Raw genomic sequence first — 113,350 nt, forward strand, 5'->3', positions numbered from 1 at the left:
AAGGCCTGACGAGCGCGAGCGGTGGTGTCGGCGAGGGCTGACCGGGAACCGGACGCCCGCACCGCACGCCGTCGGCCGGCTCTATCCTTGACCGGGCCGGACGGCCAGGCCACGGGCCAGACCCGAATCGATCGATCGAGAGGAGATGCGTGAGCATCAGCGGCGTCACCCGGACGGGTACCGAGGACCCCGTCGTCCGCGTCGCGCTGCTCGGCTGCGGGACGGTCGGCAGCCAGGTGATCCGGCTCCTGCGCGAGCACGGAGACGACTGGGCGGCCCGGTCCGGTGCGCGCCTCGACCTCGTCGGCGTCGCGGTGCGGGACACGTCGGTCCCTCGCGACCCGTGGGTACCGCCCGAACTGCTCACCACCGACGCCTCGGCCTTGATCGACCGAGCCGACATCGTCGTCGAGCTCATCGGCGGCATCGAGCCGGCACGCGGACTGGTGCTCCAGGCCCTGCGCGGCGGCCGTACCGTCGTCACCGGCAACAAGGCGCTGCTGGCCGCGCACGGGCCGGAGCTGCACGCGGCGGTCGAGGCCGGCGACGCTGACCTGTACTACGAGGCCGCAGTCGCCGGCGCTATCCCGGTGGTCTACGGCCTGCGCGAGTCGCTGGCCGGAGACAACATCGTCACGGTCGCCGGCATCGTCAACGGCACCACGAACTACATCCTCGACGAGATGGCCACCCGGGGGCTGTCCTTCGAGCAGGCGCTCCAGCAGGCGCAGGCGCTCGGCTATGCCGAGGCCGACCCGACGGCGGACGTCGACGGGCACGACGCCGCCGCCAAGGCCGCCATCCTCGCGTCCCTCGCCTTCCACACCCGCGTCAGTGTCGACGACGTACCGGTCGCCGGGATCCGCGGGATCAGTGCCGAGGAGGTCAGCGCCGCCGCCGGCGCGGGCCAGGTGGTCAAGCTGCTCGCCGTGGCCCGCCGCACCACCGGTGGGGTCTCCGTGCGGGTCCATCCCGCACTCCTGCCGGACACCCACCCGCTCGCCGCGGTGCGCGGCGCGTTCAACGCCGTGGTCGTCGAGGCCGAGTCGGCCGGCCGGTTGATGTTCTACGGGCAGGGGGCCGGCGGGACGCCGACCGCCTCGGCGGTGCTCAGCGACGTCGTCGCCGCGGCCGGGCACGCCATCCGCGGCGGGCACGCACCGCGCGAGTCCGCCTACACCCAGCTGCCGTTGCTCGGGCCGGAGGAGACGCCGGCCCGCACCCAGGTCCAGCTGCGCCTGGTGGACCGTCCCGGCAGCCTGGCCGCCGTCGCGGGTGTCTACGGGGAGGAAGGTGTCTCCATCGAGAGCGTGCACCAGCAGCGCTCCGACGACGGTTCTGCGCGTGTGGTGATCACCAGCCACATCGCCACCGAGGCGTCGCTGGCCCGTACCGTCGAGCGGCTCGTCACCGAGTCGCGCGTCCAGGAGGTCATCTCGGTGACCCACGTCGAGGGGGAGTGAATGGCACAGCCGTGGCGAGGTGTCATCGAGGAGTACCGGGACCGGCTTCCGATCGGGCCCGAGGAGCCGGTCGTCACGCTCGGCGAGGGCGGGACGCCGCTGGTCGAGGCGCCGGTTCTCTCGGAGCGTACGGGCGCCCGGGTCTGGCTCAAGGTCGAGGGCGCGAACCCCACCGGTTCGTTCAAGGACCGCGGCATGACGACGGCGATGTCCAAGGTCGCCGGATCGCCCGCCCGGATGGTCGTGTGTGCCTCGACCGGCAACACCTCGGCGTCCGCCGCCGCCTACGCGGCCCGTGCGGGCCTGGGATGCGCCGTGATCCTCCCGGCGGGCAAGATCGCCGCCGGCAAGCTCGCGCAGGCGATCGTGCACGGCGCGACCCTGGTCGCCGTCGACGGCAACTTCGACGATTGCCTGCGCCTGGCCCGCGCCCTCGCCGAGGACTACCCGGTCGCCCTGGTGAACTCGGTCAACCCCTACCGGCTGCAGGGCCAGAAGACGGCAGCGTTCGAGGTCGTCGACGCCCTCGGTGACGCCCCGGACATCCATGTGCTGCCGGTCGGCAACGCCGGCAACATCTCCGCCTACTGGCTCGGCTACGCGGAGTACGCCGGGCGTACCACGTCGGCGTCGATGGACGACGCCGCGACCACCCTCGCGCCGGTGTCCACCCGCGTTCCGCGGATGTGGGGCGTCCAGGCCGAGGGAGCGGCCCCGTTCGTCAAGGGCGCCACCGTCGAGCATCCGGAGACCGTGGCCACCGCAATCCGAATCGGCAACCCCGCCTCGCGCGAGCATGCGGAGGCGGCGCGGGACGAGTCCGGTGGACGGATCGACGCGGTCTCCGACGCCGAGATCCTCGACGCGCAGGCACTTATCGCCTCCCAGGTCGGGGTGTTCGTCGAACCCGCCTCGGCCGCCTCCGTCGCCGGGCTGCTCGCCCGTGCTGAGCTCGGCGAGGTCCCGGCGAACGCGCGTGTGGTGTGCACGGTCACCGGCAACGGCCTCAAGGACACCGCGACGGCGCTCGGGCGCGCCGAGGTCGATCCGGACGTCGTCGCACCCGAGCTGCCCGCCGTGGTCGCGGCTCTCGGGCTGTAACGGCATGCGGATCGCGCGCGAGCAAGTCCGGGTCCGGGTCCCCGCCACGTCGGCGAACCTCGGTCCGGGCTTCGACGCGCTCGGGCTCGCGCTCGGCGTGTGGGACGAGGTCACGGTGCGTGCGATCACCGGCCAGACCCGGGTGAGCGTTGAGGGTGAGGGGAATGGCGACGTCCCGGACGGTGAGGACCACCTCGTCGTGCGCGCCCTACGGCTCGGGCTGGAGACCGCGGGCGCGCCGCAGGCAGGACTGGACCTGACTTGTCGCAACGCGATTCCGCACGGCCGGGGCATGGGCTCCTCCGCCGCCGCTGTCGTCGCGGGGCTGATCGCCGCCCGCGGACTCATCTCGGACCCGGAGGCACTGGACGAGTCGGTTCTGCTCGCCCTCGCGACCGAGTTCGAGGGGCATCCCGACAACGCCGCGCCGGCACTGTTCGGCGGTGCGACCGTCGCATGGGAGGACGCCGACGGTCCGCACGCGGCGGCGATCCCGCTCGCCCCGGAGGTGCGCCCGAGCGTGCTCGTCCCCGCGGACAGCCTGGCGACCCGGTCCGCACGGCAGGTCCTGCCCGAACGCGTCCCGCACCGCGATGCCGCCCGCAACGCCGGGCGGGCCGCGCTGCTCGTGCTCGCCCTCAGCGGGCGCACGGACCTGCTGCTGGCCGCCACTGAGGACCGGATCCATCAGGGCTACCGTTCCGAGGTCATGCCGGCGACGACGGAAGCGGTGCGGGCCCTGCGTGAGGCCGGATGGCCGGCGGTCATCTCCGGGGCCGGGCCGAGCGTGCTGGTGCTGGAGCGGCTCGATCGGGACACCGCGCAGACACTCAGCCGGCACGGGTGGCGCGTCTTGGACCCCGGCGTCGCGACCCAGGGAGCCCATCTCCTGGCGTGACTCGCGCCGCATCGACGGTGTCTCGCGTTCGGCGTCAGTCCTGCTACGATCAGAACCGCACCACGGAGTCGTCTCAGTTCTCCTGGCGATCTCGCCGCAGGTGCGTCCCGCCCCGCCAGCCACGCCGCACGTCGCGTGCCCGGGGCAGTCACCACCGCCCAGCCCCCCGGGCTGGGTGACTCGAACCTCTTGTCCCGCTCTGGGACAGACCTCGAGGGAAGGAACCTCGTGACAGAAACCGTCGACGCCCCCTCCAGCGGTCAGGCCGCGAACAACGGGGGCTCGTTGACCACCATGCGGCTTCCGGAACTGCAGGCCCTCGCCGGCCGGCTCGGCCTCAAGGGCACCACCCGGATGCGCAAGAGCGATCTCATCGCCAAGATCCGCGAGGCGCAGGCGCCGAGCGGTGAGGCACAGCAGTCGGGCCGGTCCGCCGGTCAGCAGCGTGAGCACCAGACCGACACCGGCGTGTCCGGCGACGGAGCCGAGGCCGGCGACGACGGCCGGCACGGCGGTGGTGGCCAGAACGGTGCCGCGGCCACTTCTGCCTCTGGGCCGGTCAGCGACCAGCTCGACCTGCCCGAGCAGACGCCCCAGCAGCCGGCGCAGCGCCGACGCTCCCGCCGGGCCACGGCGCCCGCGAGCGCACCGGCCCGGCCGGCCGGTGCCGAGCAGGCTCGCCAGGAGCGCGGCGATGACGACCGACACGACGTCGGCCGCGAGCGCCCCCAGGATGGGGGTGATGGCCCAGACGACCCGAAGGAAGCGCTCAAGCGTGAGCTCGCTGAGCGTTCCGCGGCGGGCCGGCGCCAGACGGAGGAGCAGCCGGCGCTGTCACTGGACTCGCTCGGCGAGGCGGCGGCGCGCCGTCGTAGCCGCTCCGACGAGGACGGTCAGGGCGGTTCCCCGAACGACCAGGGCCGCAACCGCCGTGACGACGACGGCGAGCGCGGCCCGGGCCGTTCCCGCCGGCGCAACCGGGACCGTGGACGGGACCGCAAGCGGCGCGGCCGCAGCGGCAACGACTTCGCGGTGGAGGAGCCCGCCGAGATCCGCGAGGACGATGTCCTCCTCCCGGTGGCCGGCATCCTCGACATCCTCGACAACTACGCGTTCATCCGGACCTCCGGGTACCTCGCCGGGCCCAACGACGTCTACGTCACGATGGGCCAGGTCAAGAAGAACGGGCTGCGCCGTGGCGATGCCATCACCGGTGCCGTCCGGCAGCCGCGTGAGGGCGAGGAGCAGCAGTCCCAGCGCGGCAACCGGCAGAAGTACAACGCCCTGGTCCGGCTGGACACCGTGAACGGTCAGAGCATCGAGACGGCGCGCAAGCGGCCCGACTTCACCAAGCTCACGCCGCTGTACCCGGAGGAGCAGCTCCGTCTGGAGACCTCGCCGAAGGCGATCACTCCCCGCGTCATCGATCTCGTCGCCCCGATCGGCAAGGGTCAGCGCGGCCTCATCGTCGCCCCGCCGAAGGCCGGCAAGACGATCATCATGCAGCAGATCGCCAACGCGATCGCCGTGAACAACCCCAACGTCCACCTCATGGTGGTGCTGGTCGACGAGCGGCCGGAGGAGGTCACGGACTTCGAGCGGATGGTCAAGGGCGAGGTCATCTCCTCGACCTTCGACCGCCCGGCGTCGGACCACACGACCGTCTCCGAGCTCGCCATCGAGCGCGCGAAGCGGCTGGTGGAGCTCGGGCAGGACGTCGTGGTGCTGCTCGACGGCATCACCCGACTGGGGCGCGCCTACAACCTGGCCGCTCCGGCCTCGGGCCGCATCCTCTCCGGCGGTGTGGACGCCTCCGCGCTGTACCCGCCGAAGAAGTTCTTCGGCGCCGCCCGCAACATCGAGAACGGCGGCTCACTGACCATCCTCGCCACCGCGCTGGTCGAGACCGGCTCGAAGATGGACGAGGTGATCTTCGAGGAGTTCAAGGGCACCGGCAACATGGAGCTGCGCCTGTCCCGTCAGCTCGCGGACAAGCGGATCTTCCCGGCGGTGGACGTCAATGCCTCCGGTACCCGGCGCGAGGAGCTGCTGCTCGGCTCCGAGGAGATCAAGATCATCTGGAAGTTGCGCCGCGTCATGGGGGCACTGGACCAGCAGCAGGCGAGCGACCTCATGCTCGGCAAGCTGCGCGAGACCGAGTCCAACGCCGAGTTCCTCATGACGGTCCAGAAGAACACCCCGTCCCCCCAGGGGGAGCCGGAGCTGGCGATCCGCTAGCCGGCACCCGGGGGGACGGGCGCCCACCAGGCCGAGGGCGGGAACACGGCACAGCCGTGTGACGTTGCTCCAAATGGCCGACGGCAGGCGGTGTGAGCCTGTCGGGGTCCGTGCCGGTCTGGCACACTGTCCCAGCGGCTCCCGGTTCACGGACGTGCGAGCGTCCGACCCGGCGGCACCAACGACCTAGGAGACATCATGAAGCAGGGCATCCACCCGGAGTACGTCACCACCCAGGTGACCTGTACGTGCGGCAACACCTTCACCACTCGCAGCACGGCGACGTCGGGCCAGATCCACGCCGACGTGTGCAGCAACTGCCACCCCTTCTACACCGGCAAGCAGAAGATCCTCGACACCGGTGGCCGCGTGGCCCGCTTCCAGGCCCGCTACGGCAACAAGAGGAAGTAGCCAGGCTCTCGACGCCGGCGGTGACGCCGCGGTTCGCCGCGGCTCCCGCCGGCGTCGTCGTGCTTGTGGCCACCGCGACCGTGAGAGAGATGTGAACACCCAGCCCCAGCAGCCGGCGCAGACCTCCGAGCACGCACGCGCCGTCGCGCCGCTGCTCGCCGAGCACGCCGAGATCGAGCAGGCGCTGGCCGACCCTGCGGTGCACGCCGACGCCGGCCGTGCCCGCTCGCTCGGCCGGCGCTACGCCGAGCTCGGCCGGGTGGTGCGCGCCTGGCGCGCCCATGAGGCGGCGGCGGGGGATCTCGCGGCCGGTCGGGAGCTGGCCGAGACCGACCCTGCGTTCGCCGACGAGCTACCCGCCCTGGAGTCAGCCGCTGCCGAGGCCGCCGAGGAACTGCGGCACGTACTGCTGCCCACGGACCCCGACGACGGCCGCGACGTGATCCTGGAGATCAAGGCGGGCGAGGGCGGCGAGGAGTCCGCCCTGTTCGCCGGGGACCTGCTGCGGATGTACCTGCGTTACGCCGAGCGGATGGGCTGGAGCACCCAGATCCTCGGCGCCACCGAGTCCGAGCTCGGCGGGTACAAGGACGTCTCGGTCGCGATCAAGACCTCCGGCACCATCTCCGAACCGTCCGAAGGTGTGTGGGCCCGGCTGAAGTACGAAGGCGGTGTGCACCGCGTCCAGCGGGTGCCGGTCACCGAGTCCCAGGGCCGGATCCACACCTCGGCCGCCGGCGTCCTCGTGCTGCCCGAGGTCGACGATCCGGGCGAGATCGAGATCGACCAGAACGACCTGCGTATCGACGTCTACCGCTCCTCCGGACCGGGCGGACAGTCCGTCAACACCACCGACTCGGCCGTGCGGATCACCCACCAGCCGACCGGCATCGTGGTGTCGATGCAGAACGAGAAGTCCCAGCTGCAGAACCGGGAGCAGGCCATGCGCGTGCTGCGCGCCCGCCTGCTCGCCGCCCGCCAGGAAGAGGCCGAGGCGGCGGCTTCCGAGCAGCGACGGTCCCAGGTGCGCACCGTGGACCGCTCGGAGCGGATCCGGACCTACAACTTCCCCGAGAACCGCATCGCCGACCACCGCACCGGCTTCAAGGCCTACAACCTCGATCAGGTCCTCGACGGGGACCTCGAGCCCGTCATCGCCTCCGCCGTCGAGATGGACGAGGCCGCGCGGCTGGCCGCCGCCGGTGACTGAGCAGGTCACCTGGCGGCAGGCGGTGGCCGGTGCCGCCCGGGTGCTCGCCGACGCCGGTGTCCCCTCACCGCAGGTCGATGCCCGGCTGCTCGCCGAGCACGTCCTCGGCGCGCCGCTCGTACACGCCCCCGCCGTGCCCGGCCCCGAGCACCTGGCGCGATACGCCGCGCTGGTGGAGCGCCGTGCCCGGCGCGAGCCGCTGCAGCACCTGACTGGCACGATGGCCTTCCGTCACCTCACGCTGCACGCGGGTCCCGGCGCATTCGTCACCCGGCCGGAGACCGAGGTCGTCGCCGGCGCGGCGATTGACGCCACCCGGGAGATCGCCGGCGCCGGCCGAGCCCCCCTCGTCGTCGACCTCTGCTCCGGATCGGGCGCGATCGCGCTCGCGGTCGCCACCGAGGTGCCCGCCGCCGTCGTGCACGCCGTCGAGCTGTCCGAGGCGGCACTCGCGCTCGCCCGGCGCAACGTCGCCGAGCACGCGCCGCACGTGCGCCTGCACGCAGGGGACGCCGCGACCGCGCTGCCCGAACTGGACGGCACCGTCGACGTCGTGGTCTCCAACCCGCCGTACATCCCGCCCGACGCCGTGCCGATCGACCCCGAGGTCCGCGACCACGACCCGGACCTCGCCCTCTACGGCGGGGGAGCGGACGGGCTCGACGTGCCGCGCGCGGTCGTCACCGCAGCGGGTCGGCTGCTGGCCCCCGGTGGCCGGTTCGTCATGGAGCACGCCGAGCTCCAGGCCGAGGCCGCCGCCGAGATGCTCACCCGGGCCGGCTTCACCGGCGTGTGGACCGGCCGGGACCTGTCCGGCCGCCCGCGCTTCGTGACCGCCACACGCTGACCACCGCGGTCACGAGCAGAACTCCGGCGGCGTCGGCGACGGCATCGAACACGTCACCCGTGCGGTCCGCCAGCACCAGGTGCTGAACGATCTCGCTGAGGACGGCGTGGCCCAGGCCGTAGCCCACCACCAGTGCCCGACGCAGGCCCGCAGCCAGACCGGCCACGGTGACGAGCGCGAACACGGCGAGGTGCACGGCTTTGTCGGCGCCCGGGATCGTCACCTCCGGCCCCGGCGTCTGCGGCAGGTACAGCACGGCGAACTGGACCACGAGTGCCGCGGCGAGCACGCACCAGCGCATCGTGCGGGCGGGGGAGAGGGGCATGTCACGGCCAGCATGTCACGGCCCGGCCGGGCTGCGTGAAAGACTCTCGGGCGTGAGCGTGCACGACTGCGAAGATCCCGAACAGCGCCGCGCGGGACTCGATGAGGCCGTCGAGGCCCTCGGTCGCGGCCAGCTCGTCGTCCTCCCCACGGACACCGTGTACGGCCTGGGGGCGGACGCGTTCGACAAGAAGGCCGTGGCCCGGTTGCTGCGGATGAAGGGCCGCGGGCGACACATGCCCCCACCCGTCCTGGTGGGCAGCACCTCGACGCTGGACGCGCTGGCCACGGAGATCCCGGCCGTCGTGCGGGATCTCGTCGAGGCGTTCTGGCCAGGCCCGTTGACGATCGTCTGCCTGGCGCAGCCCTCGCTGTCCTGGGACCTCGGAGAGACCGACGGCACCGTCGCACTGCGGATGCCGGACCACGAGGTGGCGCTGGAACTGCTGCAGCGCACCGGGCCACTCGCCGTCTCCAGCGCGAACCTGTCGAAGAAGCCGTCCGCGACGTCGGCGGCCGAGGCCGCCGCCTACTTCGGCGGCTCCGTCCCGGTCTATCTCGACGCGGGCCGCTCACCGGGGTCGGTTCCCTCGACCATCATCGACGCGACGGCAGAGCGGCTGACCGTGCTACGGCACGGCGCGCTGAGCATCGAGCGGCTCGCCGAGGTCGCTCCGGAGTTGGCTGCGGGGGATCCGGCTGTGCAGCAACCGTCGGCCGAGCAATCGGCCGCCGAGGGGCGGGCCGCCGGGGAATCGGCGAGCACCGACTCCGCCGGCCAGGAGACAGCGCCCGCGGAGCGGGACTCCGGCGCGCCCGCCGCCGAACGCGAGAGCGAGCCGGGCAGCGCGTGAGGGTCTATCTCCTCGTCCTGCTCACGGCGGCGGCGGTGACCTTCCTGGCCACGCCGCTCGTCCGGCGCCTGGCTCTCCTCACCGGCGCCATCACGCCGGTGCGGGACCGCGACGTGCACGCCACGCCGATTCCCCGACTGGGTGGCGTCGCCATGCTCGCCGGCCTCGCCGTCGCCCTGCTCGTCGGCTCCCAGGTGCCGTTCCTCGACGACGTCTTCTTCGAGTCCGGGACGGTGTGGGCCATCCTCGCCGGCGCCGCCATCATCTGCCTGCTCGGCGTCCTCGACGACATCTGGGACCTGGACTGGATGACGAAGCTGGTCGGCCAGGTCCTCGCCGCCGGCTTCATGGCCTGGAACGGCGTCCAGCTCATCACCTTCCCCGTCTTCGGCGTGACGATGGGCTCCTCACGGTTGTCACTGATCGCGACGATCTTCGTGGTCGTGGTCGCGATCAACGCGGTGAACTTCGTCGACGGACTCGACGGGCTCGCCGCCGGCATGATCGCCATCGGCGGTGGTGCGTTCTTCGTCTACTCCTACCTGCTGACCCAGGCCGTCTCCCCGGGGGACTACTCGAACATCGCCACGGCGGTCATCGCCGCGGTCGTCGGCGCATGCATCGGCTTCCTGCCACACAACTTCCACCCGGCCCGGATCTTCATGGGGGACTCCGGGGCGTACATGCTCGGCCTCACCGTCGCGGCTGCGGCCATCGTGGTCACCGGCCAGATCGACCCCGCGAACGTCAGCACCTCGCAGGTGCTGCCGGCGTACGTGCCGATCATCCTGCCCGTGGCGGTCCTCCTGCTGCCGCTGCTCGACATGACCCTGGCCGTGGTGCGGCGCCTGCGCGCAGGACTCTCGCCCTTCCATCCCGACCGGATGCACCTGCATCACCGGCTGCTCGATCTGGGGCACAGCCAGCGCCGGGCCACCCTCATCCTCTACCTGTGGACGGCGGTGGTCTCCTTCAGCGCCGTCTCGCTGGCCATCTTCAGCCCTGTCCAGGTGGCGGTCGGCGCCGGGGTGGCGGTGGTCGTCGCGGTGGCCATCACCTGGAGCCAGCTGCCAGGCCTGCGCCGGGGCGCGGGGACGGCGTCGTAGCCGTGCCTGCGCGGCGCCACGAGCCGCGACGCAGGCCGTAGCCTGAAGGACAGCGCACCCGAGAGAGAGCGGTCGATGACCACGCCCAGTCAGCCCACCCCGAACCAGCAGCCCCGCGACGGCGACCCGGTCGGCGACGAGCCCGCCGAGCAGTCGTCGACGGACCGTCCGACGGCCTCCGAGGCGCTCGCCGGCCTGCCGACGGCCACCCAGACGGCGATCCGTGCGATGTACACCACGATGCTGGTGCGAATGGGGATCTTCGTCGCGGCGCTCGCCGTCGGCGGCGGCGTACTCGGCTACCTCGTGGCCGGCATGCCGGGGCTGTGGGGAGGTCTGCTCGGTGCCGGCATCGCTGCCCTGTTCATGGTCGCCACCGTGGTCACGATGCTCGTGACCGCGAACCGGTCGCTGACGGTGGTGACCACCGCGGCGGTCGGCGGGTGGCTCGTGAAGATGCTGCTGGTCTTCGTGGTGCTCCTGCTCATCAGCGGTCGTGACTTCTACTCGCCCGGCGTCTTCTTCATCGTCCTCGTCGTCGCGGTCATCGGTTCGCTGCTCATCGAGGCGCTCGGGGTCATGCGGTCGCGGGTGCCGACAGTCGAACCGTCCTCCGGCGGCGCGCAGGGCGGGGGGCCGTCCGCGCGTCCGTGACCGCTCACCGACCCCTCGTTCACTCACCGTCGAGATGCCCGAACCCTTGACGGTCCGGGCGGGCAGGGGCAGGCTGAGCGACCAGGCGCGCCCGCGGTCCAGCGGCGCCGGACGGGCCGTGGGTCAGGCCTGGTCCGGCGGTTCGGAGCATGCCCGTACATACGTTAGGCTTCAGGTGTTCCCGCGCTCCCGTCCGTCGTCGGACGCGCCTGGAACTCCGGACCGTGACCGACTCGAGCCCACCAGGGGGACGTCCTGTCTGCCGCACCGTCGATGATGCTCCAGAGCTCCGTGCTCGCCTCCGACAACGGCGGGTTCCACGCGCCGAGCCTGGCGGACTTCTTCCCTCCGGCGATCTTCGCCGAGGGCACGATGTTCGAGTTCAACCGCGTGACGTTGGTCCGTCTCATCGCCGTCGCGGCGCTGGTGCTCTTCTTCTGGTTGGCCGCCCGTCGAACCCAGCTGGTCCCCGGTCGGATGCAGGCTGTCGGCGAGATCGCCATCGACTTCGTGCGCAAGTCGATCGCCGTGGAGACCCTGGGCGAGGACCGCGGACGCCGCTACACCCCGCTGCTGGCGACGATCTTCTTCGGCGTCCTCTTCCTCAACATCACCGGTGTCATCCCGTTCCTCAACCTCGCCGGCTCCTCGGTGGTGGGCATCCCGATCGTCTTCGCGGTGATCGCTTACGTCGCGTTCATCCGTGCCGGCATCAAGGAGCGCGGGCCGGGTCACTTCTTCAAGGACCAGCTCTTCCCGCCCGGGGTGCCGTGGCCGATCTACATCCTGCTCACCCCGCTCGAGCTGTTCTCGACCTTCATCCTGCGGCCGGTGACGCTGACCGTCCGACTCCTGGCGAACATGATCGCCGGGCACCTGCTGCTGGTGCTGTGCTTCGGCGCCACCCACTACCTCTTCCTCGAGGCCGGCGGACCGCTCGCGCTGTTCGGCGTGATCACCGGCCTGGGCGGCCTGGCGTTCACCCTGCTCGAGATCTTCATCGCCTCGCTGCAGGCGTACATCTTCGCGCTGCTGACGGCCGTCTACATCCAGCTGTCCGTCGAGGCGCACTGACCGGAACACGACCCACGACCCCCGCGGCCCGGCTGCGGATCGACCCCACCGACGTGATCGCACGATCACGCCACACAGGAAGGAAGTAAGCCCTTATGGAGGGAACGCTCGAACTCGCCGGCAACCTCAACGCCGTCGGTTACGGTCTCGCCACCATCGGCCCCGGTATCGGTGTCGGTGTCCTCATCGGTAAGACCCAGGAGTCGATCGCCCGGCAGCCCGAGCTGGCCGGCCCGCTGCGGACCAACATGTTCATCGGTATCGCTCTGGTCGAGGCGCTCGGTCTGCTCGGTCTCGCGGCAGGCTTCGTCTTCCCGTGATGCCGATGTTCCTGGCCGACTCGCACGGGGAGCCGAACCCGCTGCTCCCCGCCGACTACGACATCATCTGGTCGCTGGTCTGCGTCGTCATCATCGCCGTCTTCATGGTGCGGTACGCGGTGCCGCGGATCACTCGGGTGCTCGACGAGCGGGCCGAGAAGATCGAGTACGGCCTCACCCAGGCCGAGCGCGCCGAGAAGGCGGCCGCGGAGGCCGAGGAGCGGATCGCGGCCGAGCTCGCCGCGGCCCGCCGCGAGGCCGCCGAGGTGCGTGAGCGTGCCCAGGAGGAGGGCAAGCAGATCGTCGCCGAAGCGCGGGACAAGGCCCAGGCCGAGGCGCAGCGCGTCACCGAGAACGCCCAGCGCCAGATCGAGGCGGAGCGTCAGGCCGCCCAGATCTCGCTGCGGGCGGACGTCGGGATGCTGGCGACCGAACTGGCCACCCGGATCGTCGGTGAGTCGATGAACGACCAGGCACTGCAGTCCCGGGTGGTCGACCGGTTCCTCGACGAACTCGAGGCGCAGGATCAGCAGGACTCCTCCGCCACGCAGCGGACCGCGAGCCAGGAGGCGTGATGCGGGCGACCAGCTCTTCGGCACTGGCCCGGGCGCAGGAGCGGTGGGAGCCGGTACTGCGTGAGGCCGGCGAGAGCGGCCGCGCGTACGGCGAGCAGCTCTTCGCCGTCGTCGACCTGCTCGACGGCGAGCACGCGTTGCTGCGCGCCCTCACCGAGCCGGCGCACGCACCCGAGGACCGGGCGCGGTTGGCCGAGCGCGTGCTCGGCGGCAAGGTCGACGACGCCGTCGCCGACCTGGTCGGCGGGTTGGTGCGGGACCGCTGGTCCGCCGCCGACGACCTGCTCGAGGCGAGCGAGTTCCTCGGCGTGATCTCGGTGCTGGCCGCCGCGGAGCACGCCGGCCGACTCGAGGACGTCGAGGACGAGCTCTACCGCCTGAGCCGGATCCTCGAGGCCGAGCGCGAGCTGCTGCTCGCGCTGTCCGCCCGGGAACGCACCGAGGACGAGCGCGCTCGCCTCGTCACCACCCTGCTCGAGGGCAAGGTGGGGCCGGAGAGCCTGGTGCTCGCCGTTCGCGCTGCGACCACCCCGCGCAGCCACGACGTCGCGCATCTCCTGCACGCGATGACCGAGCAGGCCGCGGGACGGCGGCAGCGGCTGGTCGCCTCGGTGACCTCGGCCGTGCCGTTGACCGAACAGCAGCGTTCGCGCCTCGCCCGGATCCTGAGCCGCCAGCACGGACGCGAGGTGGAGGTCCACGTCGACCTCGACCCGGACGTCGTCGGCGGGATGCGCGTCCAGGTCCAGGACTCGGTGGTCGACGCCACCCTCGCCTCACGTCTGGCCGACGCCCGCCGTAGGCTGGCCGGCTGACCATCACCACAGACATGACCGACCGCCGGACCCGGCGGGCGACGAAGAGACGAAGGAAGATCAATGGCTGAGCTGACGATCCGGCCCGAGGAGATCCGGGCTGCGCTGGACAGCTTCGTGAGTTCCTACGAACCCACCAAGGCGGCGAGCGAAGAGGTCGGGCACGTCACGCTCGCAGCCGACGGCATCGCCCGGGTGTCCGGACTGCCCGGCGCCATGGCGAACGAGCTGCTGCGGTTCGAGGACGGCACCCTCGGTCTGGCGATGAACCTCGAGGAGCGCGAGGTCGGCGTCGTCGTCCTCGGTGACTTCACCGGCATCGAGGAGGGCCAGGAGGTGCGCCGCACCGGCGAGGTCCTCTCCGTCCCGGTCGGTGACGGCTACCTCGGCCGGGTGGTCGACCCCCTCGGCCAGCCGCTCGACGGCCTCGGCGAGATCACGGACCTCGAAGGGCGCCGTGCCCTGGAGCTGCAGGCCCCCGGCGTCATGGCCCGCAAGTCCGTGCACGAGCCGCTGCAGACCGGCCTGAAGGCCATCGACTCGATGACCCCGATCGGGCGCGGCCAGCGCCAGCTCATCATCGGCGACCGGCAGACCGGCAAGACCGCCGTCGCGCTGGACACGATCCTGAACCAGAAGGCCAACTGGGAGTCCGGCGACCCGACCAAGCAGGTCCGCTGCATCTACGTCGCGGTGGGCCAGAAGGGCTCGACCATCGCGGGTGTGCGTGCCGCGCTCGAGGAGGCGGGTGCGCTGGAATACACCACGATCGTCGCCGCCCCGGCGTCTGACCCGGCCGGCTTCAAGTACCTGGCGCCGTACACCGGTTCGGCCATCGGCCAGCACTGGATGTACGGCGGAAAGCACGTGCTCATCGTCTTCGACGACCTGTCGAAGCAGGCGGAGGCCTACCGCGCGGTCTCCCTCCTGCTGCGGCGCCCGCCGGGCCGCGAGGCGTACCCGGGCGACGTGTTCTACCTGCACTCGCGTCTGCTTGAGCGCTGCGCGAAGCTCTCCGACGAGATGGGCGCCGGGTCCATGACGGGGCTGCCGCTCATCGAGACCAAGGCGAACGACGTCTCGGCGTACATCCCGACGAACGTCATCTCCATCACCGACGGCCAGATCTTCCTCCAGTCGGACCTGTTCAACGCCAACCAGCGCCCGGCCATCGACGTCGGTATCTCCGTCTCCCGTGTCGGCGGTGACGCGCAGGTCAAGGCGATGAAGGACGTCTCCGGAACGCTGAAGATCACCCTCGCGCAGTACCGCGCCATGGCGGCCTTCGCGATGTTCGCCTCCGACCTGGACGCGACGACGAAGCAGCAGCTCACCCGTGGCGAGCGCCTCTACGAACTGCTCAAGCAGCCGCAGTACTCCCCGTACCCGGTGGAGGAGCAGGTCGCGTCGATCTGGGCCGGCACCAACGGCTATCTCGACGATGTGGACGTCGCCGACGTCGCACGCTTCGAGTCCGAGCTCCTGGACCACCTCAAGCGCAACACCACCGTCCTCGCCGACATCGCCTCCTCCGGGAAGATCAAGGGCGAGAACGAGGACGCGTTGCGCGCCGGCGTCGAAGAGTTCCGCAAGGGCTTCCTCGGCGGTTCCGGCGCCGCGCTCGGCGCCGAGCCCGAGGAGCTTCCGGACGAGGTCGAGGCCGAGCGTGAGCAGGAGCAGATCGTCAGCGCGAAGCGGAGCTGACCATGGCCGGTGAGCAGAGGGTCTACAAGCAGAAGATCCGTGCGACCCAGACCCTGAAGAAGATGTTCCGGGCCATGGAGCTCATCGCGGCCGCGCGGATCGGCAAGGCGCGGAATGCGGCCCAGGCCGCGGACCCGTACACGCGTGCCCTGAATCGGGCAGTCTCCGCGGTGTCGGCGCACGCGAACCTCGACCACCCGCTCATCGAGGGGCGCGAGGACACCAACCGCGTGGCCGTGCTCGTCGTCACCTCCGACCGCGGGATGGCGGGTGCCTACTCGGCGACTGTTCTGCGGGCGACGGAACGGCTCCTGGAGGAGCTCCGCGCGGACGGTAAGGAGCCCGTGCTCTACGTCAGCGGCCGCCGCGGCGAGGGGTACTTCCGGTTCCGCGGGCGCGAGATGGCCGGGACGTGGACGGGAGAGTCCGACGCGCCGACCGTCGAGCGGGCACGCGAGATCTCCGACACGCTGCTCGGGGCCTTCCTCGCCCCGGAGGCCGAGGGCGGGGTCAGCGCTGTGCACGTGGTGTACACCCGCTTCGTCTCGATGGTCAGCCAGGTGCCCGAGGTGCGGCGCATGCTGCCGATCGAGATCGTGGAGGGCGTGTCCGAGCCGGGCGAGAAGCCGATGCCGCTTTACGAGTTCGAGCCGAACGCCGAGGAGGTCCTCGACGCCCTGCTGCCGATGTACGTGCGCCGCCGGGTCCACGCGATGCTGCTCACGGCCACCGCCTCCGAGCTCGCCGCCCGGCAGCAGGCGATGCGCACCGCGGTGGACAACGCCGAGGACCTCATCCGCGACTACACCCGACTGGCGAACTCCGCGCGCCAGGCCGACATCACCACCGAGATCAGCGAGATCGTCTCCGGTGCCGACGCGCTCTCCGCGTCGAGCTGAGCGATCACGAGAGGGAAGAAGGACCGCTCACATGACCGCTACCGCCACCGACTCGGCGCAGCAGACCTCTGCGCCCGGCGTGGGCCGCATCGCCCGCGTGACCGGCCCCGTCGTGGACATCGAGTTCCCGCCGGACGCCATCCCGGACATCTACCACGCGCTGACGACCGAGGTGAGCCTCGGCGGTGAGTCGTTCACCATGACCCTCGAGGTCGCCCAGCACCTCGGCGACAACCTCGTGCGCGCCATCGCCCTCAAGCCGAGCGACGGCCTCGTGCGCGGCGCGGAGGTCGTCGACACCGGTGCACCGATCTCCGTCCCGGTCGGCGACGTCACCAAGGGCCACGTGTTCAACGTGACGGGCGACGTGCTCAACCTCGCCGAGGGGGAGGAGCTCGAGGTTACCGAGCGCTGGCCGATCCACCGCGAGCCGCCCGAGTTCGACCAGCTCGAGTCGAAGACCCAGATGTTCGAGACCGGCATCAAGGTCATCGACCTGCTTACCCCCTACGTCCAGGGCGGCAAGATCGGCCTGTTCGGTGGTGCGGGCGTCGGCAAGACGGTCCTCATCCAGGAGATGATCCAGCGCGTTGCGCAGAACCACGGCGGCGTCTCCGTCTTCGCCGGCGTCGGGGAGCGCACCCGTGAGGGCAACGACCTCATCCAGGAGATGGACGAGGCTGGGGTGTTCGACAAGACCGCTCTCGTCTTCGGCCAGATGGACGAGCCCCCCGGCACGCGCCTGCGGGTCGCGCTGTCCGCGCTGACCATGGCGGAGTACTTCCGTGACGTGCAGCAGCAGGACGTGCTGCTGTTCATCGACAACATCTTCCGCTTCACGCAGGCCGGTATGGAGGTCTCCACGCTGCTCGGGCGCATGCCCTCCGCCGTGGGCTACCAGCCGAACCTGGCCGACGAGATGGGGCAGCTGCAGGAGCGCATCACCTCCGTGCGGGGACACTCCATCACCTCGCTGCAGGCCATCTACGTCCCCGCGGACGACTACACCGACCCGGCGCCGGCGACCACGTTCGCCCACCTGGATGCGACCACGGAGCTCTCCCGTGACATCGCCTCCCGCGGCCTCTACCCGGCTGTCGACCCGCTGACGTCGAGCTCGCGCATCCTCGACCCGCAGTACGTGGGTCAGGAGCACTACGACGTGGCCACCCGGGTGAAGTCGATCCTGCAGAAGAACAAGGAGCTGCAGGACATCATCGCCATCCTCGGTGTCGACGAGCTCTCCGAGGAGGACAAGGTCACCGTCGCCCGTGCGCGCCGGATCGAGCAGTTCCTCTCGCAGAACACCTACATGGCCGAGAAGTTCACCGGCGTCTCCGGATCCACGGTTCCGCTGTCGGAGACGGTCGAGGCGTTCAAGAAGATCGCCGACGGCGAGTACGACCACGTGCCGGAGCAGGCGTTCTACAACATCGGCGGACTCGAGGACCTCGAGAAGGCCTGGCACCAGCTCCAGTCCGAGTCCCGCTGACAACCAACGCGAGGAGGTCGCCACTGTGGCGATGAATGTCGACGTCGTCTCGACCACAGCCGCGCTGTGGAGCGGGGAGGCGTCCAGCGTGGTGGTCCCCGCCGCCGGTGGATCCATGGGCATCCTGGCCGGGCACGAGCCGGTGCTGGCCCTGCTCAAGTCCGGCACTGTGAAGATCACCCCGACGTCCGGCGAGAAGGTCGAGCTCGAGGTCGACGAGGGGTTCGTCTCGGTGGACGAGGACGCGGTCACCGTGGTGGTCGAGGACGCGGCCGGGGCCGGTATCTGAGGAGAGGGTGACTCTTTGACGACGGCGGGGATCGCATGGCTGGGTGTGGCCGCGGTCGCCGCCGTCGTCCTCGTCTTGGCCGTTCTCTTCGCCGTCCGGGTGCAGCGCCTCGACCGGCGGGTCGGGTCCTTCGAGTGCGCCGTACGGTGCGAAGGGCGGGACTGGCGCGGTGGTATCGCGGTCTACGGCGTCGGGCGGGTGCAGTGGTACCGGCTCGCCTCGCTGTCGTTGCTGCCCACGCGAACATTCCAGCGCGATCAGCTCGAGCTCTTCCAGCGGGTCGGCGGTGCGGACGGCGAATTCGTCGAGGTGACGTGCCGGTACGACGGCGAGGACCTGGCTCTGGCGATGCCGCGCGAGTCCCTGGCCGGACTGGTCAGTTGGCTGGAGGCGGCCCCGCCGCGGGGCGAGCCGCTGGTCTGAGGCTGTGCCTGGCGCAGGCCGGATCGACGCCCGGCCCTCATCGCTGAACGAAGGAGGCGTCGTTGCGTGTCGTGATCGCGCGTTGCTCGGTGGACTACTCCGGCCGGCTCGACGCGCACCTGCCACTGGCCACGAGAGTGCTCATGGTCAAGGCCGACGGGTCGGTGCTCGTGCACTCCGACGGCGGGTCGTACAAGCCGCTGAACTGGATGAGCCCGCCGTGCAAGCTGACGGTGGGCGAGCCGTCCGACGCCGACCGCGACGCCGGCGTCGGGCAGGTCTGGACGGTCCAGCACGCCAAGACCGACGACAAACTCGTCGTCCGGATCCACGAGATCCTCGGCGATCACAGCGCGGACCTCGGCGTCGATCCCGGCCTGGTCAAGGACGGGGTCGAGGCGCATCTGCAGAAACTGCTGGCCGAGCAGATCGAGCTGCTCGGCCCCGGCCATCAGCTCGTGCGCCGCGAGTATCCGACGGCGATCGGCCCGGTGGACATCCTCGCGCGTGACCGCGACGGCGGCGCCGTCGCCGTGGAGATCAAGCGCCGGGGTGAGATCGACGGCGTCGAGCAGCTCACGCGCTACCTCGAGCTGCTCAACCGCGATCCACACCTCGCCCCCGTCCGCGGGGTGTTCGCGGCGCAGGAGATCAAGCCGCAGGCGCGGGTGCTGGCCGCCGATCGAGACATCCGGTGCGTCATCCTCGATTACGACGCGATGCGCGGGATGGACGACGCCGAGTCGCGGCTGTTCTGATCAGGCGGATCCGAGGAGCGACCATGACCCGTACCGTCTTGTTCGCTCCCGAGACGTTCAACCTCGCGGAGGTCACGCGCGGCATCGAGGTCGCGCGCCGGCTGCCTGGTGATGTGCGGTGCGTGTTCGCCGGGTACTCCCGGCGTCACGCCCACGTCATCGACGAGGCCGGGTTCGAGTGCCGGCTGCTCACCCCGGAGCTCTCCGAGGAGCAGGCGGACCAGCTCCTCGCCCTCGACCAGGGCCGCACGGTGCGGCATCCGTTCACCGACGCGATGCTCGAGGGGCGCGTCACCGCCGAGCGGGCGCTGATCCGCGAGCTCCGCCCCGGGGCCGTGGTCATCGGCACCACGATGAGCCAGTTCATCTCCGCGCGCGCCGAACGCGTGCCGCTCGTCTACGTCAAGCCCTTCGCCTACTCCGAACCGCACATCCGCCAGATGCGCACCACCGGCCTGCTGCCCCGCACGGGCCCCCTCGGTCGCGGCGTGGACGCCGCCGCGGCCGCCGTCACCCGAACCGTCCTGCCCCGGGTGCCGCTCGTGCCGCGGGCGTTCCCGCGCATCGCGCGCCGCCACGGTGTCGTGCTGGCGCCGCGCGCCGTCCGCGCTCTCGACGCCGATCTCAACCTCGTCACCACGGCGCCGCACCTCATCCCGACCGGAACCCGGTTACCGCCGACGTACGTCGCCGTCGGACCGATCTTCGCCTCCCTGCCCGGCGAGGTTCCCGCCGTCGTGGCCGAGCTGGCAGCACGTCCGGACCCGGTCGTGTACTTCGCCGTCGGATCCTCCGGCAACCGCGACCTGGTCCGCGCCGTCCTCGGCCGGCTCGCCGGCTCGCCGTACCAGGTGCTCGCCCCCGTGCGTCACTACCTCAGCGATGCCGACGTCGCCGACATCCGCCGCCGCGGAGCCAACATCCACGTGACCGGCTGGCTCCCTGCGGACCGCCTCGGCGACGCCGTCGACCTGGCCGTCACGCACGGCGGGGAGGGCACCGTGCAGACGAGCAGCGCCCAGGGCTGGCCCTTCATCGGCATCCCGCTGCAGGGCGAGCAGCGGTTCAACGTCCAACGCTGCGTCGACTTCGGCAGTGCGCGCCTCGTCTCACCGCATCGGGCCCGCCGCACGGACTGGCAGGCCCAGGTCGCCGACGCACTCGCCGACGGGCACCTGCGACGGCGTGCCGGCGAGATGGCCGGCCACCTGCGCGGGCTGGACGGCCCGGGCACGGCCGCACGCCACATCGCCGCCGTGCTGTCGCCGTGACGGCGCCGCCTGCCCGGTTCGTTCAGTAGCCGGTCGGCGCTTCGATGGTGGCCGCCTGCGTGTACGAGGTGACCACGCCGCTTTCGCCCTGGACGCTGATGGTGGTCGGAGCCGAGCAGCTCACCTCGTACCCCGAGGGCGTGGTGACCGTGACGTTCGGATCCGCGTCCGTCGGGTCCGGTGGCTCGCCACCGCCCGCATCCGCCTGCGCGTCCGCGCGACATTGCTCCTGAGCCTGCGCGAAAGCCTCGACCGCCTCCCGCTGCAGGGCCTCGTCCTCTGGCCAGATGTAGCTGACGGCCTCGGGGAAGAACTCATCGACGCGGTCCATCGCGTCCTGCGCCGTGGCCGCCTGGTCGAGGTACTCGGCCTCGTAGGCCTGCGCGGACACGTCGAAGCCCGTGACGGGGCTACCGACCTCGTAGTCGGCGGTGACGTACCCGATGCTCTGCGAGGTCCCGAAGTTGTATCCGTCGATGTTCTCCAGCGAACACTCGGCGGTGCCGAGCGGACTGTCCCCGTTCTCGTCGGTCTCGTCACCGACCAGGCACTCCCAGCCGTCGAGCTGCTGGATCTGCTCGACCATCGCAGCACCGACGTTCTCGTCCGGGAAGCAGAGCGGGATTTCGTTCGGCGGATAGCACGGCGCCGGGCCACCCCCCGCGGTCGGCGCCTCCTGATCCTCCGGCGAAGCACCGTGCCCGTCCGCGGGCGGGGGCGGGTCGCCGCCCGGGTCCGCCGTCGGTGCAGGTTCGGACCCGTCCGGGACAAGCTGGAATCCGATGAACGTCACCCCGACCACGAGCGCGACGCCCGCGGCGACGAGGGCCGCGATCACGCCGGGATGCGACCAGGCGCTACGGTTTCTGCCGAGGTGCCAGGCGGCCCCATCCGGACAGGCGAACGCGCCGGACCGGTCGATCCATCCGTTGCGGTACTGGTCGTGGAGCACGGGGGTGCCGCACCGTTGACACGGGGTGGGACGGGACACGCTCGGCCTCACTCGTTCCTCCGCCGGGACACCTGCGGGCGTGCGGCATCGGCGGTCTGCTCATCACGTCCCCCTCGTCCGGCTGCCACCCTGCGGGCTGGCAGTCGGCCGTCATGGCGGGAACAAGTCTAGCCCGACCCTGCCGTGGGGAGACGAGGACCTTCTCACCGGTCGAGTCACAGGCGGGGGCGTCGATGCCCGCCATGCGATCCGATTCGGGCCGGGGCCGGCCGACAGTGTTGGATAGCACCATGAACGATGTCGTCCTCCGTGGTCGTGTGGTCACCCCCGATGCGGTGATCGACGACGGCGCCGTCGTCGTCGACGGCACGGAGATCGTCTGGGTGGGCGAGGCGGCGAGGGCCGCCTCGACCCCGTTCGCCGACGCCGTCGCCCTGGCCGAACCCGTGGCCGGCTACGTCCTGCCGGGGCTGGTGGACCTGCACAACCACGGGGGCGGCGGGGCGTCCTTCCCGGACGCCGCCACGCCGGACGAGGTTCTCCGCGGTGTCATGGAGCACCGTCGGCAAGGCACCACCGCGGTGGTGGTCTCGCTCGTCACGGCCGCCCCGGACACGTTGCGCGAGCGCGTGGCCATGCTCGCCGAGCTGGCCGAACGCGGTGAGATCGCCGGGATCCATCTCGAAGGGCCGTTCCTGTCCGCCGCCCGCTGCGGTGCCCAGGACTCCCGCCTGATGATCCCGCCGGACCCGGACCTGACGCGTGAGCTCCTGGAGCTCGGACGCGGGCACGTCGCCAGCATGACCCTCGCCGCCGAGCTCGAGGGCGCCCACGAGGTCGCCGCCGCCCTGGTCACCGGTGGGGCCCTTCCCTCCTGGGGGCACACCGACGCCGATCCGGCCGCGGCCCGGGCCGCCGTCGCCGCCGGGGTGGCGGCCCTCGCCGACGGCACGGGGCGCTCCGAACGGGCGGGCGTGACCCATCTGTTCAACGGGATGAAGCCGTGGCACCACCGCGACCCCGGCTCGGTGGGCGAGTTCCTCGCGGCCGCCGCCCGCCGCGAGGTGGTCGTCGAGCTCATCGGGGACGGTACCCACCTGGCGCCGGAGGTCGTCCGTGAGGTGTACGACCTCCTCGGTCGCCGCGGCGCCGTCCTGGTCACCGACGCGATGGCCGCGACCGGCATGGCCGACGGCGACTACCGGCTCGGCACCCAGGACGTCACGGTCGCCGACGGCGTCGCCCGCCTCGCCGCGGGCGGGTCCATCGCCGGTGGCACGGCGCATCTGCTCGACGTTGTCCGCACCTGTGTCCACGGCGGCATCCCGCTCGTCGACGCCGTCTACATGGCGGCCACCAACCCGGCAGCCGTCCTCGGCAATCCCGTGGTCGGCGCCCTCGAGGTCGGCTACTGGGCCGATCTGCTCATCACCGACGCCGACCTGCACCCGGTCCGCGTCATCCGCCACGGCAAGGAGGTTCGATGACACAGCGCCGATTCCCCGACTCGTTCATCTGGGGGTCCGCGACGGCCGCCTACCAGATCGAGGGGGCGGCCGATGAAGGCGGCCGCGGCCCCTCGATCTGGGACACCTTCTCCCACACCCCCGGCAGGACCCGGAACGGAGAGACGGGCGACGTCGCTGCGGACCATTACCACCGGTGGCGCGAGGACCTGGCGCTCATGAAGGACCTGGGACTCCAGGCGTACCGGCTCTCGATCTCTTGGCCGCGCGTCCAACCCGGCGGCAGCGGCGACCTCAACCCCGAGGGTGTCGCGTTCTACCGCGACCTCCTCGACGCGCTCGCCGAGGCGGGCATCGACGCCGTCGTCACCCTCTACCACTGGGACCTGCCGCAGGAACTGCAGGACGCCGGCGGCTGGGTGAACCGGCAGACGGCGTACGCCTTCGCCGAGTACGCCCGCCACATGGCCCGGGAACTCGGTGACCGGGTCAAGGTCTGGACCACGCTCAACGAGCCGTGGTGCTCCGCGTACCTCGGTTACGCCAGCGGCGTCCACGCCCCGGGCCACACCGACCCCGCGGAGGCCCTCACCGCGGCGCATCACCTCAACCTCGCCCACGGTCTGGCCGCGACGGCGATCCGTGAGGAGCTCGGGGACCAGGCCCAGATCTCGATCACCCTCAACCTGCACGTGACGCGACCGGGTGACCCGGAACGTGCCGCGGACCTGGAAGCCGCCCATCGGGTGGACCTGATCGGCAACCACATCTTCCTCGGCCCGCTGCTGGACGGGACCTACCCGACCGAGCTGCGGGAGCTCACCCGGCACCTGACGGACTGGTCGTTCGTCCACGAGGGCGACCTGAACCTCATCCGGCAACGGCTCGACGTCCTGGGCGTGAACTACTACTCGACCAACTACGTGCGCCAGCTCCCCCCCGGCGAGCAGCCCAGCGGGGACTCGGGCGGGCACGGGGCAGGGGCCGCCAGCCCCTGGGTGGCTCTCGACGACGTCGAGTTCCTCCCGCCGGAAGGCAAGCAGACGGCCATGGGATGGAACATCGAGCCGGACGGCCTCTACGAGCTGCTGACCGCCCTGGCCGGTGCCTACGACGGCCTGCCGCTCATGGTCACCGAGAACGGTGCCGCGTTCGAGGACATCGTCTCCGACGACGGCGCCGTTCACGATCCCGACCGGATCGACTACATCGCCCGGCACCTGGACGCCGTCGCCCGCGCCATCGAGGACGGCGCGGACGTACGTGGGTACTTCGTGTGGTCACTCATGGACAACTTCGAGTGGGCGCGCGGCTACTCCAAGCGCTTCGGTATCGTTCGGATCGACTACGACACGCTCGAGCGCATCCCCAAGGACTCCTCCCGCTGGTACGCCGAGGTCATCCGCGCCAACGCCGTCGATGCCGCGGCAGTCTCCGGGGCGACCGGGGCCTGACGTGCCCTCCTCGCGTCGCTCCCGTCGCCGTCCCTACGGCCAGGGACACGTCCCCCTGGACGAGGGGCGGCTGCGGGGGATGTCCCGGACCGAACGTGGCCCGGGCGGTGAGGACTACACGGTCCGCGAGGTGCGGGGTTCGGACAAGTCCTACCGCTGCCCGGGGTGCGACCAGATCATCACGCCCGGGCTCGGACACGTCGTCGCCTGGCCGAACGAGCACCTCCTCGGGGCCGGCGTGGACGAGCGACGCCATTGGCACACCTCCTGCTGGCGGGCCGGCCGCCGTCCGGCGCGGTAGACGCCGCGGGGCGGACCGGCCCGCCAGGAGCCTGCGCACCGGGGAGGCCAACCCGGCCCGCGGACCGGTCCCGCGCCCGTACTGTGAGCACGACGGCCGCGCAGCGTCCGGCCCCGTGACCCAGGAGGTGGCGTGACCCGCCCTGTCCGGACCACCGACGCCGACGTGCCACGGCGGGCGAACGGCACACCGCCTTGGCGGTACGCCGTCGGCATGTTCGGCACCTCGATCCCGATCAACCTCGCCAAGGGGTCGGTGATCCTGTACTACGTCGACATCCTGGGCATGGACGTGCGGGCGTACGGCATCGTCATGACGGTGTACGCCCTCATCGACGCCGTCGACAACCCCGTCCTCGGTTACCTCTCGGACCGCACCCGCAGCAGGTTCGGCCGGCGCCGCCCCTGGCTTGCCGTCGGCGCACCGCTGCTGGCGGCCAGCATGGTCGCGCTCTTCTCGGTCCCCTCTGGGCTCGAGGGCGTCGGCCTGGTGATGTGGTTCGCCGTGTTCGCCATCCTCACCGAGGCGTTCGACTCCCTCCTCAACGCCAACTACGGCGCCTTGCTGCCCGAGCTGTTCCCGCAGGAGCGGCGCCGCGCCGTCGCCAACGGCCTGCGCCAGGGATTCCAGCTCGTCGCGCTCGTCGTCTCCCTCGCCGTCACCCCGGTGCTGACCACCTCGGTCTTCGGCACCGAGGAGACCACCGAGGGCTTCCGGACGACGGCGATCCTCTACGGCGTGCTCGCGTGCGCCGTCATCCTCCTCATGGCCACCGGGGTGCGGGAGAACCCGGACCACGCGACCGAGCACCGTCCCGCCTTCTTCCGCGGCATCGCCGCCATCCTGCGCAACCCGATGTTCTGGACCGTGGGCCTCGTCGGTGCCTGCTACGGCGTGTCCATGGCCCTGGTGCTCTCCGGCGTCCAGCTCTATGTGCGCTACTCCCTGGGGCTGGACGTCGAGTACGCGTTCTACCTCCAGGGCGTCGTCATCGTCGTCGCGGCCGGCGGGCTGATCGCCTGGACCCGGCTGGTCCGGCACTACGGCGCGCTGCGGATCTGGCGCATCGCCTTCGCGGTCCTCGCCCTGAGCTTTGCGGGGCTGTTCTTCGCCACCGGCCTGGTCCCGGCGCTGATCGCCGGCGCCGCCGTCGGCATCGGCTGGTCCGGCATGCTCGCCACCAACGACCTCGTGGTCGCGCGCGTCCTCGACGCTGACGCCGCCGCCCACGGCGAACATCGCGAGGGGCTCTTCCTCTCCGCCTTCGGCTTCTTCGGGCGCCTCAACGGCGTCGTCACCGGACTGGCGCTCACCTCGCTCGGCCTCTGGTTCGGATACAACTCCGGCGACGACCCGGGCGCGGATCCCGGCCTCGCGTTCCGGATGTACCTGTGCGTGTATCCGTTCGTGCTCACCATGATCGGCGCCGTGGCCGCACGGTTCGTCACTGTCCCCGAGCCGACGGCGGACCGGCCCGAGCCGGAGCCGGCCCGGTGAGACGTCTCGTCATCACCGCAGACGACCTCGGCCGAGATCCGGACACCGACGACGTCGTCCTCGACCTCGTCGCCGACGGTGCCGTCACGAGCGCCACCCTCATCCCGGTGGCCCCGGGATCGGCGGCGACTGCGCGCCGCGCCCGTGCGCTCGGGCTACAACCCCGGTTGCACGCGACCCTGACCAGTGAGCGCGGCCTCCCGCCGTGGCGACCGCTGACCGCGCGCAGTCACAGTGAGCCGGGCGATGCCGGTCCGGTCCTCGACCCGCTGCCGGTCGACCCCCAGGCTGTCGACCCCGCGAATCCGGGGCCGATCCTCACCGAGCTCGACGCTCAGTTGACGTGGTTCGGCGATCAGGGCCTGACGCCGCAGGCCGCGGACGGCCACGGCGGTGTCCTTTACGGTCTCGGCGGTCTCCGCGGCGCTTCGCTGCTTCCGCAGGCGCTCGCCTGGTGCTCCGCGCGTGGGCTCGCCTTCCGCCTGCCTCGGGACCTCGCGCCGCTGGTCGGTCGCCTCACCGGAGCCCTGGCCGGTCTCGAGAACTCCCACGCCAAGGCGGTCGCCCTCGCCGACGAGCTCGGCGTCGGTCTGCCGCGGGCGACCGTCACCAACTCCGCCGACGTGGCACAACTCGGCAGCTACGAGGCGTTGCGCGAGGATCTTCTCGCCCGCCTGGACACCCTGGGAGAGGGAGTGAGCGAAGTGTTCCTGCACCCGTCGAGCGCCGATGCCGTGCCGGAGGCCCCGGTGCGAGCATGGGAGGCACGACTCCTGCGCGACCCACTCTGGCGCCGTGGGCTCGACCGGCTGGGCTTCGACCTCGTCCAGGGGTGGTGGTGATGCCGCGCCAGGTCCGCACGCTGCGGCTCGGTCTCGAGGACCAGTTCGCCGAGGAGATCCGGACTGTTCCGTTCGAGCTCGACGGTGAACGGAGCGTCGAGGTCACGCTCGAGCACGACGACGGCGCGGTGATCGATCTCGGCTGCTCGGGCCCGGCCGGATGGCGCGGCTGGTCCGGCGGTGCCCGCCGCCGCTTCGTCATCGCCGAGGATGCCGCCACCCCCGGGTACGTGCCCGGACCGCTCGAGCCGGGCCAGTGGCACGTGCAGCTCGGCCTGTACCGCGTACCGGTCGAGCCGATCGAGGTCCGGGTGACCGTGGAGGCACCGGCCGCCGGCGGCGTCGAGCCGGAGCCGCCCGGCGAGGTCCGCGACGGTCCGCGCGCCAGCGAGCGCGGCCTGCCCGCACCGCAGGGCCTGACCTGGTTCGCCGGCGACTTCCACGCCCACTCCACCCACTCCGACGGGGAGCAGTCCCTCGGTGAGCTCGCCGCACTTGCGCGGGGCAACGGACTCGACTTCCTCGCGGTCACCGAGCACAACACGGTCTCCCACCACCGGCTGCTTCCCGAGGTCGCCGCCCGGCACGACATCGTCCTCCTGCCCGGCCAGGAGGTCACCACGCCACGTGGCCACGCCAACGCCTTCGGCGACATCGGCTGGATCGACTTCCGTGAGCCGCCCGCGTCCTGGGTCGAGCGGGTCCGCGAGCGCGACGGCATCCTCAGCATCAATCACCCGCTCCAGGACGAATGGTCCTGGCAGCATCCGCTGACCCACCTGCCGGACGCGCTCGAGCTGTGGCACGTCTCCTGGTTCCTGCAGCCGACCTCGACCGCCCCGTGGGCGTTGCTCGCCCGCTGGGCGCGCGACGTCAGCCTGCTCGGCGGCAGCGACTACCACCATCCGCGGCACGGTTACCTCCCCGGGACCCCGGTGACATGGGTCGCCGCGGCGGACCGGAGCCCTGAGGCGATCCTCGACGGTGTCCGCGCCGGCCGCACGGCACTGACCCGGCTGCCCTCGCCCGATGCTCCCGCGCTGGTCCGGGTCGGCGAGGATCTCGTCGCGGTCGCGGCGGATGGCACCGTTCTGACCGATCTCGACGGGCGCTCGCGGCTGCTGCGCGGTGAGCGGACCGTCATCCCTGCCGGTCGCGCCGGTACCGGGCCCTACCGGCTGACCACACCCGCCGGCGAGCTTCTCGCCGTCTCGCCCTGAGCTCTCGCCCGGGAGGTTGCCGTCCTCGGCGACGAGCACGTGAGTGCCGCCGCGTGCGTGGCACTGTGCGGTCGGGCCCCGACCGTGCCATCCTCATGCCATGAGCGCGCGCCTGTCGCTGACCCGACACGGCCCGGCGGAGGGCCTGCCGCTCGTCCTGCTGCACGCGTTCCCGCTCGATTCGCGGATGTGGGACGCCGTCGTCGCGGACCTGACCGGGCGGGACGACCCGGTTCCGGTCGTCACCGTCGACGCGCCCGGCTTCGGTCGGTCCCCTCGTGCGCGGGACCTTGCCCGCCGGCTCGGCTGCCCCGACGCGCCCTCGCTGCGGACCTACGCCGCCGCGGTCGAGGACGTCTTGGCCGCGGAGGGCATCGACCGCGCGGTCGTCGCCGGGCTGTCCATGGGCGGCTACGTCGCCCTGGCCCTGGCGGAACGACACCGTGACCTGCTCGCCGGCATCGGGCTGCTCGACACCAAGGCCACCGCCGACGGCGAGGATGCCCGCGCCACCCGGCTCCGGGTCGCCGACCAGGCCACCGGCCCGCTGGGTGCACGCGCGGTCGCTCCGATGATCGACACCGTCCTGAGCCCGGCGACGCCCGAGAACCAGCCCGATGTGGTCCGCACGGTGCGCGGCTGGCTGGAGGAGGCTCCACCGCACGGCATCGCCTGGGCCCAGCGTGCGATGGCCGGCCGACCTGACCGGGTGGCCGCCCTGTCCGGCCTCGACGTTCCAGGCCTGGTCCTGCGGGGCGCGGACGATGTCAGCAGCAGCCAGGAGGACGCCGAGACGATGGCGGGCGCGCTCCCGGACGCCGAAGTGGTCGTGGTCGACCGCGCCGGACATCTCAGCGCGGTCGAACAGCCGGAGGTCGTCGCCGAGGCGCTGCGCGCGCTGCACGCCCGCTGCGCCTAGGGCTCCCGGCACACGCCGCGACCGCCGCGGCTACGGTCGGCCGGTGAGCCGCTCGCGCCAGCGCGGCTGGATCCGGTCGAGCGCGGCGTCGAGCGCGATGGAGTCGCCATCCTTGCCCGAGGCCCCGATCACCAGCGGCGGGTCCGACGGCGCGATGCGGACACCTCGGATCCGATCCAGCACGGAGACGCCCGCCGTGAGCACGTAGAACTCGCCGTCGGTGGCGACCGCGACGGTGCGGTCCCGACGCAGGTACCAGCCCTCCAGGTCCGTGCGGGCGCTGCCGCGACCGCTGTAGTCCTGGACGCGCAACGTCTCCGGTGGCGGACCGACGTCGCGGGTGGTGGAGACGAAAGCCTCCAGCATGGCGCGAGCGCGCCGGGCTTCGCCACGGCGCTGCTGGTCGAGCAGTTCGGCTTTGGCCGCGGCGTCGGCGCGGCGGCGTTGGGCCCAGTCACTCACCGGAGCACTGTAGGCACACCCGACGGCCGCGCCGGTCTGCGCGCTGTGTCGAGCGCTGCAGGTCCTGCGGTGCGCGGGTGTTCCTCCTGCCGCGCGGAGCAGGAACTGCAGCGCTTGCCGAAAATCGGGCGGCGGTCTGCGGCAGGCATAATCACCGGGTGCCGAACGCCCGAATCCGCCCCGCCACCGTGCTCGATGCCCACGCCGTCGCCGACGTCCACCTGACGTGCTGGCGCGAGACGTTCGGCGACCGCATCCCCGCGGACGTCTACGCCGAGCGCGAGGCGAACGCCCTGGGGGAGTGGCAGGCCGAACTCGCCGAGCCGGCGCGGTCGGCGACGTGGGTGGCCGACCGGGAAGGCACCGTCGTCGGATTCGCCCACGCCGTCGCCACCGGCGCCAAAGAGGTTCGTCCCCTGGAACTGCGCCACCTGTTCGTGCCGGTGGCGGAGCAGGGGCGCAGGACTGGCACACACCTGCTCGAGCTGGCCATCGGGGACGCGCCGTGCCAGCTCTGGGTGGTCGAGGACAACGAGCAGGCGATCGGCTTCTACCGCCGGCACTCCTTCGAGCTCGACGGCGCCGACCGGGAGGGCGTCGGCGGCCTGCCCGAGGTGCGGATGGTGCGGTAGGCCCGGTCGTCGCCGAGACTGCTGCCGCACGCATCGGGCGAGGCGGTGGATATCGGGCCGATGACTGCCACCGATTGGCTCGCGCAGCGTGGGGACGACTACGGCCTGTGCCAGATCTACGGCAACGAGTCGTGCCACGACGAGCTGCGGCCGGAGGCCGTCGAGCGTGGCTGCCCCCGGACCTACCCCGACGCGACCTTCGACCCGAGGCTGTCCTGATGGCCTCGGCGGCCGACCGGCCGGTTAGCGGCGGGCTCCCTCGTCGTCCGCCGCCGGCTCCTCCTCCGCCGGAGGCGCCTCGGCGGCGGTCGCCTCAGCCGCGGCGTCGAGGTCCTCCGGGGCGGCGTCGGTGACCGCCTCCGCGTCCTGCTCGGCCGCCGCGCGGTCCGCGTCGGCCGCCTCGTCCCCGTGGGCCGGCGTGGCCGGTGAGCCGCCGGGTCGGCTGATCGCGGCCGGCTCCTCGACGGCCGGTGGCGCCGGGGGAGTCTCGCCTTCCCGGTTGGCGAGCAGGCTGCGCATGTCTTCCAGGTAGGACGTGATCGACTCGCGCTGCTTGGTCAGCTCGTCCACCTGCTGGGCGGCCGTCGAACGGGCCGTGTCCGCCGCCTGCTCGGCCTCCCGCCGCAGGCGGGTGGCCTCGTTGCGGGCGTCGGAGATCATCCGTGCCGCCTCGGCCTCGGCGTCGTCCCGCCGGGCGCGGGCGGTGCGGTCGGCCTCGGCGAGCATCGTCTCGGTGCGCTCGACCGCCTCGGCCAGCCGGCGCTCCGCCTCGGCCGCGCGCTGCTCCGCGTCCCGGACCACCTCGGCCGTGCGTGCGGTGGCGGCGTCGTGCGCTTCCTTCGCCTCCTGTTCCGCTTTCGTGCGCGTCTCGGCGGCCTCGTTCTCCGTGCGCAGCCGCAGCTCGGTGGTCTCCTTCTCCACCAGCGCGCGGGCGAGGCCGACCTCACGCTCGACGCCTGCACGGCGCTCGGCGACCTCGGTCTCGATGGCGATCCGCAGGCGCTCGGCCTCCCGTTCAGCGGAGGCGACCATCTCCTCCGCGCGCCGGCGGGCGGAGTCCTCGGTGGTCTGCGCCGTCTCGTTCGCGGTGCGGGTGAGCTGGTCTGCCTCCCGGCGCGCGTCGGAGAGCAGGGTGCTCGACTCCTGCTCCGCGCGTTCGGTGAGCGTGCGCGCCGCCTCCTCAGCCTGTGCCACGATGCGCTCGGCGTCGGCGTTGGCGCGCTCGACGACGTCGAAGGCCTGTTCCTCGGCCGAACGCAGGAGCCGTTCCACGCGCGAGCCGAGGCCGGCGTAGCTGGGTCGCTCGTTCTCCTTCAGGTGCGCCTGCGCCTCGCTCAGCTCGGCCGAGACCTTGAGCAGACGCGAGTCGAGGTCACCGACCTTCTTCCGCGCGTCGGCCAGCGCCGACTCGAGGGTGTGGACACGCTGGTCCACCTGGGCGCGGTCGTACCCGCGGAGAACGACCGGGAAGGCCGGACGGTCGTCGTCCGTTGCAGGCTGGTTCATGTCGGGACTCCTGATGCTCGTTCAGACTTCTCAACCGTAGTCGGCGCCGGCCGGGCCGGGAAACGTAGCATCGGGTCAGGACCGACGACGACGCCAGGACGGCGCAACGGCGCGGATGCCGGTATGTTGTGATGCGGGCCACCACGGTGCAGTGAGATGCGGCACCGAGGGTCCCGTTGGCGTCGCGCGGTACGTATTGTGACGAGCTGACGATGCCGCTCCGGGCATCCCGACGGGAGGACACCCTCACGTGACACGACGGATCATCTCCGTCGCGCTGATCGTCCTGGGGCTCGCTGCCGTCCTGGCCGCGATTGCCTCCGCGACCATCTGGCGTCCGACGGACACCGCGACGCTCTCGCTGCCCTCCCGGCCCGACACGCCGGTGGTCATCACCGATCCGGGCGTGCTCGACGCCGTCGACCCCGACGTGACCGTGCGTGCCACCGCGCCGGACGGCGAGCCGGTCACCCTCGCCGTCGGACGCACCGCGGACGTCGAGGCGTGGCTGGCGGACGCTCCGTTCCAGCGGGTCACCGGCCTCGCGTCCTGGGAGGAACTGGAGGTCACCAGCGAGGCCGGTTCGGATGCCGGCCAGGACGATTCCGGTCAGGACGATTCTGGTCAGAACGATTCCGGTCAGGACGGCGCCGACGACGGCGACCAGTCCGTACCCGATCCGTCCGGGTCCGACCTGTGGGTCACCGAAGAGACGGGCACCGGCAACGCAGAGCTCGAGTGGTCCGCCGCCGACGCAGGTGACGGACGCTGGAGTCTGCTCGCCGCGACCGACGGCACCGAGCCCGCCCCGAATCTCACCCTGACGTGGTCCGTCGAACCGCGAACTCCCTGGCTGGTCCCCGGCATCATCGCCGGCGCCGTCCTGATCCTCATCGGCCTCGGGCTGTTGGCGCTGCAGGCCATGACCGGCCGCCGTCAGCGCGAGCGTGCGGCCGCCGTCGCCGCTCGCTCCGACGAGACCGCCGTGCTGACCGCCGTGGACGAGCCGCGTGAGCACGGTCGGCACAGCAACCGTCCCGGCCGCCGGCGCCGCGGACGCCGCGCGGCCGAGGAGGACGCCACCAGCCAGGACCGGACCACAGCGGCGCCGCGCGAACTCGACGACGCCGGCGTGGCCCGGGGGGCCGGCATCGTGCCCGCCTCCGCCACTGCGAGTGAGCACCGCGCCCAGCGTGAGCCCGAGCCGGCCGCAGCCGCCGACGCCGGCGCGCCCGAGAGCGAGCAGGACACCGCCACGACCAGCCCGGTCGACGACACCGTCCGCACCGACGAGTCCGCCGCGACCGGCTCGCTCCCGGAGAGCGAGGTCGCTCCTGTCCCCGACGAGACCACCAGCGCGTCCGGGTGGCGCGCGCTCTGGGGCTTCGGTGGCTCGGCCGCCGCGGGCCGGGGCGACGGCGAGGCCGGCAGCGGGCAGGACACCGACGGCGGCGCCGTCGACCGGGACACGGACGAGGGAAAGGGGCAGCGATGAAGGCACGCAAGGCCGTCGCCGGCCTCTCCCTCGCCCTGACGTCGGGCCTGCTGTCCGCCTGCGCCGACGAGGTCCCGCAGCCACAACCGGCACCAGAACCCGAGACGCCACCGGCCGCGCTCGACGATCAACGCCTGGGTCGCATCCTCGACGAGATCGGCCAATCGGTCGCCCGTGCCGACGAGGCGGGCGATGCCGGCGAGCTCGGCCGCCGCGTCATCGGCCCGGCCCAGGAGACCCGCGAGGCGGAATATGCGGTCGCCGAGGCGACCGACGGTGAGACCGGACCGAGTACGCTGATCACCGATCCGCAGGTCAGCGCCGTCGCCGCGAGCGAGGACTGGCCGCGCCCGGCCATGGTCGTCACCGAGGTGCCCGACGGCGAGAACCTGCCGCTGCTGCTCGGCCTCACGCAGACGAGCCCCCGCACTCCGTACGCACTGTGGGGCTGGGTGACCCTCTTCCCGGGCATCGAGGTGCCGCAGATGGCGCGCACCGAGGCAGGCTCACCCGTGGTCGCTCCGGACGCCGGCGGACTGGCCGTGGCGCCCGAGAACGTCGCGGACCAGTACGCCCAGGTGCTGGCCGACCCGGACAGTGACCGGGCCGAACAGTTCGCCGACGACCCGAACGCCCAGGCCTGGCAGGAGACGGTCAGCGCGCTGGAGGAGGACATCGGTGAGTTCGGTGAGGTGAGCACGGACGCTGCCGGCACGGACACCGATCCGCTGGCCCTGGCGACCGCGGACGGTGGCGCCATCGTGTTGACCGAGATGCGCTGGGAGCTGACCGTCTCCAAGACGGTCGAGGACGCCGGCCTGACGGTCGGCTGGCCGTTCGACGTCCTCCTCGACGACCCGGAGGTGGACGGCAGCGTCACCGCGACGTTCGAGCGGACCGTCGCGTTCTCGGTGCCCTCGGCCGACGCCGAGGACTCCACGGTCCGCCCTCTCGGTGTGACCGAGGTCCTCGTCGACGCCAGCCGCGACGACGGATAGCCACCGGCCCGCACGCCTGCCGGTCGGCGTAAGGTTTCCCCAGGCACATCAACCTACGACGACAAGGGAACACGCGCAGGATGAGCCAGCCCACGCCCGGAATGAACCTCTACGGCGCCGTCGACCTCTCGGCGCTCGCCCAGCGACCGCAGAACGGCGGCCAGCCGGGGCAAGCCGGTCAGACCGGTCAGTCCGCCGGCGGCTCCGACGAACTCGTCGTCTCCGTGACCGAGGCGACCTTCGGTGACGTCGTCCAGCGCTCGACCCAGGTTCCGGTGCTGGTCAACCTGACCTCCTCGCGCTCGGACGCCTCGGCGCAGCTGACGGCCGTGCTGGAGAAGCTGACCCGTGAGTACGCCGGCAAGTTCCAGCTCGCCAACGTCGACGCCGACACCAACCCCCAGATCGCGCAGGCCTTCCAGGTCCAGGCCGTGCCCACCGTGGTCGCCCTGCTCGGCGGCCGCCCGGCCCCGCTGTTCCAGGGCACCTACCCCGAGGATCAGCTCCGGCAGGTCCTGGACGAGGTGCTCAAGCTGGCGCAGCAGGCCGGCGTCACCGGCACCCTCCAGCCGGCCGAGGACGGCGACGAGGAGACGGCCGAGCCACCGGAGCAGCCGCTGCCTCCGCTGCACGCCGAGGCGGTCGCCGCGATCGAGCGCGGCGACCTCGCGGCTGCGGAGGACGCCTACACCCGTGCCCTCAAGGAGAACCCGGGTGACAGTGAGGCGCACGCCGCCCTGCTGCAGGTCCAGCTCCTGCGCCGGGTGGACAGCAGCGACCAGGCACGGGTGCTCGCCGCGGCCGAGTCCGCCGCCCCCGGCGACGTCGACGCTCAGCTCGCGGCAGCCGACGTCGAGGCCACCATGAACCGGTTCGGTGACGCGTTCCGCCGGCTCCTCGCCGTCGTCCGCGCCACCGGTGGGGACGAGCGGGAGCAGGCCCGGGCACGACTGGTCGAGCTGTTCGAGATCGCAGGCCCGTCCCACCCCGACGTCGGACCGGCCCGCCGCGAGCTCGCCAGCGCGCTCTACTGACGCGCCGGTCCGGGACGCGGCACGGACCAGCCCTCACCAGGCCCGCGCAGACCGGTCGGCTGGCCGTTCATCGGCGGCTCCGGTGGGCGGCCGCGACGACCTCAGGCCGCGCGACCGGTGAGCTGGAGCGCACTGCGGAACGCCTCGCCGTCCAGGACCGCTGAGCCGGGTCCCGGCGCCGGGTCGGCGTTTGCGCCGTCCGGTCCGTGCTCACGGTCGGTGGAGGTCAGGGCACGCAGCACCACCCATGCCACCGGCGTCGTCGGCTGGTACGGCAGGCGCAGCGTCTGCGCGACGTCCCACGTGTGGAGCACGATGCCGGCGACCGCGTGGCCGTGGTGGCGCGCCAGGTGGAGCGCCTGCGCCGAGCCGGGCTCCCGTCCCGTGCGCGCTTGTCCCTCCGCGAACGCATGCTCCAACCGGCGCCCCACTCGCCGGTAGGCCGACTCCACGCCGGTGCCGTCCGGGTTCAGTGACGCCTCGAGTTCCGCTGTCGTCGCCGGCACGCCGGGCTCTGAGGGCTGCATGCCGGCATCGGACACGGTGGCGGCCGTGCGGACGTGGTCGTGCATGAGGTCCAGGGTCAGCGCCCCGAGGGGGCGGCCGTGCGGCTCGACGAGACGGCGTAGCTCGGCCAGGGTGACCTCGGACAGGTACGCCGCGAGTTCTTCGGTGGTGTCGTGCAGGATGGCGAGGTCGGTGTCCATGTCTGGGTGCTCGCTTTCGGGTTGTCCGGGCGTGGTCGGGTAGATCATCTACCACGGTAGATGAAAATGTTCTACGACGGTAGAGGGTATGGAGGAGATGTCGATGCCCACGAGCGAGGTGGGGGCCGGTGAGGCCGACCTGGGTGCGCTGCTGGCGCGACTGCTGCCGCGGCTAGCCGCCGCGGAGGAGCCGATCCTCGCCGTGGCGGGCCTGTCGATGTGGGAGTACGCCATCATGTCCGAGCTCGCCTCGGGTGCCGTCGTCTCCCAGACCGACCTCTCGCGCCGGACCGGACGGGACCCCACGCGGCTGGGCCGTCACCTGGACGACCTTCGCGAGCGCGGCCTCGTGGCGCGCGAGCAGGCGAGTGACCGGCGTCGCCGCAGCGTGCGGCTGACCGCCGAGGGCGAGCGGCTCTACGGCGAGGTCAAAGCCCAGGTCAGGTCCGCCGAGGACGAGCTTCTGCACGCGCGGCTCACCGCGAGCGAGGCGGCACGGCTGCGGCAGCTGTTGGCCCGTCTCACCGAGGAGTAGGGGACGACGTCGGTCATCGAGATAATCGTTCTGGTCGCTCGCAACGACCACAACGGCAATCTCGGCGCGCGCCCGGCGAGGGTCAGCCCTCGGGCACCAGCCACACGGCACCCATCGGCGGCACTCGGAGCGTGACCGAGGCGGGGTAGCCGTGCCACGGCGCCTCCTCGGCCTCCACCCGGCCCATGTTCCCGACGCCGGAGCCGCCGTACTCCTCGGCGTCGGTGTTGAGAACCTCGCGCCAGCCGCCGGCCTGCGGCAGGCCGATGCGGTAGTTCTCGTGTGGCGTGCCCGCGAAGTTCACCACGCACGCCACGACACCCGGTTCCGCCGGCGGTGAACCCGCGGCCGAGCCGGGTTCGGTGCCGGTTCCGGCGGTCGTGGCGGGGTCCGCGGCGCCCGGCGGCCCGGCCTGGGCAGCCTTCTCCCGGCGCAGGTAGGACAACGTGTTGTGGTCGCCGTCGCCGGCCTCGATCCACGAGAAGCCGCCGTGGGTGAAATCGTCGGACCACAACGCCCGGTGCGAGCGGTACAGCTCGTTCAGCCGGGCGACGAGCCGCGCGATGCCCGCGTGCGCCGGGTCGTCCAGGTGCCACCAGTCCAGGCCCCGGGACTCGCTCCACTCAGCCTCCTGCGCGAACTCCTGGCCCATGAAGAGCAGCTGCTTGCCCGGGTGCGACCACTGGTAGGCCAGCAGCGCCCGCACCCCGGCGAGCTGCTGCCAGCGATCGCCGGGCATCTTGCGCAGCAGTGAGCCCTTCCCGTGGACCACCTCGTCGTGGCTCAGCGGTAGCACGAACTGCTCGGAGAAGGCGTACACGAGCGAGAAGGTGAGCTCGCCGTGGTGATAGCGCCGGTTGATCGGTTCCTCCGCCAGATAGCGGAGGGTGTCGTTCATCCAGCCCATGTTCCACTTCAGGCCGAAGCCCAGACCGCTGACCGAGGTCGGCGCGGTCACCCCTGGGAACGCCGTCGACTCCTCGGCGACCATGACGATGCCCGGCACCTTGCGGTACGCCGTCGCGTTGGTCTCCTGGAGGAAGCTGATCGCCTCGAGGTTCTCCCGGCCGCCGCGCGCGTTCGGCCGCCACTGTCCCGGCTGACGGGAGTAGTCCAGGTAGAGCATCGAGGCGACGGCGTCGACACGCAGGCCGTCGATGTGGAACTCCTGCAGCCAGTAGAGCGCGTTCGCGACGAGAAAGTTGCGCACCTCCCGACGGCCCACGTTGAACACGTAGGTGCCCCAGTCCTGGTGCTCACCGCGCAGCGGGTCCGGGTCCTCGTACAACGCGGTCCCGTCGAAGCGGGCCAGCGCCCAGGCGTCCCGCGGGAAGTGGGCCGGGACCCAGTCGAGCAGGACGCCGATGCCGGCCTGGTGGAGACGGTCCACGAGGTGGCGGAACTCGTCCGGGGTGCCGAACCGCGCCGTCGGCGCGTAGTAGGAGGTGACCTGGTAGCCCCAGGATCCGCCGAACGGGTGCTCGGCCACCGGCATGAGCTCGACGTGGGTGAACCCGTGTCCGCGCACGTGGGCGACGAGCTGCTCGGCCAGCTCGGTGTAGTTCAGTCCGGGCCGCCAACTGCCGAGGTGGACCTCGTAGACGCTCATCGGGCCCGAGTGCGGATCGGTGGCGCTGCGGTGGGCGAGCCACTCGTCGTCGCCCCAGGTGTAGTCCGAGGCGTCGACCACGGAGGCCGTCGCGGGGGGGATCTCGGTGCGCCGGGCCATCGGATCCGCCTTCTCGATCCACTCCCCGGACCGGGTGCGGATCGAGAACTTGTAGCGTTCGCCGGCGCCGACCCCGGGCACGAACAGCTCCCACACCCCGGTCGAGCCGAGGACCCGCATCGGCGTCGACCGCCCGTCCCAGCCGTTGAAGTCGCCGATGACGCGGACCGCCGTCGCGTTCGGTGCCCAGACCGAGAACGCGACGCCGTCGACGTCTCCGAGCGCGCTGGGGTAGTGCCGCACGTGAGCCCCGAGGACCTCCCACAGCTCCTCGTGACGTCCCTCGCCGATGAGGTACTGGTCCATCTCGCCGACGGTGGGCAGGAAGCGGTACGGGTCGTCGCCGGTGACCTCGCTCGTCCCCCAGCGGGCGCGCACCCGGTAGTCCGGCGCGCTCACCGCGCCGTCTCCGGAGCGAGCGGCCGGCACCACGGCCTCGAACACGCCGGCGGCGCGGTGGCGGGCCGGGTGCTCTCCGTCGGCGGTGAGGACCACGACCTCGTCGGCCAGCGGCCGCAGCACGCGCACCACGGCCCAACCGGCGTGGACGGTCAGCAGGTGGGGGCCGAGTACGGCGTGCGGGTCGTGCGCTGTGCCCTCGGCGACGGCGGCCAGGGCCTGCTCGTCAACCTCGGGTGCGGGCGGGACCGTCTGGTCAGCGTTGCCGGACGTCATGAGCCTCACTGTGGCACAGGGCAGCGCTGCTCGCGCCAGGACAGCGTGTCACCACTTCCGGGGTGACGACTGGAGAGCGGATCGGTGCTCAGCGCAGGATCCGCTCGATCCCCTCAAGCGGGACGCGCAGCCAGTCCGGGCGATTCCCGGCCTCGTAGCTGACCTCGTACAGCGCCTTGTCGAGCTCCAGGGCGCGCAGGAGCTCGGGCTGCTCGCGCGGGTCCGCCCGGGTCAGATGGGCGTAGCCGTCGAGGAAGGCCTCGCGGGCACGGGAGAGCCAGTTCTCCGCCGCGGCAGGTTCGACCGCGCCGGCCAGGACCACCGAGCCGGCGGCGTAGTCGTAGGACCGCAGCATGCCGGCCACGTCGCGGAGCGGCAGGTCGGGCAGCGTCCGCTCGGCGAGCGGGCGAAGCGGTTCGCCCTCGAAGTCCAGCAGCACCCAGCCGCGTCCCGGCACGTCCAGCACCTGACCGAGGTGGTAATCGCCGTGGATGCGCTGCAGCCGTGGCCACGGCGCGGTGCGGGCGGCCTCGAAGACCGCCTCGATCTGCTCGGCCCGATCGGCGAGCGCCGGGAAGCGCGAGAGCGCCGCCGCTCGGCGATCGCTCCACGACCGGTGGATCCGTGCCCGTGCCGCGACATCCGGCTCGGTCGTGGGCAGGACGGAGGCGAGGGTGGCGTGCACCTCCGCGGTCGCCACTCCGAGTGAGCGCGCACCGGCCGCGGGATCCGTGCCGGCCTCGATGCCGGCGAGCGTCACCCGCCATGCGTCCGGTGCCGCCGGGAGGAACTCCTGGACGAGGGCCAGGTGTCCGGTCACCTGGGTCCCGGCGTCGTCCGGCCACTGACCGAGGAGGTCGCCGACGGCGCCGGGCACCCGGGAGGATCCCGCCAAGGCGAGTGCCTGCTGAACCTCGACGTCAGGGTTCGCCCCCGCGTGGAGCACCCGGAAGACCTTGAGAATGAGGGGATGCTCTCTGCCGTCGTCGGGGTCGACGCTGCCGATGACGACGGAGGTGTTCGACTGCTCGCCGCCGAGCACGCGCGCCCCGGTCACCCGCAGCGCCGGAAGCAGGCCGGTGCGATGCCCGTGCGCCCGCCCGAGACGGGCAGGGGGTTCGCCGGTGAGCTCCAGCTCGTCGGTGACGGCCCGCAGCAGGGCCGTCGCGCCGTCGGGATCCTGGCAGCCGTCGTAGATCCAGCGCTCACCGAGCTCGCTGTCCTCCACTCGGCCCACCAGGGCGTTCTCGGCGCCGGCCAGCGGCTCCCCGCGCGAGGTCAGCGGAACCTGGTACAGCACCGGCGGCACTGCGGCCACGTCGCGCACCAGCGCGATCTCCAGGCCCACTCCGCTCGCCGGCGCGGCCGCGCGCAGCGTGGTGACGGCCCGCAGGTCCGGGTCCCGGCCCTTGCTCGTGTACCACCGCTGGCGGGCCAGCCACGGCCGCAACAGTTCGGTGACCGGTGGCTCGAGCATGCCCATCTCAGGCCCCCTCGTCCCGAGCGTCGTCATCCTCGGGCGTCGGCGCCGACGCCGGGAGCACCGGCGCGCGCGGTGACGAGGCGGCCGGTGGGACGGCGTAGGTCGGCCGCCGCACGGCGGGCTCGGGCGGGGAGCCGGCCGGGCCGGCCGCCTCAGCCGGGTCCGGCTCGCCCCCATCCTCCGGAGGCACGTGCGCCGGCATCCCCGCCAGCGGGGCGTCCTCCGCGGCATCGGACGGGGAGACCACCAGCCAGAAGAAGTCCCGCGAGCCGAGCGTGATCGCGACCCGACCGTCACGCCCGACGCGCGGGAACCGCGCGCCGCCGAACACGTCGGTCAGGCACATGCCCTCCTGGCCGGGCAGGTCGAGCACCGCCGCACGCGGGGTGTTGGCAAGGTTCATCACGCACAGCACGGTTTCCTCGGCATTCGACCGGGTGAACGCGAGCACCGCGTCGTTGTCCACCTCGATCGGGACGAAGTCGCCGTCGCCGAAGACCCGGTGGCGCCTACGGACCTCCAGGATGCCGCGCACCCAGTGCAGCAGGGAAGTCGGCTGGGCCAGCTGGGCCTCGACGTTCACGGCGGCGTAGTGGTTGACCAGCGACTGGATCACCGGCAGGTACAGCTTGCCCGGGTCGGCGGTGGAGAAGCCGGCGTTGCGGTCCGGCGTCCACTGCATCGGGGTGCGCACGGCGTCGCGGTCCGGCAGCCAGATGTTGTCACCCATGCCGATCTCGTCGCCGTAATAGAGCGTCGGCGACCCCGGCAGGGACAGCACGAGGGCGTGGGCCAGCTCGATCTCCGCGCGGGAGTTGCCGAGCAGCGGGGCCAGACGCCGGCGGATACCGACGTTGGCGCGCATCCGCGGGTCCTCGGCGTACCAGCCGTACATGGCGGCGCGTTCCTCGGTGGAGACCATCTCCAGGGTCAGCTCGTCGTGGTTGCGGAGGAACGTGCCCCACTGGGCGCCGGGCGGGATCGCCGGCGTGTCCGCCAGGATGTCGCGGACGGCGCTCGCCCGCTGCTCACGCAGGCTGGAGAACAGCCGCGGCATGACGGGGAAGTGGAAGCACATGTGGCACTCGGGTCGCTCCGGTGTGCCGTAGTAAGCCACTACGTCCTCGGGCCACTGGTTGGCCTCGGCGAGCATGATCGTGCCGGGGAACTCGGCGTCCAGCATGGCGCGCAGGTCCGCGAGGAAGGCGTGCGTGGCCGGGAGGTTCTCGCAGTTCGTGCCCTCTTCCTCGAACAGGTAGGGCACGGCGTCGAGCCGGAAGCCGTCGACACCGGTCCGGCACCAGAAGCGGACGACGTCGAACATCGCCTCCTTCACGGCCGGGTTGTCGAAGTTCAGGTCCGGCTGGTGGCTGAAGAACCGGTGCCAGTAGTACTGCCGCCGGACCGGGTCGAACGCCCAGTTCGAGGTCTCGGTGTCGACGAAGATGATGCGGGCGTCCTGGTAGCGCTCGGTCGTGTCGGACCAGACGTAGAAGTCCCCGTACGGCCCGTCCGGGTTGTACCGGGAGGACTGGAACCACGGGTGCTGGTCCGAGGTGTGGTTCATCACCAGATCGGTGATGACGCGGATGCCGCGGGCGTGCGCAGCGTCGACGAACTCGACGAAGTCCTCGAGCGTGCCGTACTTCTCGTCCACTGCGGTGAAGTCCGAGACGTCGTAGCCGCCGTCGCGCAGCGGTGAGGGGTAGAACGGCGGCAGCCACAAGCAGTCCACGCCGAGCCACTGCAGGTAGTCGAGCCGGTCGATCAGACCGCGCAGGTCGCCGACCCCCGAGCCGTTCGAGTCGTGGAAGGCCCGCAGCAGGACCTCGTAGAAGACGGCCGTGCGGTACCAGTCCGGCTGGTCCGGCAGGCCGGGCTTGTCCGTCTGCAGGTGCTGCACCGGCTCCACCCGGGGCGGCAGGGTCCCAGGCGGAGGCTGCGGCGGCGGTCCGGAGGGAGGTTGGGTTCTCACTGCCGGGCCCCGGTCACAGCGGCCGTACCGCGAGCACGTGCGCGCACACGCCGTGCGGGTCGAGCCGGACGTAGGGGCTGGCGCCCCAGTAGTACGTCTCCCCGCCGAGCTCGTCCCGCACCTCCATGACCGGCACGTCGCCGTCCGGGGCCGAAAGGCCGAGGGCCGCCAGGTCGAGGTGCACGTGGCCGTCGCGCGTGGTGTACGGATCGAGGTTGATCACGACGATGACGGTGTCCGCCTCACCCGTGGGCGAGTGCTCGGCCGGAAGACGTTTGGAGAAGCACAGCGTGGCCTCGTCGGTCGTCGGATGGACATGGACGTTGCGCAGCCGTTGCAGCGCCGGGTGGGCGCGGCGGATGTGGTTGAGACGGCGCAGTAGGTCCGCGATGCCGATCTGCGCGGCACGGGCCCAGTCCCGCTCCTTGTACTCGTACTTCTCGTTGTCGATCTGCTCCTCGGCCCCGGGCCGTGCGACGTTCTCGACCAGCTCGTAGCCGGAGTAGATGCCCCAGGTCGGTGATCCCGTGGCGGCGAGCACGGCCCGGATGGCGTACGCGGCACGGCCGCCCTGCTGCATGTACGGCGTGAGGATGTCATGCGTCGTCGGCCAGAAGCTCGGCCGCAGCCGGGCGTCTGTCTGCGTGGCGAGCTCGAGGAGATAGTCCCCGACCTCCTCCTTGGTCGTGCGCCACGTGAAGTACGTGTACGACTGGTGGAACCCGATGGCGCCGAGGGTGCGCATCATGGCCGGTCGGGTGAACGCCTCGGAGAGGAACAGCACGTCCGGGTGGCGCTCGCGAAACTCGCCGAGCAGCCGATGCCAGAAGCTCAGCGGCTTGGTGTGCGGGTTGTCGACCCGGAACGCGCTCACGCCGTGCTCCACCCAGAACTCGAGCACGTCCCGGACGGCGCGGTAGATGCCCTCGGGGTCGTTGTCGAAGTTCAGCGGATAGATGTCCTGGTACTTCTTCGGCGGGTTCTCCGCGTAGGCGATCGACCCGTCCGCGCGGGTGGTGAACCACTCCGGGTGCTCGGTGACCCACGGGTGGTCCGGAGAGGCCTGCAGGGCGACATCGAGTGCGACCTCGAGGCCGACCTCGCGGGCCCGGGCGACGAAGACGTCGAAGTCCTCGATGGTACCGAGGTCCGGGTGGACGGCGTCGTGTCCACCGTCGGGCGAGCCGATCCCGTACGGCGAGCCCGGGTCCTCCGGGCCGGCCTCGAGCGTGTTGTTGCGGCCCTTGCGGTTCGTCAGCCCGATCGGGTGGATCGGGGTGAGATAGACGACGTCGAAGCCCATGTCCGCGATCATCGGCAGCCGTTCGGTCGCGGTCCGCAGGGTCCCGGAGGTCCAGGTACCCGTCTCGGGGTCCCGGTGCGCTCCCTCGGAGCGCGGGAAAATCTCGTACCACGCGCCGACGAGGGCACGCTCACGGTCCACCCGGACGGGGTAGGTCGCCGAGCGCGAGACCATCTCGCGCAGGGGATGCTCGGCCAGTATCTCGCGCACCGAGAGGTCGGTGGCCACGGCCAGGCGCGCCGCAGCCGGCCGGGAGCGGTCACGCAGGGCGTGGACGGCGTCGGCGAGGACCTCGGCGGCCCGGGAGGGCATCGGGCTCTCGGCGGCGCGCTCCAGCACGAGCGCCCCCTCGGTCATCATGAGCTCGACGTCCACGCCGGCCTCGACCTTGACGGTGGCATCGCGAGACCACGTCGCGTACGGGTCGGACCAGCCCTCGACGCGGAAGCCCCAGTCGCCGGGGGCGTCCGGCACCAGCCACGCCTCGTAGCGGTCCAGGCCCGGGGCGATGTCGATCATCGCGGCGGTGGAGTGGTCCCGACCGGCGGGGTCGACCAGCACCGCGGTGGCGGCGACGGCGTCGTGGCCCTCGCGGAAGACGGTGGCACGCACCGGGAACGCCTCACCGACGGTGCCTTTCGCGGGCCAGCGTCCGTCCTCGAGCACGGGCGAGATCTCGACGACGGGGATCCGGCCGATCGGTGCGAACGGCGCCGGCCGCGGGGCGGGCGGCATCTCGGCGGTGGCGGGCCGGGTGACCCGGGCAGCGGAGTCGGGGTCGCGCCGGTGGCCGGACAGCTCTGACGTGGTCACACCACGAACCTAACCAGGTCTGCGGCACGTGCGCAGGTGTGCGCGGCCCCGCTCGTCCGGCCCGGACGCCGACTCGTCGCCGTGCCGCCGCCCGGCCCGCACGCTCGTAGACTCTCCGCGTGCGAGCCATCCGACGCTTCACCGTGCGTAACGTCCTTCCCGACTCACTGGCCCCGCTCGACACGCTGGCGCTCAACCTGCGCTGGTCGTGGCACGCGCCCACCCGAGAGCTGTTCGCCTCGCTCGATCCGGAACTGTGGCGCCGGGTGCACGGCGACCCGGTGGCGATGCTCGGCGCACTGAGCCCTCGCCGTCTCCAGGATCTGGCCACGGACGAGGCGGTCGTCGGCGAGGTCCGGCGCCTCGACGCCGACCTGCGGACATACCTGACCGAGCCACGGTGGTTCCAGCAGCTCGACGACGCTGACAAGCCGTCCGCTGTCGCCTATTTCTCCGCCGAGTACGGCGTGACCGCCGTGCTGCCGCAGTACTCCGGCGGCCTGGGCATCCTCGCGGGCGATCATCTCAAGTCGGCCTCCGATCTCGGTGTGCCGATCGTCGGCGTCGGCCTGCTGTACAGCTCCGGGTACTTCAAGCAGTCCCTGACCCGCGACGGCTGGCAGCACGAGACCTACCCCGTCCTCGACCCCGACAACCTGCCGCTGACGCTGCTGCTTGAGCCGGACGGTACCCCCGCCCGAATCAGTCTGCCGCTGCCGGGCCGGACCCTGCAGGCACAGATCTGGATCGCCCAGGTCGGCCGGGTGCCGTTGCTGCTGCTGGACTCCACCGTGGCCGAGAACGACGACGCCGCCCGCCGCGTCACCGACCGGCTCTACGGCGGCAGCGCCGACCACCGCCTGCGGCAGGAGCTGCTGCTCGGGATGGGTGGCGTCAAGGCGGTGCGCGCGTACTGCCGCATCACCGGCGCCCCGGCTCCCGAGGTGTATCACTGCAACGAGGGCCACGCCGGGTTCCTCAGCGTCGAGCGCATCCGCGAGCTGGTCCAGGGTGAGGGCCTGCCGTTCGAGGCCGCGTTGGAGGCGGTCAAGGCCGGCACCGTCTTCACCACGCACACCCCGGTCCCGGCCGGAATCAGCCGGTACGGCACGGACCTCATCGCCGAGCACTTCGGTGGCAGCGCGCAGATCGACGGCGTCCCTCTCGAGAAGGTCCTCGCCCTCGGCGCGGAGAACTACGAGGGCGGCAACCCGGCCGTGTTCAACATGGCCGTCATGGGTCTGCGGGCGGCGCGACGGGCCAACGGTGTCGCCCGGCTGCACGGCAAGGTCTCCCGCGGGATGTTCCACCACCTCTGGCCCGGGTTCGACATGACCGAGGTTCCCATCACCTCCATCACCAACGGCGTCCACGGCGACACCTGGACCGACCCCGAGTTCGCGGCACTCGTCCGCGAGCGTCTGACCTCGGAACAGATCGCCTCGGGTGAGGGGTTCCGGCTCACCCCCGAGCAGGGCGGGATCTCGGACGAGGAGCTCTGGTCCCTGCGCGGACGGTTGCGCGAACGTCTGGTGATCGAGGCGCGCCGCCGCGTGCGCAAGTCCTGGACCGAACGTGGCGCCACGCCGGCCGAGCTCGGGTGGACGGACGACGTCCTCGACCCGAGCGTGCTGACCATCGGGTTCGCCCGCCGCGTGCCCACCTACAAGCGGCTGACGCTGATGCTCTCCGATCCGGAGCGCCTCACCAGGCTGCTCACCGACCCGGACCGGCCCATCCAGATCGTCGTGGCGGGCAAGTCCCACCCTGATGACGAGCAGGGTGTCGGCCTCATCCAGCGGCTGGTCCAGTTCGCCGACGATGCCGGCGTGCGCGAGCGCATCGTGTTCCTGCCGAACTACGACATCGCATGGCGCAGCGGCTCATGCCCGGTTGCGACGTCTGGCTGAACAACCCGTTGCGCCCGCTCGAGGCCTCCGGCACCTCCGGGATGAAGTGCGCCCTCAACGGCGCCCTCAACCTCTCGATCCTCGACGGCTGGTGGGACGAGTGGTACGACGGCCAGAACGGCTGGGCCATCCCCACCGCCGACGGCGTCGGCGACCAGGCCGAGCGGGACCGGCTCGAGGCGTCCGCGTTGTACGAACTGCTCGAGGACACGGTCGTGCCGCGCTTCTACGAACGCGACGCGGCCGGGGTGCCGCGCCGGTGGATGGAGATGGTCCGCCACACGCTCGCCACGCTCGGCCCGAAGGTGCAGGCGACCCGGATGGTGCGCGAGTACGTCACGGAGCTGTACACCCCGGTGGCCGCGGCCGCCCGCAGCCTCGACGGCGCCGGGTACCCGGCGGCGCGCGAGCTCGCGGACTGGAAGGCCCGGGTCCGGGCCGCGTGGCCCCACGTCCACGTCGACCACGTCGACTCCGACGGCATCGGCGAGGTGGTCAACGTCGGGGACGAGGTGAGCATCACCGCCTACGTGGCGCTCGGCGAGCTCACTCCCGACGACGTCGAGGTGCAGGTCGTGGCCGGACGAGTCGACGAGGAGGACACGCTGACCGACCTGCGCGTCATCCCGCTGACGCTGGCCGCGTCCTACGAGAGCGGCCGGCACGCGTTCACGGGCAGCCGGGTCCTCGAGGGCACCGGCCCCCTCGGCTACACCGTGCGGGTGGTCCCAGCCCATCCGCTCATGGCCGAGCCGGCCGAGCTCGGGCTGGCGACGACGGCGAGCTGAGCGGTCAGCCGTCCCTTGAACGGTTCGCTCGCGTCACCGTCCTGAGTCTCACTGTCACGGTCTGCTGGTGCGCTGGTACCGGCCGGGCGTGGTGCGCAGCATGCGCCGGAAATGACGCGTCAGGTGCGCCTGGTCGTGGAACCCGGTTGCCACGGCGACCTCGGCGACTGGGCGGCCGGCCAGCAGCTGCCGCCGGGCCAGCTCCAGGCGGCGGCCGAGAAGATAACGGTGCGGAGGGAGGGCGAACTCGCGGGTGAACGAGCGGATCAGGTAGGGTGCGCTCACCTGGAGCCGCGCGGCGATCTCACCGACGCCGGGCGCGTCGACCGGGTCAGCGTCGATGATCTCCCGCGCGCGCCGGGCGACCTGCGCCGGGGCGTGCGGCGCCCGCTCCGTCCGGTGCTCGGGCCGTCCCCGCAGATGCCACGCGACGCGGTCGCCGACCAGCGCCAGTCGCGACTCGGCCTCCAGGGTCTCGCCCGAGGTCAGCGCCCGGTCCAACAGCGAGATCTGCCGCCGCAGCGCGCCGTCGGAGATGAGCGGAGCGTCGACGGCACCCCCGATCAGCGACTCCTCGAGCACCGACTCGTCGACGTAGACCACCCGCTTGGTGAAGCCCTCGGCCGTCACCGACCGGCCATCGTGCACCACGTGCGGCGGCAGGACCGTGACGCCGGAGCGGACGGCGGCGTGCTCGTGCCGGTCCAGGCCGTACCCGATGAGCCCGTCGTCGACGACCAGCAGGGTCCACGTCTCATGCGTGTGCGGGGGATAGGCGTGGTCGTCCCAGTGGGCGTGCAACACCTCGGCGACGCCGGGCACCGCCGGGTTCCAGGCGCGGACCTGATCCGTCGCTCCACCCACATCAGGAACGTACAAGAACGCGCCGGAGCGCGCGGGGCACGATCGAGACGTGACCGATACGACCGAGACCACCGTGCCCGAGACGTCCGTTCCCGAGACGGCCGCGAGCGAGACCACCGCCGCACCGACCGGACAGGCGCTTCCGCTGAAGCGCCCCAAGATCGCCGTGCTGCTGCGCGAGGACCTGCTGCCGTGGCAGGAGTTGAACGTCGCCGCCTTCCTGATCAGCGGCATCGCGGCTGCCCGGCCGGATCTCATGGGCGCCCCGTACGGCGACGCCGACGGCGCACACTACCTCCCGCTCCTGGGGCACCCGGTGTCCGTGCTGACGGCGAGCGCCGACCAACTCGCCGCCTCCCGGGGCCGGGCGATCGAGCGTGGTCTCGCGATGAGCGTCTACGACGCCGGCATGTTCGCCACCGGTAACGACGCCGACAACCGCGCCGTCGTCGCGGCCAAGACGGGCGCCGAGCTCGACCTCGTCGGGCTGGCGGTGGTCGGCGAGCGCAACCCCGTCGACAAGGTCACCAAGGGAGCTGTGTTGCACCCCTGAGGTGAGCGTTCGCGCCGGTCAGTACACCATCTGCATGGCCTCGCGGACCTCGGTCAGCGTGGCGTCTGCGATAGCGCTCGCACGCTCGTTCCCGCGGCGCAGCACCTGGAGCAGGTAACCCGGGTCGGCCGCGAGCTCGGCGCGACGTGCCCGGACCGGCGCCAGCATCTCGTTGATCGCCTCCGTGGCGACCTTCTTCAGCGTCCCGCCGCCACCGTCGCCGATCTCGGCGGCGACGTCCTCCGGCCTGCGACCGCTCGCCAGCGCGGCGAGCAGCACGAGGTTGGACACCTCCGGGCGCCCGACCGGGTCGTAGGTGATGTGCCGGTCGGGGTCGGTGACCGCCTTCTTCAGCCGCTGCGCCGTCGTGTCGGCGTCCATCCCGAGCTCGATCGTGTTCCCGCGTGACTTGCTCATCTTCTGCCCGTCCGTGCCCAGCAGGCTGGCGGCCTCGGACAGCAGTGCCTCCGGCCGCGGGAAGACCGGCTGCTCGCCGTCGCCGGCACGGCCGTAGCGTTCGTCGAACCGGCGCGCGATGACGCGGGCCTGCTCCAGGTGGGGGAGCTGGTCCTTGCCCACCGGCACCAGGTTCGCCTTGCAGAAGAGGATGTCCGCCGCCTGGTGGACGGGGTAGGTGAGCAGCAGCCCGGACATCGGGCGGTCCCCGGTGGCGTCCAGCTCGGACTTGACCGTCGGGTTGCGGCGGAGCTCGGCGTCGGTGACCAGCGACAGGAACGGCAGCATGAGCTGGTTCAGCGCCGGCACGGCCGAGTGCGTGAAGATCGTCCCCGCCTCGGGGTCGATGCCGATCGCCAGGTAGTCCGCGAGGAGGGACAGCACGCGCTCGCGGATGGGTCCGACGCCGTCGCGGTCGGTGATGACCTGGTAGTCGGCGATGAGGACGAAGGTCTCGACGCCGGCCTGCTGGAGCCGCACCCGGTTGCGCAGGGAGCCGAAGTAGTGGCCGATGTGCAGGTTGCCCGTCGGGCGGTCACCCGTGAGGATCCGGAACCTCCCGGGATCGCCGGCGAGCTCCTCCTCGATCTGCGCGCTGCGCAGCCGGGTCCGCTCGAGCGAGGCGTCCGAGGTCGTGGTGGCCAGGTCGGTGGTCTCCGCGGCGGCGTGGCCGGCCGGGGTGTCGGTGTGCTGGTCGGTCATCAGGGTCCTCACTCTAGCCGCGGCACGAGGTAGACCCGCATGCTCAGCGACTCCATCTCCACGGCACCGCCCGGCGGGACGTGGTGGCCATTGCCCGACTCGTCGGTGGGTTCGCGCTCGTCAGGATGGTCCCAGGCCGAGTCCCAGACGAGCTCGTAGTCGCCGCCGCGGCCGGGCGGCAGCTGCACGCGGCGTTCGTCGAGCGAGCCGTTGAGGACGACGAGCGCGTCGGCGTCCCCCCACGGCGCCCCGGATCGGTGCATCACCAGGACCCGGCGCTGCGGTTCGTGCCATGCCTCCGGCGTCATCGGTGCGCCGGTCTCGTCGTACCAGGACAGGTCCGGGACGTCGTCGCCGTCGAGACGCGCGCCGGTGGCGAATCGGTCGGGCCGCAGCACCGGGTGCTCGCGCCGCAGCCGCAGGAGGGAGGTCGCGGTCGCGAGCAGATCCCCGCGCCAGCCGGTGGTCTCCCACGCGATCCAGGAGATCTCGTTGTCCTGGCAGTAGGCGTTGTTGTTCCCGCCCTGGCTGCGGCCGATCTCGTCGCCCGCGGTGAGCATCGGCACGCCCGCCGAGATCAGCAACGTCCCGAGCAGGTTGCGCATGGACCGTTCCCGGACCGGGACGATCTCGGCGGCGGGCGAGTCCGGCGCCACCGGCCCTTCCACGCCGTGGTGCCAGGACCGGTTGTCGTCGGTTCCGTCGCGGTTGCCCTCGAGGTTGGCGGCGTTGCGTTTGTGGTCGTAGGTGACCAGGTCCGCCAGGGTGAAGCCGTCGTGCGCGGTGACGAAGTTGACCGAGCCCAGCGGTCCGCGGCCACCCGGCACCTCACCATGCCCGAACAGGTCCGCACTGCCGGACAGCCGCGTCGCGAGTTCGCGCAGATGGCCGGTGACATGTCCCCGCGAGGCCTCCCGCGGGTCGGAGAGCCAGAAGCCGCGCGTGGCGTTACGGAAGCGGTCGTTCCAGTCCGCCGTCGGCGCCGGGAACTGGCCGGTGCGCCATCCGTCCGGCCCGAGGTCCCACGGTTCGGTGATGAGTTTCTTCGTGCGCAACAGCGGATCGGTCGCCAATGCCACGAGGAACGGGTGGCGAGGGCTGAAGCGGGCGCCGTCCCGTCCGAGGGTGACGGCGAGGTCGAACCGGAAACCGTCGACGCCGACCTCGCCCGCCCAGTACCGCAGTGAGTCCAGCGCGAGCTGGACCACGCGGGTCCGGCGGAAGTCCAGGGAGTTGCCGCAGCCGGTGACGTCCACCAGCCGGCCCGGGGCGCCGTCGTCGTGCAGGTAGTAGCCGGCGTTGTCCAACCCGCGCAGGCTGAGCGTCGGGCCGTCCGCCCCGCCCTCGCAGGTGTGGTTGTAGACGACGTCGAGCACGATCTCCAGGCCCGCCTCGTGCAGCAGCGAGACCATGCCGCGGACCTCGTCCAGCACCGCTTCCGGTCCTGCCGCGCGCGAGGAACGTGTGGCATAGGAGGGCTCGGGGGCGAAGAACGCGAGCGTGTTGTAGCCCCAGTAGTTCGTCAGACCCTTGGCGGTGAGGAACGGTTCGGGGAACTTCGCGTGGATCGGCAGGAGCTCGATCGTGGTCACGCCCAGCTGTTTGAGGTGCGCGATGGTGGCCGGGTGGGCCACACCGGCGTAGGTGCCGCGCAGGTGCTGCGGTACGCCGGGCAGCTGCATGGTCAGCCCGCGGACGTGCGCCTCGTACAGGACGGTGTCCTCCCACCCGATGCCCGGACCGGGTTCTGCCGCGCACTCCTCGACGACGACACCGGGGGCGACATAGGGGGCCGAGTCCCGTCCGTCCGGCTCGGCGCGGACCGGGGCCAGGCGGTCGTCGGCCACGTGCCCGTAGATCGCCGGGTCGAGGCGGATCTCGCCGTCGACCGCGCGCGCGTACGGATCCAGCAGCAGCTTGGCCGGATTGTGCCGCAGGCCGGCGTCCGGGTCCCACGGCCCGTGGACCCGGAAGCCGTAGCGCTGGCCGGCCTCGATCCCGGGGACGTGCCCATGCCAGATCCCGTCGACCGGGCCGAGCAGGGACACCCGCTCCTCCGGCCGGGTGCCGTCCTCACGTGCCTCGCCCAGCAGGCACAGCTCCACCCGGTTCGCGTGCGCGGCGTGGACGGCGACGTCGGCGCCGTCACCGGTCAGATGCACACCCAGGCGTCGCGGGTCCGCCGCCGGCGCCGGGGCAGCCGCGGGACGGGAGGTGCCGGGAACAGTCATAGCCCACCATTGAACTCCACGCGCCCGCACGCCTCGCTCATCCCGCGTGTGCCGGTGCTCACGTCGGCCCCGCGCGACGGCCGGTCGGACCGCGTCCATCCCTCGGAACGGCGTCGCCACGATTCCGCCCCGCGACCGCCTGGGTGGCACTCTGGTGCCATGCGGATCGTCGTGTGCGTCAAGTACGTCCCGGACCTGCAGTCCGAGCGCTCGCTGGACTCCGACGGGCACCTGGTCCGCGGCCTCGACGATGCGATCAACGAGCTCGACGAGAACGCTGTCGAGGCCGCCGTCGCGCTCGCGGAGGTGGAGCAGGCCGAGGTCATCGCCCTCACCGTGGGCCCGGGCGACGCCGTCGACGCCGTGCGCCGCGCCCTGCAGATGGGGGTCGACTCGGGGGTGCACGTCTGCGACGAACGGGTGGCCGGGGCCGACGTCGTCGGCACGGCCAAGGTGCTCGCTGCCGCGATCCGGACCATCGAACGCTCCGGGCCGATCGACCTCGTGGTCACCGGCATGGCCACCATGGACGGGCTGACCTCCATGCTTCCGGCGGCCCTCGCCGCGCTCCTCGACCGCCCGGCGCTGACGCTGGCCTCCCGGATCGGACATCTGGAAGGCGACGCGCTGACGATCACCCGCAGCATCGGCGAGGCGGAGGAGGAGCAGACGGCGCGCCTGCCGGCGCTGGTCTCGGTGACCGATCAGCTCAACGAGCCGCGGATCCCGGGCGCGATGTCGTTGATGTCGGCACGGAAGAAGCCGGTCGAGACGTGGTTGTTGGACGATCTCGACGGCGGCACGGATCTGGGCGAGCTGACCGGAACCGCCGTCGTCACCGCCGAGCCGCGGCCGCTCCGTGAGGCCGGGCGCATCCTCAACGACACCGGCGACGGCGGGCGCCGCCTGGCCGCCTACCTCGTCGAGAACAAGCTGGTGTGACGGACTCATGACACGACTGACCGGACCTGTCGCCGTCGTCGTTGACCATCTCGACGGCGCACTGACCACCCCGTCCGCCGAGGTGCTCACCCAGGCGCGCGCCCTCACCTCCGCCGACGTGGTCGCCATCTCGCTGGACGCACCCGACGTGACGGCGCTCGGGCGCTACGGCGTCGCGGCCGTGTACGCCCCGCAGCTCGGCGACCTCTCGTCCACGGTTTCCGCCGTGGCGGCCGAAGCCGTCCTGGCGGCGTCGGCGGCCGCGCACCCTGAGGCGGTGCTGATGGTCTCCTCCTTCGCCGGCAAGGAGCTCGCCGCGCGCCTGGCGGTCGCGTTCGACTCCGGTGCGATCGTCGACGCCACCGGCATCACGGTGGACGAGGACGGGCTGCTCGCGTCCAAGACCGTGCTGCAGGGCTCCTGGGACACCACGTGCCGCGTGGTCCGCGGCACCCCTGTGCTGGCACTCAAGCCGACCGTGATCGAGGCCGAGGAGGTCGACGAGCCGACGACGCCGCAGGTCCTCGACGTGCCGGTGGACTTCTCGCAGACCGCGCGTCAGGTCGCCGTGCTGAGTCGGACGCCGCATCCGCGCGGACGGGCTCCGCTCGCCGAGGCTCGGACCGTCGTCGCCGGCGGTCGCGGCACGGAGGGCGACTTCACGCTGATCAACGCCCTGGCGGATGAGCTGGAGGCCACCGTCGGCGCGACCCGTGTGGCCACCGACGAGGGGTGGATCGACCACGCGAGCCAGATCGGTCAGACCGGGGTGACGATCTCGCCGCGGCTGTACATCGGTGCCGGCATCTCGGGTGCGATCCACCACACCGCCGGGATGCAGTCCGCGCAGACCATCGTGGCGATCAACAACGATCCCGAGGCGCCGATCTTCGAGATGGCCGACCTCGGCATCGTCGGCGACCTGAACGACGTCATCCCGCAGGCCGTCGAGGAACTGCGCCGCCTGCGCTCCGAGCAGTAACCGGAGCGATCCCTCGGCTGTGCGCGGCACGCGCGCGCGGACCCGGCTCCCTACACTGGGTCGGTGACCACGTACCTCGACCACGCCGCCACGTCCCCGGTGCGTCCGGAGGTGGCCGAGGTCTACGCTGCGGAGCTCACCCGGCTGGGGAACCCGTCCTCGCTGCACACCGCGGGGCGCGACGCGCGACGCCGGCTCGAAGAGGCGCGTGAGCAGCTCGCGGCCGCGGTCGGCGCCGAACCGGCCGAGGTGCTGTTCACCTCCGGCGGCACGGAGGCAGACAACCTCGCCGTCAAGGGCGCCTACTGGGCCCGCCACGGCACGGACCCTGCGCTGTCTGCCGTCGCCGTCTCCGCCGTCGAGCATCACGCCGTCCTCGAGGCCGCCGAATGGCTCGGTGAGCACGAGGGCGCAGCTGTCCGCCTGCTCCGCGTCACCGGTGACGGCCGGCTCGACCTGAACCACCTCGACGAGACGCTCGCCCGCGGCGACGTCGCCGTCGTCTCGGTCATGTGGGCCAACAACGAGACCGGGGCCCTCCAGCCGATCCACGACGTCGTCACCCGGGCCGACGCCGCAGGCGTCCCCGTCCACACCGACGCCGTCCAGGCCGTCGGGAAGGTGCCGGTTCATTTTGCCCGCTCCGGCGTCGGCGCCCTGACGCTCACCGGTCACAAGCTCGGCGCGCCCGTCGGTACCGGGGCGCTCGTCGCCCGCCGGGACTATCCGCTCGCGGCCGTCGAGCACGGCGGCCGCCAGGAACGCGGCGTCCGCTCGGGCACCCTCAATCTCGCCGGTGCCCGCGCCCTCGCACTCGCCGTCGAGCTCGCCGTGGCCGAACAGGAGGCGGAGGCAGTGCGGCTCGCACAGTTGCGCGACCGGCTGCTCGCCGGCGTGACCGCGGCGGTTCCCGACGCTCGTGTCACCGGTCCGGCCGGCGCTCACCGGCTGCCCGGGCTGGCGCACGTGACGGTCGCCGAGGCGGACGCGGACGCCCTCCTGCTCGGCTTGGACATGGCCGGCATCGCTGCCTCGTCCGGGTCCGCCTGCCAGGCCGGCGTCCAGCAGCCCTCGCACGTGCTCCTCGCGATGGGCTACGACGAGGAATCGGCCCGCTCCGCACTGCGGTTCTCCCTCGGCCGGACCACCACCGCCGCGGACGTGGACGCGCTCGTGGCCGCCCTGCCCGCTGTGGTGGACGGTGCTCGCAAGGCCTACGCCACCCATCGGCCGCGCACGACGGAAGGAGTCGCCTGATGCGCGTGCTTGCCGCTCTCTCCGGAGGTGTCGACTCGGCCGTCGCCGCGGCCCGGGCCGTCGAGGCCGGACACGACGTCGTCGGTGTCCACATGGCGCTGTCGCGCTCCCGCGCCCAGCACCGCAACGGCTCTCGGGGCTGCTGCTCCATCGAGGACGCCTCGGACGCACGCCGAGCCGCCGACGTCCTGGGCATCCCGTACTACGTGTGGGACCTGTCCGAGGAGTTCGAAGACACGGTGGTCGCCGACTTCCTCAGCGAGTACGAGGCCGGGCGGACCCCGAACCCGTGCGTGCGGTGCAACGAGCACATCAAGTTCTCCGCCCTTCTCGACCGCGGCCTCGCGCTCGGCTTCGACGCGGTCTGCACCGGGCACTACGCCCGCATCGTCGACGTGCCCGGCACCGACGGCCAGCACCGCCGTGAGCTCCATCGCGCCGCGGACACCGCCAAGGACCAGTCCTACGTCCTCGCCGTGATGGGTCCGGAGCGTCTCGGACGCTCCCTCTTCCCACTCGGGGACGCCCCCTCCAAGGACGCTGTTCGCGCCGAGGCCGCCGAGCGGGGCCTGAGCGTGTCCGCCAAGCCGGACTCGTACGACATCTGTTTCGTCGCCGACGGGGACACGCGAGGTTTCCTGCGTGACCGGCTCGGTTCCCGGCCGGGCGAGATCGTCGACACCGACGGCGCCGTCCTGGGCGAGCACGACGGCGCCTACGCCTTCACGGTCGGCCAGCGCAAGGGGCTCGGGCTCACGCGGCCCGCGCCCGACGGCACTCCGCGCTACGTCCTCGAGGTCCGTCCCGAGCAGGGACAGGTCGTCGTCGGACCGAGCCAGTTGCTCAGTGTCGACGAACTCACCGCCGACCAGGCGATCTGGCTCGCCGACGACGTGACGGCCGAGGAGTGGATCGACGTGGAGGTGCAGATCCGCGCCCACGGCGATCCGGTCGCGGCGAGCGTCCGGCGCCGCCGCGAGGGCGGCGCCGAGACCGTCGAGGCTCGGCTGGCGACGCCGTTGCGCGGGATCGCGCCCGGCCAGTCGCTCGTGGTCTACCGCGGCACGCGGGTGCTCGGCCAGGCGACCATCGCCGAGGCCCACCGGGGGGCTGCGCTACCGGCCTGAACCGGTGCGGCCCGTGCCGCCACCCCCTTGCATTCTCGTGCGTTACCGGTCGTCGAGCGGGACGGCGTCCGGCCGGGCCACGGTGCTGGTCATCGTCACCGAGTGGCCCTCCCGGGCGGCCTCCAGGACACCTTCCATCACCTCGAGGACGTGGAAGGCGAGGGCTCCCTGGGCCCGGCCTGCGGTGGGCTCGCCCGCGAACGCTCCCGACCAGTGCAGGTCCGCCAGGCCGTAGCCGCGGGCCGCGCCGCGGTAGCCGGCTGAGACGGGTAGGTCGCGCCAGGAGTCCTGGGGCGTGGCCAGCGAGACCGGTCCGGTGAACCTGTTGGGGTCCGGGACGGTCAGCGACCCCTCCGTACCGTGCACCTCGATGTTCGCTGCTCGGGTGGCGGTGCCGTCGAAGCTCATCACCAGGGTCGAGATCGCGCCGGAGGCGTGCACCAGCGCACCGGTGACGTGACTCGGCGTGGAGACCGTGATGCTTTCGCCGGCACGCGGTCCCGAGCCGATGACTCGCTCTCCGCGCAGCGCACTGGCTGCGCCGATCACCCGCACCACCGGCCCCAGGAGGGTCACGAGGGAGGTCACGTAGTACGGCCCCATGTCGAGCAGTGGCCCGCCGCCCGGCTGGTAGTAGAAGTCGGGTGCCGGGTGCCACCGCTCGTGGCCCGGCGTGACCATCGTCGCGGTGGCGGAAACCGGGGTGCCCACCATGCCGGAGTCCACCGCGGCCCGGGCCGTCTGGATGCCGGTACCGAGGACCGTGTCCGGAGCCCCGCCGAGCACCACGCCCGCGGCGGCGGCCGCGTCCACCATCCGCCGCGCATCCGTCGTCGTCGCCGCCAACGGCTTCTCGACGTACACGCCCTTGCCGGCCTCGATCGCGGCCAGCGAGGTCTCGGCGTGCGCCGCCGGCACGGTGAGGTTGAGCACCGCGGCGACGTCGTCGCGCTCGAGCAGGCCCTCGACCGTCGTGCCGACCGCGCCGGCCTGTTCCGCCGCCGTGCGGGCACGTTCGACGTCGAGATCGGCCACCGCGACGAGCCGGAGGTCGTCGAGGCGGGCGAGAGTGGCGAGGTACTGGGCGCTGATGTGGCCCGCGCCGATGAGGCCGACGGTCAGCGGCTGGCCCACAGCATCCCCCGTTCGACGATCGTGCGCACCGACGGGTGTTCGAGCACGTCGACGTGGTGACCGGGTGTCGCGACGAAGATGCGCCCCTGACCCCACCGCCGGGTCCACACGGCCGGACAGGTGTGCTCGCCGGACCAGGCGTCGAACTCCCGCTTCGGCAACGTGGTGGTGGCGAGCACGTCGAGCAGCCCGTCAGTGAGGACCCAGTACTGCTCCGTGTCGAGCTCGAAGGACTCGAGACCACGGACGATGGGGTGGTCGGCCTTCTCGGGCGCGATGTCGATGCGGTGCGGGATGTAGTTGTCGGACTGCTCGCCGGTGCGCTCACTCGGGTGCCGGCCGGGGTGGTGGGCGAACTGCGCACCCATGAGCTGCAGGTAGGCGTCACTGGACCGGTAGGAGTCGGCGATGCCGCCGTGCCAGCCGGCGAAACCGGTGCCCGCCTCGATCGCCGAGCGCAGACCCGCGACCTCCTCCTTCTCGATCGTCGACATCGTCACGCACTGCACGATCAGGTCGGTCGCGGCCATGCGGTCCGCGTCGGCGTAGACCGCGGGGGAGTCGAAGACGTCGAGTTCGTAGCCGTGCTCGGCGAGGAACGGGCGGAAGAGGTCGGTGGTCTCGACGGGCTGGTGTCCCTCCCAGCCGCCTCGGACGATGATCGCCTGCTTGCTCATGGATGCTCTCTCTCGATGGCGCTGACGTGCTCACCGTAGTGAGGGGCACCACGTCCCCGTGCGCCTGTCCGATGAGCGGCTATGCCACGTACGCGGTGCCGACCGCGTCCGCCAGGACCTCGAGCGTGACGGCGATCCCGTCCTCCGCGCGCACCCGTGCGCCTACCTGGGCCACGTGGGCGCGCTGGGTCAGGGCCCGTTCCAGGGCCGGCTGGAGCCGTCCGCGGGAAAGCTTCGTCGACGGCACCGGGGCCGGTCCCAGGCCACGCGCCGCCACCGCGGCGCCCCAGAACGCCTGGTCAGCGGCGAACGGAACGACGACGGAGGGTGTCCCCGCCCGCAGCGCGGCGTGCACCGTCCCGGCGCCGCCGTGGTGGACGGCCACCTCGGCCCGGGGAAGGACGACGTCGTGGTCCACCTCCGGGACGGCGAGCACGTCGCCGTCGCCGGCCAGGTCCCGGGGCAGCGCCAACCCGCCCCACCCCGTTGCCAGCAGGATGCGCAGGCCCACGACGCGAGCCGAGACGATCACGGTCCGGGCGCGTTCGAGCGGATCACCGCCGGTCATCGACCCGAATCCGGCGTACAGGAAAGGTCCGCGATCCATGAACGCCTGCACCCCCGCGGGCAGGGCAGCTCCGCCGGTCGCGGGCGGCCAGGACCCGGTCAGGCGCGCCGAAGCGGGCCAGTCCGCAGGCCGCGAGAGGAGTTCGGGGCTCACCGGGGCGAGCGACGCGTGCGGCGGGTCGGCCGGTCCGCTCACCCCGGCCCGGCGGGCCGCGCGGCGCACGTCGCCGGCGAACATCGCACTCGACCCGCGCAGGGCGGAATAGGTCAGGCGGTTCAGGGGGCCGCCCAGGTCTCGGGCGACGACGCCGGGCGCCGGGAAGGCGCGGGTCGCGGACAGGGCCGGTACCGCCGAGACGACGACGGACGGGACACCCAGATGCGTCGCCGCCACCGGAGCCGTGAGTACCTTCGGATGATGGACGACGACGTCCGGCCGCAGCTGCAGAATCGTGCGCAACGCGTCCTCGAGCATCCGCGCCATCGCCGGGCGGATCGTCGACCGGAACGTGCGCAGAGCCGCGACCGGAGACACGCCGGCATCGCCGACCAGATCGTGGAACGAGATCCTGAGGTGGCGCACCGGCAGCCCGGACAGATCGACGCCGGGATCCTGCGGCACGGCGAGAGCGACGTCGTGACCGGCGTCGATCGCACGGCGGGCGAGTGCGGCGAAGGGTTCGACGTCACCGCGTGAGCCGGCGGTGACGAGCGCGATCCGCATGGGCGCTCCCGGTCCTTCTCGGGGCTTCCGGCCGCATGCCGTCTCGCCCGCCGACCAGACTTCCCGGCGCTCCGGCACCCACAGTACGTCGGCCGGGCACACCCGGTCCGCTCATTTTCCGCAGGTCCGGGCCCAGCCACGGTGTCATCGGTGACCGGGATGCGCGCGACGGCGATCGGCGGGCATACGGTGTGCCCGTGCACGATGCGCTCCCTCTCGCCCGGACCACTGTCGATCCCGACGCCGTCGCACGCACCGATCCAGGCCTGCTCGACCGGCTGGCGGGTGACCCGTCCACCCGTGTGGCGCTGCTCCAGCGGGACCTGCTCGCCACCACGGAGGGCGGACTCGACCTGCGCCGGCCGGACGAGCTGCCGTCGGACGCCTGGACGGCCGGCGCGGCCGTCTACCTCGGCCGCGACGACGAGCACGCCTATCTCGCGTTGACCCTGCCCGACCGGTTGGGGGAGGAACGAGACCTGGACGGCGTCCCGGTCGTCGAGGACGCTCGGCTGGTCGATCTCGCGGCGGGACTGCGGCTGCGCCACCTGCGCGATATCGGCGACACCCTGACCGACCGCGACGCCGGCCTGGCGACCACCGCCGTCGCCGTCGCCGCCTGGCACGCGCGGCACCCGCGTTGCCCACGCTGCGGAGAGCCCACCGAGGTCATCGACGCCGGCTGGGTGCGCCGCTGCACGGCCGACGAGTCACTGCACTACCCGCGCACCGATCCCGCCGTCATCATGGCGGTCACCGACGTCCACGACCGGCTTCTCCTCGGTCACGCGGCCCACTGGCCCGAGCGGCGGTTCTCCACACTGGCCGGATACGTCGAGCCCGGGGAGGCGATCGAGGTCGCCGTGGCGCGCGAGGTCAAGGAGGAGGTCGGTCTCGACGTCGCGGACGTCGAGTTCGTCGCGTCCCAGCCCTGGCCGTTCCCGGCCTCGCTGATGCTCGGCTTCCGGGCGGTCCTGTCCGATCAGGCCGAGGAGGCCACGGTCGACGGCGTGGAGATCACGGCCGCCCGGTTCTTCACCCGGCCCGAGCTCGCCCGCGACGTCGAGCAGGGCGACGTCCTGCTGCCGATGCGGTCCTCGATCGCACGGTCGCTCATCGAGGACTGGTACGGCGGCCCGCTGCAGGCGCGAGCCTGACGCCGGCGCGAGCCCCGCCTGGCGTGCCGGTGCACGATCGACCACTCGGCACCGGAGTGACGAGTCGGCACCGGAGTGACGAGTCGGCACCGGAGTGACGACTCGGGCCGGGTCAGGCGCCGAGGCGCTCCTTGACCTCCTTGAGCGACGGATTCGTCGTCGCGCTGCCGTCGGGGAAGACCACGGTCGGCACGGTCTGGTTGCCGCCGTTGACGGACTCGACGAACGACGCCGACTGCGGGTCCTCCTCGATGTTCACCTCGGCATAGTCGATGCCCTCCCGCTCGAGCTGCGACTTGAGCCGGCGGCAGTAACCGCACCAGCTCGTCGAGTACATCGTGATGCTGCCGGGGGCAGGGGCCTGCGTGGTCACGGACGACACTCCAATCTCGCGGGTTGTTCTCCCCGTGACAACGACTGGTGCCGCCGCGTTCTTCCCGAGGGCGGAGGGATCACCGCGACCAGCGGAAGAACCGCACCGCGGACGCGACACCGAGCACCACCGCCGCGGACAGGGCGATCACATGACGGGCCTCGATCTCGCCTCCGAGCCACGCCGCCTCGAGGAGCCGGAGGCCGGCCCCGAACGGTAGCCACTCACCGAAGCGGGCCATCGACTCGGGCAGGTTCTGCGTCCCCCCGAACATCCCGCCCGCCGCGCCCATGACCAGGAACGCCAGCAGGCCGAGGGCGATGGAGGCGTTGGTGGTCGGCGCGAGCGCGCCGATGAGCATCCCGGTGGCGTACATCGCGGCGGCCACCAGCATCAGCGTCCCGAGTGTGGCCGGCGCGTCCTCCGGGCCGACCAGGCCGAATCCGACCCCGACGATCCCGAGCGCCAGTCCGAGCCCGACGACGGTCTGCACGACAGAGACCGTGACCTGCGCGACGAGGACCATGGCCGGGTGGGCCGGCGTCGCGGCGAGTCGTTTGAGCAGGCCCAGCTTGCGGTAGGTGGCGAGGAACGACGGCATGTTCACCACCCCGACCATCGCCACGACCATCACGAGCGTGATGGGCAGGATGAAGACCTCCAGGACCGACCGGTCGCCGGCCTCGGCCACGGACTCCTGAGACGTGCCGAACGCCTGGCTCAGCAGCAGCACGGCCGGCAGACCGATGGGGACCACGAGGCCCGCGGTGTCCCGGATGACCGAGCGCGCCTCGGCGAGGATCATCTGCCCCCACGCCGCCGCGCCGGGCCTGCTCGCCGTCGGGATCTCGAAGCCGTAGGTGCTGGACCCGGTAGTCATGACGTCCCCTCCACACTCTCGATCACGCTCTCGATCTCGTCCGGCCCGGCACCGATCAGGCCCAGGAACGCCTCCTCCAGGTCCTCGGCGCCCGTGTCCCGGACCAGGCTCTGCGGTGTCCCCTCCGCCCGGGTGCGTCCCGCATCGAGGACGACGACCCGGTCGCACAGGCGGGAGACCTCGTCCATGGCGTGACTGACGAGCAGCACCGTCACGCCCTCCTCCCGCAAGGACTCGACCAGCCGCCAGATGCTCCGCCGGCCCTCGGGGTCGAGGCCGGTCGTGAGCTCGTCGAGAATGACCACCCGTGGCCGGCCGATGAGGGCCACGGCCAGGGAGAGCCGTTGCTGCTGGCCACCGGAAAGGTTGCCGAACCGGGCGTCCCGTGAACCGGCCAGGCCGAGGCGCCGGAGCAGCTCCTCGGGATCGTGCCCGGACGGGTAGAAGGAACGGTGCAACCGCAGGTTCTCGATCACCGTGAGGTCCAGGTGGAGGATGGCCTGCTGCAGCTGCACCCCGAGGACCATCCGGAGCCGTGCCCGGTCCGTGACGGGATCCAGTCCGAGGACTCGTACGGTCCCCTCGTCCGGCCGGCGCAGGCCGGCGATCGACTCGGCGAGGGTCGTCTTCCCGGCCCCGTTGCGCCCCAGGATCCCGACGGTCTCACCCTCCTCGACGGTCAGGCTCACCCCGTCCAGCGCCACCGTGCGCTTGTAGCGTTTGCGAATGCCGCTCACGTCCACCGCAGCAGGCATCGTCCCCTCCTCGAGTCGTCGCGTCGCCCGCCCGGTCGGGCGGCTCCTGCCACGCTAGGAATCCGCGGTCGGCCGGTCGCGTGCCGGCCGTCACCACTTCCGACCATGACTTCCGGCACGGGTCGGCCCAGGGAGCAGCGCTCTACGCTGACGCTCGTGCGCCGTACGGATCTGCTCGCCCTCGCCGTGGCTCTGCCGGTGACGCTCGGCCTCATCACCGGAGTCCCGGTGGCCGTCCTGCAGGCCCAGGGCGAGCAGGTCACGCGAGGGCCGGCGTGGCTGTGGTGGATGTTGCTGGTCGGGTTCCTCGTGGCGTTCACCCTGGCCGAGTTCCTCAGCGACCATCCGCGCCGGCTCCTGGCCGTCGGGAGTTTCGTGGTCCAGGCCGTGCTCGGCGTGGCCGTCATCCTGCTCATCGGGCAGGGGGTGGGGTTCGCGAACGTGATCCTCGTCTTCGGTGCGGCGCTGAGCTGCCAGGTGCTACCTCGGTGGGCCACAGCCGTCCTCGTGGCCGTCAACACGATCATCGCCGGGTTCGCCACCAGTTCGGCCGGCGGCTGGTTGGAGCCTGCGCTGACGGCGCTGTTCTACCTGTTCATCCAGATCGTCAGCGTCGCCAGCGTCATCAGCTGGCAGCGCCAGCAGGCGGTCAGCCAGGACCTGGCGGAGGCGCACGTGCAGCTCTCCGCCACCAGCGCACTGCTCGCGGACTCCACCCGCAGCGCGGAGCGGCTGCGTATCGCCCGGGACCTGCACGACGTCGCCGGACATCAGCTCACGGCGCTGGCCCTGGAACTCGAGGTCGCCGCCCACCGCGCGGAGCCACCCGCCCAGGAGCACGTGATCCGGGCGCGCAACATCGCGACCGACCTCCTGGACAACGTGCGCGACGTCGTCTCGGACCTGCGGGACGACAGTGGTGACCTGCGCCAGACTCTGGAGCGGGTGGTCGCCGCGGTGCCCGCTCCGGCGGTGCACCTGTCCGTGGGGGAGGACGTCGTGGCCGACGAGGCCCGGACGACGGCGCTCGTGCGGGCGGTCCAGGAGATCGCCGCCAACACCATCCGGCACGCCCGGGAGGCGGAGAACCTCTGGATCGAGCTGACCCGCGAGAACGGGAACCTCGTGCTGTCCGCGGCCGATGACGGCTGGGGCGCGACCGACGTCGCCCTGGGCAACGGACTGCGCGGCATCCGCGAACGCGCCGAACAGCTCGGCGGAACCGCGCGGTTCCTGCGCAGCTCCTCAACACGCGGTGGGTTCGCGACCCGGCTGGAGGTGCCTGCGTCGTGAATGCAGTGCCGGCAGCACCGTCTCCACCCATGCGGGTCGTGATCGTCGACGACCAGACCCTCGTCCGGCACGGGATCCGGAGCCTGCTGGACCTCAGCGAGGATATCTCCGTCGTCGGCGAGGCCGAGGACGGCCGCAGTGCTCTGGAGGTCCTCGGCGAGCACCGTCCCGACGTCGTCCTCCTCGACCTGCGCATGCCGGGGATGGACGGCCTCGCGATGCTGCAGGAGTTGCGCGCGGGCGGGGACGAGGTGCCCGTGCTCGTGCTGACCACCTTCGACGACGCCGACCTCGTCCTCGGCGCCATGCGCGCCGGCGCGAGCGGCTACCTGCTCAAGGACGTGACCCTGGAGCGGCTCGTCGGCGCGATCCGCACGGTGGCCGGAGGCGGAACCTTCCTCCAGCCGTCGCTGACCCAACGCCTGCTGCGTGCCGCTGCCGACGGCGGAGTCCGGGGCGGTCCGAGCGATCCCGCGATGCCGGTCGAGGCACTCACCGGCCGCGAGACCGACGTGCTGCGCCTCATGGCGGGCGGATACGCCAACCGGGAGATCGCCGACGCTCTACATCTCGCCGAGGGAACGGTGAAGAACCACGTCTCCACCGTGCTGCTCAAGCTCGGTGCGCGGGACCGGACGCAGGCCGTCCTGCGCGCGCTCTACCTCGGTCTGCTGCGCTGACCGAGCGGCGGCCGTTCCCCTCTCGCTGTCCACCGGCCGGCGACGTCGCGTCACCGGCGCCTGCGACAATCGGGTGTGATGAGCACGGACGAGCTGACGAGCACCGACGAGCTCCTGGACGCCCTCGACGAGGACCAGCGTGCGGTCGCCGAGCACCTCACCGGTCCGCTGTGCGTCCTCGCCGGCGCGGGCACCGGCAAGACCCGAGCCATCACCTACCGGATCGCCAACGGCGTGCTGTCGGGCACGTACAACCCGCAGACCGTGCTGGCCGTGACCTTCACCGCCCGGGCGGCCGGGGAGATGCGCTCGCGGCTGCGCGACCTCGGTGTCGGCGGGGTCCAGGCGCGCACATTCCACGCCGCCGCGCTGCGTCAGCTCTCGTACTTCTGGCCCTCCGTCGTCGGCGGGTCACTGCCGCGGATCGCGGAGCACAAGGCCTCGCTCGTGGCGGAAGCCTCGGGCCGTCTCGGACTCGGCGCGGACCGCACGGTCATCCGCGATCTCTCCAGCGAGGTCGAGTGGGCGAAGGTCTCGCTCATCACCCCGGACGACTACGCCGCACGCGCCGCCCGAGCCGCCCGTGAGGCTCCCGGCGGCCATGATCATGCGACCGTGGCGCGGCTGCTGAGCGTGTACGAGGAGGTCAAGTCCGAGCGCGGCGTCATCGACTTCGAGGACGTCCTGCTGCTGCTCGTGGGCATCCTGCTCGAGCACGAGGAGGTCGCCGCCCAGGTCCGGGGCCAGTACCGCCATTTCGTCGTCGACGAGTATCAGGACGTCTCGCCGCTGCAGCAGCGCCTCCTCGACCTCTGGCTGGGGGAGCGTCAGGAGTTGTGCGTGGTGGGTGACGCGTCACAGACGATCTACTCCTTCACCGGGGCCACGCCACGGTTCCTCACCGAGTTCACGCAGCGCTTCCCGGGCGCCCCGGTGGTGCGCCTGGTCCGCGACTACCGCTCGACACCGCAGGTGGTCGATCTCGCGAACCAGGTGCTCGCCCGCGCCGGCCGGCACCGAGACGCCGCCGCGGTCGAACTTCTCGCCCAACGTCCGTCCTCCGTGCCGGTCCGCTTCGAGACCTACGACGACGACCTCGCCGAGGCCCGGGGCGTCGCCGAACGCATCAGCGCGTTGGCCGACGACGGCGTACCCCTGAACGAGATCGCCGTCCTGTACCGCACCAACGGGCAGGCCGAGGCGTTCGAGCAGGCGCTCGCCGACGCGGGCATCGGCTACCTGGTCCGGGGCGGTGAGCGCTTCTTCGCGCGCCGCGAGGTCAAGGAGGCGATCGCCATGCTGCGCGCGGCGGTGCGCTCCTCCGCCGGACAGCCGGTCACCGAGGCCGTACGAGACGTGCTCTCGTCGGTGGGGTGGTCCACCACGCCGCCCGCCGCTCGCGGTGCGCAACGGGAACGGTGGGAATCGCTCAACTCGCTCGTCGGACTCGCGGACGACCTGTACGCCACCCGCCAGGCGACCATGGCCGAGCTCGTCGCCGAACTCGACGAGCGTGCCGCGGCTCAGCACGCGCCCACGGTCGCCGGCGTCACGCTCGCCAGCCTGCACGCGGCCAAGGGCCTGGAGTGGGACGCGGTCTTCCTGGTGGGGGTCTGCGAGGGGCTGCTGCCCATCTCTCTCGCCGAGGGCGAGGCCGCCGTCGCCGAGGAACGGCGCCTGCTCTACGTCGGCATCACGCGGGCGCGAGAGCATCTCCAGGTCTCCTACGCCCGTGCCCGCGCCGTCGGCGGCCGTGCCTCGCGCAAGCGCTCCCGCTTCCTCGACGGCATCTGGCCCGACGGTCCGCCCCCCGTGGGCGGGCGGCGGATGTCGCGCCGGGCGGCGGCCCGGATGCGCCAGGAGTCCTTCGCCGAGGAGAACCCGGCGGACGTCGAGCTCTACGAACGGCTGCGTGCCTGGCGCGGCGCGGTCGCCCAAGCCGTGAGCAAGCCCGCGTACACGGTGCTGCACGACACGACCCTGCAGGCGATCGCGACCGCGAAGCCGAAGGATCTGCGTCAGCTGGCGGTCCTGCGCGGCATCGGAGCTACCAAGCTCGAGGCCTACGGCGGCCAGGTTCTCGCCGTCGTCCGCGGCGAGGAGGTCGACGTCGACGCCTGGTTGCGGCGCTGATCCCGCGGCCATGAGCCCCCGCTCGGGCGGCGTGCACAGGCCCGGAAGAACTCGCTCGAAAAAACCGTTGCCGCGAGGAGACGGGCGGGTCTAGAGTCATGACTCGTCTGAGCCGTTCGGACCCTGCCTAGCCAGCATCAAAGGGTCCCTGACCCCGGATGGGAGGTGCGAGAAGTGATGAGGAACCCGATCGCGTACGCCGATCTGCTGCTCGCGCCCGTTTTTGCCGTCCCCGGGGACAAGTGCGCCCTCGCCACGGATGGCGCCGCTGTGCGCGTGCGCATCGGCGAGCAAGGGATCGCCCGCAGGACCTGACTCTCGACGAGCCGTCAGCTCCGGCCGCGATCCCACAGGGACCGCGGCCGTCGTCTTTCTCAGACGTCCTTGGTCCCACAACGAGGACAGATGAGAGAAACGACCTAGGAGCAGCAGTGCAGCTCACGGCTCTACTCGACCAGATCAGCCAGGGATCATCAGTCTCCTGGCCCGCGACCCCGCCGGCGCTCACCCGCGACGGCGAGGCCGGTCGGGGAGTCCTGTCCACGCCGTCCTCTGTCGGTGCGGGGATCCCGTGCCAGACCGCCGAGGACAGCGACCTGTGGTTCGCGGAGCGCAGCGCCGATGTCGAGTTGGCCAAGGCGCTGTGCCGCGAGTGCCCTGTGCGCGAGGCCTGCCTGACCGGCGCCCTCGAAAGGGGCGAGCCGTGGGGAGTCTGGGGTGGCGAGGTCTTCGTCGACGGCGTCGTCGTTCCGCGCAAGCGGGGCCGCGGACGCCCGCGGAAGCATGACGCGGCCTGAGAGCACCGGCCGGCCGGAGGTTCTCCGGCCGGCCGGTGCCACGCACTCACACGGGCGCCGTCGGCCGGCTCGCCGGCTGCTCGGACGCGGAGCCGTGTGGGTCGGTCCGCGATCGACTGGCCGCCGCGTCCGCACCGGCGGCGCGCACCGGATCTGGTCCGCCGCATCCGCACTCCGGGTGAATCGTCCACTGCCGTAGCACCGGCAGCGGACTCAGCGGCCCGACCTCGAGGGTGGCGGCCTCCACGGCGACCTCGCGTCCGTCGATCGCGGCGAGGGCCTGGTGTGCCGCGACCACTGCACCGATCTGCCCGAGTTGGCGTGCCGCCGCGGCCGGAGCAGCGCACCGCATCTGAGTGGCCACTGCCGGCCAGGCCGGGTCCGCCTCTGTTCGGTGCAGGTCCAAGCACCGCGTGCACGGCCCGCGTCCCGGCCGGACCAGCGGGCCGACCGCGATATCCACGTCACCGATCACCACGGGCAGGTGCTCGAGGTCCTCGCGCAGCACGGGCACCAGCCGGACCGGGTCGGCCACCGCGGCGAAGACGGCGACCACGAGGTCGGGGCCGCGGCCCGGCTCCGCCTGCGTGCGCAGTCGCGGGTAGCTCGCCCGCAGCAGGGCACGGGCGCGCTCCGCCCGCGGCCGGCCGACGTCGATCGGTTCGTATGGGCCGACGTCCGAGCGGCGCACCGGATGCTCGTCGTCGAGCAGCAGGGTGCCCACGCCCGCCTCCGAGAGGTGGGTGGCGATCCGCAGGCCGACGTGGTCCAGTCCGCAGACCCGGACGACGGCGTGGTCTCGCCCGGCGAGGAGGCCGGCGCCGTCGCCGCCGGGTAGCACCCGGGACCAGTAGGCCTCCTCGGGACCGAGCGCGCTACCGGTACGGCGAGAGCCGTGGTCGAGGACACCGGAGCGGTCGAGCAGGCCCAGCAGCTCACGGACACGGCCCGGCGCGACGCCGACGGTGTGCCCGAGGCGGGTCAGGTCTGCCTCGGTGGGAGCGAAGTCCGGGCCGTCGAGCAGGTCCAGCACCCGCTGCTCCCCGCGCGTGAGGTTCTCCAGAACGACGGCGCAACGCGGGTCCACGCCGATCTGACTCTCACCCTCCCGGCGCCAGAGCACCGACAGTCCCGCTCGCAGCCGAATGGTCCGTGCGTCCATCCTGCGGAGCGTGGCACGCGAGCACCCGGCGGCGCAGCGAGCGACCGGCCGCCTGTGGACAACCGGTCACCTCGGTGCCGGGCCGCCCGGCGCGCAGGGAACCAGGGAAGCCACGGCAGGGGCGCGGTCGGACGGGTCAGCCGCGGTCCTGGGGCCGGCCGGGGTCGGCGTCGTCGTCGGCGTCGGACTGCCGGTCGCCACCGTCCTCCTCCGATGGCGTGGTGTCCGTGTCCGCCTCCTGACCACCACCGAGCGTGCCGTCGAGCATGGCGGATAGCGCCGCGTCGACATCCTCCTCGGCGGCCCGGGCCTGAGCCCGGCCGGCGACGAAGCCGCTCGGGTCGTCGAGCTCCTCGGCGGTCGGCATGAGGTCGGGGTGCGACCACAGATCGTCACGTTCCGTCTGACCGCGTTCCCGATCGAGCGCAGCCCACAGTGCCGCCGCCTCGCGCAGGCGGCGGGGACGCAGTTCCAGCCCGACCAGCGAGGCGAAGGTCTGCTCCGCCGGTCCACCGGTGGCACGCCGCCGGCTCAGCATCTCCTGCAGCGCGCCCGCCTGTGGCAGGTGCGCCGCGACGGCCTTGCCGGACACCTCCTGCACCCACCCCTCCACGAGCGCCAACGCCGTCTCGAGACGGAGCAGAGCGGCATCCTGGGCGGGGGAGCGCTCGAGGGCGAAGACTCCGCCGGAGAGGGCCTCACGCAGTTCGTCCGGACTCGTGGGGTCGATCCCGCGGACGGCCTCCTCCATCGCCTCCAGGTCGATGGTGATCTCCCGGGCGTAGGCCTCGACGGTGCCGAGCAGGTGTGCCCGCAGCCACGGGACGTGCGCGAAGAGCCGGGCGTGGGCCACCTCGCGGACGGCGAGGAACAGCCGGACCTCCTCCTCGTCGGCGTCCAGTCCGTCGGCGAACTCGGCGACGTTCGCCGGCACCAGGGCGGCCGTCCGGTCCTCGACCAACGGAAGTCCGGTGTCGGACGGCCCGAAGGCCTCACGGGCCAGCGTCCCGACCGCCTGGCCGACCTGCATGCCGAAGACGGCACTGCCGAGCTGCTTGAGCATGCCCTCCATCGGGCCGGTACCGGACATCATGGTGCGCAGCTCAGGCGGCAGGTGCTCTGCCTGGCTGCGCATGACGTCCGCCAGAGCTTCGGAGACCGACGTCGCGACCGGTTCCGACAGGTGCTTCCACGTCGGCAGCGTCCGTTCCACCCACTCCGCGCGGCTCCACGCCTCCTGATGCCCGCCGGCCGGGCCGAGATCGGTCACGGCGTCGAGCCACAGGTCGGCCACGGACAGCGCCTGGCGGATTCGGTCCGCCTCCGCGGCGGTCACGGTCGGATCGCCACCCGCGTGGGCGGACTGGCGCGCGAGATCGTGGGCCACCTGCCAGTTCACCGGGGCGCCGCCGCCGGAGGCGAGCAGTTGCTGCATCTGGCTGATCATGAGCATCAGCTGGTTGCGGTCGTTCGGCAGGCCGGCCGCCTGCGACATCGCCGCCGGGTCGATCCCTGAGGCGCGCATCGCGCGGATCGCCTCCTCGGCCGCGGGTCCGCCCATCATCGACCGGAGGAGCTCCTCCCAGCCGTCGGGCTCCTCGCCCTCGTTCCGGGCCGGTTCCTGACTCATGGCGACTCCTGAAGGTGGTGGGACTCCACGGTAAACCGGTCGGCGCCGGACCAGCGCGCACCGGGGGCGTGAACGGTGCGCGGTTCGCTCTGGGCGCAGCCGGGCCCTCGCACGTCACCTGCTGCCGGTGGGGCATGATGGCCCGGTGCACGAGCAGGAACCCGAGCGCGGGTACGCGCCGCCCGGACCCGCGGCTGCCGGTTCCGGCGGTTCGCCACGGATGGGCAGGGGGGACGCCTCGGCGCAGCTGCGGCCCGACTCGCCTCCCGGCGAACCGGCCTTCGCCGGGCCGCAGCGGCCTGCCGAGGAGTGGGACCGGCCCGAGCGGGCGACGCCTCGCAGCCTGACCCTGGTCCTTGCCGGCGGCGTGCTCGCCCTGGCGTTGCTGCTGGTCATGCTCGTGCCGGTGCCGTATGCCGTGCAGAGTCCCGGACCCACGGTCGACACGCTCGGTGAGCACGAGGGCGAGCCGCTCATCGAGGTCGACGGCGAGCGGACCTACCCCTCCGACGGTGAGCTACGCCTGACGACCGTCTCGGTCGCCGGTGGCCCCGGGCACCCGGTCGCCGCGTTCGACGTCGTCGCCGGCTGGCTGGATCCGAACCGGCTGGTCCTCCCGGTCGAGGCCGTCTTCCCGGAGGACGCCACCGAGGACGAGCTGGATGAGCAGTCCACCCAGCAGATGACCTCCTCCCAGACGAACGCCACCGTCGCGGCACTCGAGGAGCTCGGTCACGACGTGCCGATGACCCTGACGGTCACGGGCGTCGCGGAGAACTCCCCCTCGCGCGGGGTCATCGAGGGCGGCGACGTCGTCACCGCCGTGCGGCCCGAGGGCGGAGACCGCGTCCACGTCGAGGCCTACTCGGATCTCGCGGACGTGCTGGCCGAGACCGCGCCGGGGACCACGGTGACGGTCACGGTGCGCCGCGGGGGCGAGGACCTCGCCCTCGATGTCCAGACGATGGCGTCGCCGCAGCAGGACGGGTCGGTGCTGGGGGTCTTCCTCCAGCCCGACGTCGAGCTGCCGTTTCAGGTCGAGTTCGACATCGAGGACATCGGCGGGCCCAGTGCGGGGACGATGTTCGCACTCGGCATCGTCGACGTGCTCACCCCCGGAGATCTGACCGGTGGCGAACACGTCGCCGGGACCGGCACGGTAGACCTGGCCGGCCGGGTCGGACCGATCGGTGGCATCCAGCAGAAGCTCGTCGGTGCCCGCCGGGACGGCGCGGACTGGTTCCTCGCGCCGGCCGGGAACTGTGACGAGGTGCCCGGGCACGTCCCGGACGGCCTGCACGTGGTCCGGGTGGCCACCCTCGCCGAGGCACGGACCTCCGTCGAGGCGATCGGCGAGGGGAACGGACGTTCCCTGCCCACCTGCGGGTGAGGTGGGGCGGCTCAGCTCTCGGTCTGCAGCGTCGCCCGTAGGGCCGCCACCAGGCCAGGGACGGCGTCAGGTGACCCGCCGACGGCGTCGTCGTTGTCGTTGGCGCGGGTGCGCAGCGCACACCAGGACTCGCCGGTGCGCAGCACGCCGGCGGCCATACGGACGTCCTGCCGCTCCGGGTGCGCCATCAGCGCGTCCAACGCCTCGTGCGGATCGTCTGGCAGACCCTGTTCGGCCTCCGGCGGGACGATGATTCGTTCGAGGACCACGGCGGCTCCGTCGACCTGTTCCGGCCAGCCGAGCTGGGCGAGCAGTTCCTCGACGGTCTCCGCCTGAGGGAGTCCGTCCTGCTCGATGCTCGTGAGGTGTTCCGGGTCCTCCTGCGCCACGGCCAGCGTGCCCTCGGGCAGTTCCTCGGCGAGTGCGGGCGTGGCGGCGACCGCGTCCGCCGTCCGGACGAGCGCGAACACGCCGATCGGCCCGTCCCACCCGCGAGCGGCCATGTGACGCTCGATGTCGCGGACCGCGTCGCGGAGGGCGAGCTGGCGCGGCGTCGGAGGGGCGGGCGAGGAGGCACCGGCCGCTGGGTCCGCCGGCACGTCGGATTCGAGCCTGTCAGCGCTATCCGTCATATCCCCATGATGACGCCTCGCGTGCGGACGGCCTGCCACCGGCATCTTTTGGGCATATGGCGCCCGGATATGGGAACCTAGAGTCAGGTCGGTCCGTTGGCACGGGTGTCCGCGCGAGACGCGCTGCCGGGGCATCCGCCGGTTCGACATCCCGATCGCACGAGAATCCAGAGGTGCTGCTCAGTGACGTTCGCATCCGTCCCCCGTCCGAGTCGGGAGGAGGGCGGGCCGCGCCGCCGCAGCCCGCTGATCCCGACCCTGGTCGTCCTCGCCGTCGTCGTCGCGATCGTCCTGGCGCTGGCGCAGGTCTGGACGGAGTTCCGGTGGTACGGCCAGCTCGGCTTCACCGACGTCCTGGTCCGTGAGTGGACGACGCGGGCGGCGCTGTTCGCCGTCGGCTTCCTCATCATGGGCGGGGCGATCTGGCTCAACCTGCACCTGGCGTACTCGCGCCGGGAGATCTATCCGCCGACGACGCCGGAGGAGCGCAACCTCGACCGGTACCGGGAGAGCATCGAGCCGTTGCGCCGCCTGATCATGATCGGCGGGCCCATCGTGTTCGGCCTGTTCGCCGGCTCCTCGTTCAGCGGGATGTGGCGGCCGGTCCTCATCTGGCTCAACCAGGTGCCCTTCGGCGAGACGGACCCGCAGTTCGGGATGGACATCTCGTTCTTCGTCTTCTCGCTGCCGGTGATCCGGTCCGTCGTCTCCTTCCTCATGACGGTCGTGTTCCTCTCGGCCGTGGCGGCCCTGATCACGCATTACCTCTACGGTGGCGTCTCCCTCGCTCCGCGCCAGCAGCGGGTCACCCGCCCGGCGCGGATCCACCTCTCCGTGCTCGCGGCGGTCTTCGTGGCGCTCATCGCGGTGAGCTACTTCCTCGACCGTTACTCGCTCCTGGTGGGGGAGAACGAGCGGTTCTCGGGCGCCTCGTACGCCGACATCAACGCGGTGCTGCCGGCGCGGACCATCCTCGCGGCGATCGCCGTGCTCGTCGTCGTGCTGTTCATCGTCACGGCGATCCGCGGGACCTGGCGTCTGCCGGCGGCGGGTATCGCCGTGATGGTCGTCTCCGCGCTCGTGGTCGGAACCGCGTACCCCGCCGTGGTGCAGCGCTTCCAGGTGGACCCGAACGCCATCGAGGCCGAGAGCCCCTACATCCAGCGCAACATCGACGCCACACTGGCGGCCTACGACCTGGAAGACCTCGAGACCGAGACCTACTCGGCGACCACCGAGGCGGAACCCGGACAGCTGCGCGAGGACAGTCAGTCCACCGCGTCCATCCGGCTGCTCGACCCGAACATCGTCTCGCCGACGTTCAATCAGCTGCAACAGTCCCGGCAGTACTACAGCTTCGAGGACACCCTCAACGTCGACCGGTACGAGATCGACGGCGAGAAGCGCGACACCGTCATCGGTGTGCGCGAGCTGAACCTCGACGGCCTCGGCAACGAGCAGCGCAGCTGGATCAACGACCACACCGTCTACACCCACGGCTTCGGCGTGGTCGCCGCCTACGGCAACCAGACCTCCGCGGACGGGCGGCCCTCCTTCTTCCAGCAGGGCATCCCGAGCACCGGGCAGCTCGGCGAGTACGAGCCGCGGGTCTACTTCGGGCAGAACATGCCAGCGTACTCGATCGTCGGAGCGCCCGAGGGCACGGAGCCATGGGAGCTCGACTACCCGGACGACCAGGCCGAGGACAGCTACATCCCGACGACGTACACCGGCGACGGCGGGCCGTCGATCGGCTCGTTCTTCGAGAAGATGCTCTACGCCCTGCGGTTCGGCGACATGCAGATCATGTTCTCCGACCGCGTGACGCCCGAGTCGCAGATCCTCTACGACCGTGACCCGCACACCCGCGTGGCGAAGGTGGCACCGTACCTGACGCTGGACCAGCGGGCCTACCCGGCCGTCGTGGACACCGACGACGACCCGGAGACCCCGAGCCGCATGGTGTGGATCATCGACGGGTACACCACCACCAACGACTACCCGTACTCGGCACGGGAGTCCCTCGAGGACGCGACGACCGACGCGCTGGTCGCGGAGAACGGCCAGGCGGCGACCGTCGGGGCCGAGCCCGAGCAGGTCAACTACATCCGCAACTCGGTCAAGGCCGTCGTCGACGCCTACAACGGTTCCGTGACGCTCTACGAGTGGGACGAGGAGGACCCGGTCCTCGACGTCTGGCAGAACATCTTCCCGGAGCACATCACGCCGGCGTCGGAGATCAGCGGGGACCTCATGAGCCACCTGCGCTACCCGGAGGACCTGTTCAAGGTCCAGCGGTCGCTGCTCTCGCGCTACCACGTGACCAACCCGGCGACGCTGTACTCCGGCTCCGACGAGTGGCAGCTGCCGACGGAACCGGCCACGGGTAGCGGCGAACTCCAGCCGCCCTACTACCTCACGCTCCAGATGCCGGGGCAGGACGAGGCCAACTTCTCCCTCACCTCGAGCTACATCCCCGGTGGTCAGACGGACCGGAACATCCTCACCGGGTTCCTCGCCGTCGACTCCGAGACCGGCGACCAGGCGGGCGAGGTCCGCGAGGGCTACGGCCAGCTGCGGCTTCTGGAGCTGCCGTCGGACATCACGGTGCCGGGCCCGGGTCAGGTGCAGAACAACTTCAACGCCAACCCGCAGATCTCGACCGAGCTCAACATCCTCACCCGAGGGAACTCGCAGGTCCGGTTGGGCAACCTGTTGACTCTGCCGGTCGGCGGCGGCCTGCTCTACGTCCAGCCCGTCTACGTCCAGTCCGCGGCGGGTACCTCCTACCCGCTGCTGCGGCGGGTGCTCGTCTCCTTCGGTGAGGAGGTCGGCTTCGCGGCCTCGCTGGACGGCGCCCTCGACGCGGTGTTCGGCGGCGACTCCGGCGCCGAGACCGGCACCGGCGGTGAGGACGAGACCGGCGAGGGGGACCAGGGCGACGGCGGCCAGCAGCCGCCCACGGACGCTCAGCAGCGCCTGGACGAGGCGCTCGCGGCCGCGCAGGAGGCCATGTCCGACTCGCAGGAGGCGCTGGCCAACAACGACTGGAACGCCTACGGCGAGGCGCAGGAGCGTCTGCAGTCGGCGGTCGAAGACGCGGTTGCCGCGCAGGAGGAGCTCGGGGGAGCCGCCGGTGAGGAGCCCGCGGCCGGCGAGGGCGACGCCGGCGCGGACGGAGCCCAGGGCGGCGACGGCGAGAACTGAGGCCAGGGCGTGGGCTCGCCTGTGAGCGAGCCCACGCTCCGGCGATTTGCTGCGGCGATCTCCGGAGACGTAACCTGGTCAGGCCGACGCGGGGTGGAGCAGTTCGGTAGCTCGCCGGGCTCATAACCCGGAGGTCGCAGGTTCAAATCCTGCCCCCGCTACCAAGCTCAGGCCCGGGGATCCACGGATCCCCGGGCCTGAGGTGTTTCTGACGACCTCAGCGGTCGGCCGCCTACCTTCGCTGCCGTCGACTACCTCAGTGCCGCCCGAGGATCGCCGCGGTGAGGGCCTCGACGGGTTCGCGAGGTGCGTTGGGTTTGTCGACGAGCACCATGTCGACGTCACCGAGCTCGGGGAGCCGGCTCGAGGCCGGCAGGACCACCAGGTCCGCGGGCACCAGGCTCTGCGCGAGCACGGTGATGCCGAGCCCGGCCCGGACCGCGGCCAGCATGCCGTTGATCTCCCGCGTCGTGCAGGTGACCCGCCAGGTGCGCCCGGCGCGCTCGAGCGCGTGGGTCGCCGTGTTCCGCGAGATGCTCGGGCTCGGATAGGTGACCAGCGGTACGACGTCGGAGTCGGAGACCGGGCTCTCGGGCAGACCCACCCAGGTCAGGCGGTCACGCCGCACCAGTGTGCCCGTGCCCTCCCCGGCGTTCTGCTTGATGAACACCAGGTCGAGATGGCCGGCGAGCAGCCGCCGGTGCAGCACGTGTGACTGGGCGATCGTTAGCTCGACCGTCACCCGCGGGTGCAGCTCGCGGAACTCGCGCAGGATCCGCGGCAGCTGCGTCAGGGCGAGGTCGTCCGCCGCCCCGAACCGCAACCGTCCCCGCATCGCCGAGCCGGTGAAGTATGCCGTCGCCTGGTCGTGGGCGGCGAGGATCGTCCGGGCGAAGCCCGCCATCGCCTGACCGTTGTCGGTCAGCGTGACCTCGTGCGTGTCCCGCTGCACCAGACGGCGGTTCGCCGCCCGCTCCAGCCGAGCCACGTGCTGGCTCACCGTCGGCTGGCTGATGCCGAGCCGTGCTGCCGTTCGGGTGAAGTTCAGCGTTTCACTGAGGGTGAGGAACGTTCGAAGCTGGACCGGATCGAACAAAGCACTCGCCACCTCGCCGTATGGATTGGATCAAGAGAACGGCAGCAATTATGTGCCGTAATGACAATTATAGGCGCTATAACCTAGAGAAATGACGGGCTCCTGCCTAACGTGGCAGGTGCATCACGACCCGTTCACTCCTCGATCCTCGGCAGGGATGCTCGTGCGCCCGGCCCGCTCGGCCCCGACCAGTCCGCCCGCCGCCACCGACGCCGTCTCTGACTTCTCCACCGACGTGACCACTACCGAACTGCCCACCAGGACCTCGACCGATGACGCCTCCGACAACGCCGTGGAGAGCGCTCCCGGCACCCCGGTCTCCGTAGCCGACGTTCCCCCGGAGACGCCGGCATCACCCGGCCCCGGCCCGGACCGCAAGACCATCCGGCTGAGGCGGCCGGTACTGCGGAGAAAGCCCGCTTCGCCGTCGGGCGTCGGACTGGTCGACGCGCTCAAGGTGCGCAACTACCGCCGTTACGCGATCGCCCAGCTGTGCACGAGCACCTGTGGCTGGGCCGCCCGTGTGGCGCAGGACTGGCTCATGCTCGAGCTCACCGGCTCCGCCGCCCTGGTCGGCCTCACGGTGGCGATGCAGTTCTCGCCCATGCTGCTGTTCGGCCTGTTCGGCGGAGTCCTCGCCGACCGCTACGACCGGCGCACGATCCTGACGATCACGCAGTCGCTCTTCGGAGTCTTCACCCTCGCGCTCGGTATTCTCACCCTGCTCGGCGTCGTGCAGCCTTGGCACGTCCTCGCCTCGGCCTTCCTCGGCGGGATGGCGATTGTGGTGGACAACCCGGCACGCCAGGCGTTCGTGCACGAGATCGCCGGGCCGAGGCTGCTCCGTCGCGCCATCAGCCTGAACACGTCGATCTTCCAGCTCGGTGCGCTCACCGGTCCCGCTGTGGCGGCGGGCCTCATCGCTGCCGTCGGCAGCGGCTGGGCGTTCGTGGTCAACGCGCTCGCGTGCGCCGTCGCCGCCGCGCTGATCCGTTCGACGCGCCGGGAGGAGATGTTCGCAGCCGTCGTGGTACGCCGCGCCAAGGGGCAGCTGAGGGCAGGCCTCGCACATGTCGCCGAGCGGCCGGAGATTCTCTGGGCGTGCGTCCTCGTCGGCTTCGTGGCGCTCACGGGCGTGAACATGGCGACCGTGCTCACCGCCTACGCCGCGGAGGTCATCGACCTCGGCGCGAGCGGCTACGGGCTGCTGACCTCCACGCTGGCGCTGGGCGCCATCACCGGCGCCCTGTTCGCCGGTCGCGCCCGCCGGCTCCGGTTGCGCACGCTCGTGGCCGGCGCCGCTTGCCTGGGGCTGCTGCAGATGCTCGCCGCGCTCATCTCCAGCACCGTGCTGTTCCTCGTGGTGCTCTACGCGGTCGGTGCGACCTGCCTGCTGTACCTGACTCGCAGCAACACGCTGGTTCAGACCAGTGCCGACCCGGCGATGCGGGGCCGCGTGCTCTCCCTCTACGTGCTGATCAACATGGGTGGCCAGGCGGTGTCCGGGCTGATCATCGGCTGGGTCTGCGAATGGGGCGGCCCGCACGCGGGCTTCGCAGCGTGCGCGGCAGGTCCGTTGCTCGGCGCGCTCGTGGTCGGCGCGATCCTGGCTCGTCGCGCGCACGTCCGGCCCGTGGCGCACCTGCGGCAACGCTTGGCCGGTGGTGGCCTCCTCGGCCTGGTTCGCCTGCCGGCAACGCCCGGAGCCCGCGGGAGTTGAGCATCGGCGGGGCGTGGCCCGGCGGCGCCACGATCAGCCGAGAAGCAGATGCGCGAGACCGGCGTCGATCTGTGCCAGCGCGTCGCGGTCGTAGGTGGAGGTGGAGACGAGGAGCTCCTCGCTCCCCGTCCGCTCGGCAAGCTTCGCGAGCTGCGCCGAGACCTGGCGTGGCGGACCGGCGACGGCCTGGGCCAGACTCCGCTCGACGCGGGCCCGGGTGCGCTCGCTCCACCGGACCGCACGGATGTCCTGGATCGGTTCGAGCGGTCCGAACTCGCCTGTCTCCCGTGAACGTGCCATGGCCCAGGCCTCCGGCAGCGCCAGCTCGCGGGCCTCGTCCGCGGTGTCGGCGAGGTAGACGTCGAGCGAGACCATGACCTCGGGCGCCGGGACGGCCTCGGACGGACGGAACTCACGGCGGTAGGCGGCCACGGTGGCCGCGAGCTCGGGGGAGTGGAGGATCGGTCCACCGATCACGACGGGCAGCCCGAGGCGCGCGGCGGTCTCGACGCCGTGGCCGGTCGCCAGGACGAACAGCGACGGCGCCCCGACGGTGGCAGGCCGAACCGTCACGGGGGCGGACCGGCTCAGGTAGCGACGCAGCTCGGTGATGTCGGCCTCGAACCGTTCCCGGTCGGCCGAGGACTGCCGCAGTGCCTGCCGGACCGGCTCGGTGAAGCCGAGCGTCCGCCCGACGCCGAGGTCCACCCGGCCGGGGTAGAGCGCCTCGAGCATCTGGAACTGCTCGGCGACGACGAACGGCTGATGGTGGGGGAGCATGACGCCGCCCGACCCCAGCCTGATCCTCGACGTGACCGCTCCGGCAGCGGCCAGCAGGATGGCCGGAGCACCCGAGGCGATCCCCGGGACCGCGTGGTGCTCGGCCGCCCAGAAGCGGTGATATCCGAGGTCCTCGACCGCTCGCGCCCGTGCGAGGGAATGCTCGAGCGCGGCACCCTCCGGGTGGCCGACCCGGGCCCGGGAGCGGTCGAGGAGTGAGACCTTCATATCGGGGGCAACCGACCGCGCGACCGGAAGCTTCCGGGCACGGCCGGCGCCTCGGCCGGCTGGGAGCTGATCGGGGTACCGTGCCCGGATGCCCGACCCGGACCGCCGGTACGCCGAGAACCCGATGATGCGCCTGCTGGACGCCTACGTGCTCGACGTGATCGGCGTCCTGGACGAGCGGACGCAGGCCGGCTTCACCGCACTCGCCGACCGGTTCGCGGCAACCTTCGGCACCGACCGGGGCACGTGGCAGCAGGTCGTCGAACAGGCCATGGACATCTCACCCGCGGACACCGAGGCGGTGCGCCGGCACTGGGACCGCCATCGCGCGCGGGCGCGGGCCGCCGGTCGTGCTCCGGACCCGGTGGGGTTTGCGCAACGCCTCAACGACGTGACCTACGGCGAGCAGGCGCGCGGGGCGCGCGAGCCTCGCACCTAGCTTCCGGTCCTCGCCGCGCTCGGCGCGGAGCTCAGCGCCGGTAGGTGAGGAAGCGATACCGCGGCCCGGTGCGGGAGGTGTGCCAGCCGTCGTTCGGATCGGCGGCGGCGAGGCGCCAGGTTGCTGCGTCGATCGCCGGGGCCCGGGTGTCGCCATCGACGTCGAGGTCGATCTCGGTGACCTCCAGGACGTCGGCCCGATCGATGCTCTGGGCGTAGACCTGGCCGCCCCCGAGGATCCACACCGGCTCCGCGCCGGCGCCGGCGAGGTCGAGCGCCGCGTCGAGGTCGGAGGTGACCTCGGCGCCGGGTGCCTCGTACTCGTGGCGGCCGGTGAGCACGATGTTGCGCCGGCCCGGCAACGGCCGGAACGGCGCCGGAAAAGACTCCCACGTGGAGCGTCCCATGACGACGGCGCAGCCGGAGGTCAACCGCTTGAAGCGGGCGAGGTCCTCGGGGACGTGCCACGGCATCGTGCCGTGGGCGCCGATGATCCGGTCGTGGGCCTGGGCCCAGATCAGTCCGAGCATTAGACGGCGACCGGTGCCTTGATGGCCGGGTGGTGCCGGTAGTCGAGCACCTCGACGTCGTCGAAGTCGTAGTCGAACAACGAGTCGGCCTTGAACAGGCTGAGGGTGGGGAAGGGGTACGGCTCGCGCGAGAGTTGCTCGCGGACCTGTTCGACATGGTTGTCGTAGATGTGGCAGTCCCCGCCCGTCCACACGAAGTCGCCGACCTGCAGGCCGGTCTGCTGGGCGACCATGTGGGTCAGCAGGGCGTAGGAGGCGATGTTGAACGGGACGCCGAGGAAGAGGTCGGCGCTGCGCTGGTAGAGCTGGCAGCTGAGCGTGCCGTCGGCGACGTAGAACTGGAAGAAGGCATGGCACGGCATGAGGGCCATGGCCTCCAGCTCGGCGACGTTCCAGGCCGAGACCAGCATGCGCCGCGAGTCCGGGTTGGTGCACAGCGTCTCCAGCACCTGCTGGATCTGGTCGATGTGCTCACCGCCCGGAGTCGGCCACGAGCGCCACTGGACGCCGTAGACGGGGCCGAGGTCGCCGTCGTCGTCGGCCCATTCGTTCCAGATCCGGATGCCGTGCTCCTGGAGCCACCGGACGTTGCTGTCACCGCGAAGGAACCACAGCAGTTCACCGACGACGGACTTCAGATGTACCTTCTTGGTCGTGACCAGGGGGAAGCCCTGGCGCAGGTCGAACCGCATCTGGTGCCCGAAGACGCTCCGCGTCCCGGTGCCGGTCCGGTCGGACTTGGCGGTGCCGTGGTCGAGGACGTGCCGGAGCAGATCCTCGTACGCGGTGTTGACCGGGGCGCTCTCGGACCTGGCCGCGTCGATGGCCGCTGCGGCGTCGTTGCCGGTTGAGCGCGTGGATGTCTCAGTCACGCCTCCATGCTAGATCCGGCCGCCGAGAGTGCCCGGCGGACGCGCGGGAGAGGGACGAGACGCGAGAGCGCCCGCGCCATGGTGGCGCGGGCGCTCGGACGTCAGGGCCGGCACGAGCCGATGCCGTGCCCGCGGGGCCAGGTCAGGCCGCCACGGTCTCCTTCGGGCCCTGCTCGACCTCGGCGCGGTTGCCGGCGTGGGCGACCTCGATCTTGCGCGGCTTGGCCTCCTCGGCCACCGGGATCGTCAGGGTCAGGACGCCGTCCGCGTACCCGGCCTGGATGTTGTCCAGGGCCAGGCCGTGGCCGAGCGAGAGCTGACGCGCGAACGTGCCGGTGGGCCGCTCGTGGGTCAGCCACTGGGCGCTGTCGGAGACCTCGGTGCGACGCTCGGCCCGGATGGTCAGGGTCCGGTCCTCGACGTCGATGTCGATCGTGGACGGGTCGACGCCCGGCAGATCGATGCGGGCGACGTACGACTCACCGTCGCGGTACAGGTCCAACGGCATGCCGGGCACGCCCGGGACCTGCCGGCGCATGGTGCTGAGCCACTCGTCCATCTCACGGAACGGGTCGAATCGGGTTGCCATGGAGATCACCTCGTCGTATCCAGTTCTTCCGGCCCGGGCCGTCCGAGCCGGCCGGCCGAGGGCCCCTCACCCCTCGGTCGGAGCTTCGTTCATGACAACAGTTTTAGCACTCTCCTTATTCGAGTGCTAACAGATGATCGCTCAGGGCGAAAAGTTGAGTCACTCGAACTCAAGGACGGGCGTCAGTGCAGCTCAGGGGCTCGCTGGTTCGTCCAAGTTGCCGACGGCCGTGCGCCGTCCTTTGCTGGGTCGGGCGTGAGAGGAGGGCGATCATGGCGGACGAGCAGGCCGGACGTGCGCCGGAGGTGCAGATCGTCGTGCGGCCGATCGGGACGCCGCTGCCGCTCGGGTTCCTGGGGCTGGTGGTCGCGACGACCTGCTTCAGCGCGCTCCAACTCGGATGGCTGCCGGCGGAGGAAGGCGGCACGGTCGCCCTCGGCGTGCTGGTGTTCACGGTCCCGGCCCAGCTCATCGCCGCAATCCTGGGGTTCCAGGCGCGGGACCCGGTCGCCGGCACCGGGATGGGAGTGCTGGCCGGGGTGTGGGCCGCCGTCGCGCTCGCGACGTACACCGGTCCGCCCGGCGCGACGTCACCCGGTCTGGGTGTGCTGCTGCTCGCGGCGGCCGCCGCGATGCTCGTCCCCGCCGCGGCTTCGCTGACCAAGCGCGTGGCCACGGCGGTCATGGTGCTGACCTCGGCGCGGTTCGCGGTCACCGGACTGGCGGAGCTCACCGAGCTGGGCACATGGAAGTCCGCCGCAGGCGTCGTCGGACTGGTCCTGGCCGTCGTCGCGCTCTACGCCGCACTGGCGCTCGAGATCGAGGATGCGAAGCACCGCACCGTCCTGCCGACGTGGCGGCGTGGCACGGGCGCCGACGCACTCTGTGACGACCCGGCCCGGCAAGCTGCCGGCGTCGCGGCCGAGTCGGGCGTGCGCAGGCAGCTGTGAGGCGCCGCCTCACCTGGCGAGCCGGTCGGCCAGCCGGGAGTTGGCTGCGCACCACGACTCGACCATGTCGGTGCCGCCGTGTCCCTCGCCCTCGTCGATGAGGAGTTCACTGGCCGGCCACGCCCGGTGCAGCCGCCAGGCGGTGACCGCCGGTCCGCTGACGTCCCGCCGGCCGTGGATGAGGATCCCGGGGATTCCGGCCAGGCGGTCGGTTCGTTCGAGGATCGGTGGGTCGAGGAACGCGTCGTTCGCCCAGTAGTGCGTCACGAGGGTGGCGAAGCCCAGCCGGTGCGTGGGTTCGGCCAGGGCGTGCGTCGGCTGTACGCCGCCGGTGCCGATCGAGATGTGCGTGTCCTCCCAGGTGGCCCAGGCGCGGGCCGCGGCGTCGCGCACCTGGGGGTCCGCGTCGGTGAGCAACCGGCGGTACGCCTCGACGACGCGTCCGTCGCCGCGGCGGTACCCGATCCCGGCCCGCTCGGCGTGGGTGGCGAAGGCGTCCCACGCCTCCGGAAAGATCGCGCCGACCGTTTCGGTGATCCAGTCCACCTCGAACCGGGACGTCGTCGTCACGGCCATGAGCACGAGGCCCAGCACCCGCTCCGGGTGCTGCTGCGCGTACGCCAGTGCGAGCGTGGAGCCCCACGAGACCCCGTTCACCAGCCAGGCCTCGATGCCGCGGTCCTGTCGGAGTGCCTCGATGTCGGCGAGCAGATGCGCGGTGGTGTTCTCGGACAGGTCGTATCCCGGCTCGGTCACCAGCGGCCGCGACCGGCCGCAGCCGCGCTGGTCGAGGGCGAGGATCCGGAAGCGGTCCGGGTCGAAGGCGCTGCGGTAGCCGCCCTTACCGAGACCGCCGCCGGGACCGCCGTGCAGGTAGAGGGCTGGCACCCCGTCGGGAGCGCCGGATTCCTCCCAGTAGATCTGGTGACCGCCGACGTCGAGGTGGCCGGACTGGTGAACGGGCGCCTTGTCGAACACTGTCGGACCGTAGCAGGGCCATCCCGTCGTCTCCCGGTGGGGATCGCGGCGTCAGTCGAACGACGCCGGCGGCGGGCCGAACGCCTCCCGGGTTCCGGCGACGACGTTCTTACCCAGCATCTTCGTGCCCTGGTAGCCGATCGCGGCACCGACGCCGAACGGGGCCAACCGGCCCAGGGAGACGGCGGCCGCGCGCGTGAGTCCGAACCGCACCAGCCGACGGGTGAGCGCCTTGTTGACCATCTTCACGGTGCCGAGCGGCAGGCGCGTGATGGCGGCGCGCGCCCAGTACAGCGTGCCGAGCCCGAGCTGGCCGGAGACTGCGCGGGCACCGTCCTCGCCCAGGAGAGCGGCGAGAAGCAGTGTGCGCCGACGTTCGACGTCGTCGACCGCGACGCCGTGAACGGCGGCCACCGCCATGACGTGGTTGGCGGACGCGGACAGGAAGGCCGCGGTCTGCGCACCGGTCAGCCCGGTCGCGGCCAGGGTCCCGACGCCCGGGTAGGCCGCTGCCGCTCCGACCGCACCGCCGAGCCGGGCCGACGAGCGCAGGTACTGCTTCTCCAACCGCTTGATCGCCTCGGCCGGGGTGATCCCCGGGTTCTCGCGGCGGACGGCGGCGAGCTTGTCCTCGCCCGCCGACCGCTGGACGGCCTGGTCCACCAACCGTTCCAACGTGCGGCGCCTGCCCGGGCGGTCCCGCCGTGCCGCGTTCATCCGGCCACCTCGTCGGTGAAGCGGATCGTGTGCCCCGCCCCCGCCTCGAGGGTCCGCCCGACGGTGCACTGGCGCTCGATCGCCAGCTCGGCCCGCTCGAGGGTCTTGGCCAGCGTCGCCTCGTCGAGCCCGGAGAGGTCGGTGACGATCTCGGCGATGATCGCCGAGTACCGGTTCTCCTCCTCGTCCTTCTCCGCGGAGACGCCGACCGTCGCCGCGAAGTCGTCACCGAGGGCGTGCGCCAGACGGTGATCGGCCGAGAGCGTGCTGCAGGTCGCCAACGCGATCTGCAGGAGCTCGCCGGGGGTGAACTGGCCCTCGCCGTCGCCCACGAGGACCTCGGCGCCGCGGGAGTTGCGGCCGGTGTATGCACGAGTCCCGGTCCGCTCCGCCCACAACGCCTTCGGCGCGGCGTCGACAGCGCTGGGTGGGGACTGCGGTGCGGGCTCGCTGGTGGCCATGCCACTCATCGTGGCACGCCGCACCCGGGTGGCGCCGCCGGAGCGGCGGACTACCTTGGGCGGCGTGACTGACACGCCCGGACGCCCACTGCCCGACGCCGTCGTCATCGTGCTCTACGGAGCCACGGGTGATCTTGCGAGCCGCATGGTGCTGCCGGCTCTCGACGAGGTCCGTCGCCGCGGCCTGGTGCCCGAGCACTGGGCGGTTATCGGCTGCTCGACCGAGGATCTCGACGACGCGCGGTTCCGCGACCACGTCGCCGAGGCCGTCCGCGCTGGTGGTGCCGGCGAAGACAACACCGACGCCGGCGCCTGGATCGAGCGCGTGCGTTACGCCGGCGGTGGTTTTACCGAGGACGACGCCGGTGAGCTGCCGCAGGTGCTGACCGAGGTCAGCCAGCAGGTCGGCGACGCGGCCGGTACCGAACCGCTCCTCGTGCACTTCCTCGCCGTCCCGCCCGGGGCGTTCGCCTCGATCACGCGTGGGCTGGGTCGCCACGGCCTCGCCGAGGGCAGCCGCGTCGTCTTCGAGAAGCCGTACGGAACATCGCTGGAGTCCTTCGAGGAACTCGACCGCGACGTCAAGGAGGTCTTGAGCGAGGAACAGATCTTCCGCATCGACCACTTCCTCGGCAAGGAAGGCGTGCAGACCCTGTACGTCCTGCGCTTCGCCAATCAACTGTTCGGTTCGGAGTGGGACCGCTCGAGTGTGGAGCAGGTTCAGATCGATGTGCCCGAGGATCTCGACGTCACGAACCGGATCCGGTTCTACGAGGAGACCGGAGCCGCGCTCGACATGATCGTCACGCACCTGTTCCAGGTGGCCGGTCAGGTGGCGATGGAGCCGCCGGCCGACCTGCGTGACCCGGACTCGGTCAACGACGCCCGCGAACGGGTGCTCCAGGCCTTCCGTCAGCTCGACCCCGCCCAGGACGTGGTACTCGGCCAGTTCGAGGGGTACCGGCAGATCGACGGCGCGGCGCCGGACTCGACCACGGACACGTTCGCGGCGGTTCGGCTGTGGGTCGACACCGAACGATGGCGCGGTGTGCCGTTCCTGCTCCGCACGGGCAAGCGGATGGCCACGAAGGCGCAGCGTGTCACCCTCGTCCTGCGGCCACCGTTCGGTCCGCTCGCCGAGGAGATGGACGTACCGAACACGGTGCAGATCGATATCAGCGGCGACGGTGAGGTCCGCCTCGGCATCACAGTCAAGACGCCCGGGCCCGAGCTCACCTACTCCTCCGGGACGGCCGTGCTCGAGCTCGACGACGTCCCGGGTGGCGAGCCGCTCTCGCCCTACGCCTCACTGATCCACGACGTGCTGACCGGTGACCGGTCGCTGTTCACGACGGCGGACGGTTTGCGGGCCGCGTTCACCGCCTTCGCCCCGTTGCAGGGGAAGGACCGGCCGGTCCCGGCTGTCTACGCGCCGGGCTCGTGGGGACCGGCCGAGGCGCGCGAACTACCTGCGCCACACCGGTGGATGCTCGGGGAATGAGGACGAAACGCCAGGTGAATGGCGGGTGACGCAGCGAAGTTCCCGAAACCGTCCGTGGCATACGCCACAAGCAGGTACGGTGGGTTCCGCACCTGGCTCAACGGCGAGCCAGGGGCACCTTCAGACCCCCGGGGGCCTCAGGCTTGGCGCAGGTGCTCCAGGCCGAGCCGGCGTTCGACGGCCACGACCTTGTCCACGGTGTCCACGGCTGTCTTCTCGATGCGGCGGCCGACCAGCGGCACGGACGCGTGCACCTCGCCCGAGTAGGTCTCGGTGCAGCCGTCCGCGGTGGGCACCAGCCGCTGGCTGCCCTCGACGTTGACCGGCGCCCCGACGATCTCCAGCCCGAAGGTCGACGTCCGGCTGCCGTCCGCCTCCGGCGCACCCCACGCCTCGACGACGATCACCTCGAGCGAGTCGCCGACCAGTGAGCGGAAGGCCGGCGGGATCTTCGTGGTGGGCATCTGGGAGCGGGTGGTGACGGTGAACGCCTCGCCGTCGCGGGTGACCTCGCTGGACGAGCTCAGGGCTCCGGCCGCATCCATCTTCCGCGTCGCGAACCGCTCGTCGGCGAGCATCGTCGCGACGGTCTCGACGTCGGCCGGGTAGTCGATGGTGGACTCGAACCGCACGGGGACTCCTTCTGCTGGGTGGCCGGGCGGGACAGCGCGCACGCCTGAACTGCGGGCGTTCCGCCCCGGGCGCGGTCAGCGTAACCCGTCCCGCGGGCCGCACCGAGCCGTGCACCGCCACCCGCCTGCGGCGTCTTAGGCTGGCGTCCGTGGCCAACACGCTCGCCCAGATGATCGCCCAGTCCACCCACCTCGACGAGCGTGATGCCGAGTGGTTGCACCAGCTCGTCGGGGACTGGCAGGTCGTCGCCGACCTCGCGTTCGCCGACCTCGTGCTGTGGCTTCCCACGGACGAAGGCGACTTCGTCGCCGCAGCGCACTGCCGCCCCTCGACCGCGGCGACCGTGCACTACCAGGACATCGTCGGCGACCACCCCTCCGAGGTCCGCCGGGCGCTCATGGAGCAGACGATGGCCGACCGCGGCATCCACGTCCGTGCCGACCCGCAGGGCCGGGCGTCGCTGCCGATGCGCGAGGTGCTGCTGCCGGTGGTCCACGGCGGTCGGGTCCTCGGCGTCCTCACCCGCGAGGTCGGTCTGCCCACCTCGCGCGTGCCCTCGCGGCTTGACGTGTCCTACATCGAGATCGCCGACGTGCTCTGCGGGATGATCAGCCGGGGCGAGTTCCCGCAGCAGGGTGCCCCGACCGGCCAGCGCCGGGGTGCGCCGCGTGTGGGGGACGGGCTGGTGCGGCTGGATCCCGAGGGCCGGGTCATCTACGCGAGCCCGAACGCGTTGAGCAACTTCCACCGCCTCGGCGTCATCGGTGAGCTCAAGGGGCAGGTTCTCGGTGAGGTGGTCACCAACCTCATGGAGGACCACAGCAACGTCGAGGAGACGATGGCGGTCGTCGTCATGGGGCGGGCGGCTTGGCGGACCGAGATCGAGGCGCGCGGCGTCACGCTGACCATCCGTGCGGTACCGCTGACGGAGAACGGAGAGCGTCGCGGTGCGCTTCTGCTGTGCCGGGACGTCTCCGAGGTGCGGCGCCGCGAACGCGAGCTCATCACCAAGGACGCCACCATCCGGGAGATCCATCACCGGGTGAAGAACAACCTGCAGACCGTCTCGGCGTTGCTGCGGCTGCAGTCCCGGCGCAGCCCGAACCCGGAGACCAAGGCGGCGCTCGACGAGGCCGAGCGTCGCGTCTCGACCATCGCGATGGTGCACGAGACTCTGTCCAAGGGGCTCGACGAGGTGGTCGACTTCGACGACGTCTTCGGTCGCCTGCTGCGGCTGGCTGCTGACGTGGCCTCACCGGACTCGTCGGTGACGACGACGGTCGAGGGGACGTTCGGCAAGGTCGGCGCGGAGGCGGCCACGTCACTGGCGGTCGTGCTCACCGAACTGGTCTCCAACGCCGTCGAGCACGGGTTGTCCGGGCGCACGGGGACGGTGACCGTCCGGCCCGAACGGACAGGTCCGGAACTGACCGTGGTGGTCAGCGACGACGGCTCCGGTATCGAGGACGGGCGGGTGCTGTCCGGTCTCGGGACGCAGATCGTGCAGACGCTGGTCACCGGTGAATTACGTGGCTCCATCGACTGGCGACGGCGCGACGAGGGCGGCACCGAGGTCACCCTCACCGCATGGATCGGGATTCCGGGGAAGATCGTCCGCCGGTTCTGAGCACACACCTGCGGTGCGGCCATCGATCCCGCACCCGCCGGGCACGCCCGGAGTTTCGGTCCGTCGTCGGCCCGGGTTCTGGGGCCCCGACACGACGACGCCGCCGGTCTCCCGGCGGCGTCGGTCGTCGCGGATGTCAGCGTGCGGCTGCGGCTCGTCGAGCGCGCGCCGTCCGGCGCTTGAGCGCCCGGCGCTCGTCCTCGCTCAGACCGCCCCAGACCCCTGAGTCCTGGCCGGTTTCCATTGCCCACTTCAAGCACGTGTCAACGACGGTGCAACGCTGGCATACCGCCTTGGCCTCGTCGATCTGTACGAGCGCTGGACCGGTGTTCCCGATCGGGAAGAACAGCTCCGGGTCCTCGGTGAGACAAGCGGCACGGTGACGCCAGTCCATAGGGTCTCCTTCGTGCATGCGCAGGCCGTCGACGTCGATCGGACGGGCCAAGGGGCAGATGCTGCGCACCACCATTTCACGGGCTCCGAATCGATCACAAGGGTTGCGGAAGGATGACCAGCAGGTAAAGCCGTGCCCTTTCTCACAGGGTGGACAGCGGCTCCCGGGCGATGTCCGGCGCTGCGGTGACGCCGCTGCGCGGCCGGTAGATTCGGTGAGGTGACGTCCTCAGCCACCGCGGTACCGACACCGCTGAAACTGGCGCTGGCGGGTGTCCTGGCGGAGGCGCTGGTCCTCGTCGCGGCCGCGGCCACGTTCCTCGCCGGTGCGGTCGCGGCCGGGATCGGCGCTCAGGGAGTCGGCCGAGCCGTCCCGCTGGCCGTCTTGCTCGTCGGCTTCGCCGCACTCCTCGGCGGGGCCGCGCGCGCCCAGTGGCGTGGGATGCGCTGGGGGCGTGGCCCGGTGATCACCTGGCAGTTGCTCCAGGTTGTCGTCGCGGTCGCACTCGCTCCCGGGCTCTCGCCCATGCTGGTGGCGACCGTGGTTCTGCTCTCCGCCGCGGTGGCCACCGGCGTGCTCTGGCCGAGCTCGCGGGCCTACGCCGCCACCACGCGATCACCGGACGCCGTCGTCTGACCGTGCACCACCGGGCGGCACGCGCTCACGGTGCGGTCTCCGGCATGCGGGCCACCTGTACCGGCGTCGCGCGGCCGCGGTGGACGAGGACGGCCAGGCCAGGTTGGTGCGGGCGTGCCGGGTCGAGCGCCGTCGTCAGGGGGACGTCGGTGAGCTGCGCGGTGATCGGTTGCCCCGGCCGCAGCAGGAGCAACGCCGCCTGTGCCCGCCACTGCGCCAGCGGCCCGCGATAGGCGGCGGCGACCGACTCGCTGCGAGCTGCCGCGAACACTGTCAGGCCGTGGCGCTCGACCGCCGTCGCCAGATCATCGACGTGGCTCGGGGCCCACCGATCGAGGTCGTCGGCCACGACGGCTCGTGCGGACGCCGGTACCGGCGCTCCCGGGCCGAGTGGCACCGCGCCCGTGAGCCCGCGGTGCATGGTGCGTAACGCCGTCGTCCGCCCGGAGCCGGGCGGCCCGACCACCAGCACGGCCGCACCTGCAGCTGCCGGCATCCGGACCGGTCCGCCGTCGTCCCCGCCGAGTCCGACGGTCACGACGTCCGGACCGGCAGGGCCGACCAGGTCCTCGGCGCGCTGCAGCGCGACGGCGTCCACCCGGTCGGGCAGCGGCGCCAGGCGTGGGGCCGCGGCCGGCTCACCAAGGTCGACCGGGCCGCTGCGCGCCACTTGCACTGAGCGCGCCCCGTCCGGCTCAAGCAGGACCCCGCGCCCCGGGACAGCAGGGCCGCCGATCAGGTCGCGAGGCACCGCAGCCACCAAAGCCTCCGCCTCGTCGCGCGGGGCAAGGACCAGGCGAGTGCGCACCGCTTCGAGCCACCTGGCGCCGACGAGCGACGGCGGGCCGGTCAGCACCGTCGCGATGCCCGACCGGCGGCCGTCCCGGACGGCGCGAGCAAGCAGGCTCGTACCTTGAGCGGGTCCGGCGACGGCGTCGAGCTCGTCGGCGACCGCCTCGGCGTCGTCGATCACGAGGAGCCCGGGACCGTGGAGGAGCTCGAGCAGTCGTGCCACCCGGCGTGGGTCGTCCGAACCGACGACGGTCCCCAGTGCAGGTCCGCGAAGGTCGGCGAAGCGTCCTGGTTCGGTCGCCACGACGTGCACGGGGTGACCGGCGCGCAGGGCCGCGGCCACGACGGTGCGTGCGGTCTCGGTGCGACCGGTGCCCGCGCCGCCGGCGACGACGAGGGCTCCTGGCCGCCACGACCACGTACCGAGCCGCTGCTCGTCCGGGCGGTCGACCTGGCCGAGCGGCAGGTGGTCCGCGTCGGCATCGAGCTCGTCGAGCGGGAGCTGACCGGGCAGCGGCGCAGCCCACGGCCGTGGCGGTGGGGCGGTCCCGGCTGTGGTGTGCCAGGCCTCGCGCGCGGCCTCGACCGCGTGCTGGGCCCAGCCGTCGGAACCGCACCATGCCGACTGGATGATGCGGGTCTGATCGGTGCGGACGACGGCACGCCCGGGGACGGCCGGAAGCTCCGCCGCGGCGCCCGAGCCGACCACGTCGTGCGACTCGGCCGGTTCCAGCACCCGCAGGCACACCCGGACCGTGAGGTTCGCTCGGACCTCGCTGCCCACGGAGCCGCCCGGACGTTGCGTCGCCAGGACGAGGTGGATCCCGAGGGAGCGGCCTTGCGTCGCGAGTCGCACCAGGGCATCCAGCACGTCCGGGTGAGCGTCGGCCAGCGCGCGGAACTCGTCCACCACGACGACGAGGCGCGGAAGCCTGTCATGTTCGGTGCCCGTGCCGCGGCCGGCACGCTCACGTGCCCGGTAGTGGGCGAGGTCCTTCGCGCCTGCCGCCGCGAGCAAACCCTCGCGGCGGCGGACCTCGGCCCGCAGGCTGGTCAGCGCCCGGGAAGTGGCGGCCGGGTCGAGGTCGGTGAGCACTCCGGCCACGTGGGGGAGGTCGGTGAGCGTCCCGAACGTTGCGCCACCCTTGTAGTCGACGAGCACGAACTGCAGGTCGGTGGGGGAGTGGCGCAGCGCGAGGGCCAGCATCCACGACAGCAGGAGTTCCGACTTGCCCGAGCCCGTGGTGCCGGCGATGAGGGCGTGCGGGCCGTGCTCGGCGAGGTCGAGCTCGACCGTGCCGTGCTCGTCGGCGCCGAGCGGCGCTGCCAGACCCTCCTGGTGTGACCGCCACGTCTGCGCGAGTTTGCCGGCGGCCAACCCGTCGTGCGGCAGGAGTGCCGGCAGTGGCACGGACCGGGGCAACGCCGAGCGGTCGCCCGTGGTGCCCTCGCCCGGGGCGAGCAGGGCCGCCACCGTCCGCGCCCATGCGTCGCACACGCCGTCACCGGGCACGTCGACCACGCGCGTGCACCAGGTGGGGACCCGGTCCAGGCGGCCGGCGAGCACGAGATGCGTCGTGCGCGGAGGACGGCCGCCGGGTCGGCTCGGGCGTTCGCGCTCGGGCGCAGGCCCCGCCGGCCGTCCCTCGAGGGGGTCGGTCCGAACGGTGACCCGCCAGTCGGCCTCGTTCTCCGGCAGCCGCCACGGAGGTGGGAGGTCCAACGAGACGTCGTAGCAGGTGGCGAGCTGTGCGACGAGCCATCGGGCGGTGGCGGCGACCGAATCCGGCGGACCGACCAGTGCGACGCGGTCGCCGTCGACGAAGTCCACCACCTCGCCCGCTCGCGGGCGGCGCTCGGCCGAGGCGGTGAGCTTCACGCGGAGTACCTCGTGCGGCGCCGGCGGTACGGCCCTCGTGGCTGCCAGCAGCAATGCGGCCGCGGGATCCGGCAGCGCCTCGCCGTCGCGCCGGCGACGGCGACCGACGATCAGGACGAGCGCGAGCGTCAGCGGGACGGCAAGGATCGCCCACCGCCATGGAGCGGCAGATCCGGAGAGCAGCAGGGGGATCATCCCCAAGCAGGCGAGCAACGGCAGCGCGAGGCGGATCCAGTCCCGCCGCGTCTTCGGCTTCTCGGCTTCCGGCGGGGCGGGAGCGCGCACATCGGCGGGCCGGCGGCGTACCTCCAGGATTGTCGCCCCCAGCTCGAGGCGGTCGCGCTCGTTGAGCACGCGCCAACGACGCCCCAGGCGTCTTGTCCACCGGCGCGGGCGGGCGGGGCGCTTCCGGCGCAGTCGCCGGCGTGGTCGGCGCCACCGGGTCCCGTTGGCCGAACCGACATCTCGGGCCATCACGCGCCCCCGACGCTGTTGCACCTGCAGATGCCGCCGAGAGACGCGGGCGTCGGCCAACGCGACATCAGCGCCGCCCCGGCCCACCTCGATCGGAGAGGGGCCCAGCGCAGCACACCGACCGGTGTCCGGGCCGGCCAGGACGGCCAGATGCCATTCGCTGCGCAGCGCTTCCCGCGCCGCGTCGGCGTCGGACACCGGCACGCGATCGGCCGATCTCGGCGGAGGAGCAATGGTCGCGGTGGCGGTCACGCGCCCAGGATCGGATGACTCGCCACCGGAACCGGTGGTGGCTGTGGACGGGCGAGCGGTTCACGGGCGCTGTGGATTGCGTGGCGTTGACGTCCACTGCGTGGACAGGCTCGCCCGAAGCAGGGCCGGAGCTTGCTTCCAGATCACAGAGCGATAACAATCGCGGCCGTGTTACGTCCTGCCGACCTGTGCCGCGAGCGCCGTTGCCGAACGGCGTGTGAGCGGCAGGAACGTGCGGGATAGTAAGGACGGCGCGGGGAGGCGCACCGCACCACGCCGGCGACTTTGCCAGGAGGGGAGCTGTTTGTGACTGGGCGGCAACCTTCCTAACGTGGCCGGGCACCATGACCACTCGGGGTGACCCGTCCGGTGCCGCACGACCGGCAGGGTCGGGCGGGGGCCGGGAGGCTTTGCCTCGTCCGAACCGAAGGGGACCATGATGATCAGCACCACCCGACGACGCGCCGTCGCCGTGACCGGCGCCGGACTGTTGGCAGTCGCAGTGGCCGCGTGCGAATCCACCGGCGGCAACCCGCAAGGCGGCGGAGGCGACGGCGACGGCGGTGGGGGCGGTGGCGCCCTGACCCTCGAACAGCTGCAGGAGCGCGGCTCGATCACCGTCGGGTTCGCTGGCGAGGCGCCCTACTCCTTCGAGGAAGGGGGAGAGCTCACCGGAGCCACGGTCGCCCTCCACGAGGAGATCTGGGGCGAACTGGGCATCGACGAGGTCGAGGGCCAGCAGGCCGAGTTCGGCCAGCTCATTCCCGGCCTGAACGCCGGCCGGTTCGACGTCATCGCGGCTGGTATGTCCATCCTGCCGGAACGCTGCGAGCAGGCGATCTTCTCCGAGCCGGAGTTCATGTACACGACGGCTCTCATGGTCGAGGAGGGCAACCCCTTCGACCTGCAGACACTCGATGACGTCGAGGGCACAGACGCCCGGCTCGCGACGATGACCGGCGCCATCGAATCTGACTACGCCGAGTCCCTCGGTCTGGACTCGATGCAGGTCGCCAACCCGCAGGACGGCATGGACGCCATCGTCAACGGGCGAGCCGACGTCTTTGCCCTGACCGGCATCTCGTTGAACTGGATGGCCGACAACAACCCGGACGCCCCGGTCGAGGTGACCGAGTCCTTCGTCCAGGAGATCGACGGCACGCCGCAGGTCGGCGCCGGCGGGACGGTCTTCCGTGAGTCCGACACGGAGTTGCGGGACGCGTACAACGAGGAGCTGGAGTCCATCACGGGCGACGAGGACACCTATCTCGGTGTCGTCGGCGACTTCGGCTTCACGGCGGAAGAGCGGCCGACAGGCGACCTGACGACCGAGCAGCTCTGCGCCGGCGACCTGGAGTAATTCGACGCCCATGGGCGAAAATCTCGAGATCCTCGCCGAGCGACTGCCGCAGTTCGCCGATGGCATCTGGGTCACGGCTCAGCTGACAGTCCTCGGCGGGGTGCTCGCCTTCGTTATCGCGGTGATCCTCGGGCTCGGCGCCCGCACGGAGAACATCCTCGTGCGTGGCGCCGCCCGGACGGTCATCGAGTTCTTCCGAGGCACCTCACTCGTCGTCCAGCTCTTCTGGCTGTTCTACGTCCTACCTCTGCTCGGGTACCGCCTGGACGCGCTGCTGTGCGGTGTCCTCGCACTCGGCCTCAACTACGGCGCCTACGCCTCCGAGGTTGTCAGGGGCGCCATCAACTCCGTGCCTCAGGGCCAGTGGGAGGCCGCGCGGGCGCTCAGCCTCAGCCCGGTGCGACGGATGCGGAAGATCATCTGGCCGCAGGCGTGGTCGATCATGATCCCCTCGATGGCCAACCTCTTCATCATGCTGCTGAAGGGCACCGCGGTTGCCTACATCATCCTCATGCACGACCTCACGTGGGAGTCGAACCAACTGCGCCAGGCCACTGGTGACACCTTCTTCTCCTTCGGTTTCGGCATGATCGTCTACTTCCTGATCGCGCTGGTCATCGTGCTCATCGCGAACCTGCTCGAGCGCATCGCCAAACGCCGACTGGGCCAACTCCCGGCGGTCACGAAGCGGACGCGAGCCTCCGTGGACTTGGCCGGATCGCACACGGCCGGAACAGGAGGTCGCGGATGACGTTCAGTTGGAGCTGGGACACCACCTTCGACGTGCTCCCGGACATGCTTTCCGCGTTCCTACGGGTCACCTTGCTCGCGACCGTCGTCGGCTCGGCGATCGCTGCCGTGGTCGGCCTGGTCGTGGCGATGATCCGTCGCCTCGCGCCGTGGTGGATCGCCTACCCGGTGCACGGTGTCATGGAGTTCATCCGCATGACCCCCGTGGTCATCCAGCTGCTGTTCGCCTACTACACGTTCCAGCAGTTCGACGGACTCACCATCGGCATCGTCGTCCTCGGGATCCACTACGCCTCCTACATGGCAGAGGTCTACCGTTCCGGTATCGACGCGGTCCCGAAGGGGCAATGGGAGGCCGCCGCGGCACTGTCCATGTCGACCCGCCGCACCTGGCAGCGAGTCGTCATCCCGCAGGCCTTGCGAACGACGGTGCCGGCACTCGGCACGTGGGTGATCTCGATGTTCAAGGACACGCCGTTCCTCATCGTCATCTTCGTGACCGAGATGGTGCAGACGGCCTATGCATCCGGAGCGGATGACTTCATGTTCCTCGAGCCCATCACGCTGGCCGGACTGATCTTCCTGGCCGCGAGTTACCCCACGGCCCTGCTTCTCCGGCGATTGGAAGTGCGCCTTGCCCGCTATTGATCCGAACGAGTACACCGCGCCCGCCCCAGGGAATCCGGCCCGCGGTGCCGACGCGAACCAGGGCGGAGGCGAGAGCGCTGTGCCCGTCCTGAGGTTCGAGGACGTGAACAAACGGTTCGGCGACAACACCGTCCTCGACGGACTTAATTTCGAGGTCGGGAAGGGGGAGCGCGTCACTCTGATCGGACCGTCCGGTTCCGGCAAGACGACGATCCTTCGGCTCGTCATGACGTTGGAGCACCTCACCGGCGGATTCATCTACCTCGACGGCGAACCGCTCACTCACGAGATGCGGGGCGGCCGGCGTGTGGAGCGGAAGAAGAAGGACGTTGCCCGGATGACCACCAAGATCGGCATGGTCTTCCAGCAGTTCAACCTCTTCCCGAACATGACGGTGCTCGAGAACCTCACGGAGGCGCCGATCAACGTGCTGGGCCGGCCGAAGGCCGAAGCCCAGGAACGCGCCCGGGAGCTTCTCGACCATGTCGGCCTGGGAGACAAGGTCGATGCACACCCGACACGGCTCTCGGGCGGCCAGCAGCAGCGTGTCGCGATCGCGCGGGCGCTGGCGATGGACCCCGAGGTGCTGCTGCTCGACGAGGTGACCTCGGCGCTCGACCCCGAACTCGTCGGTGAGGTGCTCAACGTGCTGCGCGACGTCGCCGAGACGACCGACATCACGATGCTCATCGTCACCCACGAGATGCAGTTCGCCCAGGAGGTCTCGCACCGGGTCCTCATGTTCGACCAGGGGCGGATCATCGAAGACAAGCCGCCGGCCGAGATGTTCTCCAATCCGGAGAACGAGCGCACGCAAGAGTTCTTGCAGGCAATCCTCTGACCGGCGGAGAGACGCTCCTGACGCTCGGGGCCCCGGTCGTCGGCTGATGCGCCGACCACCGGGGCCTCGGGGTGTCTCCCGCCGTCGCCGGTCAGGCGGCCAGTGCCGCCACCGGCGGTGTCTTCGCCGCCGAGCGGGCCGGGAGCACGGAGGCCGCCACGCCGGCCACCACTGATCCGACGACGCACGTGGCCACGTAGGGCCACGGGACCACCAGGTGCACCTCCCCGCCGCCTCCGCCGAAGACGATCGCCGAGGCGGCCCAGCCGTAGAGCAGGCCGAGCACGACACCGAGGGCGGTACCGACGAGCGCCACGAGGACGCCCTCGACCACGAGCGTGCCGCGCAGCTGTCCACGTGTCATTCCGACCGCGCGGAGCAGCGCATGTTCGTGGCGCCGCTCGATGACGGACAGGGACAGGGTGTTCGCCACGCCGATGACGGCGATGACCACTGCCACGCCCAGCAGTCCGAGGACCACGCCGAGGAGGGTGTCGATGATCTGGTCATACCCCTCGCGCTCGGCCGCCGCGGCGTTCGCGAAGGGGACCGAGCCGGACGTGGTCGCCTCGGCCAAGTCGTCCTGGATGGTGCCCACCGCCTGTCCGGCGGACGCGTCGTCGGCGAGCTTCGCCCAGACGTCGGTGACCGGGGCTTCCCGGTCGACGTCGGTCATGGCGGTCCGGTCGAGGACCACCGTCGAACCGCCACCGGGCAGAACCGCGGCGGTGCCGCGCATCTGGCCGGTCGGCCCCTCGACTGAGACGGTCTCGCCGTCGGCGACGCCGATCCGGCCGGCCAGATCCTCGCCGACGACCACGACGTCACCACCGAACTCGGGAAACAGATCCTCGTCGCGCAGCACCTCCCGCTCGCGCGGGTCCATGGCCGAGACCGCGGTGTCGACACTGCCCGACGGGCCGGCGACCGTGGCCGTGGTCGAGGGCAGGGCGACGGCGCGGACCACGTCCTCGGACTCGGCCACCGCCCGGATCTGCTCGTGCGTGATCTCCATGCCGCCCCCGGAGACCATCACATCGACCGGGAAGTAGGAGTCCAAGGTCGCGTTCAGGCTCGCACGGGCACTGCCCGCGCCGGTGGCCATCATCGTGACCAGCGCGACACCGATGAGCAGCGCCGAAGCGGTCGCCGACGTCCGGCGGGGGTTGCGGCGCGCGTTGGCGGCAGCCAGCCGGACGGTCGGGCGAGACCGCCGGGCGAGGCGCGCCCACACCGCGCCGGCTGCCCGAACCGCCCGCGGCACCACGAACACCGCGCCGACCAGGACGCCCGCGAACGAGACCATCCCGCCCAGGACGCCGACGCCCAACGCGAGGAGGACCGTGCTGTCGCTCTGGGTGATCAGCGCCACGGCGATCGCCCCGGCCAGCAGTGCGGCGCCGAACACGGCCAGCACGATCGCGATTCCGCGTCGCAGCCGGCCGCCGCCGGCGCGGGTGGCCGGGTCGTCGGCCGGCCGCAATGCGCTGACCGGGGCCACCCGGGTGGCGGCGCGCGCCGGAGCCAGCGCGGAGAGCACGGTCACCGCGACGCCGGTGAGCAGCGGGGTGAGGAACGTGGCCACGTCGGGTGTGATCACCGACGGCACAGGGATGCCGAGATCGGCGCTGCCCAGGAACCACAGGGCGGCCTGGCCCAGCCCCAGTCCCGCGGCGATACCCACCACGGAGGCGATCACACCGAGCAGGACGGCTTCGGTGAGCACGCTGCGGCGTACCTGTGCCCGGGTGGCCCCGACACAGCGCAGCAGTGCGAGGGTGTGGCGCCGCTGCGCGACGAGGACCTGGAACGTATTCGCGATGACGATCCCCGCAACGAAGACGGCGACTGCCGCGAAGGCCAGGACGAGGCCGACGAGCATGGCGGTGCTACCGGTCAGCTCCGCGGTGCGTGCAGCGGCTTCCTCGTCAGCGGTGCGGACCTCACCGGTCGGTACCTGGGCCCGGACGGCGTCGGCCAGATCGTCCGGCGCCACCCCGGGAGCCGCCACGAGGAGCACGGAGTCGTAGGTCACGGCACCTCCGCGGGAGGCCGCCGCCAACTCCTCTGCCACGCTGCGGTCGAGCAGCACGGTACCCACCGGCGCCACGATCGCCGGCGGGTCGACGACGATCCCGGAGACGGTCAGCTCCCGCTCCTGGGTGGACCAGGCGTCCCCGTCAGGGACGTCCACGGCGACCGTCACGCTCGCCCCCGGCTCGAGCCCGAGACGCTCCGCCGTCGCCTCGGTCACCGCGACCTCGCCCGGTCCCGGCGTCTCGCCGCGCGCCATCTCGTACGGATTCAACGCCGGGTCGCCCGGCACCGGGCTCAACATCCCGGCGTCGCGCTCGCCACCGGCGCTGATCTGGCCGAAGACCTGCACGGTGCCCTCGGCGACGTCGGTCTGGGCGAGGCCGGACAGGTTCTCGACGACGTCGGAGCCCACCGGGGCGTCCTGCGGGCGGAGGATCACGTCCGCCTCGCCCAGCGAGGCGGTGACTGCACGTTCCGTCGTCGCCGTGATGAGGTTGCCACCGAGCAGCGTCGCGGTCACGAATGCGGTCGCGACCACGATCGCGATACCGGCGGCGGTCAGGCGCCCGACGCTGCGGCGCATCTGGGAGAGCGTCAGCCGGATCATCGGACGGCCACCTCACCGGTGCGCAGGGCGTCCAGGCCGGCCAGCACGGCGTCCGGAGTCGGATCGGTGATCTCCCCGGCGATCCGTCCGTCGGCGAGCATCACCACCCGTTGGGCGTGGGCGGCGGCGGCCGGGTCATGGGTCACCATGACGACGGTCTGCCCGAGCTCGCGCACGCAGGTGCGCAGGAAGGCCAGCACCTCCGTACCGGCGGTGGAGTCCAGGTTCCCGGTCGGCTCGTCCGCGAAGACCACGTCCGGCCGGGTCACCAACGCCCGGGCGATCGCCACCCGTTGCTGCTGCCCGCCCGACAGCTCGGACGGGCGGTGGCCCAGCCGTTCCCGCAGACCGAGGATGTCGACGAGCTGGTCGAGCCACGCCCGGTCGACCGCACGGCCGGCGAGCTCGCACGGCAGCACAATGTTCTGCTCGGCCGTGTACATCGGCAGCAGGTTGAAGGCCTGGAACACGAACCCGACGCGCTCGCGGCGCAGCAGCGTCAGTCGCTTGTCGTCGAGCTGCGTCAGATCGGTCTCACCGAGCAGCACCCGTCCGGCGGTCGGCTCGTCCAGGCCCGCGAGGAGGTGCATGAGGGTCGACTTGCCGGACCCGGACGGACCCATGATCGCGGTGAACTCGCCGGCCGCGAAGGCGACGTCGACGGCACGCAGCGCGTGCACGGCGACGTCCCCGCTGCCGTAGACCTTGGCCAGTCCCGCGGCGCGTACCGCTGGGGTGCTCGTGTTCATGACGCTCCTCGTCGTGACTGATCCGGCCGGTCGGTGCGAACGCCGGCCGGAGACTTGCGGTGCCGGTGTCCCCGGCAGGAACGACGCTACGGAGCGGGCCCGTCGTCGTCGTCGGGCCCGGGCATGGTTCGTCAGTCATCCCTGGGGTGGACATGGCCCCGGGGCGAGTGCGGCGTACGGCGGAGCTCGCGAGTCAGGACCCGGGACGGACCAGTCCGGTCTCGTACGCCACCACCACCGCCTGAACCCGGTCCCGCGCACCGAGCTTGGCGAGCACGCGCCCCACGTGGGTCTTGACGGTCGCCTCGGCGACGTACAGCTCGGCGGCGATCTCGGTGTTTGAACGGCCGCGGGCCATGAGCACGAGGACCTCACGCTCGCGCTCGGTCAGGTCGGCCAAGACCTCGGGGGAGGAGCGCTCCTCGCTCGGCAGGACGGTGGTGAGGTGTTCCAGCAGGCGGCGCGTCGAGGACGGGGCGATCACCGCGTCGCCGCGGTGGACGGTCCGGATCGCGGCCAGCATCTCCTCGGGTGGAGCGTCCTTGAGGAGGAAGCCGGAGGCTCCCGCCTTGATCGCGTGCAGCACGTACTCGTCGAGGTCGAAGGTGGTGAGGATGATGACCTTGGGGGCCTCATCACCGCCGGCGGTGAGCTCGCGGGTTGCGGCCAGTCCGTCCATGGTGGGCATCCGCACGTCCATGAGCACGATGTCCACCGGGTGCGAGCCGAGTAGCCGCAGTGCCTGTGCACCGTCACCGGCCTCGACGACGACGTCCATGTCCGGCTGGGAGGCGATCACCATCGAGAAGCCGGCGCGGACGAGCTGCTGGTCGTCGACCAGGGCGACGCGGATGGGAGTTTCCACGGTTTCCTCTCACCAGGCTTCCGGACAGGGCGCGGATCAGGGCGCGGCGTCACCGTATCCGCTTCCCGCGGTCGCCCCGGAACCGGGCGGTGCCCACGGGGCCCGTCCGGCTGCCGGCGGTCCGCCCGGCAGCGGCGCAGGCGGCCCGGCCGGCGGTGGCGGAGACGGCATAGCCGGCGGGGCGGCGTGGCCGGTCGCACCGGCCAGCGGGATCTCGGCACGGACCCGGAATCCGCCACCGGGGCGTGGTCCGGCGACGAGTGTGCCGCCGAAGAGCTCGGCACGCTCACGCATCCCGACGATGCCCTGGCCCTGACCGTCCGAGGTGGCGGCCGCGCCCCGGCCGTCGTCGTCGACCTGGAGGATGAGCGAGTCCGGGCGCCAGTGCTGCTCGACGGTCACCTGCGCCTGCGGGCCGGCGTGCTTGAGCACGTTGGTCAGCGCCTCCTGGACGATGCGGTAGACCCCCACCCCCATCCCCGGCGGCAGCGGCTGTGGCGATCCGGTCCGCACCAGCGAGACGGACATCCCGGTACCGCGGACCTGGCCGGCGAGCGCCTCGAGATCGCTGTCCTCGAACTGCGGCTCCGGGCGGGTCATCGGCGCCCGTCCGTTCTCGGTGCGGAGCACACCGAGGATGCGGCGCATATCCGCGAGAGCGTCGCGTCCCATCGTCGAGATCGTCTCCAGGGCGCGTTCGGCCGCCGCGGCGTCCGCCCGTGCCGCGTAGCGCCCGCCGTCCGCCTGCGCGATGACCACCGAGAGGGAGTGGGCGACCACGTCGTGCATCTCTCGTGCGATGCGGGTGCGCTCGGCGGCGGTGGCGAGCTGGATCTGCTGATCGCGCTCCAGCTCGAGACGACGTGCCCGTTCCTCGAGCGAGGCCAGCCGCTCCACCCTCCCGCGGCGCGCCAGTGCGATCGCCCAGGTGGCGAACACCATCGCCGCGACCGTGAGAAAGCCACTGGTCAGGGCGGTCAGGTTGGTCAGCGCCGTGCGGCCTCCACCGGCGAGGAGGAAGCCGATCATCAGGGCCCCGCACAGGGCGCCCCCCAGGGCGGCCCTCCGGGCCCCCTTCTGCTGTGGCTCGGTGTGGACCGTCACCGAGTACAGGGCCACCAGCACGAGCAGGTCGGTCGGCAGCAGGAAGGCGCCTGCCGCGTAGTGCACGAGCGCGGCCGCGTAGATGACGACGGCGGAGACGACGGGTTGCGTACGCCGCCACGCCAACGCGACGGTCTGCGCGGTCGCGCAGACAATCGCGGTCACGCTCGTCAGGTCGCCGCCGAGGTACCCGGTGGACAGGCGCGACCATCCGATGCCCATGGCGATGCCGCCGATCAGGAGCACGCCGCCGACGACGATGGCGACGACGGTGTCGACGCGCTGGTACGCCTGCGGCTCCCGCAGGCGTGCCAGGACACGGCTGATCGTCTCCATGACGCCCCAGCGTATTCAGCGCCGGAGCGCACGCGCGTCGTCCGCGGGCGGAGGCGGCCGTGCGACGACGGCGGGAGCTGATCCCCGGGCATCAGACCCTGGTCGGACACCGGCAGCACGCGCCGGCGGTGCGACGTGGGCGGCGTGCGCCATCATGGGCAACGTGAACGCGCCTGCCGAGAACGCCGTCTCCGCCGAGTCCGCCGGCACCGCCGGGCGGGGTGAGGTCCCCCCCGCGGCCCCGGCGGCGGACACCGATGTGCGCCAGCGGTGGACCGACCTGGCCGAGGAGCTCGAGGCCGCGCAGTTCAACTACTACGTGCGCGACGCTCCAACCATCTCCGACGCCGAGTACGACGCCAAGCTCCGTGAGCTGGCCGCGCTCGAGGAGGCCCACCCCGACCTGCGCACCCCTTCCTCGCCCACGCAGCGGGTCGGCGGGACCTACTCGACGGAGTTCGACACCGTCCAGCACCGCCGGCCGATGCAGAGCCTCGACGACGTCTTCTCCCTCGAGGAATTGCGGGAATGGGCTCTCCGCGTGCAGACCGAGCTCGACCGTGCCGAGGTAGGTATGACGTGCGAGCTCAAGGTCGACGGCCTCGCGGTCAACCTGCTGTACGAGCACGGGCGGCTGGTGCGCGCCGCCACACGCGGGGACGGCCGCACCGGGGAGGACGTCACGCTCAACGTGCGCACCATCGACGCCGTGCCGGTCCAGCTCACCGGGGAGGCGGTCCCGGAGCTCATCGAGATCCGCGGCGAGGTCTACTTCCCGGTCGAGGCGTTCCGCGAGCTCAACGCCGCACTCGTCGAGGCCGGCAAGGCGCCGTTCGCGAATCCGCGCAACTCCGCGGCCGGATCCCTGCGCCAGAAGGATCCACGCGTGACGGCCTCGCGGGCGCTGTCGATGGTCGCCCACGGCGTCGGTGACGTCCGCTGGGGGCCGCACGGCCCGCCGCAGCGCTGGTCCTCGATGACCGACCTGTACGACCTGCTGGGCTCGTGGGGAGTGCCCGTCTCCCGGCACAACCGGCACGTCACCTCTCTGGCGCAGGTCGAGGAGATGATCGCCCACTACGCCGAGCACCGGCACGACGTCGAGCACGAGATCGACGGGATCGTCGTCAAGGTCGACGACTTCGGCATGCAGCGCCAGCTCGGGTCCACCTCGCGGGCCCCGCGATGGGCGACGGCGTACAAGTTCCCTCCGGAGGAGGTCAACACCCGGCTGCTCGACATCCGGGTGCAGGTCGGGCGCACCGGCCGGGTCACGCCCTACGGCGTCATGGAGCCCGTGCTGGTCGCGGGCTCCACCGTCTCGCAGGCGACGCTGCACAACGCCGGCGAGGTGGCACGCAAAGGTGTGCTCATCGGCGACACCGTGGTGTTGCGCAAGGCCGGCGACGTCATCCCCGAGATCGTCGCCCCCGTGGTGGACCTGCGGGACGGGTCGGAACGCGAGTTCGTGATGCCCGAGACGTGTCCCTCGTGCGGGTCGCGGCTGGCGCCGGCCAAGGAAGGAGACGCCGACCTGCGGTGCCCGAACGCGCGTTCCTGCCCGGCACAACTCACCGAGCGGGTCTTCCACATCGCCTCCCGGGGAGCGCTCGACGTCGAGGCTCTCGGTGGTGAGGCCGCCCTGGCCCTGACCGACCCTGAGGCCGCCCGGGAGAAGGTGGTCGCCGCCCGGGCGGTGGCCGCCGGGCACGGGCCCGTCCCGGACGAGGACGCGCTCGAGGCGGCCGAGGTAGAACTGCCGCCGCGGCAGGAGCCGGTCCTGGCCACCGAGGCGCGCTTGTTCGACCTCACCGCCGAGGATCTGCGGAACGTGAAGATCTGGCGCGAGGTCCGGCAGGGCGGACGGCCGACCGGTGAGTGGGAGCAGCGGCCGTTCTTCTGGACCCAGCCCAAGCTCCGCGGGGACGGCACGGTGCGTGAGGCCGCGAAGCCGACGGCGAACACCGAACGTATGCTCGCCGAGCTGGACAAGGCGAAGTCCCAGCCGCTGTGGCGCGTGCTCGTGGCGTTGTCGATCCGTCACGTCGGACCCACCGCGGCACGGGCGTTGGCGACCGAGCTCGGCTCCGTCGAGGCGATCCGGGAGGCGGATGTCGAGCGACTGGCCGCCGTGGACGGGGTCGGGCCGACCATCGCCGAATCACTCAAGGAGTGGTTCGCCGTCGACTGGCACCGGGAGATTCTCGACCGGTGGGCCGCAGCCGGTGTGCGGATGGCGGACGAACGGGACGCGTCCACGCCGCGGACTCTCGAGGGCCTGACGATCGTGGTCACCGGCTCCCTCGAGGGGTTCAGCCGCGACTCCGCCAAGGAGGCCGTCCTGGCGCGCGGTGGCAAGGCCGCGGGCTCCGTGTCCAAGAAGACCGACTATGTGGTCGTCGGGGAGAACGCCGGGTCCAAGGAGGCCAAGGCCCGGGAACTCGGGCGGCCCATCCTCGACGAGGACGGCTTCGTCGCCCTGCTGGACGGTGGCCCGGACGCCGTCGCCGAGCTCACCCAGCAGCCGTGACCGTCACGCTCGTGGTGGGACCGGCCGCCCCCGAGGAGTTCGACCGACTCGGTGAGATCGGCGTACGCGCCTATCTCACAGCCGCGCACACCAGGGCGAGCATGTCCGTCGAGTACGCCGCCGTCCTGCGAGATGTGGCGGGCCGGAACACCGGCCAGGACGTGGTGCTGGCAGCCCGCGCCGGCCAGGACGTGCTTGGTTCCGTGACCCTCGCGCCGGCGGGAAGTCCGTGGGCCGACCTCGCCCACGAGGGCGAGACCGAGATCCGGATGCTCGCCGTCGACCCGGCCGCCCAGGGCCGCGGGGCGGGCGAGGCGCTGCTGCGTGCAGCCGAGACCTGGGCTCGCGAGGAAGGCTACCGGGCACTGGTGCTCTCGGTGGTCGGCTCCCAAGGCCGGCAACGTCCGCACCGGCTCTACGAACGCCTCGGCTATCGCCGCGCCACCGACCGGGACTACGTCGGCTCCTGGGAGCCACGTCCGGCGATGTGGTGCTACGTCAAAGACGTCACAACAACGGACCGAGGGGCTTGAGCAGGCGCTCGCCGACCCGCTCCAGCAGCCCGCGCCGCTCCCACTCCTCCAACGTGAGCTGGCGGCAGTTGCTCAGGTCGGCGAGGAAGATCTTCTCCATCAGCTGGGCCAGGTCCCGGTCGAACATCTCGAGGTTGATCTCGAAGTTCCCGGTCATCGACAACCGGTCGATGTTCGTCGTCCCGACCGTCGTCCACCGCCCGTCGACCGTCATGGTCTTCGCGTGCACCATCGCGTCCTGGTACAGCCAGATCGTCACGCCGGCCTCGAGGAGCTCGGAGTAGTAGCTGCGCGCCGCCCAGTCGGCGACGACGTGGTTGGACACCTCCGGGATGAGGACCCGCACGTCGACGCCACGGCGGGCGGCGGCCTTGAGCAGATGGAGGATCTCCCGGTCCGGGATGAAGTAGCCCTGCGTGATGTAGATGTGGTGCTGCGCCCGGTCGATCGCATCGAGGTAGATCCCCCGAACCGGGAAGATCAGCCGCGTGGGTGCGTTCTGGGCGACCCGGATGCGTGCGTCCCAGGAACGCGCGCCCTTGTCCGGGATCTCCGGGTGGTGCCGCTTGCGGTTGTCGTTCCAGAAGTCGACGAAGGCGTTCTCCAGCTCCCACGCCGAGGGGCCGTCGACCCGGATATGGGTGTCGCGCCACTGCGTCGCGTACAGGTCGCCGATGTTGTACCCACCGACGTAGCCGGACTGCCCGTCGACCACCAGGACCTTGCGGTGGTCCCGCCCGGTCTTGCGCACGTTGAAGGTCAGCAGGCCCGGCCGGAAGAAGGGGAAGTGCAGCACGTGCAGATTGGGCATCGACGGGAAGCGTTTGAACGACGGCGGCACCACTCCGTTGCCCCAGCCGTCGAAGACCACGAAGACCTCGACGCCGCGGCGTGCGGCCGCGAGCAGGGCGTCCTTGAACCGGTGACCGACCGTGTCCGCCTTCCAGATGAAGGTCTCGAAGTAGATGGTGTGCTCGGCCGCGTCGATGCGCGCCAACATGTCCTCGTACAGGTCGGCGCCGTAGGTGAACGTCGTGACGTGGGAGTCGGCGACCGGCACCGTCTCCGGTGGGGTGTGGGGGAACATGCCCGACGGCGGCTTGCGGCGCTTGCGGACCCGGTCGACGGCGAGCACGGTCACCACGGCGCCGATCTGCAGCGTGGTGACCGTCCCCAGGTACCACTTGGCCGCGCGCCACAGGGTCCGTCTGGTCCGGATTCGGCTCAGCCGGCCAAGGCGAAGAGGCATGTCACAAACCTAGAGCACACGCCAGGCCGGACTATGCAGGCCCTGGGTGGTGAGCAACCGGCGTCGGAGCGGCGTGGGTGAGAGGTGGTCGCCGCCGCGGCCGGCCGTCGCACGCTTGCCGTGCAGGGCGTGCGTGCGATCGTCGATACTGGAGGTGATGATCTCCCTCGAGTTGGCCCGCACCCTCGCCCGTGCCGGACTGCGATGGCGCCCCGCCTCCGGTGACCGCTTCACCATCGACCAGCCGGAGCTGTCCGGGGAGGTCTTCACCGTCTCCGAACTGACCGTCGAGGCCCACGAGTTTCCCACGGGAACCATCCTCGGCTTCAACGGCACCACGGAGTGGGCGCTCGACTCGGTCACGCTCGAGGACACCGTGTGGCTGCCCCGTGAGGACCAGCTCCGTGAACTCCTCGGCGCCACGTTCCGGGGCTTGGAGCGCGAGGACGGGATGTTCCGGGTCCGGGCCACTTTCCCCGCCGACGGTGGCGAGGAGGAGGTCGCGCACACCGCACCCGGCGCCGCGGACGCCTACGGCGCCGCACTGCTCGACCTCATCGAGCGTTCGTCGCGGTGACGGACGCAGCGAACCGGGCCCGGACCGACAAGCCCTAGAATCGCCAGCATGTCCACCATCTCCTCCGATGAGGTCGCGCGCGTCGCGGCACTCGCCCGGATCGCCCTGAACCAGGACGAGATCGAGCGCCTCGCCGGCGAGCTCGACGTCATCGCGAACGCGGTCGCGCGGGTCGGCGAGGTTGCCACGCCGGACGTGCCGGCCACCTCGCACCCGCTGCCGCTGGCCAACGTGATGCGCCCCGACGAGGTGACCGAGACGCTCGACGTGCACGAGGTCATGGCCTCCGCCCCGCAGGCCGAGGACGGGATGTTCGCAGTGCCGCAGATCCTGGGGGAGGACGCCTGAGAATGGCCGAGACGAGCCTGACCCACCGCAGCGCCGCCGACCTGGCGGACCTGCTCCGCCGCGGCGAGACCTCCTCCGTCGAGGTCACCCAGGCGCACCTGGACCGCACGGCAGAGGTCGACCCCGCGGTCCACGCTTACCTCCACGTCAACGCCGAGGAGGCGCTGGCCACCGCGGCCGACGTCGACGCCCGCCGCGCCGCCGGCGAGGACCTGCACGAGCTCGCCGGCGTCCCGATCGCGGTCAAGGACGTCGTGGTCACCAAGGGCCAGGTCACCACCGCCGGCTCGAAGATCCTCGAGGGGTGGATCCCGCCCTATGACGCGACACTGGTGCGTCACCTGCGTGCCTCCGGCATGCCGATCCTCGGCAAGACGAACCTCGACGAGTTCGCCATGGGGTCAAGCACCGAGCATTCCGCGTACGGCCCTACCCGGAACCCGTGGGACCTCGAGCGCATCCCCGGCGGTTCCGGCGGCGGATCTGCCGCGGCCGTCGCCGCTCATCTGGCGCCGCTGGCGATCGGGACGGATACCGGTGGCTCGATCCGCCAGCCTGCCGCCGTCACCGGCACGGTCGGCGTCAAGCCGACCTACGGCGGTGTGTCTCGGTACGGCCTCATCGCGCTGGCCTCCTCGCTCGACCAGGCCGGCCCGGTCAGTCGGACGGTGCTGGACTCCGCGCTGCTCCACGAGGTCATCGGCGTGCACGACCCGCTGGACTCGACCTCGCTGACCGACCCGGCCGGCGGCCTGGTGGACGCGGCCCGGGCCGGAGACCTCGCCGGTATGCGCATCGGCGTGGTCCGCGAGCTCGGCGGCGAGGGCTACCAGCCCGGAGTGCGCGCCAGCTTCGACCACGCCGTCGACCTGCTCCGTGGCGCCGGTGCCGACGTCGTCGAGGTGTCCTGCCCGAGCTTCGACTACGCCCTGGCGGCTTACTACCTCATCCTTCCCGCGGAGGCCTCCTCGAACCTTGCGAAGTTCGACGGCATGCGTTTCGGCCTGCGTGTCGAGCCCGAGGAGGGGCCCGTCACCGCTGAGACGGTGATGGCCGCCACGCGCGGCGCCGGCTTCGGGGACGAGGTCAAGCGCCGGATCATCCTCGGCACACACGCCCTGTCCGCCGGCTACTACGACGCCTACTACGGATCCGCACAGAAGGTGCGCACACTCATCCAGCGCGACTTCGCCGCCGCGTTCGAGCAGGCGGACGTGCTGGTCTCGCCCACGGCGCCGACCACGGCATTCCGCTTCGGCGAGAAGGTCGACGACCCCCTCGCGATGTACCTCAACGACGTCGCGACGATCCCGGCCAACCTCGCCGGCGTGCCCGGCCTGTCGCTGCCCTCCGGCCTGAGCGACGACGGCCTGCCGGTGGGCTTCCAGGTGCTGGCTCCCGCTCGTGAGGACGCCCGGCTGTACCGGGTGGGCGGGGTGCTCGAGCGGCTGCTGACCGACGAACGGGGTGGCCCGATCCTGGACCGCGCCCCCGATCTGGAGGTCAAGGCATGAGCCAGCCGCACGACGTGACGTCACCGAGCGTGCAGGACTACGAGGACGCGGTGCGCCGCTACGACCCGGTGCTCGGCATCGAGGTGCACGTGGAGCTGGGCACCGCCTCGAAGATGTTCGACGGTGCCCCGCAGACCTTCGGCGCGGAGCCCAACACCGCCGTCACCCCGGTCTCGCTCGGGCTGCCCGGAGCCCTGCCGGTGGTCAACGCGGCCGCGGTCGAGTACGCGATCCGCATCGGGCTCGCCCTCAACTGCGAGATCGCCGAGACTTGCCGCTTCGCCCGGAAGAACTACTTCTACCCGGACGTGCCGAAGAACTTCCAGACCTCGCAGTACGACGAGCCGATCGCCTTCGACGGCCACCTCGACGTCGAGCTCGAGGACGGGGAGATCTTCCGCGTGGAGATCGAGCGCGCCCACATGGAGGAGGACGCCGGCAAGAACACCCACGTCGGCGGTTCCGGGCGCATTCACGGCGCCGAGTACTCACTCGTCGACTACAACCGCGCCGGCATCCCACTGGTGGAGATCGTGACCAAGCCGATCGTCGGTGCGAGGGAGCGGGCCCCGGAGGTGGCTCGTGCCTACGTCTCGGCGTTGCGGGACATCTTCCGCTCACTCGGCGTGTCCGAGGCCCGCATGGAACGCGGCAACGTTCGGGCCGACGTCAACGTCTCGCTCCGGGACTCGGCGGATGCGGCGTTCGGTACCCGGACGGAGACGAAGAACGTCAACTCGTTCCGTTCCATCGAGCGGGCGGTCCGGCACGAGATCTCCCGGCAGGCCGGGGTGCTCGACGCCGGCGGGTCCATCACTCAGGAGACCCGACACTGGCACGAGGACACGGGTGTGACCTCGCCCGGCCGGGTGAAGTCCGACGCCGAGGACTACCGGTACTTTCCCGAGCCTGATCTTGTTCCGCTCGCTCCGTCCCGGGAGTGGGTCGAGCAGATCCGGGCCGGACTTCCGGAGCTGCCGTCGGTGCGGCGTCGCCGTCTCCAGGCGGAGTGGGAGCTGTCCGACGCGGAGATGCGCGACCTGGTCAACGCCGGGGCCACTGAGCTGGTCGAGGCGACCGTCGCTGCGGGCGCCACGCCCGCCGCCGCACGGAAGTGGTGGATGGGCGAGCTGGCCCGCACGGCCAAGTCCGACGGTGTCGCCCTCGAGGACCTGCCCGTCCGGCCGGAGCATATCGCCGAGCTGCAGTCCCTGGTCGACGACGGCCGGCTCAACGACAAGCTCGCGCGCCAGGCGCTTGCCGGAGTGCTCGCGGGCGAGGGGAGCCCGGAAGAGGTCGTCACCGCCCGCGGGCTGGAGATCGTCTCGGACGACGGCGCCCTCGAGGCAGCGGTGGACGAGGCGATCGCGGCGAACCCGGACGTCGTCGAGAAGATCCGCGGTGGCAAGGTGCAGGCGGCCGGTGCGCTCGTCGGGGCGGTCATGAAGGCCACCCGCGGCCAGGCCGACGCCGGCAAGGTCCGCGAGATCATCTTCTCCCGCGTCGAGGGCTGAGACCCGGCACGTCGGCAGGTGCGACCGCCGTGGCGCGGTCAGTCCTCCTGGCCTCCGATGTGCCGCCCCACCTCGGCCGCCACCTCGTGCAGCACCGGCACGGCTTGCTCGGCGAAGTCGAAGGTCACGCGTGCCGCCGGGCCGGAGACGGACAGGGCCGTCGGCGTCGGGGCGCCCGGCACAGCCACAGCGAAGCACCGCACGCCGATCTCCTGCTCACCGTCGTCGACGGCGTACCCGCGCTCGCGGATGGCGGCCAGCTCCGCCAGCAGTGCGGTCTGGTCGGTGATCGACCGGTCGGTCTCGGGAGGCAGTCCGGTGTGCGCGGCGACGGCGGAGACCTCCTCGTCCGGCAGCTGGGCGAGGATCATCTTGCCCACGCCCGTGCAATGACAGTGGACGCGGCGGCCGACCTCGGTGAACATGCGCATCGAGTGCGTGGAGGCGGCCTGGGCGATGTAGACGGCCATCTCGCGGTCGAGCATCGCCAGGTTGGCGGTCTCACCGAGTTCCCGGGCGATCCGCTCGAGATGGGGGCCGGTGCCGGCACCGAGCTGACGCCCGGCGGCCTCACCGAGGCGCACCACCCGCGGTCCCAGGGTGTAGCGCCGGGACGGGAGCTGACGGGCGTACCCGCGGGCGACGAGGGTACGCATGAGTCGGTGGATGGTCGGCAGCGGCAGGCCGGAAGTGGCGGCGAGCTCACTCAGTCCGGCGTCACCGCCGCGATCGGTGAGAATCTCCAGCAGGTCGATCGCGCGGTCGACGGACTGCACGCCTGACTCCGCCACGGCACGCCTCCCTGGACTCCGACCCCGGAACTGGAAGTAGTATTCCATATATCGAAAGTGCCGGGCGCGGATCGGTGTTCGACGGCCCGTCGCTCCACGAACCACGAAAGGACGTCCCGCGATGGGTGCCACCTCCGCCCGAGCCCGCCAGGGTCTTCCCAGCCCGAGCTACACGATCACCCTGCGCGTCGAGGTCCCCGCCTCGCAACGGGCGACCAGCACGCTCGTGCACGCGGTCGCCGAGGCCGGCGGCGCCGTCATGGGCGTGGACATCGTGCACTCCTCGACGACGTCCCTGACCGTCGACGTCACGTGCGACACGGTCGACGCCGAGCACGGCGAGCAGGTCCGCGAGGCGATCGACTCCCTCGACGGCGTCCGTGTCCTGAAGATGTCGGACTCGACCTTCCTCATGCATCTCGGCGGCAAGCTCGAGGTGAACCCGAAGGTCCCGCTCAAGACCCGCCGCGACCTCTCCCGTGCCTACACCCCGGGTGTGGCCCGGGTGTGCCTGGCGATCGCGGACAAGCCGGAGGACGCGCGCCGGCTGACCATCAAGCGCAACACGGTCGCCGTGGTCACCGACGGGACGGCCGTCCTCGGGTTGGGCGACATCGGTCCGGCGGCCGCACTGCCGGTCATGGAGGGCAAGGCGGCCCTGTTCAAGCAGTTCGCCGGCGTGGACGCGTGGCCGGTGTGCCTGGACACCAAGGACACCGAGGAGATCATCAGCATCGTCAAAGCGCTCGCGCCCGGCTACGGCGGTGTCAACCTCGAGGACATCTCCGCACCACGGTGCTTCGAGATCGAGGCGCGGCTGCGCGAGGAGCTCGACATCCCCGTCTTCCACGACGACCAGCACGGCACCGCGATCGTGGTGCTCGCTGCCCTGGTCAACGCCCTGAAGGTGGTCGGCAAGTCGGTCGAGGACGTGCGCATCGTCATCTCCGGAGTCGGTGCCGCCGGATCCGCGATCATCCGGCTGCTGCGCGCGCAGGGGGCACGCCAGATCATCGGCTTCGACCGCAAGGGGGCCCTGCACGAGGGCGTGCGGAACGGCGACGCCACGCGGGACTGGATCATCGACCACACCAATCCGGAGGGCTTCACCGGCTCGCTGCAGGAGGGCCTGCGTGGCGCCGACGTGTTCATCGGTGTCTCGGCAGGGAACATCCTGACCGGTGGGGACGTCGCCACCATGAACGACGGCGCGATCGTCTTCGCGCTCGCCAACCCCACACCGGAGGTCGATCCCATCGCCGCCGGTGAGAGCGCCGCCGTCGTCGCGACCGGTCGCAGCGACTACCCGAACCAGATCAACAACGTCCTCGCCTTCCCCGGACTCTTCCGTGGTCTCCTCGACGTCGGAGCGACGCAGATCTCCGACGAACTGCTCCGTGTCGCGGCTGTCGCGATCGCCGAGGTCGTCTCGGAGGACGAACTCAACCCCGCGTTCGTCATCCCGGGCGTGTTCGACACGCGCGTCGCCGAGGCCGTGGCCGAGGCCGTGCGGTCGGAATCCCAGCGTGAGGAGGGATCCGGTGGCGGAGCCGGGACCTCCGGCGCGGGCCTGTATCCGCTGGACTCGGATTCTGCCGCCGGGGCCGCCGTGGGGTCGGCGGGCTGACCCTCCGATGAGAATCCTCCTCGCCCCGGACAAGTTCAAAGGGTCGCTGACCGCGTCCGCGGTGGCCGCCCACCTCGCGGCCGGTCTGCGGCGTGC

103 protein-coding genes, 1 tRNA gene and 1 pseudogene (1 of these 105 cut by a window edge) are annotated in these 113,350 nt (G+C 71.7%); 67 read left to right on the top strand and 38 right to left on the bottom strand.

Features of this window, described 5'->3' with window-relative positions; all coding sequences use genetic code 11:
• Positions 1-149 precede the first annotated feature (149 nt).
• The 7 genes from ACFSE6_RS03135 to prmC all read left to right on the top strand — a co-directional run bounded on the left by ACFSE6_RS03135 (position 150) and on the right by prmC (position 8,168).
• Positions 150-1,463: a homoserine dehydrogenase gene (locus ACFSE6_RS03135; protein WP_388002236.1), complete on the top strand. Its 1,314-nt coding sequence runs from the start codon at positions 150-152 to the stop codon at positions 1,461-1,463.
• A complete protein-coding gene (thrC, locus tag ACFSE6_RS03140) occupies positions 1,464-2,564 on the top strand; it encodes a threonine synthase (protein WP_388002237.1) in 1,101 nt (366 codons plus the stop codon).
• Between the two features lie 4 nt (positions 2,565-2,568).
• Positions 2,569-3,462, top strand: a complete 894-nt coding sequence (thrB, locus tag ACFSE6_RS03145) for a homoserine kinase (RefSeq protein WP_388002238.1) — start codon at positions 2,569-2,571, stop codon at positions 3,460-3,462.
• Between the two features lie 228 nt (positions 3,463-3,690).
• Positions 3,691-5,700 (top strand): transcription termination factor Rho, encoded by a 2,010-nt coding sequence (gene rho / locus ACFSE6_RS03150; protein WP_388002239.1) that lies wholly within the window; start codon positions 3,691-3,693, stop codon positions 5,698-5,700.
• A 198-nt stretch (positions 5,701-5,898) separates the two neighbouring features.
• Positions 5,899-6,111, top strand: coding sequence for a 50S ribosomal protein L31 (gene rpmE / locus ACFSE6_RS03155; protein ID WP_388002240.1), 213 nt, complete (start codon positions 5,899-5,901; stop codon positions 6,109-6,111).
• 91 nt (positions 6,112-6,202) lie between these two features.
• Positions 6,203-7,321, top strand: a complete 1,119-nt coding sequence (gene prfA / locus ACFSE6_RS03160; protein ID WP_388002241.1) for a peptide chain release factor 1 — start codon at positions 6,203-6,205, stop codon at positions 7,319-7,321.
• Positions 7,314-8,168, top strand: a complete 855-nt coding sequence (gene prmC, locus ACFSE6_RS03165) for a peptide chain release factor N(5)-glutamine methyltransferase (protein WP_388002242.1) — start codon at positions 7,314-7,316, stop codon at positions 8,166-8,168. Before prfA ends, prmC begins: the two co-directional genes overlap by 8 nt.
• On the opposite strand, the gene ACFSE6_RS03170 is transcribed toward prmC, so the two are convergent.
• Complete coding sequence (locus ACFSE6_RS03170; RefSeq protein ID WP_388002243.1) at positions 8,104-8,493, bottom strand: VanZ family protein; 390 nt, start codon at positions 8,491-8,493, stop codon at positions 8,104-8,106. The genes prmC and ACFSE6_RS03170 overlap by 65 nt on opposite strands.
• A gap of 52 nt (positions 8,494-8,545) precedes the next feature.
• Here ACFSE6_RS03170 and ACFSE6_RS03175 point away from each other — a divergent pair, with 52 nt between their 5' ends.
• From ACFSE6_RS03175 to ACFSE6_RS03240, 14 genes are all read left to right on the top strand, one after another.
• Complete coding sequence (locus ACFSE6_RS03175) at positions 8,546-9,346, top strand: L-threonylcarbamoyladenylate synthase (RefSeq protein WP_388002244.1); 801 nt, start codon at positions 8,546-8,548, stop codon at positions 9,344-9,346.
• Entirely contained in the window at positions 9,343-10,452 is a 1,110-nt protein-coding gene (locus tag ACFSE6_RS03180) for an MraY family glycosyltransferase (RefSeq protein WP_388002245.1), read from the top strand. Before ACFSE6_RS03175 ends, ACFSE6_RS03180 begins: the two co-directional genes overlap by 4 nt.
• 75 nt (positions 10,453-10,527) lie before the next feature.
• Positions 10,528-11,106 (top strand): hypothetical protein, encoded by a 579-nt coding sequence (locus tag ACFSE6_RS03185; RefSeq protein WP_388002246.1) that lies wholly within the window; start codon positions 10,528-10,530, stop codon positions 11,104-11,106.
• 273 nt (positions 11,107-11,379) lie between these two features.
• Positions 11,380-12,180: a F0F1 ATP synthase subunit A gene (gene atpB / locus ACFSE6_RS03190; RefSeq protein WP_388002247.1), complete on the top strand. Its 801-nt coding sequence runs from the start codon at positions 11,380-11,382 to the stop codon at positions 12,178-12,180.
• A gap of 95 nt (positions 12,181-12,275) precedes the next feature.
• Positions 12,276-12,500 (top strand): ATP synthase F0 subunit C, encoded by a 225-nt coding sequence (atpE, locus tag ACFSE6_RS03195; protein WP_345214837.1) that lies wholly within the window; start codon positions 12,276-12,278, stop codon positions 12,498-12,500.
• Positions 12,500-13,075, top strand: a complete 576-nt coding sequence (locus ACFSE6_RS03200; protein WP_388002248.1) for a F0F1 ATP synthase subunit B — start codon at positions 12,500-12,502, stop codon at positions 13,073-13,075. Before atpE ends, ACFSE6_RS03200 begins: the two co-directional genes overlap by 1 nt.
• Positions 13,075-13,890 carry a F0F1 ATP synthase subunit delta gene (locus tag ACFSE6_RS03205; protein WP_388002249.1) on the top strand — a complete coding sequence of 272 codons (816 nt, stop codon included), beginning with the start codon at positions 13,075-13,077 and terminating at the stop codon, positions 13,888-13,890. Before ACFSE6_RS03200 ends, ACFSE6_RS03205 begins: the two co-directional genes overlap by 1 nt.
• 63 nt (positions 13,891-13,953) lie before the next feature.
• A complete protein-coding gene (gene atpA / locus ACFSE6_RS03210) occupies positions 13,954-15,594 on the top strand; it encodes a F0F1 ATP synthase subunit alpha (RefSeq protein ID WP_388002250.1) in 1,641 nt (546 codons plus the stop codon).
• A gap of 2 nt (positions 15,595-15,596) precedes the next feature.
• A complete protein-coding gene (locus tag ACFSE6_RS03215; RefSeq protein ID WP_388002251.1) occupies positions 15,597-16,493 on the top strand; it encodes a F0F1 ATP synthase subunit gamma in 897 nt (298 codons plus the stop codon).
• A 31-nt stretch (positions 16,494-16,524) separates the two neighbouring features.
• A complete protein-coding gene (gene atpD, locus ACFSE6_RS03220) occupies positions 16,525-17,985 on the top strand; it encodes a F0F1 ATP synthase subunit beta (RefSeq protein ID WP_388002252.1) in 1,461 nt (486 codons plus the stop codon).
• A gap of 31 nt (positions 17,986-18,016) precedes the next feature.
• Positions 18,017-18,274 carry a F0F1 ATP synthase subunit epsilon gene (locus tag ACFSE6_RS03225; protein ID WP_388002362.1) on the top strand — a complete coding sequence of 86 codons (258 nt, stop codon included), beginning with the start codon at positions 18,017-18,019 and terminating at the stop codon, positions 18,272-18,274.
• Positions 18,275-18,289: 15 nt separating this feature from the next.
• On the top strand, positions 18,290-18,697 hold the full coding sequence (locus ACFSE6_RS03230) for a DUF2550 family protein (RefSeq protein ID WP_388002253.1): 408 nt from the start codon (positions 18,290-18,292) through the stop codon (positions 18,695-18,697).
• 62 nt (positions 18,698-18,759) lie between these two features.
• Positions 18,760-19,455, top strand: coding sequence for an endonuclease NucS (gene nucS, locus ACFSE6_RS03235; RefSeq protein WP_388002254.1), 696 nt, complete (start codon positions 18,760-18,762; stop codon positions 19,453-19,455).
• A gap of 23 nt (positions 19,456-19,478) precedes the next feature.
• Positions 19,479-20,726 (top strand): glycosyltransferase, encoded by a 1,248-nt coding sequence (locus ACFSE6_RS03240; RefSeq protein WP_388002255.1) that lies wholly within the window; start codon positions 19,479-19,481, stop codon positions 20,724-20,726.
• 22 nt (positions 20,727-20,748) lie between these two features.
• On the opposite strand, the gene ACFSE6_RS03245 is transcribed toward ACFSE6_RS03240, so the two are convergent.
• The gene (locus ACFSE6_RS03245) at positions 20,749-21,564 is read right to left on the bottom strand and encodes a hypothetical protein (RefSeq protein ID WP_388002256.1); all 816 of its coding nucleotides are present in this window, start codon (positions 21,562-21,564) and stop codon (positions 20,749-20,751) included.
• 404 nt (positions 21,565-21,968) lie between these two features.
• Between ACFSE6_RS03245 and ACFSE6_RS03250 the strand changes: the two genes are divergently transcribed.
• The 7 genes from ACFSE6_RS03250 (at position 21,969) to ACFSE6_RS03280 (ending at position 29,377) form a co-directional block, all read left to right on the top strand.
• Positions 21,969-23,165, top strand: coding sequence for an N-acetylglucosamine-6-phosphate deacetylase (locus ACFSE6_RS03250; RefSeq protein ID WP_388002257.1), 1,197 nt, complete (start codon positions 21,969-21,971; stop codon positions 23,163-23,165).
• Positions 23,162-24,598, top strand: a complete 1,437-nt coding sequence (locus ACFSE6_RS03255; RefSeq protein WP_388002258.1) for a GH1 family beta-glucosidase — start codon at positions 23,162-23,164, stop codon at positions 24,596-24,598. The genes ACFSE6_RS03250 and ACFSE6_RS03255 overlap by 4 nt, the downstream gene beginning before the upstream one ends.
• Position 24,599: 1 nt before the next feature.
• A complete protein-coding gene (locus ACFSE6_RS03260) occupies positions 24,600-24,899 on the top strand; it encodes a hypothetical protein (protein WP_388002259.1) in 300 nt (99 codons plus the stop codon).
• 132 nt (positions 24,900-25,031) lie between these two features.
• Entirely contained in the window at positions 25,032-26,396 is a 1,365-nt protein-coding gene (locus ACFSE6_RS03265; protein ID WP_388002260.1) for an MFS transporter, read from the top strand.
• Entirely contained in the window at positions 26,393-27,238 is an 846-nt protein-coding gene (locus ACFSE6_RS03270; RefSeq protein ID WP_388002261.1) for a ChbG/HpnK family deacetylase, read from the top strand. The genes ACFSE6_RS03265 and ACFSE6_RS03270 overlap by 4 nt, the downstream gene beginning before the upstream one ends.
• Positions 27,238-28,458 carry a CehA/McbA family metallohydrolase gene (locus ACFSE6_RS03275; protein ID WP_388002262.1) on the top strand — a complete coding sequence of 407 codons (1,221 nt, stop codon included), beginning with the start codon at positions 27,238-27,240 and terminating at the stop codon, positions 28,456-28,458. The genes ACFSE6_RS03270 and ACFSE6_RS03275 overlap by 1 nt, the downstream gene beginning before the upstream one ends.
• 100 nt (positions 28,459-28,558) lie before the next feature.
• Positions 28,559-29,377 carry an alpha/beta fold hydrolase gene (locus ACFSE6_RS03280; RefSeq protein WP_388002263.1) on the top strand — a complete coding sequence of 273 codons (819 nt, stop codon included), beginning with the start codon at positions 28,559-28,561 and terminating at the stop codon, positions 29,375-29,377.
• A gap of 30 nt (positions 29,378-29,407) precedes the next feature.
• On the opposite strand, the gene ACFSE6_RS03285 is transcribed toward ACFSE6_RS03280, so the two are convergent.
• Positions 29,408-29,839, bottom strand: a complete 432-nt coding sequence (locus ACFSE6_RS03285; RefSeq protein WP_388002264.1) for a hypothetical protein — start codon at positions 29,837-29,839, stop codon at positions 29,408-29,410.
• 158 nt (positions 29,840-29,997) lie between these two features.
• On the opposite strand from ACFSE6_RS03285, the gene ACFSE6_RS03290 reads away from it, so the two are divergent.
• Positions 29,998-30,471 (top strand): GNAT family N-acetyltransferase, encoded by a 474-nt coding sequence (locus tag ACFSE6_RS03290; RefSeq protein WP_388002265.1) that lies wholly within the window; start codon positions 29,998-30,000, stop codon positions 30,469-30,471.
• Between the two features lie 60 nt (positions 30,472-30,531).
• A complete protein-coding gene (locus ACFSE6_RS03295) occupies positions 30,532-30,690 on the top strand; it encodes a M15 family metallopeptidase domain-containing protein (RefSeq protein ID WP_388002266.1) in 159 nt (52 codons plus the stop codon).
• A gap of 24 nt (positions 30,691-30,714) precedes the next feature.
• On the opposite strand, the gene ACFSE6_RS03300 is transcribed toward ACFSE6_RS03295, so the two are convergent.
• Positions 30,715-31,977 (bottom strand): hypothetical protein, encoded by a 1,263-nt coding sequence (locus ACFSE6_RS03300; RefSeq protein WP_388002267.1) that lies wholly within the window; start codon positions 31,975-31,977, stop codon positions 30,715-30,717.
• A gap of 250 nt (positions 31,978-32,227) precedes the next feature.
• Between ACFSE6_RS03300 and ACFSE6_RS03305 the strand changes: the two genes are divergently transcribed.
• The 3 genes from ACFSE6_RS03305 (at position 32,228) to ACFSE6_RS03315 (ending at position 35,504) form a co-directional block, all read left to right on the top strand.
• Positions 32,228-33,472, top strand: coding sequence for a hypothetical protein (locus tag ACFSE6_RS03305; protein WP_388002268.1), 1,245 nt, complete (start codon positions 32,228-32,230; stop codon positions 33,470-33,472).
• Positions 33,469-34,470, top strand: coding sequence for a DUF8094 domain-containing protein (locus ACFSE6_RS03310; RefSeq protein ID WP_388002269.1), 1,002 nt, complete (start codon positions 33,469-33,471; stop codon positions 34,468-34,470). Before ACFSE6_RS03305 ends, ACFSE6_RS03310 begins: the two co-directional genes overlap by 4 nt.
• A gap of 80 nt (positions 34,471-34,550) precedes the next feature.
• Positions 34,551-35,504: a tetratricopeptide repeat protein gene (locus tag ACFSE6_RS03315; protein WP_388002270.1), complete on the top strand. Its 954-nt coding sequence runs from the start codon at positions 34,551-34,553 to the stop codon at positions 35,502-35,504.
• A 101-nt stretch (positions 35,505-35,605) separates the two neighbouring features.
• Here the strand turns inward: ACFSE6_RS03315 and ACFSE6_RS03320 are convergent, their stop codons facing one another.
• Positions 35,606-36,211 carry a hypothetical protein gene (locus tag ACFSE6_RS03320; protein ID WP_388002271.1) on the bottom strand — a complete coding sequence of 202 codons (606 nt, stop codon included), beginning with the start codon at positions 36,209-36,211 and terminating at the stop codon, positions 35,606-35,608.
• A gap of 103 nt (positions 36,212-36,314) precedes the next feature.
• Between ACFSE6_RS03320 and ACFSE6_RS03325 the strand changes: the two genes are divergently transcribed.
• On the top strand, positions 36,315-36,746 hold the full coding sequence (locus tag ACFSE6_RS03325; protein ID WP_388002272.1) for a MarR family winged helix-turn-helix transcriptional regulator: 432 nt from the start codon (positions 36,315-36,317) through the stop codon (positions 36,744-36,746).
• An 82-nt stretch (positions 36,747-36,828) separates the two neighbouring features.
• On the opposite strand, the gene glgB is transcribed toward ACFSE6_RS03325, so the two are convergent.
• The 4 genes from glgB to ACFSE6_RS03345 form a co-directional block, all read right to left on the bottom strand.
• A complete protein-coding gene (glgB, locus tag ACFSE6_RS03330; RefSeq protein ID WP_388002273.1) occupies positions 36,829-39,150 on the bottom strand; it encodes a 1,4-alpha-glucan branching protein GlgB in 2,322 nt (773 codons plus the stop codon).
• 88 nt (positions 39,151-39,238) lie between these two features.
• Positions 39,239-40,627: a maltokinase N-terminal cap-like domain-containing protein gene (locus ACFSE6_RS03335; protein WP_388002274.1), complete on the bottom strand. Its 1,389-nt coding sequence runs from the start codon at positions 40,625-40,627 to the stop codon at positions 39,239-39,241.
• A 7-nt stretch (positions 40,628-40,634) separates the two neighbouring features.
• Entirely contained in the window at positions 40,635-42,536 is a 1,902-nt protein-coding gene (gene treS / locus ACFSE6_RS03340) for a maltose alpha-D-glucosyltransferase (RefSeq protein WP_465254099.1), read from the bottom strand.
• Between the two features lie 85 nt (positions 42,537-42,621).
• Positions 42,622-44,646: an alpha-1,4-glucan--maltose-1-phosphate maltosyltransferase gene (locus tag ACFSE6_RS03345; protein ID WP_388002363.1), complete on the bottom strand. Its 2,025-nt coding sequence runs from the start codon at positions 44,644-44,646 to the stop codon at positions 42,622-42,624.
• A 197-nt stretch (positions 44,647-44,843) separates the two neighbouring features.
• Here ACFSE6_RS03345 and glgP point away from each other — a divergent pair.
• Positions 44,844-47,422: pseudogene (gene glgP / locus ACFSE6_RS03350) on the top strand (alpha-glucan family phosphorylase).
• Positions 47,423-47,476: 54 nt separating this feature from the next.
• On the opposite strand, the gene ACFSE6_RS03355 reads toward glgP, so the two are convergent.
• Positions 47,477-48,286: an AraC family transcriptional regulator gene (locus tag ACFSE6_RS03355; RefSeq protein ID WP_388002276.1), complete on the bottom strand. Its 810-nt coding sequence runs from the start codon at positions 48,284-48,286 to the stop codon at positions 47,477-47,479.
• A gap of 49 nt (positions 48,287-48,335) precedes the next feature.
• On the opposite strand from ACFSE6_RS03355, the gene ACFSE6_RS03360 reads away from it, so the two are divergent.
• On the top strand, positions 48,336-48,839 hold the full coding sequence (locus ACFSE6_RS03360) for a DUF2000 family protein (protein WP_388002277.1): 504 nt from the start codon (positions 48,336-48,338) through the stop codon (positions 48,837-48,839).
• A gap of 18 nt (positions 48,840-48,857) precedes the next feature.
• On the opposite strand, the gene trpS is transcribed toward ACFSE6_RS03360, so the two are convergent.
• Positions 48,858-49,997: a tryptophan--tRNA ligase gene (trpS, locus tag ACFSE6_RS03365; protein WP_388002278.1), complete on the bottom strand. Its 1,140-nt coding sequence runs from the start codon at positions 49,995-49,997 to the stop codon at positions 48,858-48,860.
• Positions 49,998-50,005: 8 nt separating this feature from the next.
• Complete coding sequence (glgX, locus tag ACFSE6_RS03370; protein WP_388002279.1) at positions 50,006-52,228, bottom strand: glycogen debranching protein GlgX; 2,223 nt, start codon at positions 52,226-52,228, stop codon at positions 50,006-50,008.
• Positions 52,229-52,387: 159 nt separating this feature from the next.
• Between glgX and ACFSE6_RS03375 the strand changes: the two genes are divergently transcribed.
• The 4 genes from ACFSE6_RS03375 to mnmA all read left to right on the top strand — a co-directional run bounded on the left by ACFSE6_RS03375 (position 52,388) and on the right by mnmA (position 56,536).
• Positions 52,388-53,170, top strand: coding sequence for an electron transfer flavoprotein subunit beta/FixA family protein (locus tag ACFSE6_RS03375; RefSeq protein ID WP_388002280.1), 783 nt, complete (start codon positions 52,388-52,390; stop codon positions 53,168-53,170).
• 7 nt (positions 53,171-53,177) lie between these two features.
• Entirely contained in the window at positions 53,178-54,152 is a 975-nt protein-coding gene (locus tag ACFSE6_RS03380) for an electron transfer flavoprotein subunit alpha/FixB family protein (protein WP_388002281.1), read from the top strand.
• A 63-nt stretch (positions 54,153-54,215) separates the two neighbouring features.
• Entirely contained in the window at positions 54,216-55,409 is a 1,194-nt protein-coding gene (locus ACFSE6_RS03385) for a cysteine desulfurase family protein (protein ID WP_388002282.1), read from the top strand.
• Positions 55,409-56,536 (top strand): tRNA 2-thiouridine(34) synthase MnmA, encoded by a 1,128-nt coding sequence (mnmA, locus tag ACFSE6_RS03390; RefSeq protein ID WP_388002283.1) that lies wholly within the window; start codon positions 55,409-55,411, stop codon positions 56,534-56,536. The genes ACFSE6_RS03385 and mnmA overlap by 1 nt, the downstream gene beginning before the upstream one ends.
• Positions 56,537-56,578: 42 nt before the next feature.
• Here mnmA and ACFSE6_RS03395 read toward each other — a convergent pair whose 3' ends face one another.
• The 3 genes from ACFSE6_RS03395 to ACFSE6_RS03405 form a co-directional block, all read right to left on the bottom strand.
• Complete coding sequence (locus ACFSE6_RS03395; protein WP_388002284.1) at positions 56,579-57,670, bottom strand: Gfo/Idh/MocA family protein; 1,092 nt, start codon at positions 57,668-57,670, stop codon at positions 56,579-56,581.
• Positions 57,655-58,347 carry a ThuA domain-containing protein gene (locus ACFSE6_RS03400; RefSeq protein WP_388002285.1) on the bottom strand — a complete coding sequence of 231 codons (693 nt, stop codon included), beginning with the start codon at positions 58,345-58,347 and terminating at the stop codon, positions 57,655-57,657. The genes ACFSE6_RS03395 and ACFSE6_RS03400 overlap by 16 nt, the downstream gene beginning before the upstream one ends.
• A 79-nt stretch (positions 58,348-58,426) precedes the next feature.
• Positions 58,427-59,638 (bottom strand): glycosyltransferase, encoded by a 1,212-nt coding sequence (locus tag ACFSE6_RS03405; RefSeq protein WP_388002286.1) that lies wholly within the window; start codon positions 59,636-59,638, stop codon positions 58,427-58,429.
• 197 nt (positions 59,639-59,835) lie between these two features.
• On the opposite strand from ACFSE6_RS03405, the gene nudC reads away from it, so the two are divergent.
• Positions 59,836-60,795 (top strand): NAD(+) diphosphatase, encoded by a 960-nt coding sequence (gene nudC, locus ACFSE6_RS03410; protein WP_388002287.1) that lies wholly within the window; start codon positions 59,836-59,838, stop codon positions 60,793-60,795.
• 112 nt (positions 60,796-60,907) lie between these two features.
• Here the strand turns inward: nudC and ACFSE6_RS03415 are convergent, their stop codons facing one another.
• The 3 genes from ACFSE6_RS03415 to ACFSE6_RS03425 all read right to left on the bottom strand — a co-directional run bounded on the left by ACFSE6_RS03415 (position 60,908) and on the right by ACFSE6_RS03425 (position 62,803).
• Positions 60,908-61,132: a mycoredoxin gene (locus ACFSE6_RS03415; RefSeq protein WP_465254112.1), complete on the bottom strand. Its 225-nt coding sequence runs from the start codon at positions 61,130-61,132 to the stop codon at positions 60,908-60,910.
• A gap of 115 nt (positions 61,133-61,247) precedes the next feature.
• A complete protein-coding gene (locus ACFSE6_RS03420; protein ID WP_388002289.1) occupies positions 61,248-62,048 on the bottom strand; it encodes an ABC transporter permease in 801 nt (266 codons plus the stop codon).
• The gene (locus tag ACFSE6_RS03425) at positions 62,045-62,803 is read right to left on the bottom strand and encodes an ABC transporter ATP-binding protein (RefSeq protein WP_388002290.1); all 759 of its coding nucleotides are present in this window, start codon (positions 62,801-62,803) and stop codon (positions 62,045-62,047) included. Before ACFSE6_RS03425 ends, ACFSE6_RS03420 begins: the two co-directional genes overlap by 4 nt.
• Before the next feature lie 156 nt (positions 62,804-62,959).
• On the opposite strand from ACFSE6_RS03425, the gene ACFSE6_RS03430 reads away from it, so the two are divergent.
• From ACFSE6_RS03430 to ACFSE6_RS03450, 5 genes are all read left to right on the top strand, one after another.
• Positions 62,960-64,096 carry a sensor histidine kinase gene (locus tag ACFSE6_RS03430; RefSeq protein WP_388002291.1) on the top strand — a complete coding sequence of 379 codons (1,137 nt, stop codon included), beginning with the start codon at positions 62,960-62,962 and terminating at the stop codon, positions 64,094-64,096.
• 29 nt (positions 64,097-64,125) lie between these two features.
• On the top strand, positions 64,126-64,776 hold the full coding sequence (locus ACFSE6_RS03435) for a response regulator (protein WP_388002292.1): 651 nt from the start codon (positions 64,126-64,128) through the stop codon (positions 64,774-64,776).
• Positions 64,777-64,854: 78 nt separating this feature from the next.
• The gene (locus ACFSE6_RS03440; protein WP_388002293.1) at positions 64,855-66,909 is read left to right on the top strand and encodes an ATP-dependent DNA helicase UvrD2; all 2,055 of its coding nucleotides are present in this window, start codon (positions 64,855-64,857) and stop codon (positions 66,907-66,909) included.
• Positions 66,910-67,086: 177 nt separating this feature from the next.
• A complete protein-coding gene (locus tag ACFSE6_RS03445; RefSeq protein WP_388002294.1) occupies positions 67,087-67,224 on the top strand; it encodes a hypothetical protein in 138 nt (45 codons plus the stop codon).
• Between the two features lie 221 nt (positions 67,225-67,445).
• On the top strand, positions 67,446-67,706 hold the full coding sequence (locus tag ACFSE6_RS03450) for a WhiB family transcriptional regulator (protein WP_388002364.1): 261 nt from the start codon (positions 67,446-67,448) through the stop codon (positions 67,704-67,706).
• Positions 67,707-67,752: 46 nt separating this feature from the next.
• On the opposite strand, the gene ACFSE6_RS03455 is transcribed toward ACFSE6_RS03450, so the two are convergent.
• Complete coding sequence (locus ACFSE6_RS03455) at positions 67,753-68,868, bottom strand: ubiquitin-activating E1 family protein (RefSeq protein WP_388002295.1); 1,116 nt, start codon at positions 68,866-68,868, stop codon at positions 67,753-67,755.
• A gap of 136 nt (positions 68,869-69,004) precedes the next feature.
• Complete coding sequence (locus ACFSE6_RS03460; protein ID WP_388002296.1) at positions 69,005-70,498, bottom strand: zinc-dependent metalloprotease; 1,494 nt, start codon at positions 70,496-70,498, stop codon at positions 69,005-69,007.
• Between the two features lie 145 nt (positions 70,499-70,643).
• Here ACFSE6_RS03460 and ACFSE6_RS03465 point away from each other — a divergent pair, with 145 nt between their 5' ends.
• Entirely contained in the window at positions 70,644-71,888 is a 1,245-nt protein-coding gene (locus ACFSE6_RS03465) for a YlbL family protein (protein WP_388002297.1), read from the top strand.
• Positions 71,889-71,899: 11 nt separating this feature from the next.
• Here ACFSE6_RS03465 and ACFSE6_RS03470 read toward each other — a convergent pair whose 3' ends face one another.
• Positions 71,900-72,520 (bottom strand): PPA1309 family protein, encoded by a 621-nt coding sequence (locus tag ACFSE6_RS03470; RefSeq protein WP_388002298.1) that lies wholly within the window; start codon positions 72,518-72,520, stop codon positions 71,900-71,902.
• 183 nt (positions 72,521-72,703) lie between these two features.
• Here ACFSE6_RS03470 and ACFSE6_RS03475 point away from each other — a divergent pair, with 183 nt between their 5' ends.
• Positions 72,704-75,727: a UPF0182 family membrane protein gene (locus ACFSE6_RS03475; protein WP_388002299.1), complete on the top strand. Its 3,024-nt coding sequence runs from the start codon at positions 72,704-72,706 to the stop codon at positions 75,725-75,727.
• Positions 75,728-75,814: 87 nt separating this feature from the next.
• Positions 75,815-75,891, top strand: a tRNA-Met gene (locus ACFSE6_RS03480).
• A 92-nt stretch (positions 75,892-75,983) separates the two neighbouring features.
• Here the strand turns inward: ACFSE6_RS03480 and ACFSE6_RS03485 are convergent.
• On the bottom strand, positions 75,984-76,823 hold the full coding sequence (locus ACFSE6_RS03485) for a LysR family transcriptional regulator (protein ID WP_388002300.1): 840 nt from the start codon (positions 76,821-76,823) through the stop codon (positions 75,984-75,986).
• Between the two features lie 157 nt (positions 76,824-76,980).
• On the opposite strand from ACFSE6_RS03485, the gene ACFSE6_RS03490 reads away from it, so the two are divergent.
• Entirely contained in the window at positions 76,981-78,543 is a 1,563-nt protein-coding gene (locus tag ACFSE6_RS03490) for an MFS transporter (protein ID WP_388002301.1), read from the top strand.
• Positions 78,544-78,576: 33 nt separating this feature from the next.
• Here ACFSE6_RS03490 and ACFSE6_RS03495 read toward each other — a convergent pair whose 3' ends face one another.
• Positions 78,577-79,551 (bottom strand): MsnO8 family LLM class oxidoreductase, encoded by a 975-nt coding sequence (locus ACFSE6_RS03495; protein ID WP_388002302.1) that lies wholly within the window; start codon positions 79,549-79,551, stop codon positions 78,577-78,579.
• A gap of 88 nt (positions 79,552-79,639) precedes the next feature.
• Here ACFSE6_RS03495 and ACFSE6_RS03500 point away from each other — a divergent pair, with 88 nt between their 5' ends.
• Complete coding sequence (locus tag ACFSE6_RS03500) at positions 79,640-79,990, top strand: hypothetical protein (protein WP_388002303.1); 351 nt, start codon at positions 79,640-79,642, stop codon at positions 79,988-79,990.
• Positions 79,991-80,021: 31 nt separating this feature from the next.
• Here the strand turns inward: ACFSE6_RS03500 and ACFSE6_RS03505 are convergent, their stop codons facing one another.
• From ACFSE6_RS03505 to ACFSE6_RS03515, 3 genes are all read right to left on the bottom strand, one after another.
• On the bottom strand, positions 80,022-80,519 hold the full coding sequence (locus tag ACFSE6_RS03505; protein ID WP_388002304.1) for a dihydrofolate reductase: 498 nt from the start codon (positions 80,517-80,519) through the stop codon (positions 80,022-80,024).
• Positions 80,519-81,343 carry a thymidylate synthase gene (locus tag ACFSE6_RS03510; RefSeq protein ID WP_388002365.1) on the bottom strand — a complete coding sequence of 275 codons (825 nt, stop codon included), beginning with the start codon at positions 81,341-81,343 and terminating at the stop codon, positions 80,519-80,521. Before ACFSE6_RS03510 ends, ACFSE6_RS03505 begins: the two co-directional genes overlap by 1 nt.
• Before the next feature lie 190 nt (positions 81,344-81,533).
• The gene (locus ACFSE6_RS03515) at positions 81,534-81,980 is read right to left on the bottom strand and encodes an Hsp20/alpha crystallin family protein (protein WP_388002305.1); all 447 of its coding nucleotides are present in this window, start codon (positions 81,978-81,980) and stop codon (positions 81,534-81,536) included.
• 272 nt (positions 81,981-82,252) lie between these two features.
• Here ACFSE6_RS03515 and ACFSE6_RS03520 point away from each other — a divergent pair, with 272 nt between their 5' ends.
• Complete coding sequence (locus ACFSE6_RS03520; RefSeq protein WP_388002306.1) at positions 82,253-82,930, top strand: acetate uptake transporter family protein; 678 nt, start codon at positions 82,253-82,255, stop codon at positions 82,928-82,930.
• Positions 82,931-82,939: 9 nt separating this feature from the next.
• Here the strand turns inward: ACFSE6_RS03520 and pip are convergent, their stop codons facing one another.
• Genes pip through ACFSE6_RS03535 form a run of 3 tightly spaced genes read right to left on the bottom strand, consistent with a single transcriptional unit; the run spans position 82,940 to position 85,086 of the window.
• Positions 82,940-83,908 carry a prolyl aminopeptidase gene (gene pip, locus ACFSE6_RS03525; RefSeq protein ID WP_388002307.1) on the bottom strand — a complete coding sequence of 323 codons (969 nt, stop codon included), beginning with the start codon at positions 83,906-83,908 and terminating at the stop codon, positions 82,940-82,942.
• Between the two features lie 51 nt (positions 83,909-83,959).
• Positions 83,960-84,625 (bottom strand): hypothetical protein, encoded by a 666-nt coding sequence (locus tag ACFSE6_RS03530; RefSeq protein ID WP_388002308.1) that lies wholly within the window; start codon positions 84,623-84,625, stop codon positions 83,960-83,962.
• A complete protein-coding gene (locus ACFSE6_RS03535; protein WP_388002309.1) occupies positions 84,622-85,086 on the bottom strand; it encodes an OsmC family protein in 465 nt (154 codons plus the stop codon). The genes ACFSE6_RS03530 and ACFSE6_RS03535 overlap by 4 nt, the downstream gene beginning before the upstream one ends.
• A gap of 64 nt (positions 85,087-85,150) precedes the next feature.
• Here ACFSE6_RS03535 and ACFSE6_RS03540 point away from each other — a divergent pair, with 64 nt between their 5' ends.
• Complete coding sequence (locus tag ACFSE6_RS03540) at positions 85,151-86,587, top strand: glucose-6-phosphate dehydrogenase (RefSeq protein ID WP_388002310.1); 1,437 nt, start codon at positions 85,151-85,153, stop codon at positions 86,585-86,587.
• Between the two features lie 137 nt (positions 86,588-86,724).
• On the opposite strand, the gene ACFSE6_RS03545 is transcribed toward ACFSE6_RS03540, so the two are convergent.
• Positions 86,725-87,219 carry a DUF2505 domain-containing protein gene (locus ACFSE6_RS03545; RefSeq protein WP_388002311.1) on the bottom strand — a complete coding sequence of 165 codons (495 nt, stop codon included), beginning with the start codon at positions 87,217-87,219 and terminating at the stop codon, positions 86,725-86,727.
• Between the two features lie 170 nt (positions 87,220-87,389).
• On the opposite strand from ACFSE6_RS03545, the gene ACFSE6_RS03550 reads away from it, so the two are divergent.
• Positions 87,390-88,847 carry a sensor histidine kinase gene (locus tag ACFSE6_RS03550; RefSeq protein WP_388002366.1) on the top strand — a complete coding sequence of 486 codons (1,458 nt, stop codon included), beginning with the start codon at positions 87,390-87,392 and terminating at the stop codon, positions 88,845-88,847.
• Positions 88,848-88,983: 136 nt separating this feature from the next.
• Here the strand turns inward: ACFSE6_RS03550 and ACFSE6_RS03555 are convergent, their stop codons facing one another.
• Positions 88,984-89,241 carry a WhiB family transcriptional regulator gene (locus ACFSE6_RS03555; RefSeq protein ID WP_388002367.1) on the bottom strand — a complete coding sequence of 86 codons (258 nt, stop codon included), beginning with the start codon at positions 89,239-89,241 and terminating at the stop codon, positions 88,984-88,986.
• A 219-nt stretch (positions 89,242-89,460) separates the two neighbouring features.
• On the opposite strand from ACFSE6_RS03555, the gene ACFSE6_RS03560 reads away from it, so the two are divergent.
• Positions 89,461-89,877, top strand: coding sequence for a hypothetical protein (locus ACFSE6_RS03560; RefSeq protein ID WP_388002312.1), 417 nt, complete (start codon positions 89,461-89,463; stop codon positions 89,875-89,877).
• Positions 89,878-89,902: 25 nt separating this feature from the next.
• Here ACFSE6_RS03560 and ACFSE6_RS03565 read toward each other — a convergent pair whose 3' ends face one another.
• A complete protein-coding gene (locus ACFSE6_RS03565) occupies positions 89,903-93,274 on the bottom strand; it encodes an FtsK/SpoIIIE domain-containing protein (RefSeq protein ID WP_388002313.1) in 3,372 nt (1,123 codons plus the stop codon).
• 439 nt (positions 93,275-93,713) lie between these two features.
• Between ACFSE6_RS03565 and ehuB the strand changes: the two genes are divergently transcribed.
• From ehuB to ehuA, 4 genes are all read left to right on the top strand, one after another.
• Positions 93,714-94,634 carry an ectoine/hydroxyectoine ABC transporter substrate-binding protein EhuB gene (gene ehuB, locus ACFSE6_RS03570; RefSeq protein WP_388002314.1) on the top strand — a complete coding sequence of 307 codons (921 nt, stop codon included), beginning with the start codon at positions 93,714-93,716 and terminating at the stop codon, positions 94,632-94,634.
• A gap of 10 nt (positions 94,635-94,644) precedes the next feature.
• Complete coding sequence (ehuC, locus tag ACFSE6_RS03575; RefSeq protein ID WP_388002315.1) at positions 94,645-95,385, top strand: ectoine/hydroxyectoine ABC transporter permease subunit EhuC; 741 nt, start codon at positions 94,645-94,647, stop codon at positions 95,383-95,385.
• Complete coding sequence (ehuD, locus tag ACFSE6_RS03580; protein ID WP_388002316.1) at positions 95,382-96,032, top strand: ectoine/hydroxyectoine ABC transporter permease subunit EhuD; 651 nt, start codon at positions 95,382-95,384, stop codon at positions 96,030-96,032. The genes ehuC and ehuD overlap by 4 nt, the downstream gene beginning before the upstream one ends.
• A 103-nt stretch (positions 96,033-96,135) precedes the next feature.
• Positions 96,136-96,873, top strand: coding sequence for an ectoine/hydroxyectoine ABC transporter ATP-binding protein EhuA (gene ehuA, locus ACFSE6_RS03585; protein ID WP_388002317.1), 738 nt, complete (start codon positions 96,136-96,138; stop codon positions 96,871-96,873).
• A 91-nt stretch (positions 96,874-96,964) separates the two neighbouring features.
• Here ehuA and ACFSE6_RS03590 read toward each other — a convergent pair whose 3' ends face one another.
• From ACFSE6_RS03590 to ACFSE6_RS03605, 4 genes are all read right to left on the bottom strand, one after another.
• Positions 96,965-99,517: an ABC transporter permease gene (locus ACFSE6_RS03590; RefSeq protein WP_388002318.1), complete on the bottom strand. Its 2,553-nt coding sequence runs from the start codon at positions 99,515-99,517 to the stop codon at positions 96,965-96,967.
• Positions 99,514-100,266, bottom strand: coding sequence for an ABC transporter ATP-binding protein (locus ACFSE6_RS03595; RefSeq protein ID WP_388002319.1), 753 nt, complete (start codon positions 100,264-100,266; stop codon positions 99,514-99,516). The genes ACFSE6_RS03590 and ACFSE6_RS03595 overlap by 4 nt, the downstream gene beginning before the upstream one ends.
• A 193-nt stretch (positions 100,267-100,459) precedes the next feature.
• A complete protein-coding gene (locus ACFSE6_RS03600; RefSeq protein WP_388002320.1) occupies positions 100,460-101,131 on the bottom strand; it encodes a response regulator in 672 nt (223 codons plus the stop codon).
• A 36-nt stretch (positions 101,132-101,167) separates the two neighbouring features.
• The gene (locus ACFSE6_RS03605; protein WP_388002321.1) at positions 101,168-102,571 is read right to left on the bottom strand and encodes a sensor histidine kinase; all 1,404 of its coding nucleotides are present in this window, start codon (positions 102,569-102,571) and stop codon (positions 101,168-101,170) included.
• A gap of 154 nt (positions 102,572-102,725) precedes the next feature.
• On the opposite strand from ACFSE6_RS03605, the gene ligA reads away from it, so the two are divergent.
• Positions 102,726-105,101, top strand: a complete 2,376-nt coding sequence (gene ligA, locus ACFSE6_RS03610; RefSeq protein ID WP_388002322.1) for an NAD-dependent DNA ligase LigA — start codon at positions 102,726-102,728, stop codon at positions 105,099-105,101.
• Positions 105,098-105,634, top strand: coding sequence for a GNAT family N-acetyltransferase (locus ACFSE6_RS03615; protein WP_388002323.1), 537 nt, complete (start codon positions 105,098-105,100; stop codon positions 105,632-105,634). Before ligA ends, ACFSE6_RS03615 begins: the two co-directional genes overlap by 4 nt.
• Here ACFSE6_RS03615 and ACFSE6_RS03620 read toward each other — a convergent pair.
• A complete protein-coding gene (locus ACFSE6_RS03620) occupies positions 105,609-106,883 on the bottom strand; it encodes a phospholipase D-like domain-containing protein (RefSeq protein WP_388002324.1) in 1,275 nt (424 codons plus the stop codon). The two genes, ACFSE6_RS03615 and ACFSE6_RS03620, sit on opposite strands and share 26 nt — an antisense overlap.
• A 157-nt stretch (positions 106,884-107,040) precedes the next feature.
• On the opposite strand from ACFSE6_RS03620, the gene ACFSE6_RS03625 reads away from it, so the two are divergent.
• From ACFSE6_RS03625 to gatB, 4 genes are read left to right on the top strand one after another with little or no spacing between them, the layout of a single operon-like run.
• Positions 107,041-107,460, top strand: coding sequence for a pilus assembly protein CpaE (locus ACFSE6_RS03625; RefSeq protein ID WP_388002325.1), 420 nt, complete (start codon positions 107,041-107,043; stop codon positions 107,458-107,460).
• Positions 107,461-107,508: 48 nt separating this feature from the next.
• Positions 107,509-107,808: an Asp-tRNA(Asn)/Glu-tRNA(Gln) amidotransferase subunit GatC gene (gene gatC / locus ACFSE6_RS03630; RefSeq protein ID WP_388002326.1), complete on the top strand. Its 300-nt coding sequence runs from the start codon at positions 107,509-107,511 to the stop codon at positions 107,806-107,808.
• A 2-nt stretch (positions 107,809-107,810) separates the two neighbouring features.
• Positions 107,811-109,322, top strand: coding sequence for an Asp-tRNA(Asn)/Glu-tRNA(Gln) amidotransferase subunit GatA (gatA, locus tag ACFSE6_RS03635; protein WP_388002327.1), 1,512 nt, complete (start codon positions 107,811-107,813; stop codon positions 109,320-109,322).
• Positions 109,319-110,836: an Asp-tRNA(Asn)/Glu-tRNA(Gln) amidotransferase subunit GatB gene (gene gatB, locus ACFSE6_RS03640; RefSeq protein ID WP_388002328.1), complete on the top strand. Its 1,518-nt coding sequence runs from the start codon at positions 109,319-109,321 to the stop codon at positions 110,834-110,836. The genes gatA and gatB overlap by 4 nt, the downstream gene beginning before the upstream one ends.
• A 38-nt stretch (positions 110,837-110,874) precedes the next feature.
• Here gatB and ACFSE6_RS03645 read toward each other — a convergent pair whose 3' ends face one another.
• A complete protein-coding gene (locus ACFSE6_RS03645; protein WP_388002329.1) occupies positions 110,875-111,675 on the bottom strand; it encodes an IclR family transcriptional regulator in 801 nt (266 codons plus the stop codon).
• A 73-nt stretch (positions 111,676-111,748) separates the two neighbouring features.
• Here ACFSE6_RS03645 and ACFSE6_RS03650 point away from each other — a divergent pair, with 73 nt between their 5' ends.
• Positions 111,749-113,254: an NAD-dependent malic enzyme gene (locus tag ACFSE6_RS03650; protein ID WP_388002330.1), complete on the top strand. Its 1,506-nt coding sequence runs from the start codon at positions 111,749-111,751 to the stop codon at positions 113,252-113,254.
• Positions 113,255-113,261: 7 nt separating this feature from the next.
• Positions 113,262-113,350 carry the start of a glycerate kinase gene (locus ACFSE6_RS03655; RefSeq protein ID WP_388002331.1) on the top strand. Its footprint extends 1,024 nt past the window's final position, so 89 of the gene's 1,113 nt are visible here — the first part of the coding sequence; the start codon lies at positions 113,262-113,264; the stop codon falls past the right edge of the window.

This window comes from Georgenia deserti (assembly GCF_042680605.1).
Lineage (GTDB): Bacteria > Actinomycetota > Actinomycetes > Actinomycetales > Actinomycetaceae > Allobogoriella > Allobogoriella deserti.

Coding starts and splice junctions, on each gene's coding strand:
- thrC (WP_388002237.1), top strand. CDS start 1,464: ATGGCACAGCCGTGGCGAGGTGTCATCGAGGAGTACCGGGACCGGCTT.
- thrB (WP_388002238.1), top strand. CDS start 2,569: ATGCGGATCGCGCGCGAGCAAGTCCGGGTCCGGGTCCCCGCCACGTCG.
- rpmE (WP_388002240.1), top strand. CDS start 5,899: ATGAAGCAGGGCATCCACCCGGAGTACGTCACCACCCAGGTGACCTGT.
- ACFSE6_RS03170 (WP_388002243.1), bottom strand. CDS start 8,493: ATGCCCCTCTCCCCCGCCCGCACGATGCGCTGGTGCGTGCTCGCCGCG.
- ACFSE6_RS03185 (WP_388002246.1), top strand. CDS start 10,528: ATGACCACGCCCAGTCAGCCCACCCCGAACCAGCAGCCCCGCGACGGC.
- atpB (WP_388002247.1), top strand. CDS start 11,380: ATGATGCTCCAGAGCTCCGTGCTCGCCTCCGACAACGGCGGGTTCCAC.
- atpE (WP_345214837.1), top strand. CDS start 12,276: ATGGAGGGAACGCTCGAACTCGCCGGCAACCTCAACGCCGTCGGTTAC.
- ACFSE6_RS03200 (WP_388002248.1), top strand. CDS start 12,500: ATGCCGATGTTCCTGGCCGACTCGCACGGGGAGCCGAACCCGCTGCTC.
- ACFSE6_RS03205 (WP_388002249.1), top strand. CDS start 13,075: ATGCGGGCGACCAGCTCTTCGGCACTGGCCCGGGCGCAGGAGCGGTGG.
- atpA (WP_388002250.1), top strand. CDS start 13,954: ATGGCTGAGCTGACGATCCGGCCCGAGGAGATCCGGGCTGCGCTGGAC.
- ACFSE6_RS03215 (WP_388002251.1), top strand. CDS start 15,597: ATGGCCGGTGAGCAGAGGGTCTACAAGCAGAAGATCCGTGCGACCCAG.
- atpD (WP_388002252.1), top strand. CDS start 16,525: ATGACCGCTACCGCCACCGACTCGGCGCAGCAGACCTCTGCGCCCGGC.
- ACFSE6_RS03225 (WP_388002362.1), top strand. CDS start 18,017: ATGAATGTCGACGTCGTCTCGACCACAGCCGCGCTGTGGAGCGGGGAG.
- ACFSE6_RS03240 (WP_388002255.1), top strand. CDS start 19,479: ATGACCCGTACCGTCTTGTTCGCTCCCGAGACGTTCAACCTCGCGGAG.
- ACFSE6_RS03250 (WP_388002257.1), top strand. CDS start 21,969: ATGAACGATGTCGTCCTCCGTGGTCGTGTGGTCACCCCCGATGCGGTG.
- ACFSE6_RS03255 (WP_388002258.1), top strand. CDS start 23,162: ATGACACAGCGCCGATTCCCCGACTCGTTCATCTGGGGGTCCGCGACG.
- ACFSE6_RS03275 (WP_388002262.1), top strand. CDS start 27,238: ATGCCGCGCCAGGTCCGCACGCTGCGGCTCGGTCTCGAGGACCAGTTC.
- ACFSE6_RS03280 (WP_388002263.1), top strand. CDS start 28,559: ATGAGCGCGCGCCTGTCGCTGACCCGACACGGCCCGGCGGAGGGCCTG.
- ACFSE6_RS03295 (WP_388002266.1), top strand. CDS start 30,532: ATGACTGCCACCGATTGGCTCGCGCAGCGTGGGGACGACTACGGCCTG.
- ACFSE6_RS03300 (WP_388002267.1), bottom strand. CDS start 31,977: ATGAACCAGCCTGCAACGGACGACGACCGTCCGGCCTTCCCGGTCGTT.
- ACFSE6_RS03310 (WP_388002269.1), top strand. CDS start 33,469: ATGAAGGCACGCAAGGCCGTCGCCGGCCTCTCCCTCGCCCTGACGTCG.
- ACFSE6_RS03315 (WP_388002270.1), top strand. CDS start 34,551: ATGAGCCAGCCCACGCCCGGAATGAACCTCTACGGCGCCGTCGACCTC.
- ACFSE6_RS03320 (WP_388002271.1), bottom strand. CDS start 36,211: ATGGACACCGACCTCGCCATCCTGCACGACACCACCGAAGAACTCGCG.
- ACFSE6_RS03325 (WP_388002272.1), top strand. CDS start 36,315: ATGCCCACGAGCGAGGTGGGGGCCGGTGAGGCCGACCTGGGTGCGCTG.
- glgB (WP_388002273.1), bottom strand. CDS start 39,150: ATGACGTCCGGCAACGCTGACCAGACGGTCCCGCCCGCACCCGAGGTT.
- ACFSE6_RS03335 (WP_388002274.1), bottom strand. CDS start 40,627: ATGCTCGAGCCACCGGTCACCGAACTGTTGCGGCCGTGGCTGGCCCGC.
- ACFSE6_RS03345 (WP_388002363.1), bottom strand. CDS start 44,646: ATGCCGCCCGCCCCGCGGCCGGCGCCGTTCGCACCGATCGGCCGGATC.
- trpS (WP_388002278.1), bottom strand. CDS start 49,997: ATGACCGACCAGCACACCGACACCCCGGCCGGCCACGCCGCCGCGGAG.
- glgX (WP_388002279.1), bottom strand. CDS start 52,228: ATGACTGTTCCCGGCACCTCCCGTCCCGCGGCTGCCCCGGCGCCGGCG.
- ACFSE6_RS03375 (WP_388002280.1), top strand. CDS start 52,388: ATGCGGATCGTCGTGTGCGTCAAGTACGTCCCGGACCTGCAGTCCGAG.
- ACFSE6_RS03380 (WP_388002281.1), top strand. CDS start 53,178: ATGACACGACTGACCGGACCTGTCGCCGTCGTCGTTGACCATCTCGAC.
- mnmA (WP_388002283.1), top strand. CDS start 55,409: ATGCGCGTGCTTGCCGCTCTCTCCGGAGGTGTCGACTCGGCCGTCGCC.
- ACFSE6_RS03400 (WP_388002285.1), bottom strand. CDS start 58,347: ATGAGCAAGCAGGCGATCATCGTCCGAGGCGGCTGGGAGGGACACCAG.
- ACFSE6_RS03405 (WP_388002286.1), bottom strand. CDS start 59,638: ATGCGGATCGCGCTCGTCACCGCCGGCTCACGCGGTGACGTCGAACCC.
- ACFSE6_RS03415 (WP_465254112.1), bottom strand. CDS start 61,132: ATGTACTCGACGAGCTGGTGCGGTTACTGCCGCCGGCTCAAGTCGCAG.
- ACFSE6_RS03420 (WP_388002289.1), bottom strand. CDS start 62,048: ATGACTACCGGGTCCAGCACCTACGGCTTCGAGATCCCGACGGCGAGC.
- ACFSE6_RS03425 (WP_388002290.1), bottom strand. CDS start 62,803: ATGCCTGCTGCGGTGGACGTGAGCGGCATTCGCAAACGCTACAAGCGC.
- ACFSE6_RS03435 (WP_388002292.1), top strand. CDS start 64,126: ATGCGGGTCGTGATCGTCGACGACCAGACCCTCGTCCGGCACGGGATC.
- ACFSE6_RS03440 (WP_388002293.1), top strand. CDS start 64,855: ATGAGCACGGACGAGCTGACGAGCACCGACGAGCTCCTGGACGCCCTC.
- ACFSE6_RS03445 (WP_388002294.1), top strand. CDS start 67,087: ATGAGGAACCCGATCGCGTACGCCGATCTGCTGCTCGCGCCCGTTTTT.
- ACFSE6_RS03455 (WP_388002295.1), bottom strand. CDS start 68,868: ATGGACGCACGGACCATTCGGCTGCGAGCGGGACTGTCGGTGCTCTGG.
- ACFSE6_RS03460 (WP_388002296.1), bottom strand. CDS start 70,498: ATGAGTCAGGAACCGGCCCGGAACGAGGGCGAGGAGCCCGACGGCTGG.
- ACFSE6_RS03470 (WP_388002298.1), bottom strand. CDS start 72,520: ATGACGGATAGCGCTGACAGGCTCGAATCCGACGTGCCGGCGGACCCA.
- ACFSE6_RS03490 (WP_388002301.1), top strand. CDS start 76,981: ATGCTCGTGCGCCCGGCCCGCTCGGCCCCGACCAGTCCGCCCGCCGCC.
- ACFSE6_RS03495 (WP_388002302.1), bottom strand. CDS start 79,551: ATGAAGGTCTCACTCCTCGACCGCTCCCGGGCCCGGGTCGGCCACCCG.
- ACFSE6_RS03500 (WP_388002303.1), top strand. CDS start 79,640: ATGCCCGACCCGGACCGCCGGTACGCCGAGAACCCGATGATGCGCCTG.
- ACFSE6_RS03505 (WP_388002304.1), bottom strand. CDS start 80,519: ATGCTCGGACTGATCTGGGCCCAGGCCCACGACCGGATCATCGGCGCC.
- ACFSE6_RS03515 (WP_388002305.1), bottom strand. CDS start 81,980: ATGGCAACCCGATTCGACCCGTTCCGTGAGATGGACGAGTGGCTCAGC.
- ACFSE6_RS03520 (WP_388002306.1), top strand. CDS start 82,253: ATGGCGGACGAGCAGGCCGGACGTGCGCCGGAGGTGCAGATCGTCGTG.
- ACFSE6_RS03530 (WP_388002308.1), bottom strand. CDS start 84,625: ATGAACGCGGCACGGCGGGACCGCCCGGGCAGGCGCCGCACGTTGGAA.
- ACFSE6_RS03535 (WP_388002309.1), bottom strand. CDS start 85,086: ATGGCCACCAGCGAGCCCGCACCGCAGTCCCCACCCAGCGCTGTCGAC.
- ACFSE6_RS03550 (WP_388002366.1), top strand. CDS start 87,390: ATGATCGCCCAGTCCACCCACCTCGACGAGCGTGATGCCGAGTGGTTG.
- ACFSE6_RS03555 (WP_388002367.1), bottom strand. CDS start 89,241: ATGGACTGGCGTCACCGTGCCGCTTGTCTCACCGAGGACCCGGAGCTG.
- ehuB (WP_388002314.1), top strand. CDS start 93,714: ATGATCAGCACCACCCGACGACGCGCCGTCGCCGTGACCGGCGCCGGA.
- ehuC (WP_388002315.1), top strand. CDS start 94,645: ATGGGCGAAAATCTCGAGATCCTCGCCGAGCGACTGCCGCAGTTCGCC.
- ehuD (WP_388002316.1), top strand. CDS start 95,382: ATGACGTTCAGTTGGAGCTGGGACACCACCTTCGACGTGCTCCCGGAC.
- ACFSE6_RS03590 (WP_388002318.1), bottom strand. CDS start 99,517: ATGATCCGGCTGACGCTCTCCCAGATGCGCCGCAGCGTCGGGCGCCTG.
- ACFSE6_RS03595 (WP_388002319.1), bottom strand. CDS start 100,266: ATGAACACGAGCACCCCAGCGGTACGCGCCGCGGGACTGGCCAAGGTC.
- ACFSE6_RS03605 (WP_388002321.1), bottom strand. CDS start 102,571: ATGGAGACGATCAGCCGTGTCCTGGCACGCCTGCGGGAGCCGCAGGCG.
- ligA (WP_388002322.1), top strand. CDS start 102,726: ATGGGCAACGTGAACGCGCCTGCCGAGAACGCCGTCTCCGCCGAGTCC.
- ACFSE6_RS03620 (WP_388002324.1), bottom strand. CDS start 106,883: ATGCCTCTTCGCCTTGGCCGGCTGAGCCGAATCCGGACCAGACGGACC.
- ACFSE6_RS03625 (WP_388002325.1), top strand. CDS start 107,041: ATGATCTCCCTCGAGTTGGCCCGCACCCTCGCCCGTGCCGGACTGCGA.
- gatC (WP_388002326.1), top strand. CDS start 107,509: ATGTCCACCATCTCCTCCGATGAGGTCGCGCGCGTCGCGGCACTCGCC.
- gatA (WP_388002327.1), top strand. CDS start 107,811: ATGGCCGAGACGAGCCTGACCCACCGCAGCGCCGCCGACCTGGCGGAC.
- gatB (WP_388002328.1), top strand. CDS start 109,319: ATGAGCCAGCCGCACGACGTGACGTCACCGAGCGTGCAGGACTACGAG.
- ACFSE6_RS03645 (WP_388002329.1), bottom strand. CDS start 111,675: ATGGAATACTACTTCCAGTTCCGGGGTCGGAGTCCAGGGAGGCGTGCC.
- ACFSE6_RS03650 (WP_388002330.1), top strand. CDS start 111,749: ATGGGTGCCACCTCCGCCCGAGCCCGCCAGGGTCTTCCCAGCCCGAGC.